Here is a 113774-nt window from a genome sequence, read left to right as displayed (position 1 = left end):
GCGTGCCGCGCAGCCGATGCTGCCGATGCGGCTGTTCCGCAACCCCGTCTTCTCGGTCTGCTCCGTCCTCAGCTTCGTCGTCGGCTTCGCCATGCTCGGCGCGATGACCTTCCTGCCGACGTACCTGCAGTACGTGGACGGGGACTCGGCCACCGTCTCCGGCGTACGGACGCTGCCGCTGGTCATCGGTCTGCTGATCGCGTCGGTCTTCAGCGGCAACGTCACGAGCAAGACCGGGCACTACCGGATCTTCCCGATCGTCGGCTGCGCCGTGATGGGCCTCGGGCTCTACCTGCTGTCGCTGATGGGACCGCAGTCCGGCGCCTGGCTGGAATCCCTGTACATGTTCGTCCTCGGCACCGGCATCGGCCTGTGCATGCAGGTGCTGACCATCGCCGTGCAGAACACCGTGGACTACGCCGACCTCGGCACCGCGACCTCGGGCGTCACCTTCTTCCGTACCCTCGGCAGTGCCTTCGGGACCGCCGTCTTCGGCACGATCTACGCCAACACCCTGAAGCCCGCGCTGGCGAAGGGGGTGGCGGAGGCCGCGCGCGCCACCGGACAGGACCCGCAGCTGCTGGGCGTCGCGGCGCAGAGCCCGCAAGGCGTGCACGGGCTCGATCCGGCGGCGGCCGCGCCGATCGTCAACGCGTACGCGGACACCCTGCACACGGTGTTCCTGTGGACCGTGCCGGTGGCGGTGGTCGGGTTCGTCGTCGCGCTGTTCCTCAAGCAGGTCAAGCTGCGCGACAGCGCGCGGGCCGGTTCCACGGACATGGGCGACGGCTTCGGCTCGCCCGCCACGGCCTCCGGGGACTCGGCGAAACTGCTGGAACTGGCGGTCGGCAAGCTGGTGCGGAGCATGGGGCCGGAGACGGCCCGCGGGATCGTGAACTCCTCGGACACCCGGCTGGACATGGCGGGTGCGTGGGCGGTGATGCAGGTGGACCTGATGACCCGCACCGTCGGCTACGCGAGCCTGGGACTCATCGCCTCGCGTCGGCACCTGCCCCCGGAGGTGCTGCTGCCGGTCTTCGAACGGATGGTGGACGAGGGCTACATGACGCGGCAGAACGGCTTCTACACGCAGACCCCGGCGGGGGAGCGGGAAGCGGGCGTCATCTCGGACGCGTGGGCCACGTGGCTCGGCGACCAGCTGGAGAAGGACCGGGGCCGTCCGCGCAGCGCGGAACTGCGGGCCGCGGCGGACGCGATCGCGAAGCGGCTGCTGGCGGAGGACCTGGGCGACGGGAACTTCGCTCCGCGTGCGATGGCGGGGCGGCCTTAGGCGCCGCCGGTGCGGTGCAGTGCGGTGCGGTGCGAGGCGGTGCGGTGCGGGTGCCGGCGTGGTGCGGCGCGGTGCGGTGCGGTGCGATTTTGAGCCGATCGGGGAACCGATGGAACTCCGGTGCGTGCGGGGACGTCTGATCATGAGAAGACAGACGGTCTACGGGGGAGCTGAGCATGACGATCACGCTGGCGGAGGAGATCACGCTGCTGTCGCTGGACGACGAGTCCGGATCGGTGAAGCAGCGGCAGTCGGTCGGCTGGGCCGTGGCGGGCGGAATCCTGCTCGAACTGGTGCTCGCGGAGCGGGTGGTGGTGACCGGCAAGTACCTGGAACTGGTGGACACGTCGCCCACCGGTGAGGAACTGCTCGACGGCCGGATCAGGTTGATGCAGACCTGGATGCACGGCCGGAGCAAGCGCCGGGTGACCGACTGGCTGACGAAGGACCAGGCCAAGGCCATAGCCGCGGCGGTGGAGCGGCTGAGCGGGCGCGGCGTGGTCGTGGAGGAGCGGCGCAAGGCCCTCGGTGTGTTCCCGGTGCGGCGGTATCCCGAGGCCGACGGCACGATCGAGCGCGCGCTGCGCGAGCGCCTCGCCTCCGCCGTCCTCAAGGGCGCCGAGCCGGACGAACGCACCGCGAGCCTCGTCGCCCTGATCCACGCGGCCAAACTGCACGGGCTGGCCTTCCCGGACGGCCCGCGCAAGGAGATCTCCGCGCGCACGGCGGAGATAGCCGGCGGACACTGGGCGGCCGAGAGCGTCCGCTCCGCCATCCGCGACATGCAGGTGGCGGTGGCCGCGGCCACCGTGGTGACGGTCGCGGCCACCGTCTAATGCTGTGACCGAGCGTCTGCGGCCCCGCTTTCGGATCACGGGTTCGTGGCCGTCGGGTAGTCGTACGAGGGCACGTGGGGAAGGACCGGGGTGAGTTCGGGCCGCCAGGCGCGCAGGGCCGCCGCGGACGGGGCGTAGAGCGCCGCCGGGATCTCGGCCGGGGCGAACCAGGACCAGCGGGCGATCTTGTGCGGCTCGGTGACCGTGGCGGTGCCCTCGGCTGCCGAGGTGACGGCCGCGGCCGTCAGCTGGGTCAGGCCCGAGTCGGCGTCGAGCAGGATGGAAACGATCCGGATGTCCTCGGGGGCGGCCCGCAGCGCGGTCTCCTCGGCCAGTTCGCGGGCGGCGGCCTGCTCGAAGCCCTCCCCGGGGTCGACCTTGCCGCCGGGCAGCTCCCAGCGCCCGTCGTGAGCCTGGCCGAGCAGCACCCGGCCGTCGTGGCCGATCACGACCACGCCGACTCCGACGACGGCGTGGGGGCGGGGGACGGCGCGCCCGGTGGCTCCGCCGGTTTCCGTACTCATGGACTTCCCTGGGTCGATCGGGGCGCCAGCACCTCGGCGAGGTCGTAGCCTACGACCTCCTCCAACTGGGCGTACGTACAGCTCTGAGGCTCCCGGTCCGGCCGCATGCGGCGGAACTGCGCGGTGTGCCGGAACCGGTCGCCCTCCATGTGGTCGTAGGCCACCTCGCAGACCCATTCGGGGCGCAGCGGCACCCAGGACAGGTCCTTCTTCCCCGTCCAGCGGCTCTGCGCCCCGGGCAGCCGGGCACTCTCGTGGGCGGACTCCTCGGCCCAGGCGGCCCACGGGTGCCCCCCGGGGTCGGGCATGCGGAGCGGTTCGAGCTCGTCGATCAGCTCGGCGCGGCGCTTCATCGGGAAGGCGGCGCAGACGCCCACGTGCTGGAGGGTGCCGTGTGCGTCGTAGAGCCCCAGGAGCAGTGATCCGACAATCGGACCGCTCTTGTGGAAACGGAAACCCGCGATGACGACGTCGGCCGTACGCTCGTGCTTGATCTTGAACATGAGGCGGGCATCGGGCCGGTAGGGGAGATCGAGGGGTTTGGCGACGACCCCGTCGAGCCCGGCGCCTTCGAATCGTTCGAACCACTCCTGTGCGAGCGCGGGGTCGGTGGTCGCGGGCGCGAGGTGTACGGGGGGCCGAGCGGTGGAGAGCATGCTGGTCAGGGCGGCACGGCGGACGGTGAGCGGCGCGTCGAGGAGGGCCTCGTCGCCGAGCGCGAGCAGGTCGAAGGCCACGAACGAGGCCGGGGTCGTCTCGGCGAGCAGTTTCACCCGGGAGGCCGCGGGATGGATCCGCTCGCTGAGCCGGTCGAAATCGAGCCGCCCGCCCTGGATGACGACGATCTCCCCGTCAACCACGCAGCGGTCGGGAAGATTGGCCTTCAGCTCCTCCACCAGCTCGGGGAAGTACCTGGTCAGGCTCTTGCCGGTGCGGCTGCCGAGCTCGATCTCGGCACCGTCCCGGTGGACGATCGCGCGGAAGCCGTCCCACTTGCCCTCGTACTGCATGCCCGGTGGGATCGTGGACACGGATTTGGCGAGCATCGGCTTCACGGGTGGCATGACCGGCAGATCCATGTTTCCGATTCTGGGGTGGTGCGCCCGGGCCCGCTCGGTGTGCGGGGCCGCGCGGGTCCGCCTACCGTGGCGCACATGGGTGCAGCGGGCAAAGCGATCGAGCTGGAGGTGGGCGGCCGGACCGTCCGGCTGTCCAGTCCGGACAAGGTGTACTTCCCCGAGCGCGGCCTCACCAAGGGGGACGTGGCCGCCTACTACCTCGCGGTCGCGGACGGGATCACCCGCGCCCTGCGGGACCGGCCCACGACCCTGGAGCGGTTCCCGGACGGGGTGGAGGGCGAGTCCTTCTTCCAGAAGCGGGCCCCGAAGAACCTGCCCGACTGGATCCCCACCGCCCACATCGCCTTCCCGAGCGGCCGCACCGCCGACGAGATCTGCCCGACCGAGCCGGCCGCCGTCCTGTGGGCCGCCAACCTGGGGTGCCTCACCTTCCACCCCTGGCCGGTCCGGCGGGAGGACACCGACCGCCCCGACGAGCTGCGCATCGACCTGGACCCGCAGCCGGGCACCGACTACCACCACGCGGTCGCGGTCGCCCACGAACTACGCGGACTGCTGGAGGAGTTGGGCCTGCGCGGCTGGCCCAAGACCTCGGGGGGCCGGGGGCTGCACGTGTTCGTGCCGATCGCGCCGCGCTGGACCTTCACGGAGGTCCGCAGGTGTGCCATCGCCATCGGCCGGGACCTGGAGCGCCGGATGCCGGGGAAGGTCACCACCGCGTGGTGGAAGGAGGAGCGCGGCGAGCGGATCTTCGTCGACTACAACCAGACGGCGCGCGACCGCACCATCGCCTCGGCCTACTCCATCCGCCCTCGCCCGCACGCCCCGGTCTCCGCGCCGCTGCGCTGGGACGAGCTGAACGAGGCGGAGCCGCGCGACTTCGACATCGTGACGATGCCGGCCCGCTTCGCCGAACTGGGCGATCTGCACGCGGACATGGACGAGCACGCCTTCGCCCTGGACGCCGCTCTGGAACTGGCCGACCGCCACGAACACGACCACGGCCTCGGCGACATGCCGTACCCGCCGGACTATCCGAAGATGCCGGGCGAGCCCAAGCGGGTCCAGCCCAGCCGTGCGAAGCACGAGGACTGACGGGCCGGGCACGGTCCGGAAGAGGCTGCACAGCACTAGGCCCGGGGGAGGCGGCGCAGGGCGGCGGTGAAGGCGGAGTCGCGGTGCGCGTCGAACTCCTCCTGCGTGAAGACGGGGGTGGTGACGTCGACCGGGATGCCCGGACCGTCGAAGGTCTTCCCGGTACGGGTCAGGAACTGCTCGTTGGGCAGGCCGAGTTCCCAGCCGTTGGGGAGGGCGCGGCCGAGCACGTCGGAGAAGACCCCCTGGGTCGGCTCGCCGATGCGTACCGTCCGGCCGGGTCGCTCCAGGAGGGCCTGGGTGAAGGTCTCGCCCGCGCTCACGGTGGAGCCGCCGGTGAGCACGGCGATCGGCCCCGTGTAGCGGGGACCGCTCGCGGGGTGGACGTACAGGGGCTGCGGGCGGGTGAACCGGGTCGCGTCGGCGGGGTCGTTGCGCACGCGCTTGGCGTAGGCGAAGTACGGGCGGTCCGTGAGCCGGGCGGCCAGGCGCAGGCCGAGCTCGTCGGAGCCGCCGCCGTTGATCCGCAGGTCGATGACCAGGCCGCGCAGGCGGGCGGTGCGTTCGGCGGTGAAGACGCTCTCCAGGGCGCGGTCGAGCTCGGCGCTCTCGGAGGCGAAGTCGCCGCTCTCGGTGTAGCCGCCGAAGCCGGAGAGGCGCAGGTAGCCGCGGCCGTCGGGGAGGTCGGCGTAGGAGATGCGGCCCTGGGCGAACTCCTGCGGTGCGTGGCCGCCGAGGGCCACTTCCTGGATGTACGCCTTGACGCGGGTCTCGAGTTCGAGGGTCGGCATCTCGGTGCCCGGGCGGACCTCGCCGAAGAACCGGTCACCGTCGTCGGAGAGGTGGACGTGTGCGTCGTGCAGCGGGGCGAGCATCTCCTCGAAGACGGCGAAGAGTTCGTCCTCGGTGGTGCCGGAGTGCACGCGGGGGCGGTGGGCCTCGCGTACCGCGTTCCAGTCGACGCCCTTGGCGGCGAAGAAGGGGTAGTTCTCCGCGAAGGTCTGCCAGAACACGTCGAAGGTGGCGACCGGGTCCGCGGCAGGTCCGGGCTCCTGGGCCTCGCGGCACCGCTCGGGCAGGGCGGCGAGCCGGCGGGTCGCGCGGTCGCCGACGGAGCCCTCGACGTGCACCGATCCGGGGCGCACGATGAGGACCTCGTCGTCCTCGGTGGCGTAGCGGAAGGCGCCGGCGCTCCCGCTGTCCGGTACCCGGCGCGCACTCGCGCCGGGCAGGCAGCTGATCCCGGTGACCTGGTACTCCTGGAGCCGTCCGGACTCCACGCGGAGCACGGTGCCGTAGCCGTCGAGCTGCCAGATCCCGGCCGGCCCGGCGGGCGGGCGGCCCGCGGTGGCGCTGGCGGCCGCGGCGGGCCCGGCGGTGGTGACCACGAGGGCGAGGAGCAGCGCCGCCGCGGCCGCCCGTCGGCGCGTGCCCTTACGTGTGCCCTTATGTGTGCCTGTGCCTGCGCCTGTACCGGTCATCGTGCTGTCCCCGTTCGCTGAAGTCCCTTGACTCGGACCAGGATCCGGGGCGACCGGGGGCCGGGTACATCCGGCGGCCCACCCGGCCCGGGTGGGGCTACCCCCCGAATCCGGCAGGCGGGACCGTCTCGCGCCATGACCCATAACAACACGAACGATCGTGCTAATATCAGCCCATCATCCTGACCCGCCAGCGCCGTCTGGCCACTCTGAGGAGATCCGGAGAACCGGGCATGCACCCCATGGCTTCACTCCTGAGCACGACCCTCAACACCACCGCCCGGGTCGCCCCGGGCCCGGTCGGGCGGGTGGCGTTCGCGCTGTTCGTGCGGCCGCTCGGCCGGCCGAAGGTGAAGCCGGGCGAAGCGGAGGTCATGGCCCGGGCCGTGACCGGCCGGCTCGTCGTGGACGGGATACCCGTGACCACGTACCGCTGGGGCGACGGCGACCGGCCGGTGCTCGTCGTGCACGGCTGGACCTCCCGCGCCTCGCGCTTCGCCGGGTTCGTCGAGGCGCTGCTGGCCGAGGGGCGGACCGTGGTCTCCTTCGACGCGCCCGGTCACGGCGCGTCCGGCGGCCGGGCCACGACCATCCTCCGGCAGCGCGAGATCATCCGCCAACTGCACGCGCGCTACGGGGAGTTCTCGGCCGTCCTGGCGCACTCCTTCGGGGTGGTGTCCACCTTCTTCGCACTGCGGGACGGGATCCGCGCCGATCGGATCGTCGGTATCGGAGCGATCGCCGACTTCGACTTCCTCGCCGAGCGGTTCCGCGCGATGCTGGGCGTGAACCAGGCCGTCGAGGACGCCATGCGGCGCCACGTCCAGCTCCGGCTCTTCCCCTCCGAGCCCGGCATCTGGCCCCGCTTCGACGCGGGGCGCCACCCCGAGGAGATCCCCTCGGAGATCCTGCTCGTGCACGACGCGGACGACGACACCGCGGCCCCCGGCCAGTCCCGCGCCCTCGCGGCCGCCTACGGGGAGCGCGCCCGCCTGATCGAGACGAGCGGACTCGGCCACCGCCGCATCCTCCTCGACCCCCATGTCATCGCGGCCACCGTCGAGTTCCTGAGCGCGGCCCCGTCGCAGACCCGCGCGGCGAGCCCGGCCGATACCGCCGGAGCCACCCGATGACCTCCACCCACCCCGAACCCACCGCGCCCGACGCGGTCATCGCCGCCGAGCCGGTCGCTCCGCCCGATCCGGCCGCCCTCCCCGAGTCGGTCTCCGCGCCCGATTCCGGAAGGCAAGGGGCCGAGGGCGGCCCCGGGGCCGGGCGGGTGCTCGCGCTGGCCAGCGCCGTCACCTTCCTCGCCTTCCTCGACGCCACCGTCGTCAACGTCGCCTTCCCCGACCTGCGCCGGGCCTTCCCCGAGGTGTCACTGGCCCGCCTGACCTGGGTCGTCAGCGCCTACGCCGTACTGTTCGCAGCCCTGCTCGCCGCGGCCGGCCGGCTCGCGGACACCCTCGGCCGGCGGACCCTGTTCCTCGGCTCGACCCTCGCCTTCACCCTGACCTCGCTCGCCGCCAGCGCGGCCCCCACCGCCGAGCTGCTCATCCTGGCCCGCGCACTCCAGGGAGCGGCCGCCGCAGGGATGATCCCCGCCGCGCTGGGCCTCGTACTGGCCCACACCCCACCCGCCCGCCGGGCAGCCGCCCTCGGTGCCTGGTCGGCGGCGGGCGGACTGGCCGCAGCCGTCGGCCCGAGCATCGGCGGACTGCTCGTCGAATGGTGGGACTGGCGTGCGATCTTCCTCGTCAACGTCCCGCTCGGCCTGGCCGTCGCCCGGGCCGCCGCCCGCGTCGTCCCCCGGGAGCCCCGCACCGGACGCCGGCTCCCCGACCCCGTCGGTACGACCGCGCTCGCCCTCGGCATCGGGGGAGTGGTGGCCGGGCTCTCCCAGGGCGCGGAGTGGGGCTGGACCGATCCGAAGGTGCTCGCCCTGGTCATCGGCGGCGCCCTGGCGGGCACCCTCGCGCTGCGCCGCTCGCGCAGCCATCCCGCCCCGGCCGTCGACCGGGACCTGTGGCGCGACCCGCTGTTCGCCCGCTCCAACATCGGCGCCCTGTTCTTCGGAGCCGCCATGTACGCGTGGCTGCTGATGGCCCCGTCCTACCTCATCGAGCGCTGGGACTACTCGGTCCTGCAAGCCGGCTTCGGCGTCACACCGGGTGCCGTCCTCGCCATGGTCGGCGCGCTCTTCGTCGGCCGCAGGGTCCCCGCCCGCCTCCAATGGGCCGCCGTCACCGCCGGATCGCTGCTCTTCGCCGCCAACGCCCTGCTGCTGTGGGGCTGGGTCGGGGAGTCGACCTCGTACGCGCAGATCTTCCTGCCCGCCGGACTCCTCGGCGGTCTCGGCATCGGAGTCGTGCTGACCGCGCTCTCGACCACGGCCTCGGCCGGCCTCCCGCCGCAGCGCTTCGCGGCCGGTACCGGCCTGCTGATGACGGCCCGCCAGCTCGGCGGGGCACTCGGAGTCGCCGGTACGGCGGCCCTGCTCACCGATGGCGTCTCCGGCGGCCACTGGCGCGGTGTCTTCCTGCTGATCGCGCTCTCCGCGCTCGCCGCGTCGGTCGCGGGCGCCGCGATGCGGCTCAGCGGCCGGGCAGGGCCGGCGCGGCCGGGAGGCTGACGGCCGGGGCGTCGTCGGCGGAGAAGCCGAGGGCCGGGAACGCGAGTACGGGCGGCCGCTCCGGGAGTTCCTCCGGGGCGGCCGTCGCCGCGCGAAGCCGGGCGAGGATGCCCCGCGCGGCCCGGCCGTAGGCAGCGGTGTCCTGGTGCAGCACGGAGTGCGCGTTGGCCAGCTCCATCATCGCCATGATCTCGAAGGCGAGCTGCTCCACGTCCGCGACGTCGGCCGGTTCGCGGAACCCGCCCGCCAGCCTGGCCTCGTCGAGCAGTCGCTCGATGTACCGGGTCCATTCGCCGTTGATCCTGGCGATCTCGTCGCGGACGGGTCCGGGGCGCGAGTCGAACTCGGCGGAGGCGGAGTAGAAGAAGCAGCCGCCGGGGAAGACCCGGCTGCCGGAGTAGTCCAGCCAGCTCTCGCACAGCCGCCACACCTTGGCGAGCCCGGCGGGCTCGTCCCGTACGGGCCGCACGACCTGCTCGACGAAGACGGCCCGGGCAGCGTGCACGGTGGCGAGCTGCAGCTCCTCCTTGGAACCGAAGAGGGCGAACACGCCGCTCTTGCTCAGCCCCAGATCCGTGGCGATCTTCCCCAGGGACAGGCCTTCCAGGCCGTCCACCGAGGCGATGCTCATCGTCCGTTCCAGGACCGTCCGCCGCGTCTGGTTACCGCGCTCCACGCGTCCGTCTGCCATGCCGCCATCGTACCGAAGCCATCGCACGCACGGTCGTTCACTCAATGGCTGTTGATCAGGCGTTGATCGGACGTCCATCGCCGCCGGACAGGCTCTGCGGCATGTCGATGAACACCACCGATACCGATACCGTCACCGCCGTCCCGGCCTGGTACGAGCTCGCCCTCTGCGCCCAGACGGGCCCGGGCTTCTTCTTCCCGGAGCCCGGCTCCTCGCTGCGCGACGCGAAGCGACTGTGCGGGGCCTGCGAGGGCCGCAAGGCCTGCCTGGACTACGCCATGGCCAACGATGAACGCTTCGGCGTCTGGGGCGGCCTGTCCGAAGCCGAACGCCAGGCCCTGCGCCGGCGGTCCTGACCGCCGCGCCGCCCCGGCGCGGCGGCGGCGTCACCCCAGCAGCTCCAGGATCCGCGAGGTCCCGGCGCCGCCCGGCTGTCCGGGAGGCCGGGGCTCGGGATCGGCGAAGGTGATCGTGTGCGCGACCGCCTCCAGGATGGCGGTGTACGCATCGGCGTGCCCGGTGGCCGCGCTCGTGAGGTCGAGCAGCAGCAGGTGGCGTCCGCCGGGATGCGCCGTGACGGCCCTGGCCTGGAAGAGCCCCCGGTCGGTGCCGGGGAGGGGGAGGACCCCGCAGACCAGGGCGCACGGGAGGCCCGAGGGCAGGTCGAGGAACCTGCGCGTCGAGCCGCTCCCCTGGGCGGCACCGGCCAGGGCGAGGGCCGCCCGCGCCACACCGGCCCCGGCGCCCGCGTCGTCGGCGGGCCGGACGGCGAGGGAGAACAGCGAGGTGGACACGGACTCCGGGCCCTCGGGGTGGAGGCCGACCGCGGTGTGGACGAGGTGCAGGCCGGGCTGACCGGCGAGTTCGTCGAGGCAGTCCATCAGCCGCCCGAGCTGCGACCCCACACCGGCTGCGGAACCCGAGCCCGCACCGGGTCCGGGACGCGAACCCGCACCGGGTCCGGGACGCGAACCCGCGCCCGCACGGACGTCCGCGCCCGCAACGGAACCTGCGCCCTCCCCGGCGCCGCCCAGGGCACCCAGGGCTTCGGCGACCGCCTCCAGGGCGTCCCGGTCCTCGGGGCCGATGTCGTGGAACCCGGGCGGCAGCCGGAACCAGACCGGCGGTACGGAGTGGTTCGTCACGGCTGCACCAGCGTCCAGAGCCGGGCCGACCTCGCGGCCGTGGACGGACCGTCCTCCACGGCGATGCGGGTGCCGTCCACCGCCGTGGAACCGCGGTCGACGGCTTCGTCGTCGCCGGTGTAGTCGGCGGCGGCCGTGGCGGCTCCGGTGCCGGCCACGGCCACCCCCACCCGCTCCCTGACCTCGGGCGTCGACGACCGCAGCGCCCACGCGGCGAGCGGGCTCTCCACCTTCCGCAGTTCGTCCGCCGTGTTCCACGTGGTGCGGGCGAAGGCTCCCGCGCCCGGGGAGACACCCGCCAGGGCGCCGGCCTCCGGGACCGCCATGGCCGCGCGGGCCGCGACCGTACCGGCCCTCGCGCCCGTGGCGACGGCGGCCACGCCCGGGACGGCGCCGAGGCCGTCGCCGAGCAGCGTCACGCTGTTCTTCCAGAACGCGGCGTCGAACTTGCCCCGGGTGAAACCCTCGGTCAGCGGCTTGCGGAAGCCGGGATCCGCGAGGTGCGCGGTCAGGGCGGCCAGCGAGAGCCCGCCCGCGACCAGCATGACCGCCATCCCGGCCGGCGGGAAGAAGAGCGCGACGGCCGCACCGGCCGCCCCCAGGATCGCCGCCGCGTTCGAGAGGGCGTCCGCCGGATTGTCGACGATCTTGTTCCAGACCGACTCCAGCACCCCGGGTTCCTTCGGCGCCAGCCGCTGCGCCGTCGCGGTCAGCGTGTCCGCGACCCGGCGGGCCGCCGCGGTGTGTTCCGAGGCCAGCTCACCGGCCAGCCGGCGGGCGTCGGCCAGAGCCTCTTCGGTGGTGGCCGCGGCGGCCTGGGACGCGTAGCGGGCGGCCAGGGTGCGGTGGGAGGTCAGGGTGTCGTGCCAGCCGGCCAGTCGGCGCGCGGCCTCCGCCAGGGAGGTGTGGGCCGCGTGGAGGTGGCGCGGGAGCTCACGCGACAGCGAGGCGCGGAAGGCGGTGGCGGCCTCGCCCTGCCAGGCCGAGCTGTGGGAGACCAGGGCGTCGACGACGCGGGAGGTCTCCGCGATGCTGTCCGCGGAGGAGCGGAGCTTCTTCGCCAGGGCCAGGACCGCGACCGGGCTGCCCGGGGCCGGGTCGAAGCCGAGCGCGGAGTGGCCGGCGGCCGGGGAGTCAGCCACGGGTCTGCGCCGCCTGCCGGAATGCCGCGCGGATGGCCTCGTCGAGCTCCGCGTACTCGGCGGCGCTGCGGCGCACTCCCTCGCGTACGACCTTGATCCGCCCGGCGAGTTCCTTGGTGCCGTGGCCCCATCTGTCCTGGAAGCCGTCGCACGCCGCGTCGAGGTCCGCCGTGCCCAGCTGGTCGGCCCGTACGTGGTCCAGCTCCCGCCTGGCCTCGCGCAGGGCGGTCAGCGAGGTGTCCAGGGCGTTGCTGAGGCGGGCCAGCTGGTCGATCTCGACCTGGAGCGGCGTCATGGCGGTCATGACGCGAAACCCTGGCAGAGCGGGGCTCTGCCAGGGCAATCGTCGTCACCCGCCCGAGCGAGCGGAAACCGGTCAGTCGTGGCGCAGGGGCCGGATCAGGCGGCCTTGCGGGCCGCGATGCGGGCCGCGCGGGCGGCCAGCCGCTCGTCGAACTTGCGGGCCTCGGAGTCCAGGCCGTTCATGAAGAGGCCGAGCTCCTCCTGGGCCTTCTGCCCGTCCGGGCCGAGGCCGTCGATGTCCATGATCTTCAGGAAGCGGATCACGGGGCTCAGCACGTCGTCGTGGTGGATCCGCAGGTTGTAGACCCCGCCGATCGCCATCTGCGCTGCCATCCGCTCGAAGCCGGGCATCCCGTGTCCGGGCATCCGGAAGTCGACCACGACGTCGCGCACGGCCTGCATCGTCAGGTCCGGGGCGATCTGGAAGGCCGCACCCAGGAGGTTGCGGTAGAAGATCATGTGCAGGTTCTCGTCCTGCGCGATGCGGGCCAGCATGCGGTCGCAGACCGGGTCACCGGACTGGTGGCCGGTGTTGCGGTGCGAGATGCGGGTCGCGAGCTCCTGGAAGGCCACGTACGCCACGGAGTGCAGCATCGAGTGGCGGTTGTCGGACTCGAAGCCCTCCGACATGTGCTGCATCCGGAATGCCTCGAGCTTGTCCGGGTCCACGGCGCGCGAGGCCAGCAGGTAGTCGCGCATCACGATGCCGTGGCGGCCCTCCTCGGCGGTCCAGCGGTGCACCCAGGTGCCCCAGGCGCCGTTGCGGCCGAAAAGCGAGGCGATCTCGTGGTGGTAGCTGGGGAGGTTGTCCTCGGTCAGCAGGTTCACGACGAGCGCGATCTTGCCGATCTCGGTGACCTTCGACTGCGCCGGGTCCCAGGCTTCGCCGTCCTCGAAGAAACCGGGGAAGTTGCGGCCGTCGCTCCACGGGACGTACTCGTGGGGCATCCAGTCCTTGGTGACCGTCAGATGGCGGTTGAGTTCCTTCTCGACCACCTCTTCCAGCGCGAACAGCAGCTTGGCGTCCGTCCACGCCTCCGAGCTGCCGAGGTGGGGAGAGGTGATCGTCACGGGTACTCCTGAGTGCAAAGCGAATTACCTACGGTTCCGTAGCCTACGGAGTCGTAGGTTAAGCGCGACATCAAGACCAGCCAAGCCCCATGGGTCGCTCTGTCCGGTTACGTCCCGTTATTTGTGCAGTTTGAGGGGGGCGTGGCGTGGCTTGAAGGGACCAAAGTCATGCGAGCAGGTGGTCCGCGGCTCCCGCCTTGACGGCCGAGATCAGCGCACGGAGCGCATCGATCGAGTCGGTGACGTAGGCGGCGGACTCGGTGGTCCCGATGTACGCCTTCCCCTCGGCGTCCCGCCCGAAGCGGAAACAGTTCGCCCCCTCGCTGCAGAATGCCTCGTCCCAGGCGATGCCGGACGTCGCCGACGGGGTCGCCGGGGTGGTCGCGGTCGTGGTGGTCGTGCCCATGTCGTTCTCTCGTCTCCTCGTCGGATCCGGCTCGGTGGTCAGCCGGCCGGTCGGCCGGTCGGCCCGGTCAGAGGGTCTGTGCGATGGCGCGGATGAAATCGCGGGAGTCGCGGGCCGGCAGTGCCAGGGACCGCAGCCGCTCCAGCAGGCCGCGGTAGCGGAGCAGCTTCATCTGCGAATCCAGCAACATCGATCCGTGGGAACTGTCCAGCTGTACGGTGTCCAGCTCGCTGATCGTGGCGGCCGCGTACGTGAAGGACTGGCCGGCGCCGGGGAACCCGCCGGCGGTGAACGGAATCACGCGCACGGTCGTACGCGCCCGCTCCGACTGCTCCAGTATGTGTTCGAGCTGAGCCCGGGCCACCCTCGGGCCGCCGAACTGCATGCGCAGCGCCGCCTCGTGCACGACCGCCTCGTACAGCGGCGGTGCCTCGCGCGCGAAGACCTGCTGGCGGTGCATCCGCAGGGCGAGCCGCGCCTGCAGGTCGGGTTCGGGCAGCGGCGGGTCGGCGGTGTCGAAGACGGCCCGCGCGTGCGCCTCGGTCTGCAGCAGCCCCGGTATGTGCGTGGTCACGGCGGTGTGCAACTCGACGGAGTGGTGCTCCAGTTCGCAGATGTCCAGGAGCGCGGGCGGCAGCATCCCCCGGTGCTGCTCCCACCAGCCCTTGTCGCGCTCCTGGGCCATCGAGGCGAGCAGGTCGACCAGCCCCGTGTCGGGGCAGTCGTAGTTGAAGGCGAGGGTGCGGACACGCTCGGCGCTGATCGCGATCCGGCCGGATTCGATGTTGGGGATCCGGGTGCGGTCCACTCCCATGAGCGCCGCCGCCTGTTGCACCGACATGCCCGACTGCTCGCGGAGTTTGCGCAGCTCGGAGCCCAGGCGCTGCTGGCGCGCGGTCGGCGTACTCCTCGGTGGCACAGGTCCCCTCTCCTCCGGCCGGGGCATGCGGGAGCGCCCTCGGGAGTCCGGAAATGGCATGAGAAATCGGCAAGTCGTCGTACAAGTAGTAGCACTGTGCACCACGTTGCGCTACGGTCGGTAGCGCAAGTCTCACACGGGGCGACCTCCAGCTCTTGTATGACCACACGGCCGTCCACGCATTCAGTACCTCAGAACCTTGGAGCAGCACGATGACGGGCACTCTCCGTGGCCTGCGGTCGGTCCACGAGTTCCGGCAGGCCCCGCCAGGGGCGGAGAAACTGAGCTACTCCATAGGCCTCCCGGGCGGCGCCCACTGTGCGGGCAGCGCCCGTGGCGCCCTGCGGTCCCTGCTCGACCGGCACGGACTGCCCGATCTGTGCGACAACGCGGCCCTCGCCGCCTCCGAACTGGTGGCCTGCGCCTATCGGTTCACGCCCGACAAAGAGATGGTGCTCAAGGTCCGCTGGCAGTTCGACGCGCTGCGGATCGTCGTCTTCGACCAGCACCCGGCACACTCCTCGCCCGAGGCGAGCGAGGAGTGCCGGCGCCGGCGCAGCCGCGGGATGTGGCTGCTCGCGGCGGTGGTCGAGTCCTGCGGCGGGGACTGGGGGCTCACTCCGGTGCTCACCCCGATGGGAGGCACCAAGTCATGGGCGTTACTGCCCATGCCGCGTTAGCCCCCGCCCCGCTCGGCCGCGCCGCTCGGCCGCTTCCGCTCACGCGCCCCTCGCCGCTCGGCCGCTTCCGCTCACGGGCCCCGCCCCGCTCGGCCGCTTCCGCTCACGCGCCCCTCGCCGCTCGGCCGCTTCCGCTCAGGCGCCCCGCCCGCCCGCCTCCGCTCACTCGTGCCACAGCGACCGGTGGACCTCCTCGGCCGTGGTCGGCCGCAGCCCGTCGTCGAGCAGCAGCCACCGCGTGATGCCGATCGATTCCAGGAACGGCACGTCATGGCTGGCCACCACGAGCGCTCCCTCGTAGGAATCCAGGGCGCCGGTCAACTGCCGTACGGATCCCAGGTCCAGGTTGTTCGTCGGCTCGTCCAGCATGAGCAGCTGCGGGGCCGGCTCCGCGAGCAGCAGCGCCGCCAGCGTCGCCCGGAACCGCTCGCCGCCCGACAGCGTGCCGGCCGGCCGGTCCGCCCGCGCACCCCGGAACAGGAAGTGTGCGAGCCGCGCCCTGATCAGGTTGTTCGTCGCGTGCGGAGCGAACCGCGCCACGTTCTCCACGACCGAGCGCTCGTCGTCCAGCACGTCGAGCCGCTGCGGCAGGAACCGGGCCGGGACATGGGTCACCGACTCGCCCGACAGCGGGGCCAGTTCCCCCGCGATCGTGCGCAGCAGGGTGGTCTTGCCCGAGCCGTTGGCCCCCACCAGCGCGATCCGCTCCGGACCGCGCAGCTCCCACTCGCCCGGGATCGCTGCGCCGTGGACCGGGTGCAACCCGCTCAGGGTGAACACGCGGCGGCCCGGCGGGACCTGGGTGGCGGGCAGTTTGATCCGGATCTCGGCGTCCTCGCGTACCGCCAACTCCGCCTGATCGAGGCGCTCCTCGGCCTCCGCCAGCTTCTCGGTGTGCATGATGCGGTGCTTGCCCGCCGACTCCTGTGCCGCGCGCTTGCGGGCACCCATGACGATCTTCGGCTCGCGTTTGGTGTCGAACATCTTCTGGCCGTACCGCTTGCGCCGGGCCAGTTTGGCGTGCGCCTGCGCCAGTTCGCGCTTCTGCCGCTGTACGTCGCCCTCCGCGACCCGGACCATCCGCTCGGCCGCCTCCTGTTCGGCCGCCAGCATCTCCTCGTACTGCGTGAAGTTGCCGCCGTACCAGCGGATTTCGCCCTCGTGCAGGTCGGCGATCTGGTCGACCCGGTCCAGCAGCTCCCGGTCGTGGCTGACCAGGAGCATCACCCCGGACCAGGATTCGACGGCCGCGTACAGCCGTCGCCGGGCCCGCAGGTCGAGATTGTTGGTGGGCTCGTCCAGCAGCAGGACGTCCGGACGGCTCAGCAGCAGAGCGGCCAGGCGGAGCAACACGCATTCCCCGCCCGACAGTTCGCCGGTGGTGCGGTCCAGGCCGATCCGGCCGAGCCCGAGCTGGTCGAGCGTGGCGAGGGCCCGCTCCTCCACGTCCCAGTCGTCGCCGACCGCCGCGAAGTTCGCCTCGGTCGCCTCGCCCGCCTCGATGGCGTGCAGGGCGGCCCGGGCGGTGCGGACGCCGAGCGCCTCGTCCACCCGTAGGGCGGTGTCGAACGTGACGGTCTGCGGAAGCTGGCCGACGGTGCCGGACACGGCCAACTGGCCTTCGTTCGCGGCCAGTTCCCCCGCGATGAGTTTCAACAGGGTGGACTTGCCGCAGCCGTTGCGCCCGATCAGGCCGGTACGGCCGGGGCCGACGGTCAACTGGAACCCCTCGAAGACGGGCGTTCCGTCGGGCCAGTCGAAGGACAGGTCGGAGCAGGTGATGAACGTGGGAGCAGGACTCATGGAGGCCTCCAGGTTGCGTGAGTGGTGAGTGCAACGCGGGGGAGACACAGTGGACCGCTGGTGAAGGCGGTGGGTCGGTGTCTCGGACCTCAGAGAAGCAACGTCCTGCTCCGTTTCGACGGCGATGGGGCGTCTACGAAGCTACGGTGCGGCCGGAGCCGCCGGCAAACGAATTAAGCGGGGCGTCAGCAGGAGCCGCGCATCAGCTCATCGAGGCTCTGGTCCATGTCGAGGTACAGGTGCTCCAGGCCGGGCGGCACGATCGTCGAGGCCCGCTCCAGGAAGCGGTGCAGCTCGGCCGTCACCATCAGTACGATCGCGACCCCCTCGGGGGCGTGGAACTCCACGCTGGTCCGGTCGGTGTCGTACGGGCGCACGCGCACGTCCCCGTAGCCGGAGGGGCGGCGCAGGCCGGACTCCAGCAGCTCCCGGGAGAACGTCCACGAGACCTCAATGCCCTCCAGGGTCGCGGGCGCGGGGAAGGCCATCCGGACGGCGAAGGGATCCGACCGGTCGTAGCAGAGAGTGACCGGTACGGTGTCGACCTTCGGTGCAGTGGCGACCAGTCGGGCCTGCACGGCCTGCTCGATGACAGTGATCAAGGCTCGCTCCCTTGCGGTGGATCTCGTGCCGGACCGCGGGGTGGGCGCCCGGCAACGGGATAGACGCGCGATGGGGCGGATCCGTGCACGCGACCTGGAGTGAGCTGTGTCACCGAATGGCCTGAACACGCCTGTGTGATCGCACAGGGTGACGGGTGGCACGGGCATCCGAGGCCTGTCCGCAGGCCCCGGAGCCCTCACAGTACGGCTGGTTCCCGCTCACTCCACAGGCCCAAAGCACGCTCCGGACCGCCCGCCGCGGCCCCGCCCGCACCCCGCTACACCACCGGGTTCTCCCGTACCGTCGCCAGGTCCGCGGAGGTCTTCGTCGCGAGGAACTCGGTGATGCGGTAGGAGCAGACGCCCGCCACCGTGAAGGGATCCTCGGCCGCGATCTTCTCGATCTCCTTGCGGGAGATCCCGCCGGCCAGGATCACGCCCCCGTCGCGCGGGACCTTGCGGCCCGAGGCGAGGAAGATGCCGGCGGCGTAGTAGCCGTCCAGCCAGGCGATGTGCGCGTCCATCTCCTCTTCGACGGCTTCGACGGGCGCGGTGTAGGTGAGCTCCATGACGAACATGATCGCCAGGCTACTCTCGCACCACTATGACGAGTGCGAAGATGCCCGCCGACGAGGCCGAGGCCAAGGCGATACAGGACGAACTGCGCGACCGGGTCGTCCTGGCCGAAACCGGACCCCCGCCCGGCGAGGGGCTGATCGCCGGTGTGGACGTGGCCTACGACGACGAGCGCGACCTGGTGGCCGCCGCGGCCGTCGTGCTGGACGCCGCCACCCTGAAGGTCGTCGAGGAGGCCACCTCCGTCGGCCGCGTCAGCTTCCCCTATGTCCCCGGCCTGCTCGCCTTCCGCGAGCTGCCGACCGTGCTCGCCGCACTGGAATCACTGACGGTCACGCCCGGCCTGGTCGTCTGCGACGGCTACGGGCTGGCCCACCCGCGCCGCTTCGGGCTCGCCTGCCACCTCGGGGTGGTCACCGGACTGCCCGCCATCGGCGTCGCGAAGAACCCGTTCGCCTTCACCTACGAGGAACCGGGCGCCCGGCGCGGGGACCTCTCCCCGCTCCGCGCACCCGGCGGCGAGGTCGTCGGGCGGGCGCTGCGCACGCAGGACGGGATCAAGCCCGTGTACGTATCGGTGGGCCACCGGGTCTCCCTGGACAACGCCTGCGCGCACGCCCTGGCGCTGAGCCCCCGCTTCCGGATCCCCGAGACCACGCGGCACGCCGACTCCCTGTGCCGGCGGGCCCTGCGCGAAGCCACCGCGTAGGGCCGTCCGCACGGGCGCCCAGGGCCTCAGCTGGAGGCCGCCACCCGGAAGCGGATGCCCGCGTGTCGGAGCCGGTCCAGCAGGGCGTCGCCCATCGCCACGGCGGTGGTCAGCTGGCCGGAGAGCTCGGGCAGGGCGTCGTAGGCGAGGCAGAGCGCGGACTCCGCGAACATCTTCGCGGTCTCCCCGTACCCCGGGTCGCCGCCCGAGACCTCGGTGAAGACCCGGCGGCCCCCGCCCTCGCCCACGAACCGCACGCTGAACCAGCTGCGCGCCCGCCGCTCCGCGTCCGGGCCCTGGCCCGGCTCCCAGCGGTCCGCGAGCCACTGGCGCACCGGCGGGATCTGCGCCAGGGCGGCCACCCCGCCGACCGCCGCCGTACCGCCCACCGCGACGGGCAGGTGCCGTACGGAGGCGTAGTGCCGGTAGCGGAAGTCCGGGCCGTACCGCTCCAGCGCCGCCGCCGAACGGGCCACGACCTGGACGTCCAGGACGGGCATCGGCAGGGCCCAGGTCCCGGTCTCCCGGCTGAACCGCGGTGCGCCCACGGGCACCCGTACCCGCCGGCCCAGCAGCCGGGGCTCGTGCATCCGGCGCGCGCGGGCGGCGGCAAGGTTCTGCGGCCCGCGTCCCAGTGCGGTGAGCACCGTGGTGAAGGTGCCGCCCGAGAACAGGGCGTTGGAGCGCACGAACGCGTCCACGGTCAGCGGGACCCCGGCCGGCAGCTGTGCGACCGTGAAGTACGCCCCGAGGTCGGCCGGGATCGAGTCGAAGCCGCAGGCGTGCACGATCCGGGCGCCGCTCTCGCGGGCCCGCGCGTCGTGCTCGACGTACATCCGGTCCACGAACTCCGGCTCGCCGGTCAGGTCCAGGTAGTCGGTGCCCGCCGCGGCGCAGGCGGCCACCAGCGGGGCCCCGTACCAGACGTACGGCCCCACGGTCGTGGCCAGCACCCGGGTGGAGGCGGCCAGTTCGCGCGTCGCGGCGGCGTCCTGGGCGTCGGCGCGCAGCAGCGGCAGGTCCGCGCAGCGCGGGTCGAGGGCGGTCAGCCGTTCGCGCAGCCGCTCCAGCTTCGCGAGGTCCCGCCCGGCGAGGGCCCAGCGGCAGTCCGCGGGGGCGTTCGCCGCGAGGTACTCGGCGGTCAGCGCACCCACGAATCCGGTCGCTCCGAAGAGCACGAGGTCGTACTCCCGTTCCGCGGTGCGCGGTTCGTGCCGGACAGCTGCGTTCATCGGGAGCCTCCCAGACGGTGTCGGTGGTGGCTGAGGCTAGCGGGTGGACGTCCCGCGCCGGACAGCGCCTCCGGCCCGTCACGGCCTAGCTTGGGTAGGGACGGTCCGCGCGAGCGGGTGCGGCCCGCTACGAGTGGAGGTTCCCGTGAAGGCTGGGGTACGCAGGTGGGAGGCGGTCCGGGAGTTCGCCCTGGGGCTGCCGCAGGCGCGCGAGGAGTTCCCCTGGGGTCCCGAGGACTGCGTCGTGAAGGTCAACAAGAAGATCTTCGTCTTCCTCGGGAACAGCGACGGCCCGTCGCCCGGGATCTCCGTGAAGCTCAAGGACGAGGCGCTGCACGGTCACGCCATGACCGCGCCCGGCGCGGAGCCGACCGGATACGGGCTGGGGAAGGCCGGCTGGGTCTCCGTGCCGCTGGGGGAGAAGGGGGCGCCCTCCGCCGAGGTGCTGTGCGAATGGGTGGAGGAGAGCTACCGGACCGTCGCGCTGAAGCGGGACCTCAAGGAGCTCGACGCGCGGGGAAACGGACCAACCGGCCAAGCGGCTAAGCGCTTGCTCTTGTGCTGAGTGGGACAGGTTCCTAGCATCACTGGTGTTACATCAGTTGTGTCACACAGTGGCGGCAGTGGTGCCACCGGATGCTGGGGGCTCGATGGCAGTGACAGGGAACGTGACGGGAAGCGTGCCCGCGAGCGGCGGGGGCCCGCTGGCGGGCGTGCGCGTCGTCGAGCTGGCAGGCATCGGGCCGGGCCCGTTCGCCGCGATGCTCCTCGCCGATCTCGGGGCCGACGTGGTGCGGGTGGACCGCCCCGGCGGCGGCGGACTGGCCGTGAACCCGGCCTACGACATCACCAACCGCAACAAGCGCTCCGTCCTCGTCGACCTGAAGTCCGCCGACGGCCCGGCCCGCGTGCTGGACCTGGTCGAGCGCGCCGACGTGCTCATCGAGGGCTTCCGCCCCGGGGTCGCCGAACGCCTCGGCGTGGGCCCGGCCGACTGCCACGCCCGCAACCCCCGGCTCGTCTACGGCCGGATGACCGGCTGGGGCCAGGACGGCCCGCTCGCCCACACCGCCGGGCACGACATCGCGTACATCGCCGTCACCGGCGCCCTCGGCATGATCGGCAACCCGGGCGAACCCCCGGCCGTCCCCGCCAACCTGGTCGGCGACTACGCGGGCGGTTCGCTCTACCTCGTCATCGGCGTCCTCGCCGCCCTCCAGCACGCCCGGACCCCCGGCGGCACCGGCCAGGTCGTCGACGCGGCCATCGTCGACGGCACCGCCCACCTCACCGCCATGATCCACGGGATGATGGCGGCCGGCGGCTGGCAGGACCGGCGCGGGGCCAACCTCCTCGACGGCGGCTGCCCCTTCTACGGCAGCTACGAGACCTCCGACGGCGGCCACATGGCCGTCGGCGCGCTGGAGCAGCAGTTCTACGACACCTTCGTGGAGCTCCTCGGCATCAAGGACCAGGCCCCCGCCCGCAAGGACCTGGCCCGCTGGGGCGAGCTCCGCGAGGCCGTTGCCGCGCGCTTCAAGTCCCGTACCCGCGAGGAGTGGACGGCCGTCTTCGCGGGCACCGACGCCTGCGTGGCGCCCGTACTCTCCCTGCGCGAGGCCCCGCACCACCCGCACCTGGCCGCCCGCGGCACCTTCGTCGAGGCCGCCGGGATCACCCAGCCCGCCCCCGCCCCCCGCTTCTCCGCGACCCCGGCCACCGTGGTGGGCGGGCCCGCGCTGCCGGGCGCGCACACGGAGTCGGTGGCGGCCGACTGGGGCGTCCCGGGGCTGCTCGGCAAGGAGTCCGACGCCTGATGGAACTCTCGATGATGCTCGACTACTCCGCGGACCCGCGCCGCGCCGCCGACGCGGCGGCGGAGCTGGAGGCGGCCGGGCTCGACGCCGTCTGGGTGGCCGAGGCCTGGGGCTTCGACGCCCCGACGATCATGGGGTACCTGGCTGCCCGGACCGAGCGGATGAAGATCGGCTCGGCCATCCTCAACGTCTACTCGCGCACCCCCGCCCTCATCGCCCAGACGGCGGCGGGCCTGGACGCGATGTCCGGCGGCCGGGCCATGCTCGGCCTGGGGGCCTCGGGCCCACAGGTGGTCGAGGGCTGGCACGGCAAGCCGTACGACAAGCCCATCGGCCGGACCCGCGAGACCGTCGAGCTGTGCCGCCGCATCTGGCGCCGCGAGACCATCGACCACCACGGCATCACCGACATGCCCCTCCCGCCCGAGAAGGGCGGCCGGCACGGCAAGCCGCTGAAGATGCTGACCCGGCCGGTCCGCGCGGACATCCCCGTCTACGTGGCCTCGCTGGGCCCGGCCAACGTGCGGATGACGGCGGAGATCGCCGACGGCTGGCTGCCCACGCTCTTCGTGCCGGAGAAGGCCGATGCGGTGTGGGGGAGCGCGCTCGCCGCGGGCGCGGCCCTGCGCGCGCCCGAACTCGGCCCGCTCCAGGTCGCGGCCGGCGGACTGCTCGCCATCGGCGAGGACGCCGCAGCCGTACGGGACCTCGCGCGGCCGCAGATCGCCCTGTACGTCGGCGGCATGGGCGCGGTCGGCAAGAACTTCTACAACGACCTGGCCGTCGCCTACGGATACGAGGAGGAGGCCCGGAAGATCCAGGAGCTCTACCTCTCGGGCCACAAGCGCGATGCCGCGGCCGCCGTACCGGACGAGCTGTGCGAGCTCACCACGCTGTGCGGGCCCGAGGGCTACGTACGCGAGCGCGTCGAGGCCTTCCGGGCCGCCGGGGTGACCATGCTCAACGTCACGCCCGTGGGCCCCGAGCCGGCCCGGCTCATCGAAACCGTCAAGAACTGGATCTAAGGGGTCCCGCCGCATGAAACGCCAGCTCTTCGACGCCGACCACGAGGCGTTCCGCGAGACCGTCCGCACCTTCCTCACCAAGGAGGTGCTGCCGCACTACGAGCAGTGGGAGAAGGACGGGATCGTCAGCCGCGAGGCCTGGCGGGCCGCCGGCCGGCAGGGCCTGCTGGGGTTGGCCGTCCCGGAGGAGTACGGGGGCGGCGGGAACACCGACTTCCGGTACGCGGCGGTGATCGCCGAGGAGTTCACCCGGGCGGGCGCCGCCGGACTCGCCATCGGCCTGCACAACGACATCATCGGGCCCTACCTGACCTCGCTGGCCACCGAGGAGCAGAAGCGCCGCTGGCTGCCCGGCTTCTGCTCCGGCGAGATCATCACCGCCATCGCGATGACCGAACCGGGCGCGGGCTCCGACCTCCAGGGCATCCGAACCACCGCCGAGGAGGCGGGCGACCACTGGGTGCTCAACGGCTCCAAGACCTTCATCTCCAACGGCATCCTCGCCGACCTGGTGATCGTCGTCGCGAAGACCACCCCCGAGGGCGGGGCGCACGGCATGTCCCTGCTGGTCGTGGAGCGCGGCACCGAGGGCTTCGAGCGCGGCCGCAACCTCGACAAGATCGGCCAGAAGGCGCAGGACACCGCCGAGCTGTTCTTCAACGACGTCCGCGTCCCCAAGGAGAACCTGCTCGGCGAGCTGAACGGTGCCTTCGTCCACCTGATGACCAACCTCGCGCAGGAGCGGATGGGCATCGCGATGGCCGGCATCGCCGCCGCCGAGTACCTGCTGGAGATCACCACGCAGTACGTGAAGGAGCGCGAGGCCTTCGGGCGGCCGCTCTCCAAGCTCCAGCACATCCGCTTCGAGATCGCCGAGATGGCCACCGAGTGCGCGGTCACCCGTACCTTCCTCGACCGCTGCATCACCGACCACTCCAACGGGGAACTGGACCACGTCCACGCCTCGATGGCCAAGTGGTGGGCCACCGAACTCCAGAAGCGGGTCGCCGACCGCTGCCTGCAACTGCACGGCGGATACGGATACATGACCGAGTACCGGGTCGCGCGGGCCTTCACCGACGGCCGCATCCAGACCATCTACGGCGGCACGACCGAGATCATGAAGGAGATCATCGGCCGTTCCCTGCTGGCCTGACCCCGCACCGACTTCCCTCCCTGACCCCGCACCGACTTCCCTCCCTGCCTCCGCACCCCCGAAAGGCTTGACCAGTGAGCACCGAAGCGTACGTATACGACGCGATCCGCACGCCGCGCGGACGGGGCAAGGCCAATGGCTCCCTGCACGGCACCAAGCCGATCGACCTGGTCGTCGGCCTCATCCACGCCCTGCGCGAGCGCAACCCCGGCCTGGACCCCGCCACCATCGACGACATCGTGCTCGGCGTCGTCAGCCCGGTCGGCGACCAGGGCTCCGACATCGCCCGGATCGCGGCGATCGCCGCCGGGCTGCCGGACACCGTCGCGGGCGTCCAGGAGAACCGCTTCTGTGCCTCCGGCCTCGAAGCCGTCAACATGGCCGCCGCGAAGGTCCGTTCCGGCTGGGAGGACCTGGTCCTCGCGGGCGGCGTGGAGTCCATGTCCCGCGTCCCGATGGCCTCGGACGGCGGAGCCTGGTTCAACGACCCGATGACCGGCTGGGACACCGACTTCGTCCCGCAGGGCATCGGCGCCGACCTGATCGCCACGATCGAGGGATTCTCCCGGCGCGACGTGGACGAGTACGCCGCCCTGTCCCAGGAGCGGGCCGCCGCCGCCATCAAGGACGGCCGCTTCGCCAAGTCGGTCGTCCCGGTCACCGACCGCAACGGCCTGGTGGTCCTGGACCACGACGAGTTCGTCCGCCCCGGCACCACCGCCGACACCCTCGCCCGGCTGAAGCCCTCCTTCGCCGACATCGGCGAGCTCGGCGGCTTCGACGCCGTCGCCCTGCAGAAGTACCACTGGGTCGAGAAGATCGACCACGTCCACCACGCGGGCAACTCCTCCGGCATCGTCGACGGCGCCTCCCTCGTCGCCATCGGCTCCCGCGAGGCGGGCGAGCGCAACGGTCTGACGCCCCGTGCACGGATCGTCTCGGCCGCCGTCTCCGGCTCCGAGCCCACCATCATGCTCACCGGCCCCGCCCCGGCCACCCGCAAGGCCCTCGCCAAGGCCGGCCTGACCATCGACGACATCGACCTGATCGAGATCAACGAGGCCTTCGCCGGCGTCGTGCTCCGCTTCGTCAAGGACATGGGCGTCTCCCTGGACAAGGTCAACGTCAACGGCGGCGCCATCGCGCTCGGCCACCCGCTCGGCGCCACCGGCGCGATGATCCTCGGCACCGTCGTCGACGAACTGGAGCGCCAGGACAAGCGCTACGGCCTCGTCACCCTCTGCGTCGGCGGCGGCATGGGCGTCGCCACCATCGTCGAACGCCTCTGAATCCCGTCCTGCATCCCCGCCCCCCGGACCTTCCGAAACGAAAGCAGTGACCATGAGCGAGTCCACCACGATCCGCTGGGAACAGGACGAGACCGGCGTCGTCACCCTGGTCCTCGACGACCCCAACCAGTCCGCCAACACGATGAACCAGGCCTTCAAGGACTCGATCGCGGCGATCGCGGACCGCGCCGAGGCCGAGAAGGACTCCATCCGCGGCATCATCTTCGCCTCCGCCAAGAAGACCTTCTTCGCGGGCGGCGACCTGAAGGACATGATCCAGCTGCGCCCCGAGCACGCGCAGCTGGCCTTCGACACCGGCACCGCCATCAAGGCCTCGCTGCGCCGCATCGAGACCCTCGGCAAGCCCGTCGTCGCCGCCATCAACGGCACCGCCCTCGGCGGCGGTTACGAGATCTGCCTGGCCTCCCACCACCGCGTGGCCCTCGACGCGCCCGGCTCCAAGATCGGTCTGCCCGAGGTCACCCTCGGCCTGCTCCCGGCCGGTGGCGGCGTCACCCGCACCGTCCGCCTGATGGGCATCGCCGACGCGCTGCTGAAGGTGCTGCTCCAGGGGACCCAGTACAGCCCCCAGCGCGCCCTCGACAACGGACTGGTGCACGAACTCGCCGCCACGCCCGAGGAGATGCTCGCCAAGGCGCACGCCTTCATCGACGCGAACCCGGAGTCGAAGCAGCCGTGGGACGTGCCCGGCTACAAGATCCCGGGCGGTACGCCGTCCAACCCGCGGTTCGCCGCCAACCTCCCGGCCTTCCCGGCCAACTTGAAGAAGCAGCTGAACGGGGCCCCGTACCCGGCGCCGCGCAACATCCTGGCCTGCGCCGTGGAAGGCGCCCAGGTGGACTTCGAGACGGCACTGACCATCGAGGCCCGCTACTTCACCGAGCTGGTCACCGGACAGACCGCCAAGAACATGATCCAGGCGTTCTTCTTCGACCTCCAGGCCGTCAACGCCGGCCGCAGCCGCCCGCAGGGTGTGGCCCCCCGCAAGGTCACCAAGGTGGCCGTCCTCGGCGCCGGCATGATGGGCGCGGGCATCGCCTACTCCTGCGCCCGCGCGGGCATCGAGGTGGTGCTGAAGGACGTCACCCCCGAGGCCGCCGCCAAGGGCAAGGCGTACTCCGAGAAGCTGCTCGACAAGGCCCTGTCCCGGGGCCGCACGACCGAGGCCAAGCGCGCCGAGCTGCTCGCCCGGATCACCCCGACCGCCGAGCCCGCCGACCTCGCCGGCTGCGACGCCGTCATCGAGGCCGTCTTCGAGGACACCGCCCTGAAGCACAAGGTGTTCCAGGAGATCCAGGAGTTCCTCACCCCCGACGCCCTGCTCTGCTCCAACACCTCCACGCTGCCCATCACGGGCCTCGCGGAAGGGGTTTCGCGGCCCGCCGACTTCATCGGACTGCACTTCTTCTCGCCCGTGGACAAGATGCCGCTGGTCGAGATCATCAAGGGCGAGCGCACCGGCGACGAGGCCATCGCCCGCGCCTTCGACCTCGTACGGCAGATCAACAAGACCCCGATCGTGGTCAACGACTCGCGCGGCTTCTTCACCTCGCGGGTCATCGGCCAGTTCATCAACGAGGGCGTCGCCATGGTCGGCGAGGGCATCGAGCCCGCCTCCATCGAGCAGGCCGCGGCCCAGGCCGGATACCCGGCCAAGGTGCTCTCCCTGATGGACGAGCTGACCCTCACGCTGCCCCGCAAGATCCGCAACGAGACCCGCAAGGCCTTCGAGGCCGAGGGCCGGGACTGGCCGGAGCACCCGGCCGACACCGTCATCGACCGGATGGTCGACGAGTTCGGGCGCCCCGGGCGCAGCGGGGGCGGCGGGTTCTACGCGTACGACGAGAACGGCAAGCGCGCCGGGATCTGGCCGGGGCTGCGCGAGCACTTCACCAAGGAGGGGTACCAGATCCCCTTCGAGGACATGAAGGAGCGGATGCTCTTCTCCGAGGCGCTGGACACCGTCCGCTGCTTCGACGAGGGGGTCCTGACCTCGTACGCCGACGCCAACATCGGTTCCATCATGGGCATCGGCTTCCCGGCCTGGACCGGTGGCGTGATCCAGTACGTCAACGGCTACGAGGGCGGCCTCGCGGGCTTCGTGGCCCGCTCCCGCGAGCTGGCCGAGAAGTACGGCGAACGCTTCACCCCGCCCGCCTCCCTGGTGGCGAAGGCCGAGCGGGGAGAGACCTACGCCGACTGAGCGGTGACCGGCGCGAGGTCCCGGGGCGCCGCGTGCCCCGGGACCTCATGTGCGGGTACGGGACGGGTCAGGCGGCGCCGCGCGCGGGGCCGCGCAGCGTCGCGAACGTGCCCCGGTGCGCGGAGCCGTCCGGGGTGCTCCACCCGGCGGTGATCCGGCCGGTGACGCCGGCCGCGATGCAGGCGTCCTCCCGCGCGTCCTCGGGCCGCAGGACGCGCGTCACGCTCAGCACCGGCGGGGTCCCGGGGGTCCCGGGGGTCCCGGCCGCCCGGGCTCCCACTACGACGACATCCGTGCCCCGCGCGGTGTCGGAGGTGTCCAGCCCCTCGCGGGAGAGCACGGTCGCGATCTCCGGTCCGGCTCCGGCGAACAGCGCCGTGACGGAGGGGTCGGGCACATCGCTGTCGCACTGGTCCTGCGCCACCGCGCGGCCCTGGATCAGGGCGAGCAACTGGCCCACGAGCACCGGGTCGTGGGCGCCGTCGTAGACCCACCGGGTGCCGAGCACCCCGTGTTCCGAGGTGCCCACCAGAGCGGCTTCTGCGCCGTCGAGCGGGGCATCGCGGTAGGTGAGGGGCACGAGGTAGGAGGTCTCCCGGCCACCCGAGGTGTCGGTGAGCACCATGAACTCGATGCCGACCGCACCCTCGGGGTCGTCGAGCCGGAACCCGCCCGAGCGGTCGAGCTCGGGGGCGTGTCCGGTGGACGCGTACCACGGCCGCGTCGGAAGCCAGGCAGTCAGAAGCTCCGTCTTACCGGGCTTCAAGGTGGTCTTGTAGATCATCGCCATGGCCAGAACCTACCCGTCCCTGCCCGGAGTGGGCCGCTCCGGCTCAGGGCAGCGTCCAGAACACCTCCGTCACGAGGTAGAAGACGACGACCCAGAACACGGTCAGCGCTGCGACGATGCCGCCGCCGGTGAGGTTGCTCCTGGTGGTCGATTCGTTCGGCGGGGGCCGCAGCCACCGCCTGAGCAGCCGGTTCACATAGTGGGGCATCGTGAAGAAGCTCATGATGAAGCTCGACAGCAGGTTGCCCACGAGCAGCCCGAACCAGAACGGCATGCCCAGCGGATGGAGGGCGAGGGACAGCAGCACGACGGTCGGGTACAGGCCGACCCAGACCGCGATGGCGGTCTTGGTCTCCGAGGGCGGCGGCGCCTCCTTGCCGTTCTCCTCGAAGGCGAACCAACTGCCGAACGAGTTGTCGATCGTGCGCATTCTGAAGTCGTCGAACTTCTCCCCTTCGGCGAGCATCTCCCGCCGCTTCGCCGACGTCAGCCAGGCATCCAGGTGCTCGGCGTTGTCATAGCGGTACAGGGTGGTCCACTCGTCCTGGACGCCTTCGACGGGGCGGAATATCTCCGTGCCGCGAAACCCCTCGAACTTGCCTTCCTCCTGGCTCATGTGGTCTTGCCATACCAGGAAGTCGTCGACGTTGTCCGGGTGGACGCGGTGGCTCACCACCACGGTCACGAGCGGGTCCGTCGGCTGCGTGCCGCCGCTGATCACCTGCTGGGTGGCGGGACCGTCGAAGTAGTGCGCGCCGACGTCCAGGAGCCGCTGCCTGGTCGCGCCGTTCATCCACGCCTGCAGATGGGCGACCGAGTCGAACCGGTAGACGATCACCCAGTCGGGCTGCAGGGCCGTCGGCTTGGTCACCTCGGCGCCGAGGTGACCGGCGTAACGGGCGGCGGCGGTGTTGACCTCCTCCTGCCATTTCTCGTACGCCCGCTCCATGCCGGGGCGGACCTTCCGGCCGATGATGACCGTCGCCCCGGCGTCCGTCTGCCCTTTGGCCGTCATCGCCGCATCCCCGTCCGCGCCGACCGGCTCTCCACGAGCCGGTCGTAGATCCGTTCCGGGGTGAGGGGCAGCTCGCGGTAGCGGATGCCCGTGGCATCGCGGAGCGCGTTCGCCAGGGCCGGGGCCACCGGGTTGATGCAGCACTCCGCCATCCCCTTCGACCGCATGGCACCGACGGAGTCCGACGAGCCCACCAGGAGCACGTCGGTGCGGGGCACGTCGGCGTAGGTGGGGATGCGGTAGTTGCGGAGGTTCGGGTTGGCCATGACGCCCTCCGCGTCGACCTGGAAGTTCTCGGTCAGCGCGAATCCGATGCCCTGGGCGACGCCGCCTTCCACCTGTCCCCGTACCTGTTCCGGGTTGATGAGCACGCCGGCGTCGGTCGCCTGGACGCTGTACAGGACACGGATCTCACCCGTCAGCGGGTGGACGGCGACGCGGAAGCCCTGGGTGTTGGAGGTGATGCTGCGGGGCGAGCCGTACGCCCTGCGGGCGGCCGTGAAGCGGATGCCGCGGGCCCGGGCCTTGGCGACGAGCGTGGCCAGCGAGACGCTCTCGTCCCCGCACACGACGTTGTCGTCGTCCATCGAGCACATCACCACGTGGACTCCCGTGTAGGTGGCGGCGAAGTCCAGGATGCGGTCGCGCACCGCGTTGGCCGCCCGGAGGACCGCGTTGCCGGCCACGAAGAGTCCGGCGCTCGCGAAGGCGCCGGTGTCGAATCCCGTGCGGTCGGTGTCGGACTGCACCAGGCGGATCCGCGACGGGGTCGTACCCAGCTGGTTGGCCGCGATCTGGACGTGCGCGGTCGACGTGCCCTCCCCGAACTCGACGGTGCCGACGGCCAGCTCGTACACGAGGTCGTCGCCGAGCGTGAGCCAGGCCTCGGAGACGTGTTCGGTCGGGGGCGCGGTCTCGTGCATGGAGCTGGCGACACCGACCCCGACGAGCCATCCGGGGCCGGGGGAGGGCTGGTCGGACGTACGGGCCAGCTCGCCGGCCACGAGGTCGATGCACTTGCCGAGCCCGTCCTCGTGGAACTCCACGTCGTCGGGCCCGTCGTGCAGGGCGACGAGCGGCTCGCCCGGGCGCACGATGTTGCGGCGTCGCAATTCGAGCGGATCCATGTGCAGGGCGAGGGCCAGTTCGTCCATCGCCGATTCCACGGCGAAGGCCGGCTGGGTCATTCCGTAGCCGCGCAGGGCGCCGCTCGGAACGGTGTTCGTGTAGACGGAGAAGGCGTCGTACTTCTTGTTGGGGCAGCGGTAGATCATGACGGCGGCACCGCCCGCGTACAGGGTCTCGCCGCCGTGGTTGCCGTAGGCGCCCGTGTTGGACAGGTTGCGGACCTGGAAGGCGGTCAGAGTGCCGTCGGCCTTCGCGCCGAGCTTGACCGTCAGCTTCATCGGATGCCGGGGCGAAGCCGTGGTGAACTCCTCCTCGCGCGTGTACTCGAAACAGACGGGCCGCCCGGTGTCGAGGGTCGCGAGCGCCGCCAGGTCCTCCGAGATGACCTCCTGCTTGCCGCCGAAACCGCCGCCGACGCGCTTGCAGAACACGCGGAGCTGGTCCGGGCGCAGCGCGAACAGGTAGGCCAGTTTGACCTTCGCGATCGACGGAGACTGGGAACTGGTGCGGACGTTCAGCCGCCCGTCCTCCATCCATGCGATCGAGCCGTGCGTCTCCAGGTGCGCGTGCTGCACGCGCGGTGAGGAGTACGTGCCCTCGTGGATCACGTCGGCCGCGGCGAAGCCCGCGTCGACATCACCGATGTGCGAGTGGATCTCCAGCAGCAGGTTGTGGACGTAGTCGCGGGCGAACGGGTCCTCCGAGCCGTGCAGTTGCGGCGCTCCGTCTGCCATGGCCTCCTCGGGGTCGAAGACCGCCGGCAGCACCTCGTACTCCACGGCCACCTTCCGGCAGCCCTCTTCGGCCGCCCCGACCGTGTCGGCGAGCACTGCGACGACACGCTGGCCGACGAAGCGGACCGTGTGGTCGAGGATGTACGTGTCGTCCGGATCGACGAGGTGGTCGGTGTGGATCGCCGTGGTGAAGCGCCTGCGCGGCACGTCCTCCCAGGTGTAGACGCGCTGGACGCCGGGGACCGCGAGCGCGGCGGTCTTGTCGATCGAGAGGATGCGGGCGTGCGCGTGGGGCGAGCGCAGCACCTTGAGGTGCAGCATGCCCTCCATGCGGGTATCCATGGTGAATTCGGCGCGACCGGTCACCACGTCGTCGGCCGCCGGCGCGCCGACGCTCGTTCCCACGGCCCGTCCCGGCCTGGCCGTCTGCACGCTCGCGACGCCCTTCACCGCGTCCTCGATCGCCCGGTAGCCGGTGCAACGGCAGAGATTGCCCTTCAACGCCCTGGGCAGGTCCGCCTTCTGGGCCTCGGTGAACGTCGCCGAGGTCATGATCATCCCGGCGGTGCAGAAACCGCACTGGAACCCCGGGGCGTCCCGGAACCGGCGCTGCGCGGGATGCAGGTCCCCGGGTGATCCGAGGCCCTCGATCGTCGTCACCTCATGGCCTTCCGCGCGGAAGGCGGGTGTGATGCAGCTGTGGACCGGGGCGCCGTCCAGCCACACGGTGCACGCGCCGCAGTCGCCGGAGTCGCAACCCTTCTTGACGCCGAAGTGACCGAGCGCGCGCAGGAACGTACGCAGACACTGGCCGGGGCCCGGTTCCTCGGAGAAGCTCCTGCCGTTCACGGTGTAGGTCATGCCGGGCCCCCAGCATTGAGTTCGTGGCGGATCTCTTCGGCGAAGTGCAGGGTCAGGTGGTGGCGGTGGTCCGGGGTTCCGTTGGGGTCGGCGAACCAGACGTCGGCGGGGATGGCGTTGACGGCCTGCTGCACCGTGCGGGCATCGGCCGCGGCGTCGAAAGCCAGGCGCACCGGGCGTGTGGTGCCGGCGGTGACGGTGAGCAGCAGGTCGTTCGCTCCCGGCGGTCGCGTACCGACGAGGAAGACCGTCGATCGGCCGAGGCGGGTCAGCGTGAAGAGGCGGTGCGCGGTGCGCTTGCGCAGGGCGCGTGCCGGAATGCGGATGCGCCGCAGGATTTCCCCGGGAGCGAGGACGTTCCGGTTGTTCCCGGTCACGAAGTCGAGGGCGTCCACGGTGCGCACCGAACCGTCGGGGGCCCACAGCTCGTACTGGGCCTCGAGCGCGACCGTCAGCGTGATCATGGGCGCTGCCGGCAGAGACAGGCAGATGTTTCCGCCGACGGTCGCGGCGTTCCAGACCTTGAACGAGGACAAGAACGCTTCGCAGCTCTGCGCGATGAGGGGGCCCGCGATCCAGTCGGCCGGCGGCCTGAATGCGTACAGGTCCCGGATGGTGCACGTGGCCCCGATCTCGAGGCCGGTTTCGCTCGGCACGAGGGGATCCCAGCCCAGGGCCGTCAGGTCGACCAGGCGGCGCAGGTCCGGCTGCTCGGCGGAGAACAGCCACGTCCCTCCCGCGAGCCACGCATCGCCCTCGCGCCAGTCGGCGCCCGGCCGGTCGGACGGTTGCCGGACGACTTCGCTGATGGTGTTGAGGTCCATGGAGCACCTGCCCGTTACGTGCAGGGGTGGCCGCCTTCGAGCGGCAGAATCCGCTGGGGCCGCAGGGGCCGACCCGCTCGGAGCAGGAGCCGGCGGGCGCAAAGATTCCCTTCCAGCGTACTGAGAACGGGCCCGCCCCGCCAAAGCAGGGCTTCGGACCGCGGCTATGGCCCGCCGGGTGTCTCGTCGGACACGAAGGCCGCCCGCAATTCCTCCTTCAGTGAGCGCTGGAAAGCGGTCACCAGGGCCTGCACCACCATCGGCTGCATGTGCGCGGACAGCGCCTTCATCGACTCCACCCGCTCCGGGTCGCTCTCGCCCTCCGTGAACGGCCCCCACACCTCGTCCCGGAACAGCGCGGTCAGCTGGTGCGCCGCCGTCCGGGCGTGTCCGAGCAGCACCTCGCGCGCGACCAGGATCGTCTCGTGGGCGATCGGCACGTCGAGCAGCGCGACCCCGAGCCGCAGCAGCCCCATGTCCACCCGGAAGCCCTCCGGGGTCGGCGCCAGCACGTTCATGGCCGTCAGCCGCCGGATGTCGGTCTCCGTCAGGGAGCGCCCGGCCCGCTTCTCCAGCTCCGCGCGCGAGGAGTCCAGCGCCGCGTCCGGGGCCCAGGTCGCCACCAGCGCGCGGTGGATGGCCAGATCGTGCGCGCTCAGATCGTCGGGCAGAGCCTCGAGGTAGCGCTCGATGGCGGAGAGGGTCATGCCCTGGTGCTGCAACTCCTCGATGAGGGCGAGGCGGGACAGGTGTTCCGGGCCGTACCGGCCAACCCGACGGGGTCCGATCACGGGAGGGGGCAAAAGTCCGCGGGTGCTGTAGAACCGTACGGTGCGGACGGTCACACCCGCCCTGGCCGCCAGTTCGTCGACGGTCAGCGACGCCGGCTCCGGTGCCTGGGTGGTCATGGGCTCTCCGCCTTGCTCTCTGATCAGCGCGTCTCTAGACCGCACAGCTGAAGTTCGCCACCGTTCGTGTTCAACAGTATTGCTGTCGCACCAACGATGTGAAACGGCCAGGAGCTGCCCATGCCCACGAAACTGCGACTGCCCGCACCTCCCGAAGAGCTCACCCTGCCCGCCCTGCTGGCGCGCAACGCCGCCGAGCACGGCGCCCTTCCCGCCCTCTCGTGGCGCGAGGGCGACGGCTGGACCACCCTCAGCTGGTCGGACGTCCGCCGCAAGGTGGCCGTCCTCGCCGCCGGTTACGCCTCCCTGGGCGTCGAACGCGGCGAGCACGTCCTGCTGATGATGGGCAACCGCCCTGAGCACTGGCTCAGCGACCTCGCCCTCGTCCACCTCGGCGCCGTCCCCGTCACCGTGTACGGGACCTCCGCGCCCGAGCAGATAGCCCACATAGCCCGCCACAGCCGGGCCCGGCTCGCCGTGGTGGAGGGAGCCCGGGAGCTGGCCCGGTGGGAGCCGCTGCTGGCCGACCCCGGGACCCCGCTGGAACGGCTCGTCGTGGCCGAGGCCGCCGAAGCCGGCCCGCACTCGACCTACGGGTCGGTGTACGCCGGCGGCGCCCGGCTGCACCGCTCCGAGGCCTTCGAGAAGGCCTGGCGGGAGTCCCGCTCCGAGGACCCGCTGACCGTCGTCTACACCTCGGGCACCACCGGCGACCCCAAGGGGGTGCGCCTGACCCACCGCAACATCGTGCTCCAGTCCGTCCGCCTCGACCGGCACATCGAGCTGCCCGAGCACGCCGAGCACCTCTGCTACCTGCCCTTCGCGCACATCGCCGAGCGGATCCTCGGCATCTACCTCCCGCTCCTGAGGGCCGCACACGTCCGGCTGTGCGCCGACCCGGCCGCCGTGGCGGTCGCGGTGCGCGAGCTGCACCCCGTGCAGTTCTTCGGCGTGCCCCGGGTGTGGGAGAAGCTGGCCGCCTCCGTACGGGCGGTGCTCGGACGGCTTCCCGAGGAGCAGCGCCGCGCCATCGAAGCCGCCAACGACCTGGCACGCGAGCGGGCGGGGCACCGGGAGCGCGGCGAGGAGGTCCCGGCCGCGCTCGAAGCCTCGTACGCCGGGGCCAAGGAGCGGGTGCTGGACCCGCTGCTGACGCTGGCCGGGATGGACCGCCTGATCTGGACGGCCAGTGCCACCGCGCCGATGCCGATCGACGTGGTGCGCTTCTGGGCGGGCTGGGGGATCACGATCATGGACGCCTGGGGGCTGACCGAGACCTCCGGCGTGTGCACGGTCAACACCCCGGACGGCTTCCGGCTGGGCTCCGTAGGACGCCCGATCCAGGGGCTGGAGCTGCGGATCGCCGAGGACGGGGAGATCCTCACACGGGGAGAGACGGTCTTCGGCGGCTACCTCCTCCCGGACGGCTCCGTGGAGAGCGCCTGCGACGGGGCGGGCTGGTTCCCCACGGGGGACATCGGGCGGCTCGACGAGGCGGGGTTCCTCTGGCTGACCGACCGCAAGAAGGAACTGATCATCACCTCGAACGGGAAGAACGTCTCGCCCGCCCTGGTGGAGAACACCGTCAAGGAACACCCGCTGATCGGGCAGGCACTGGTGCACGGGGACGGCCACTCCTACCTCGTCGCCCTCCTCGTCCTGGACCCCGAACTGGCCCCGGCGTGGGCCGAGGCCCACGGCATCGAGGCCGCCACGCCCGCGGAGCTCGCCGCGCACCCGGCCGTACGGGAGGAGATCGCCCGGGCCGTCGAAGCCGCCAACGCACGGCTCAACCGCACCGAGCAGATCAAGCGCTACCGGCTGCTGACCGAGGAGTGGGGCCCGGAGTCGGGGGAGCTGACCCCGTCCCTGAAGCTGCGCCGCAGGGTGATCCGGGAGAAGTACGCGGAGCTGATCGACGGGCTGTACGCGGAGCCGCGGTCCGAGTCGCAGCCCGACTCACAGCCCGACTCGCAGCCCGACTCGCACTCCGGACCGCACGAAGCTTCGTAGAAAGATCCGTCACACGAACGGCCCTGCCCGGTGAGCGGAAGATCACTCACCGGGCAAGGGTGAAGGAATGTGCATATGCCCTGAATTCGCCACGCCGCCCGGCAAGGGCGGCTGATCGCCCGTGGGTGTGCTGCAAGACCACCCCGAACTCGCCCTGTTCCTCTGCCTGGCGGCCGGATATCTCGTCGGCAAGATACGCGTCGGCCCGATCACCCTCGGCGGCATCTGCGGCACGCTGATCGTGTCGCTGCTGCTCGGCGCCTGGGCCAAGATCGAGATCGACGCCGATGTGAAGACGATCTTCTTCGCGCTCTTCATCTTCGCCCTCGGCTACATGGCCGGTCCGCAGTTCTTCGCCAACCTCAACCGCAAGAGCATGCGCTTCTTCGCGCTCTGCTTCATCGAGCTCGTCAGCGTGCTCGGCCTCGCCTACCTGCTGGCCAAGGCCTTCGACCTCGACGTCGGCACCGCCTCCGGCATCCTCGCCGGCGCGGCCACCGAATCCGCCGTGGTCGGCACCGCCACCGAGGCGATCGGCAAGCTCCCTGACCTGACCGCGGAGCAGATCTCCACCTACCAGGGCCACGTGGCCACCGCGTACACGGTCTGCTACCTCTTCGGCCTGGTCACCATCGTCATCTACACCAGCCAGATCATGCCGATGCTGCTCCGCATCAACCTGGCGGACGCCTCGCGCGAGCTGTGGGAGAAGATGCGCGGCGGCGGCTCCGGCGGCCTGGAGAGCGACGAGCGCCAGGCCATGCCCGGCCTGGTCGGACGCACCCACCTGGTCACCCTCGCCGACGGCCGCACCGTCGGGAACCTGGAGGCGGCCTTCGACGGCGGCGTCACCGTGGAGGCCGTCCGGCGCGGCTCCAAGGACCTCACCCCCGCCCCGGACCTCGAGCTCGTCCTCTCCGACCTCGTCCTCGTCGTCGGCCGGCGCTCCGAGGCCATCGCGGCCGGCCGGGCCATCGGCCCGGAGACCCCCGGCATCCCGGGGGTGGACACCCCGCTGGCCACCCGGCAGGTCGCCATGACCGACAAGTCGGTCGCCGGCAAGTCGCTGGAAGAGATCCGCACCACCCACAAGGAGTTCGGGCGCAGCGGCGTGTACGTGACCGACGTGCTCCGCGGCGAGCAGCACCTGCCCGCCAACCCGGACACCGTCGTCGAGCGCGGTGACGTCGTCACCCTCGTGGGTGCCCGCTCGGGCCTGAACCGGATCGTGGAGAAGATCGGCACGGTGGCCAAGAACGACGCCACCGACTTCATCTACCTCGGCCTGGGCATCGCGGTCGGCTCGCTCATCGGGCAGATCGTGGTCCGCGCCGGCGGGGTCCCGCTCTCGCTCGGCACCGGCGGCGGCTGCCTGATCTCGGGTCTGCTCTTCGGCTGGTTCCGCTCCCGCAGGCAGACCTTCGGCGCCTTCCCGCCGCAAGCCGCCACCACCATCAAGGACATGGGGCTCGCGGTCTTCATCGCCTGCACCGGGCTGACCTCGGGCCCGCAGGCCTGGCCGCTGCTCAAGGAGTACGGGGCCCTGCTGCCGTTCGCCGGGATCGCCATGGTCCTCGTACCGGCCACGATCTCGCTGGTCGTCGGGCGCAAGCTCCTGAAGATCGAGAAGCCGTTGCTGATCGGTGCCATCGCCGGACAGCAGTGCTCCACGCCGGCCATCACCTCGGTCACGCAAGTGGCACAGAGCTCGGTGCCGATGCTCGGCTACACGATCACCTACGCGCTGTCCAACTTCCTGCTCCCACTCACAGGGCCGATCCTCGTCGGGATCCTGGGCGCCTGACGCCCCCGTCCCGCCCCGTCAAGCTCTGCCCGCCCGCCCCCAACCCCACCCGGACGGCGCCCACATGATCGATTTCCTGAACAGGAACATCTTCCAGCCCCACCCCGAACTCCTGGTCTTCATCACCGTGGCGCTCGGCTTCCTCGTCGGGAAGCTGCGCTGGAAGGCCATCGGGCTGGGCGCCGTCACCGGCTGCCTCATCGTCGGACTCGTCTTCGGCGCCCAGTTCAAGATCACCATCGACGGGACCGTGAAGAACCTCTTCTTCACGATGTTCCTCTTCGCCCTCGGCTACAAGGTCGGCCCGCAGTTCTTCCGCGGTCTGAAGAAGGACGGCCTCCCGCAGGTGCTCAACGCCGTGATCGTCTGCGTCACGGGCCTGCTGGTCTCCTGGGGGTTCGCCGTCATGCTCGGCTACGGGCCGGGCCTCAGCGCCGGCCTGCTGGGCGGCGCGCTCACCCAGTCCGCCGTCATCGGCGTGGCCCAGGACGCCATCGGGAACCTTCCGGGCCTCTCGGCCGACCAGATCAAGGAGCAGCAGGACTTCGTCGCCGTCGGCTACGCGGTCACCTACCCCCTCGGCACCATCCTCTGCGCGATGCTCCTGGCCAACGTGCTGCCCCGGCTCTACCGGCGCAACCTCGCGGCCGAGAGCGCCCGGATCGCCAAGGAGATGGACGCCCCCAGCGACAACCCCGACCTGCACGAGGGCTACTACGAGATCGTCCTGCGGGCCTACACCATCCAGCGCCCCGATCTCGTCGGGCGGACCATCGACGACTTCGAGAACCAGCAGAAGGCGCTGGGCCACCGCATCTACCTCACCCGGGTCCGACGGGACGGGGCGATCCTCGACCACACCCAGCAGACCACCCTGCTCGAAGGCGACGTCGTCGCCGTCAGCGCCCTGCGCGGCTCCCTGGTCGCCTTCGACGCCCGCACCCACATCGGCCCCGAGACCGACGACGTCGAACTGCTCGGCTACCAGACCGAGACGCTGCACGTGGTCGCCTCGGAGAAGGCGCAGCTCGGCAAGACCATCGCGGAACTGCGCGCCGAGCCCTTCATGGTCGGGGTCTACATCGACAAGCTGTTCCGCTCCGGAACGGAGTTCCCCTACCGGCTCGCCACCCAGCTGGAGCGCGGCGACACCCTGATCCTGTCCGGCCCCAAGCGCCTGGTCGACCCGGCCGGCAAGGCCATCGGCAAGCCGGTGCCCACCAGCTTCGCCACCGACATGATCTGGGTGGGCCTGGGCATCTTCCTCGGCGGCTGCCTGGGCATCCCGGCGCTCACCGCCGGCGGGGTCCCGATCTCGCTGTCCACCTCGGGCGGCGCGCTCATCATGGGCCTGGTCTTCGGCTGGATCCGCGGCAAGTACCCGACGTACGGCAACGTCCCGCCCGGCGCACAGTGGTTCATGGACACCCTCGGGCTCTGCCTCTTCGTGGCGGTCGTCGGCATCAACGCCGGACCCAGCTTCACCAGCGGGCTGGCCACCGCCGGCTGGGGACTGCTGCTCTTCGGGGCCATCGCCACGCTGATCCCGCTCCTGGTCGGCTTCCTCGTCGGCCACCACGTCCAGAAGATCCGCTTCCCGATCCTGATGGGCGTCCTCGCGGGCGGCCAGACCACCACGGCAGCGATCGGCGCGGTCAACGAACAGTCCAAATCGCAGGTGCCGACGCTGGGTTACACGATCCCCTACGCGATCAGCAACGTGCTGCTGACCATCTGGGGCGCCGTCATCGTCATCCTCAACCACTGACGCGAAGCCCCCTCGAACCAAAGCCCCTCGAACCAAAGCCCTCGAACCAAAGCCCCTCGAACTAAAGGAAGTCACCGTGCCGAAGACCACCTTCAGCCGCGAGGAGATCCAGTCCTTCGCGCAGCTCAGCCCGTTCGAGCTGAAGGACAAGTTCATCCAGCTCGCCACGGCCGCCCAGGCCGACATGCCCGGCCAGAAGGACACCACCGCCCGCGCCATGCTCAACGCGGGCCGCGGCAACCCGAACTGGATCGCCACCGGGCCGCGCGAGGCCTTCTACGCGCTGGGCTATTTCGCGCTGGAGGAGTCCCGGCGGGTGTGGACCGCCGACAACCTCGGCGGGATGCCGGAGAAGAAGGGCATCGGGGAGCGGTTCGAGTCCTGGGCCCGGCGCCACCCCGACCTGCCGGGCGTGGAGATGCTGTCCGCCTGCGTCCGGTACGCCCTGAAGCGCTGGCCGTTCGACAAGGACTCCTTCGTCCACGAGCTGACGGACTCCATCACCGGCGACAACTACCCGGTTCCGGACCGGATGCTGACGCACGCGGAGCACATCGTGCGCGGCTACGTCGCCGACGAGATGTTCGGCAAGAAGCCGCCGGAGGGCAACAACCTGTCGCTGTTCGCGACCGAGGGCGGCACCGCCGCCATGTGCTACATCTTCGACTCCCTGATGAAGAACGGGATCCTGAAGAAGGGCGACAAGATCGCCCTGATGACCCCGGTGTTCACCCCGTACATCGAGATCCCCGAGCTCGACACCTTCGAGTTCGAGGTGGTCAACGTCTCCGCGAGCCTGTTCGCCGAGACCGGGGTGCGCCAGTGGCGCTACCCGGAGGAGGAGGTCGCCAAGCTGGCCGACCCCTCGGTGAAGCTCGTCTGCCTGGTGAACCCGTCCAACCCGCCCTCGCTCGCGCTGAGCGACCGCGTGGCGAACCAGATCAAGGACATCGTCGCCACCACCAACCCGAACCTGCTGATCGTCACGGACGACGTGTACGGCACCTTCGTGCCCGGCTTCCGCTCGATCGCGGCCGACCTGCCCCGCAACACCCTGCTCGTGTACTCGTACTCCAAGCACTACGGCTGCACCGGCTGGCGGCTCGGAGTCATCGGACTGCACGACGACAACGTCATCGACGACATGGTCGCGGCCTTCCCCCAGGACCAGAAGGACCGCCTGGCGAAGCGGTACGGCACTCTCAGCCTGGAGCCGGAGAAGATCCGCTTCATCGACCGGCTCGTCGCGGACTCCCGTTCGGTGGCCCTCAACCACACGGCCGGCCTCTCGCTGCCGCAGCAGACGATGATGGTGCTCTTCTCGCTCTTCGACATGCTGGACGAGGGCCAGGCGTACAAGGAGCGCATCCGGCAGATCGTCCACCGCAGGCTCGACCTGCTGCTGGAGGGCGCCCAGATGAAGATCTCCGAGGACGACAAGCGGGCCGGGTACTACATCGAACTCGACCTGCTGGCCGAGGCGGAACGGGTCCACGGCAAGGACTTCGCGGACTTCCTGGAGAAGAACTACGAACCGGTCGACCCGCTGTTCCGGCTCGCCGAGCAGACCTCGGTGGTCCTCCTCAACGGCGGCGGCTTCGACGGCCCCCAGTGGTCGGTGCGCGTCTCGCTGGCCAACCTCGACGACCTGGACTACCTGAAGATCGGCCACCACCTGCGGGCGATCTTCAACGACTACGCGAGCGAATGGGAGCGGGCGAAGGCGAACGGCTGAGCGGCTCCTGCCGGAGGAAAGGGGTGTGGGCGCCGGGGCGCGGAGGGGAAACCCCCCTCTCCCCCGCGGGTCAGCGGCAGAGCCACGGGGGAGACAAAGGGGGGGGGGGGGGGGGGGGGTGGTGGGTTTTTTCCTGCGGGGGGGGGGGGTTTTGCCCCCGGACCCGCGTCGCCCACACCCCTTTCGCCTCGGCGGGTCAGCGCCGGATCAGCGGCCGATCAGCGGGTAGTGGTCGGAGAGGTTGTTGTAGGTGTAGGAGGTGCCCCAGCTGGAGACCGTCCAGGGCGCCGACTGCTCCAGGACCACGTTGTTCTCCCAGTTCGCCGGGCGGGCGTTGCCCTTGCGGTAGAGCACGTAGTCCAGGTCCTCGCGCGGGTCGGTCGGGTAGCGGTACTTCGCTATCGAGTTCAGCGCGGTGTCGAAGGAGTACGTGTGGCCCGTGCGGGTGTCGGAGCCGGCCAGATCGGCGTTGGCCAGCATGGTGGCCAGCTCCGGGGTGCGCGAGTCGACGTTCAGGTCGCCCGCCACGATGACCTGTTCGGCCGCCGGGATGTTCTTGCCGTCCAGGAACGCGTCGATGTTGCGGAACTGGCGGGCGCGCATCTCCGCCGCCTCGCCGGCGCCGCAGCCGGGGTCGGTGGACTGTGCGTGCGTGCCGACCACGTGGACCTTGGTGCCGTTCACGTCCAGCACGACGTAGGCGAAGCCCTTGTTGGACCACCAGTCCGCGCCGCAGGCGTCCTTGAAGACCACCTGCTCCTTGCGCACGATCGGCCACTTGCTGACGATCGCCACGCCGCCGTCCTCCGGGGTGGTGGAGGAGTAGGCGCCGCCCGTGGCGTCCCAGCCGGACTTGCTGCGGCCCACGACGGGGGTCTGGTACGGGTACTGCGCGGCCGAGTTGGCCTTCAGCGCGTCCGAGGCGCCGTTGTCGAAGGCCTCCTGGAGCACGACCACGTCGTGGCCCTTGTACCAGGAGGCCTTGGGGATCTCCGCGGCCCGGTGGTCCTGGCCCCAGTTGGGGTACAGGCTCTTGCTCATCAGGAACGCGTTGTACGACAGGACGCTGAGCCGCGGCGCGGCGGCGCTCTCGGCGGCGGTGGCGGCCGGAGCCGTCGTCGCGACCAGCGATCCGACGGCGATCGCGGCGACGGCCGCGGCGGCGGCGCGGGCCCTGCGGGGCTGGATCTGGGGCATGGAGGTTCCCTCGTTCCTGTGGGGGAAGATCGGCTCCGCCATCCAAGCAGCCAGGGTTACTTCGCGGTAACACCCGTGACACGGTTTTCTGGACGCAGGGGGTACATCTTCGGCCTGCCGGGCCGGTCCCTCAGCCGGCCCGCCGGTCCTCGTCCTGTGCGGAGGTCCAGGTGAAGCCGCCGAGACCGCCTGCTTCCGAGGCGCCGGAGGTGTCGTGGGCGCCCCGGGCGTCCTCCCGGTGCCGCCGGAACCGCAGGAAGAAGTACGCCGCCGCGAACAGTGCGAAGAGCACCGCGAAGACCAGGGCCAGCGTCACGGCGGTGCCGGCCAGCATCCAGGGGGCCAGGTCCCGCAGCCAGGCCGAGGGGGACAGGTTCATGGCCGCAGGATGCACCGTCCACAGGCTCCGGCGGAAGCCACCGGACCCCCTGCATACTGGGAGAACGGCAATTTCGGCACCCTGGGGGCGCACGCATGAGTACGACGGAGCCGCCCTTCGAGGGAACGGAACGGGCGGAGGGGACGGACGGGGCGCGGAGCGCGGCGCACCGCACCTCCGGCGGCCGGACCGACCCCGAGCCCCCGCCGCCCGGGGGCGTGCTCTGGACCATTGCCGGAGACGTCCGTGCGCTGCTCATGCTGCCCGCCGCCTTCACCCTGCAGGTCGCCCACCCCGCCATCGGCGCCGGGGTCGACGAGCACTCCGTCTTCCGCACCGACCCCTGGGGCCGCGGCGAGCGCTCCCTGCGCTCCGTCCAGCTGTGGGTGTACGGCGGGGCAGACGCCGCGGCCGAGGGGCGCCGGGTGCGCCGCCTGCACAAGGAGATCCAGGGCACCGACACCCGCGGGCGCCGCTACCACTCCCTCGACCCGGCCTGCTACGCCTGGGTGCACGCCACCGGCTTCCCGGTCTACCTCTACGCCGGGCGCTACCTGCTGCGCCCCTTCACCCCGGCCCAGGAGCGCCAGCTCTACCGCGAGTGGCTCCAGGTGGGCCGGATCCTCGGCCTGCGCGACCGGGACATGCCGCAGAGCATCGAGGAGTACTGGCCGTACTACCACCGGATGCTGGCCGAGGAGATCGAGCCCACCAAGGTGGCCCGCGAACTCCTCGCCACCGACGCGCCCCTGCCCCGCCCGGCCGGAGGCCCGCTGCCGGTCCGGCTGCTGCTGCGCCTGACCTGGCCCGTCCTGCGGGCCGCCTTCCTGCACTTCCGGGCCTTCGTCACCGCCGGCTACATGCCGCCCGAGGCGCGCGCCGCCATCGGTCTGGAGTGGACTCCGGCCCAGGAGCGCCGCCTGCGCCGATTCAGCACGGCCGTGCGTCTCCTCGTACCGATCCTGCCGGAGCGCCTGCGCTACCTCCCGATCGCCCGCGCGGCCCGGGCGCGCGTACGCGCCGCCGCCCGCTGAGGGGCGACGGCGCGCAGCGTCACAGGGCGCCGGGTCAGTGGTCGTGCACGGTGTTCGTCACGGCGATCTTCTTCCAGGACTTCGGCTCGGCCGCCGGCTTCGCGGCCGGCTTCGCGGCCGGCTTCGAGGCCGGCTTCGCGGCCGGCTTCGCGGCCGGCTTCGCGGCCGGCGCGCGCAGGGTGCGGGCGCCCGGAAGGATGGTCGCCGACGCCGGGTTGAGCGCCGAGGCGGCCGGCTTGCCCGGGGTGTACAGCCAGGTCTCGAAGAGCTGCGCGAGCGGCTGGTTCGAGACCTTCTCGGCGTAGCGGACGAAGTCGCCGACCTTGGCGTTGCCGTAGGCCCGCTCGGTCGGCCAGCCCTTCAGGATCCGGAAGAACTTCTCGTCGCCGATCGTGTTGCGCAGCGCCTGGAGGGCGATCGCGCCACGGTCGTAGACGGCTCCGTGGAACTGGTTCTCCGGACCCGGGTCACCCGGCTTGACCTGCCAGAACGGGTCCTCGGCCGCCCGCAGCCCGTACGCCCAGTCGGCGAGCTCCTGCGCGGTGCCCTCGCCCTCCTTCTCCGACCACAGCCACTGGCTGTAGCGGGCGAAGCCCTCGTTGATCCAGATGTCCTTCCAGCCGTCGACGGACACGCTGTCCCCGTACCACTGGTGGGCCACCTCGTGCACGACCACGGACACGTTCGCGCCGTTCGCGAACTGCCGGGGGCTGTAGAACGACCGGGTCTGCGTCTCCAGCGCGAACCCGCTGGGCACGTTCGGCACGTACCCGCCGAGCGCGTTGAAGGGGTACGGACCGAAGACCCCCTCCAGCCACTCCGCGACCTCACCGGTCCGCTCCACGCTGGCGCGCGCCGCGCCCGCGTTGTCGCCGAGGTCCTGGCTGTAGGCGTTAAGGATCGGCAGCCCGCTCGCCGTCTTGTCGGTGGTGATGTCGAACTTGCCGATGGCGAGCGTGGCGAGGTACGTGGCCTGCGGCTTGTTCGAGCGCCAGTTGTACCGGGTCCAGCCGAGGCGCGAACTCTGCGACTGCAGGACACCGTTGCTGATGGCCTGGGTGCCGTCGGGCACGTTCACCGACACGTCGAAGGTGGCCTTGTCGAGCGGGTGGTCGTTGCTGGGGAACCACCAGGCGGCCACGTCCGGCTCCTGCGCGGCGACGCCGCCGTCCGGGGTGCGCTGCCAGGCCGACCAGCCGTCGACCTTGAACTCCGAGGGCTTGCCCGCGTACTTGACGACCACGCTCGACTGCTTGCCCCGCGGGAGCGGGGAGGCCGGGGTGACCTCGAGCTCCGAGGTTCCGGACTTGGCGAACTTCGCCTTGACCCCGTTGACCCGGATCTCGCTGACGGCCAGACCGAAGTCGAGGTTGAAGCGGGACAGGTCCTGCTTGGCGGTGGTGAGCAGGGTGGCCGTGCCCTCCAGCAGGTCGGTCTTCGGCTGGTATTGGAGGCGCAGGTCGTAATGGGACACCTCGTACCCGCCGTTGCCGCTGGCCGGGTAGTAGGGATCGCCGATACCCGGTGCGCCCGGAACGGAACTCGCCGCCGACGCCGGGATCACCAGCAGAAGGGAAGCGGCGAGCACGCTCGGGGCGATGACTTTGCGGTGCACCTTGAACTCCAAGTGGTAGGGGAGTGGCTTCCGTTCGACCGTATTCACGCCCGGGACCCCACGTCATGTCTACGGCCCCTCCTGTCACACGATCGCCACGCGTCTGAAAGACGCCCGTGCGGAACATGTCGTTCCGGGCAGTCGCGACACCCCGCGCACGGCTCCTGGCCTGCGCCGATCGATGTCCGGATCTGCGGGTCGGCCGTCATTGCCCGCGCGTTCGAGGCGTCCTAGCGTTGTCGTTGTGGCCCCCGAGTCGGCCGCACACCCCACCCTCTCGTGAGAACGGCACCCCCATGGCTACCACCACGCTGCGTCAGCTCAACGGCTTCGACGAGACCCCCGCGACCTTCGAGGACGCGGTCCTGGTCCTGATCGACTACCAGAACACCTACACCGGCGGCGTCATGGAACTCGACGGCTGGGAACCCGCGCTGGCCTCCGCCTCCCGGCTCCTCGCCCGGGCCCGCGAGGCCGGCACCCCCGTCGTCCACGTCCGGGACGGCGGGTACGGAGTCGACACCGAGCCGGGCACCCTGCACGCCTCCGTCGCCCCCCGGGCCGGCGAGGCCGTCGTCACCAAGTCCGTCCCGAACGGCTTCCACCGGACCGACCTCCACGAGATCATCGAGGCCACCGGCCGCAAGAACCTGATCATCGCCGGGTTCATGACCAACATGTGCACCCTGTTCACCACCGAGGGCGCCTTCCTGCACGGCTACGCCCCCACGGTCGTCGCCGACGCCTCGGCGACGCGGGCGCTGGAAAGCCCGGCCGGCGCCCTGACCGCGCGGCAGATCCACCAGGCTGCCCTCGCCACGGTCACCGAGCTCTACGGGGTCGTCGTCGCCACGGGAGCCGAGCTGAATTGACTTCCGCTCTCCGCCCTAAGGGGAGGAGATTCCTACCACGGTCGGCTGAGGCCCTCCTCGCCGGCCTGGGCGCGGTGACGGGCGGGATCATCTGGGCGTCGAGGTCGGCCTACGCCCTCGACGGCGGGTTCGAGAGCGAGGACCAGGACCTCTCCGTTCTGTTCGTCGACCTGCCGCTGATCCTCATCGGCGGCGTGCTGATCCCGGCGGCCGCGTACGCGGTGGCCCGGCGGCGCCGCGGCGCGGGCATCGCCCTCGCCCTGGTGGCGACCGGTCTGGCGGCGTGGGGGCTGATGAACTGGTGGACGCCCCAGCAGGGGCCCGACGGCTACTACGAGCCGGGCATGTAGGGGAAGGCCGCCCTCCGCCACCGGTTCACCGGAGGTGCGGCGCACCGCTCTTCTCTCCATACCAAGCAGTCGTTAGCCTGCACGCCATGACCCTTCCGGAGCACGCCGCCCGCAGCTGTTGGCACGGGGCGATCAACCCGTTGCACTCCACCGTCTACTTCTCGCCCGACCTCGGCAAGGAGTTCGCCGCCCTCGGGATCACCGACCCCAACGCCGTCAACCTCGCCTCCCGCTCCGCCGCCATGGGCGCGGTCGGCGCGGGCACCGTGACGGCCACCTTCTACAACTACCGCCACGACCTCGTCGCCCGGCACCTGCCCGCCGTCTGGGCGACCGCCACCCCCGAGCAGGTCCTCGCCGCCCGGCTGCGGGCCGCGGACAGCACCCTGCGCCGGCTCCTCGGCGAGGAGACCATCGCCTCCCCCGGGATCGCCGAGGCCGCCGGGCTGGCGATGCGCGCGACCGAGGCCTGCACCCGGCACGCCCGTACGCTCTACTCGGCCCACGCGGACCTGCCCGTACCCGAGGAGCCGCACCTCAAGCTGTGGCACGCCACCACCCTGCTGCGCGAGCACCGCGGCGACGGGCACCTCGTCGCCCTGCTCACCCTGGGCCTTGACCCGGTCGAGGCCCTGGTCAGCCACACGGCCAGCGGCCACGGCATGACCCCGAAGTACGTCAAGTTCATCCGCGGCTGGGACCAGTCCGACCTCGACGCGGCCGCGGACCGGCTGCGCGAGCGCGGCCTGCTCGACGCGGCCGGCGAGCTCACGCCCGAGGGCGCGGCGCTGCGCGAAGCACTGGAGACGGAGACCGACCGCCTGGACGAGGCTCCGTACGAGCACCTCGGCGCGGCCGGAGTCGCCCGGCTGGCGGAGCTCGGCGGCGGCTTCACCGTCCAGGCCTTCGTCGCCGGAGCCTTCCCCGGGGACCTCATGGGCAAGGCCTGAGACCCGGACCGGGCCCGGCTCCCGACGTCCGCGGCCGCCACCTGCCACAATTGGCAGCCTTCCGACGCAGCACGCAGCACGCACCACGCACCACGCACCACGCACCACGCACCAGCATCACGCATACGTACGAAGGCAGGCGGGACCGCACAGTGACGATGTCCATCGAAGGCAGGATCGCCGAGGAGCTCGGCGTACGGGAACGGCAGGTCAAGTCCGCCGTCGAGCTGCTCGACGGCGGCTCGACCGTGCCGTTCATCGCGCGCTACCGCAAGGAAGCGACCGAGATGCTCGACGACGCCCAGCTGCGCACCCTGGAGGAGCGCCTGCGCTACCTGCGCGAGCTGGAGGACCGGCGCGCGGCGATCCTCGACTCCGTACGGGAGCAGGGCAAGCTCGACGCCGAGCTGGAGGCGCGCATCAACGCGGCCGACACCAAGGCGCGGCTGGAGGACATCTACCTCCCCTTCAAGACCAAGCGCCGCACCAAGGCACAGATCGCCCGCGAGGCCGGCCTCGCGCCGCTCGCCGAGGGGCTGCTGGCCGATCCCTCGCAGGAACCGGCCGTGGCGGCCGCCGCGTTCGTCGACGCGGACAAGGGCGTGGCCGACGCGGCCGCCGCCCTGGAGGGCGCCCGCTCCATCCTCACCGAGAAGTTCGGCGAGGACGCCGACCTCATCGGCGAACTCCGCGAGCGCATGTGGGGCCGCGGCCGGCTCGCCGCGAAGGTCCGCGAGGGCAAGGAGGAGGCGGGCGCCAAGTTCGCCGACTACTTCGACTTCACCGAGCCGTTCACCGCCCTCCCCTCGCACCGCGTGCTCGCCATGCTCCGCGGGGAGAAGGAGGACGTCCTCGACCTCACCCTGGAGCCCGAAGAGCCGAGCGAGACCCCCGGGCCTTCGACGTACGAGGGCATGGTCGCCCGCCGCTTCGGGATCAACGACCGCGGCCGCCCCGGCGACAAGTGGCTCGCCGACACCGTCCGCTGGGCCTGGCGCACGAAGATCCAGGTGCACCTCGGCATCGACCTGCGCTCCCGGCTGCGCGCCGCCGCCGAGGACGAGGCGGTACGGGTCTTCGCGTCCAACCTGCGCGACCTGCTGCTCGCCGCACCCGCCGGCACCCGCGCGACGCTCGGGCTCGACCCGGGCTTCCGCACCGGCGTGAAGGTCGCCGTGGTGGACGCCACCGGCAAGGTGGTCGCCACCGAGGTGATCTACCCGCACGTGCCCGCCAACAAGTGGGACGACGCGCTGGCCAAGCTGGCCCGCCTCGCCAAGGAGCACGCGGTCGAACTCGTCGCCATCGGCAACGGCACCGCATCCCGCGAGACCGACAAGCTCGCCGCGGACCTCATCACCCGCCATCCCGAGCTGAAGCTCACCAAGGTGATGGTCTCGGAGGCCGGCGCCTCCGTGTACTCGGCGTCCGCCTTCGCCTCGCAGGAACTCCCGGACATGGACGTGTCGCTGCGCGGCGCGGTCTCCATCGCCCGGCGCCTGCAGGACCCGCTCGCCGAACTGGTCAAGATCGACCCGAAGTCGATCGGCGTCGGCCAGTACCAGCACGACCTGTCCGAGGTGAAGCTCTCGCGTTCGCTCGACGCCGTGGTCGAGGACTGTGTGAACGGCGTCGGCGTCGACGTCAACACCGCCTCCGCACCGCTGCTTTCGCGCGTGTCGGGCATCAGCGGCGGACTCGCCGAGAACATCGTGGCGCACCGCGACGCCAACGGCCCCTTCCGCAACCGCAAGGGGCTCAAGGACGTGGCCCGGCTGGGCCCGAAGGCGTACGAGCAGTGCGCGGGCTTCCTGCGGATCCGCGACGGGGACGACCCGCTGGACTCCTCCAGCGTGCACCCCGAGTCCTATCCGGTGGTCCGCACCATGGGCAAGACGGCGGGCAGCGAGGTGGCGGCCCTGATCGGCAACACCGGTGTGCTGCGCTCGCTGCGGCCGGAGCAGTTCGTCACCGAGGCCTTCGGCCTGCCGACGGTCACGGACATCCTGCGCGAGCTGGAGAAGCCGGGCCGGGACCCGCGGCCCGCGTTCAAGACGGCGACCTTCAAGGAGGGCGTCGAGAAGATCGGCGACCTGGCCCCGGGGATGATCCTGGAGGGCGTGGTCACCAATGTGGCAGCCTTCGGCGCCTTCATCGACATCGGCGTCCACCAGGACGGGCTGGCGCACGTCTCCGCGCTGTCGAAGAACTTCGTCAAGGATCCGCGGGACGTGGTGAAGCCGGGCGACATCGTCCGCGTCAAGGTCATGGACGTGGACATCCCGCGCAAGCGGATCTCGCTGACGCTGCGGCTCGAGGACGAGGCGGAGCGGGGCGGCGCCGAAGGCGGCGGCGCCCCGAGGCAGCGCGAGGAGCGGGGCGAGCGGCGGGGCGGCGGCCGGCCCCCGCAGCAGCGCGGCCCGGCCGGCGGCCAGGGCGGCCAGGGTGCTCAGGGCGGCGGCGAGCGCGGCCAGGGCGGCCAGGGCGGCTCCCGCGACGGCGGCAAGGGCCGCCGCCAGGGCGGTCAGGGCGGCCAAGGCGGCGGTCAGCGGCAGGGCGGTCAGGGCGGCGGCGCTCCGGCCCCCGCCAACAGCGCGATGGCCGACGCGCTGCGCCGCGCGGGGCTCAGCGGCCCCGACGAGCGGGGCGGCCGCAAGCGCTAGCCATTCGTGACAGCTCGTGCCGGATTGGCTGAATAGGCACCCGACATGGGGACATACCTTGCCAACTCATCTGGGTGATCTGTAGGGATGACGGAACGCCCGTTCGTCTTGCGGCGAGCGGGCTTCCGCGTTTCCCCCTCAGGACCGCACTCCCGAGGTCGCCTTGAAGGCTAAGGACGTCATGGCCCACCCCACGCACGCCTACCACCGTTGCCCGAGAAAGGGTCCGAAGAGGGAACACATGCGCCACCCTCAGCCCAGTCTGCGCAGAAGGTGCGAGGCGATTCTCGGCCGTCTTGAACTGACACACCCCTTCTCGCTCGAGGGTCTGTGCGAGCGGATAGCCGAGCAGCGGGGCCGCCCCATCCGCCTCCACCCGCTGCCCAAGGAGGCCGCGGAGTCCGGAGTGTGCGGACTGTGGGTCGGTACCGCCGACGTGGACTACGTCTTCTACGAGGCCCAGACCACCCCGCTGCACCGCGAGCACATCGTGCTCCACGAGATCGGCCACATCCTCTTCGGGCACCACTCCCTGGAAGCCCCCGCCGAGGACTCCCCGGGCGCCCCGGGCACCGGAGGGGCGGACGGATCCGTTCCCACCGTGCTCGGGCGCACCAACTACACCACCCGCCAGGAGCGGGAGGCGGAGATGCTCGCCAGCATGATCCGCATCCGCACGGGGACCCGCGGCCCGCACCCCGGCCACGGGGCCGCAGGCCGGGACACGCTCGAACGGCTGGAGTCCGCGATGGGCTACGAGCGGCGCGGGCGGGGGCCGGTCCACCGTGGCCTCTGACCTGATCGCCTTCGGTGACGCGCTCGCCGTCCCCAGCGTCCTCTGCCTCTGGATCGCCGTCCTGCTCCGCGCGCCCGGCGCCCTGCGCGCCCCGCACCAGCGGGGCCTGTGGCTCGCCGTCGCCACCGCCGCGGCCGCGATGACCCTGAACCTCCCCGACGTCGTCGCCTACGCCATGGGCCGCGACCCGGGCTACGCGCACACCATCGGGCTGGTGCGCAACCTCATCGGCGTCCTCTCGGCCGGCGCCGTGCTCTACTTCGTGGCCGCCGCCACCCGGGGCCGCCGTCTCCAGATCGCCTCCGGCGCCGGCACGGTCCTGTGGCTGACCGTCCTCGTCGTCCTGGACACCGCGGCGCCCGACCACGGCACGCACACCATCCCGCCCGTCGGCGACCCGGTGCCCTCGCTCGCCTACTGGCTGGTGCTGATCTCCGCGCACCTGCTCGCCAACACCATCTGCGTATTCGTCTGCTGGCGCTACAGCCGTCGCGCCGAGAGCCGGGGCCTCGCCGCCGGACTGCTGCTCTTCGGCCTGGGCACCGCGCTCGCCGGGGTGTTCTGGTTCGTGTACCTGCTCAAGGCGCTGTTCGGCTTCACCTGGGCGATGCCGGCGAACCCGCTGCTGATGAACGTGCACGGGCTGCTCCGCGCCGCCGCGATCCTCGTCCCGACGCTGTTCACCTTCCGCCGCACGGCCGCCGACATCGCGACCGCCTGGCGGCTGTGGCCGCTCTGGCGCGACCTGGTCCACGCCGTCCCGCACGTGGCGCTCAACAAGCCGCGCGCCGGCCGGGTGCTGGAACTGCTGTGGCCGCCGGTCCCGCGCAACCTGCTCGTCTACCGCAAGGTCATCGAGACCCGCGACGCCATCCTGATCCTGGGGGAGTACGTCGCCCCGGGCGTGCCGGAGCTCGCGCGCAGCCACGTGGCCGGCAGCGGAGTACCCGAACAGCGGGCCGGCGCGGCCGCGCTGGCCTGCGTACTGAAGGAGGCGCGGCAGGCGAAGCTGGCCGGGATCCCGCAACAGCGGTCCGAGGAGAACGCCTTGGAGCTGCCCGCGGCCCTCCAGACCTCGGCCGAGGGAGGAGACCTGGAAGGCGAGGCACGTTTCCTCGTGAAGGTCGCCCAGGCCTACGCCTCACCGGCCACCGCGGGCTTCACCCCGTGACCCCCGCACCACGCCCGACCGCCAGGAAGTGAACGTCTCTTGACCACCACCGTACTGATCACAGGGGCCAGCGCCGGACTCGGCGCGGCCTTCGCCCGCGGCTTCGCCGCCAAGGGCTGCGACCTCGTCCTCGTCGCCCGGGACAAGGGCCGCCTCGAAGCCGTCGCCGCAGACCTCGCCCGGGAATTCGGCTCCGTCTGCGAGGTGTTGCCCGCCGACCTGCTCGACGCGACCGGGCTCGGAACCGTCGCCGAACGGCTCGCCGACCGGGCCCGGCCCGTCGACATCCTGGTCAACAACGCCGGCTTCGGACTCCCCGCGCCGTTCCCGTACAGCCCGGTCGAGGAGGAGGAGCGGATGCTCGACCTGCTGGTCAAGGTGCCGCTCCGGCTCACCCACGCGGTGCTCCCGGGCCTGCGCGAGCGCCGCCGCGGCGCGGTGCTCAACGTCTCCTCGGTGGCCGGACTGCTCCCGACCGGGACCTACGGCGCCGCCAAGGCCTGGATCACGGCCTTCAGCGAGTCGCTGCGCGTGGACATGGAGCCGTACGGGGTCCGCGTGCTGGCGGTGGTGCCGGGATTCACCCGCACCGAGTTCCAGGAGCGCGCCGGGATGGACGTCAGCGCCCTGCGCGACGCGGTGTGGCTGGAGCCGCACGACGTGGTGGCCAAGGCCCTGAAGGACCTGGCCCGGCGCCGCCCGGTGAGCATCACGGGCCGGCGCTACCAGGCGTACGCGCTGGCCGCCCGCCACCTCCCGCGCGGCTTCGTGGCCCGGAAGATGGCCCGCACGCGCCGGCCTCCGGCGGACGCGGGATAAGCCCGGTCCGCCCGGCCCAGCCGTCAGGGACCGCCGATCCGCTCCAGCGCCTCCCGGGCGTCCCGGAGGAGCTCCTCGTCCATGACGAAGCTCGCCCCGTACCGGCGCGGCGGCCCGGCCGCCACGGCCCGCAGCACGGGCAGGGCGGCCGCCGCGGCGGGGCCGATCGCCCCCAGCGCCCGCACGGTCCGCAACGTCAGCTCGGTGACGCGGTGTTCGGCCAGCGGTGCCAGCTCCGGCAGCAGCGCTGCGACGGCGGGGCCCGGATCACCGGTGATCCGCCACCAGGCTTCGGCCGCGCCGACCCTGCTCCACTCGCCCGGGCAGCCGAGCAGCGCCCGCACGGAACCGGCGTACCGGGCTGCGAGCGGCCCCAGGTCGGCGAGGTAACGCAGCACCGGACGGCCGAGCCCCGCCCGGGCCGCCGATCCGCAGACCCGCAGCGCCAGTTCGGGATCGCCCGTCACCCGCCAGTGCGCCCAGGCCGCGGTCTGCGCGCCCTGCCACGGCATCGGTGAGCGTTCGGTGCCGGGGCCGAAGCGCCACGGGACCTCGTCACCCCGGGCGAGCCCGGCGAGCGCCCCGGCCGAGGCGGAGGCGGCCGGTCCGATCCGCCCCAGTACCTCGGCCGCCGGCCGGGCCTGCCGGCCGTCCAGCAGCTCGGCCAGTTCGGGCACGGCGGGCGTCGCGGCCGGGCCCCACGGGGCGAGGATCCGCAGGGCCTCGCCGGTGCCGCGGGCACCGGGCCCCACGGCGAGCCGCTCCCGGAAGACCGGCAACAGCTCCGGGGCCCAGCGCACGGGCAGTGGCCCGACGTCCCAGGGATCCCCGAACCGCCGGAGGTACAGGGGCAGCGCGCGCGGGTCCTCGAGGCGGACCAGCGCCCTCAGCGCGGCGTGCGAACCCTGCCAGCCGGGGCCGACGGGCCGCTCGAGCGCGCGGACGATCCGGTCCGCGTACGGGGCGGCCGCGCTCCCGCACCCGGCGAGTGCCACCAGGGCTTCGTCCGTGACCTCGGCCTCGTCCTCCAGCCCGGCGGCCACCGCCTCCCACAGGTGCGGCGCCGGGTGGCGCCGGCGGCGGAGCTGGCCGCCGGCGGCCCGTACGGCCTGCGCCCGCAGGCTCGGGCTCCGGTGCCGGGCCAGGGCGTCGACCAGGGCCCGCGCCTCCCGCGGACGGTCCGCGAGCCGGTCCGCGTACCGCGTGACCGGCGGGTACCCCTCGGGCCACCAGGGCACTTCGGGCAGCACGCCGGTCCCGATCTCGGAGAACACCTCGGCGACGCGAAGACCCGTGCCCTCCGCACCCCCGGGGCCGGCCGTCAGCAGCACCGTCCGCGCGGCGGCCAGCCGTACGAGGGGCTGCCGGTGGTCCAGCCAGGGCCGGGCCCACTGCGCGACCGCCGGTTCGCCGGGGCCCGACAGCACTCCCACCGCGAGCAGTTGGGAGACCAGCGCCGTCGGGTCGCTCTCCTCGGAGGCCTGGCGCCGCAGCGCCTCCAGCGCCGCCGGATCCGCTTCCCGGAGCCCGCGCAGCAACCAGGCCGCTCCGGTGCGGACTTCGGCCGACGGGTCCGTGAGGAACGGGACCACGTGCTGCCGTGCGGCCATGAAGGCGAGGAAGACCGGACGGTGCACGCCGACGCTGCGTTCGCCGATGCCTTCGGCGCGCCGGGCCAACAGCCGGAGGGCCAGGGCCCGCCGGTGCGGGTCGAGTCGCGGAAGCAGCTCGAAGAGCCGTCCGGTGACTTCCAGGAACAGCGGCTCGTCGCTGCGCCAGCCGATCAGCTCCTCCAACTGTGCCCAGGAAGAGCGCCGCAGCCCCGGTGTCAGCAGTCCGCGCAGCAGGCCGGGAACCTGCTCCTGCCCGGCCGCCACCCCTTCGAGCTCGTGCCAGGGCGTCCCGGCCCCCCGTTCGTCCATACCGGGGAGCCTAGACGATCATGGGCCGGAGCCTCAGAGCTCGGTGACCTTGCCGTCCGCGACGTGCAGGCGGCGGGTCACCTGGACCGCGTCGAGCATCCGGCGGTCGTGGGTGACCAGCAGCAGGGTGCCCTCGTACGCCTCCAGGGCGGACTCCAGCTGCTCGATCGCCGGCAGGTCGAGGTGGTTCGTGGGCTCGTCCAGCACCAGCAGGTTCACCCCGCGGCCCTGGAGCAGCGCCAGGGCCGCCCGGGTGCGCTCGCCGGGGGAGAGGGTGGCCGCCGGGCGGCTCACGTGCGCGGCCTTCAGGCCGAACTTGGCCAGCAGGGTGCGGACTTCGGCCGGTTCGGTGTCCGGGACGGCCGCGCAGAAGGCGTCGATGAGGGGTTCGTCACCGAGGAACAGGCCGCGGGCCTGGTCGACTTCGCCGACCCGGACGCCCGAGCCGAGGACGGCGGAGCCGGAGTCCGGGGCGAGCCGTTCCAGCAGGACGGCCAACAGGGTGGACTTGCCGGCCCCGTTGGCCCCGGTGATGGCGACCCGGTCCGCCCAGTCGATCTGCAGGCTCGCCGGTCCGAAGGCGAAGTCTCCGCGCTGGACGACCGCTTCGCGCAGGGTGGCCACCACGGAGCCGGAGCGCGGGGCCGCCGCGATCTCCATGCGCAGCTCCCACTCCTTGCGCGGCTCGTCGACCACGTCGAGACGCTCGATCGCGCGCTGCGTCTGGCGGGCCTTGGAGGCCTGCTTCTCGCTCGCGTCGGCGGCGGACTTCCTGGCGGACTTGTCGTTGTCGGTGGCCTTGCGCTTGGAGTTCTTGACGCCCTTGTCGCTCCAGCCGCGCTGCATCGCGGCCCGGTCCTCCAGCGCGGAGCGCTTGTCGGAGTACTCGTCGTACTCCTCGCGGGCGTGGTTGCGGGCCCGCTCGCGCTCCGCCAGGTAGGCGTCGTAGCCGCCGCCGTAGAGGTTGATCTGCTGCTGGGCGAGGTCCAGTTCGAGGATCTTGGTGACGGTGCGCGTGAGGAACTCGCGGTCGTGGCTGATGACCACGGTGCCGGCGCGCAGCCCCTTCACGAACTGCTCCAGGCGCTCCAGACCGTCGAGGTCCAGGTCGTTGGTGGGCTCGTCGAGCAGGAAGACGTCGTAGCGGGACAGCAGGAGCGAGGCGAGCCCGGCGCGGGCGGCCTGGCCGCCGGACAGCGCGGTCATCGGCAGGTCGAGGCCGACGGACAGCCCGAGGTCGTCGGCCACCTGCAGGGCCCGCTCGTCGAGGTCGGCGCCGCCGAGGTTCAGCCACCGGTCGAGGGCGTCCGCGTACGCGTCGTCCGCGCCCGGGGTTCCGTCCACCAGGCCCTGCGTCGCCGCGTCCAGCTCCGCCTGCGCGGCGGCCACGCCGGTACGCCGGGCCAGGAACTCGCGGATGGACTCGCCCGGGCGCCGTTCCGGCTCCTGGGGGAGGTGCCCGACGGCGGCGCTGGGCGGGGCGAGGCGCAGCTCACCGGTCTCGGGGGCGTCCAGCCCGGCGAGCATCCGCAGCAGGGTGGACTTCCCGGCGCCGTTGACGCCGACGAGGCCGATGACGTCGCCGGGCGCGACGACGAGGTCGAGATCGGCGAAGAGCGTGCGCTCACCGTGCGCGGCGGTGAGCTTCTTGGCGACGAGGGTTGCAGTCATGATGCCCCGATCCTATCCGCGCCGCGCCCCTGCGGATCCCGGGGCCGGAGGCGGCGCCGGCCGGCCCCGAGGCTCAGGCGCCGACGAGCCGCAGGGCCGCCCACAGGGCCGTCACGGCCGCGGCGAGGGCCGGCACGGTGGTCAGCAGACCGAGCCGGGTGAAGTCCCCGAGCGTGACGCCGTCGTACTTGTCCGCGTGCAGGATCCGCCGCCACAGCAGCGTGGCCAGGGACCCCGCGTAGGTCAGGTTCGGCCCGATGTTCACGCCGATCAGTACGGCGAGCACCGGCCCCGCGCCGCCCACCGCCGCCACCGGGAGCAGGGCCAGTACCGCGGGCAGGTTGTTGATCAGGTTGGCCAGTACGGCGGCCACCGCCGCCACCGCGAGCAGCGCGGGCAGCGAGTCCCCGGCCGGAGTCACCCACTCCAGCCCGGCCCCGAGCCCGTGGTCCACGACCGCGCGCACCACCACCCCCAGCGCCAGTACGAACAGGCAGAAGGCCGGCGCCGTCGAGCCCAGGATCGCCGCCGGGGTGGTCTCCCGGCGCCGCAGCGCCCGTACGGCCAGGACCAGCGTGCCCGCGAGGGCCGCCCAGGCCGGGCTCGCCCCCGCGAAGGAGGCGAGGGCGAAGCCGGCCAGGGTCAGCGCGAGCACCCCGGCCGCGAACCGGGGCAGCGGCGCGGGCTCCCCGGCCTGCGGCTTGCGCTCCGGGGCCGCCGCCAGGTCGCTCCGGAAGAAGCGCCGGAACACGGCGTACTCCACGCCGATCGCCGCCAGCCACGGCAGGGTCATGAGCGCCGCGAACCGGGTGAAGGACAGCCCGCTCGCGGCGAAGGCGAGCAGATTGGTGAGGTTGGAGACCGGCAGGAGGAGCGAGGCGGAGTTGGCCAGGTGAGCGGTGGCGTAGACGTGCGGGCGCGGCCGGGCCCCCAGCCGGGAGGCGGTCGCCAGTACCACCGGGGTCAGCAGCACCACGGTCGCGTCCAGGCTCAGCGCGGCGGTGACGACCGAGGCGACGGCGAACACCCCGCCGAGCAGTGCCGCGGGTCCGCGCCCCGCAGCCCGCCGGGCCACCATCGCCCCGGCGGCCTCGAACAGCCCCTCGTCGGCGCAGAGCCGGGCCAGCGCCAGGATGACCGCGAGGAACCCGACCACCGGCAGCAGCTCGCGCGTCTGCGCCCACGCGTCGGCGGGCGGTACGACGCCCAGGACGACGAGCAGCCCGGCCGCGGGCACGGCTGCCGCGGCCTCCGGCAGCCCGCGCGGGCGCAGGACGGCGAAGGCCAGCACCCCGAGGAGGAGGGCGACGGCCAGACAGGCGGCGGCGACGGGGTACAGGACGGGCTCCGGAGCGGCGGGGAGGGCGGGGGCGTGCGTGCGGTGGCACGGCGCCACGGCGCGCGCGGGCACTACGGCGCCGCGGCGCCCGGCACGGGGGACCACGACAGGATCGCATCGGGCCCGCCATGGCCGGATAGGTGGGGTATCCGTCATTGCGGCCATCGCGCAGGGGCCACACGATGAAGTCATGTCGCTGCGAAACGTGCTCGTCGTCCTCTACGACGGCGTGCAGAGCCTGGACGTCACGGGGCCGATGGAAGTGTTCAACGGCGCCGAGCAGCACCCCGGACCGGCGCGGTACGCCCTGCGCACCGTCTCACCGGGCGGCGCCCCGGTCCGCGCGAGCAGCGGACTGCGGCTCGTCCCTGACGGGGACCTGGAGAGCGAGCGTCCCGGCGCCGGGACCACCCTCCTGGTGCCGGGTGGCCGGTACACCGCGGACTTCGCGCCGCAGATCACGGACTGGCTCCGCGCGCACGGCGGCTCCGCGGAGCGGCTGGTGTCGGTGTGCACCGGCGGCCTGCTGCTGGCCGAGGCCGGGCTGCTGGACGGACGGCGCGCGACGACGCACTGGTACGCGTGCGAGGGGATGGCCCGGGACTACCCGGCCGTCACCGTGGAACCCGACCCGATCTACGTCCGGGACGGGCCGGTGTCCACCTCGGCCGGGGTCACGGCGGGCATCGACCTCGCGCTGGCCCTGGTGGAGGAGGACCACGGGCGGGAGCTGGCCCTGTTCGTCGCCCGGTACCTGGTGGTCTACCTGCGGCGGCCCGGGAACCAGGCGCAGTTCAGCGCGCAGCTCGCGGCGCAGACGGCGCTGCGGGAGCCGCTGCGGGAGGTGCAGCACTGGATCACGGAGCACCCGGGGGAGGACCTGAGCGTCGAAGCCCTCGCCGCGCGGGCCGCGCTGTCGCCCCGGCACTTCGCGCGGTCCTTCCGGGCGGAGACGGGGGTGACGCCGGGGCGGTACGTGGAACGGGTCCGGGTCGAGCACGCGCGCCGGCTCCTGGAGGAGGGCGGCGAGGACATCGCCCGGATTTCCCGGGCCTGCGGCTACGGCAACCCGGAGGCCTTGCGCCGGGCTTTCGTGAAGGCCCTGGGCCAGCCCCCGGCCGAATACCGCCGCCGGTTCGGCACGCCCCGCCAACGGGTCCCGGGGGCGCGGACCCGGTCGACCCCGGCAGTAGTTCCACCAGCGGTTCCGACCGCATTTCCGCCAGAAGCCCCGGCAGAAGTCCCGGCAGAAGCCCAGCCAGAGGCCCCGGCGGCAGTTCCGACCACTGTTCCGACAACCGCTCCGGAGGAGCCATGCAGATCGCCGTACTGCTCTACGACCGGTTCACCGCCCTCGACGCCATCGGCCCCTTCGACACCCTCGGCCGGCTCCAGGGTGCCGAGACCGTCTTCGTCTCCGAGCGGCCCGGGCCCGTACGGACCGACAACGGGGCGCTCGCACTCGTCGCCGACAGGGGGCTCGGCGAGGTGACGCGGCCGGACATCGTCATCGTGCCCGGCGGGCCGGCCCCCGACGTGGAGATGAAGAATCCCGTCGTCCTCGACTGGCTGCGGGCCGTCGACGCCACCACGACCTGGACCACCTCCGTCTGCACCGGCTCGCTCCTGCTCGCCGCCGCCGGCCTGCTCGACGGCAGGCGGGCCACCAGCCACTGGCTCTACCTCGACGAGCTGACCCGGTTCGGGGCGGAGCAAACCGGGGAGCGCGTGGTCTTCGACGGGAAGTACGTGACGGCCGCCGGGGTGTCCTCGGGGATCGACATGGGGCTCACCCTGCTGGGCCGCATCGCGGGGGACGAGTTCGCGCAGATGGTGCAGCTGATGACCGAGTACGACCCGCAGCCGCCCTACGACGCCGGTTCCCCCGAGAAGGCACCTGCCGAGCTCGTCGCCCGGCTGCGCGCCTTCAACCCCGCGGAGGAGTCCAGGTAAAGGCGGCAGCGCGCCGCTCCAGGAAGGCGGCGACACCCTCGGCGGTGTCGCCGCTTCCGGCGGCCTGCGCCGCCCAGTACGCGTCCCGGTCCGTGCGGCCGTCCGCGAACTCCTTCGCCGAACTCTGCGTGAGCTGGGACCGCGTGGCCAGGATCCGCGTGAACTCCGTCACCCGCTTGGCCAGTTGCCCCGCGGGCAGCAGCTCGTCCAGCAGTCCGGTGCGCAGCGCCCGCTCCGCGTCGATCAACTCGGCGGAGAAGAGGAGGTACTTGGCGGCCGCCGGCCCCACCAGGGAGGCGAGGCGCCGGGTGGAGGAGGCCGGGTACACGATGCCCAGCTTCGCCGGCGTCACCCCGAAGGAGGCGCCCTCCTCCGCGAAGCGCAGATCGCAGGCGGCGGCCAGCTGACTGCCCCCGCCCACGCAGAACCCGCGGATCGCGGCGAGCGTGGGCTTGGGGAAGGCGGCGAGCGACTCCTCCGCCGCCACGGCCAGGGCCTGTGGGTCCTCGTCCCCGGTCAGCGAGGAGATGTCGGCCCCCGCGCAGAAGGTCTCGCCGGCCCCCGTGAGGACCAGCACCCGTACGGCGGGGTCCGCCGCGTGTCCGGCCAGCAGCTCCGGCAGCCCGCGCCACATGGCGGCCGTCATGGCGTTGCGCTTGGCGGGGTGCGAGATCACGACGGTGGCGACCCCGTCGGCGACGGAGGAGAGGAGGGCTGCGTCCATGCGCCGGATGCTATCCCGGACGGTCGTACCTATGATCAAGAGACCGGTACCCGGCAGCTTCGGTGGACCGGTAGGCAGTCGCGGGGTCCGAGGGTCCGTCGGGGGCAGCTGAAAGGTGGCGTCCATGGGCGCAGACCGTGCCGAGCGTGCGGACCGTACGGGTCCACAGGACATGAAGGCCGACAAGGAGAAGGTCAGCCGCAGTTTCGCGTGGATGGCCCTGCTCGGGGCGCTCCTGGTGGTGGCCGGGATGGTGGGCCTCGTCTACACCGGTGTCGCGACCCTGACCACGATGTTCCTCTTCGGCTGGCTGCTGCTGTTCGGCGGGGTGGTGGGCCTGTTCCAGGCGATCCAGTCCCGCAAGAGCAACTACTTCTGGCTCGCCGTCATCGTCGCCGCGATCAACATCGCGGCCGGCTTCGTGATCCTGCGCCGACCGGAGGCGAGCGCGGAGGCGCTCACCATGTTCGCCGCGCTGCTGTTCCTCACCGGCGGGGTGTTCCGGCTGGCCGGCGCCGTCGTGGTGCGCGGCGCGCACCTCGGGCTGACCCTGGTCCAGGGAGCCTTCGGCATCCTGCTGGGCCTCCTGATCCTCGCCAACTGGCCCGGCAGCAGCCTGTACGTGATCGGAGCGTTCTTCTCCCTCGCGCTGCTGTTCGACGGCCTGAGCCTGATCGCCGTGGGGATGGGAGCCCGCCGCATCCTGGGCTTGGTCAGGGACGACGAGGTTCCGGTGACACCGGCAGGGGCGGGGGTGGCCGCACCCGAGACCCATGAGGCGGCCGAGAAGCGGCTCCCAGAAGATCAGGAACGGTCGAACAACTGACTCTGTCATACGCCAGCGGTCAGAAAGTGTCCGATTGATGCTGACTTCTGGTCAGTGGTCGGGCCCGGAGCGGTCCGGTCCCCACTCTTGACGTGTGCAGACGATCGAGCGTGAAGACGGGGGCCGGGAGATGGATGTGAGCGGGAGCGTCCCGCCAGTCAAGGGGGAGGAGCCGGAGGTCACGGCCGCCCCCCTCGCGTACGAAGGAGTGTGGCGATTCACGGCTCCCGCAGTAGAAGAATCCGTTCCGCAGGCCCGTCGTGCGGTCCGTGACCTGCTCGGCCGGCAGGAGGTGCCGGCGGACGGGGATCTGGTCTACTCCCTGCTGCTGATCGTCTCCGAACTGGTGACGAACTCGGTCCGGCACGCGGCCCTGCTCTCGCCGGAGGTCGCGGTGGAGGTCGCCATCGGCCGGGAGTGGGTACGGGTGGCCGTCGAGGACAACCACCCGTACCGCCCCAAGGCGCTGGAGGCCGATTTCGGCCAGACCGGCGGCCGGGGCCTGCTCCTCGTCCGGGAGATCACGCTGGAGGCCGGCGGGGTCTGCGACGTGGAGCACACCTCCACGGGCGGCAAGGTGATCTGGGCGGCCCTGCCGCTCACCACGGCCCTCGCGTCACCCGCCGCCATTCCGACCTCGGCGGTCTGAGCCCGCTCGGGCCGCGACCGGCCGGGCTCGGCCCCGACCGCCGACCGTCCAGCGCCGCCCGCCCCGCCCGCCGACCGTCCAGCGCCGACCGCCATCGGGCGCTGCCGGCTGCTACCAGCCCGCCGCGTCGCCCGTCAGCTCGCGGATCGCGGGCCGGGCCGCGTCCAGCACGGTCGTGAACCAGGCCGAGAACGGGACCTCGGCGTGCCGCTTCGCGAGTTCCTCCGCGGTCACGAAGGCGGTGTCCGCGATCTCCTGCGGATCGGGCCGCACCGACCGCTGCGCGAGTCCCACGAACAGGTGGTTGTACTCCTGCTCCACCAGCCCCGAGGCCGGGTCCGGATGGTTGTAGCGCACCGTCCCCGCCTCCGCGAGCAGCGAGGGCGACAGGCCCAGCTCCTCGTGGGTGCGCCGGGCCGCCGCCGCGAACGGCGACTCCCCCGGGTAGGGGTGGCCGCAGCACGTGTTCGACCAGACACCGGGGGAGTGGTACTTCCCGAGGGCGCGCTGCTGGAGCAGCATCCGGCCCTGCTCGTCGAAGAGGAACACCGAGAACGCCCGGTGCAGCTGACCCGGCGCCTGATGGGCGGCGAGCTTCTCCGCCGTACCGATGGTGTTGCCGGACTCGTCGACCAGTTCGAGCATGATCGGTTCTTGAGCGCCGGCGCCGGTGGTCGCGGTGTTCGCGGCGGTGGCTGGTGTGGTCGGCATACCCATCCTTCGCTTCGGACTTCGGCTTTCAGTCTGCCGTACAAATGGGGATTGCCCCCACTTCGGTGATCCGCGCATGTCCGCCCCCCGCCGCGTGATATGCGACGGGGGGCGGAACGTGCCGATCGGTCAGTTCATCCGGCCGCGGGCCGGATCCCGCATCAAACCCCGAAGGGGGACGGGTACTTGATCGTGCCCGCGGGAACCGGCACCGAATCGTCGAGCACCAGCGCCATCATGGCTTCGTCGGGCACCTCGAAGGGCGCCTCGATCCCGAAGCGCGAAGCCGGCACGAAGCCGAAGCGCGGGTAGTACTCGGGATGCCCGAGGACCAGGACGAGGTTCTCCCCGCGCTCCGCGGCCGCCGCGAGCAGCGCCCGTACGACCGCGCTGCCGGCGCCCGAGCGCTGGAGCCCCGGAGCGGCGGCCACCGGGGCGAGCGCGAGCGCCGCCGCTCCGCCCACCTCGCACCGGGTCAGCAGGGCGTGCGCCGCGACGGACCCGTCCGGGCCCTCGGCCACGTAGGAGAGGCCGGGCAGCCAGGAGCCGTCCGTGCGCAGGGCGTCCACGAGGTCGGCCTCGGCCGGGGTCCCGAAGGCGGCCGAGTTCAGCGCGTGCACGGCGGCCGCGTCCGCGTCGGTCTCGGGGCGGACACGCCAGTCGCCGCCGTCCCCGGCCGACACCGGCCGCAGGACGTAGGCGGTGTACCCGTACTCGTGCCCGTACCGCTCGCGGACGTCGATCTCCTCGCGTACGAAGCCCAGCGCGGCCGCGGCCTCGGGCCCGGCGGGCTCCGGAGCCCCGGCCACCCGCTCACCGAGCGGACCGTAATAGGCGGCCCAGTCGGAGTCGGGCTGCCGGTGTACGCCGAGCACCTGGTAGCCGGCGGCCTGGATGGCGGCCAGGTTGCGGGCGGTGGAGCGCAGCGCGTAGTGCGGGTCCCAGAAGGCGCGCACTCCGGCGGAGGGTTCGTCGACGGTCCACTCGCACTCGCTCAGCACCAGGGTGCCGCCGGGGGCGAGCAGTCGCTTCCACCGCGCGAGCGCGGTGGCGAAGCCGATGTTGTAGGCGGAGCCCTCGGCCCAGACGAGGTCGAAGGAACCGTCCGGACAGGGGAGGTCGCCGATGTCCGCCTTGACGGCGCGGACCCGGTCGGTGAGCCCGCGGGCCGCGGCGGCCGCCCGGAGCTCGTCGAGGAAGCCGTCGTGGAGGTCGACGGCGATGACGTCGGCCCCGTGGCCGCCCGCCTCCGCGGCGAGCAGCAGGGCGCTGGGGCCGGGACCGCAGCCCAGGTCCAGGGCGCGCGGCCGCTCGGGCAGCGGTCCGCACAGGGACAGCAGGTGGCGGGTGGTCGCCTCGGAACCGGGGGACTGCCGGGGCAGGCCTCGGTGCAGCGCGAAGAACGCCTCGAAGAAGAGGTCGCTCTGCGTGCCGAAATCGGTGGTGTGGGAGTTGTTGGTGTTACCGGTGTTGTCGGTCAACGTGAACCCTTGAAAGGGGGCTCCGGCCGACGGGGGTGATCGGTGTGATCAGACCCGGCCGGACGCCCGGAAGGAGAGGGGGATGAACCGGAGTGCGCTGCGCTGGGCGGCGACGCCTGCGACGGTCATCAACCCCACCTCTTTCTTTCTTTCGTCACATCACATGTGACATTCGGGCGATTAGGACGTATTCGCGAAACTCGTACACGTCTGCGGCCAGCTTAACAGCAGCGGTGCCGACAGCGGTTTGTGATCGCTCCTCCCGATCGTCAATGATGATCGGCACAGGGCCGTCAGGCCAGTGATTTTCGGCTTATCGATGCGTAAACAGGCGGTGAACCCCTGCTTCCGTTCATCCGATAGCCTCTGCCGACGGGCCGCCGTCCCACCCGGCGCCCGTTACCCGTGTGCGTGCAAGGAGTGAGTTCGTCTGCCGACCGTCATCCTTACCGGCCCGCCGGTGCCCGGATCAGCGCTCGCCGACGAGCTGCGCTCCCTCGGCTTCGAGGTCCACCCCGCGGCCACCCCGTCGGACATCGCCGCCGCGCTGGAGCTCGTACCCGCCGACCAGCGGGTGGCCGTCGTGGACGGGGACTTCGTCGGACACGTGCACGCGCTGCGGCTCGCGCTGACCGACCCCCGGTTCGACGCCTGCGCCGTCACCGGGGCCCTCGCCGTGCAGCCCGGCGCCCGCGCGGCCCTGGACCGGGCCGCCGTGCTCGACGCGACCGCCCTCGCGGGCGACGGCCCGTACCCCGACCGGCTCGCCGCCGCCGTCGAGGCCGCCGGCACCGCCGTGCACCGCCCCGAGCTGGGCACCCTCGTCGCCGCCGTGCCCGCCACGACCGCCGAGCGCGCGAGCGCCGCCGCCGCCGTCGCGGCCGTCGACGAAGAGGCCGTCCGGCTGCGCACCGCCGTGAAGTCCCGCGACGGGTTCTTCACCACCTTCTTCATCAGCCCGTACTCGCGCTACATCGCCCGCTGGTGCGCGCGCCGCGGACTGACCCCCAACCAGGTCACCACCGCCTCGCTGATCACCGCGCTGATCGCGGCCGGCTGCGCCGCCACGGGCGACCGCTGGGGCTACGTGGCCTCCGGCGTGCTCCTCCTCGTCTCCTTCGTCCTGGACTGCACGGACGGGCAGCTCGCCCGCTACTCGCTCCAGTACTCGACGATGGGTGCCTGGCTCGACGCCACCTTCGACCGCGCGAAGGAGTACTCCTTCTACGCGGGCCTCGCGCTCGGCGCGGCCAGGAACGGCGACGACGTCTGGGCCCTGGCCCTCGGCGCCATGATCCTGATGACCTGCCGGCACGTCGTGGACTTCTCCTTCAACGAGGCCAACCACGACGCCACGGCCGCTGCGACATCTCCTTCCGGCAGCCCCACCGCGGCCCTCTCCGCCAAGCTCGACAGCGTGGGCTGGACGGTCTGGGTCCGGCGCATGATCATCCTGCCGATCGGCGAGCGCTGGGCCATGATCGCGGTCCTCATCGCCTTCACCACCCCGCGGATCGTCTTCTACGCCCTGCTGGTCGGCTGCGCCTTCGGCGCCCTCTACACCACCGCCGGCCGGGTCCTGCGCTCGCTGACCCGCAAGGCGAAGCGGACCGACCGGGCCGCCCAGGCGCTGGCGGACCTCGCGGATTCGGGCCCGGTCGCCGAGCTCACGGGCCGCGCGGTGGGCCGGATGGCCCCCGGTGCCGGGATCGCCGCCGCCGTGATCGGCTCGGTCGCGCTGCTGTGGGCGGCCTGGGCGTACGAGTTCGGGGCCCGCCAGGTGATCGTTGCCGCCGTCTTCTACGCCGTGCTCGCCGGCGCGGCCGTCGCCCGCCCCCTCAAGGGCGCGCTCGACTGGCTCGTGCCGCCCGTCTTCCGCGCGGCCGAATACACCACCGTCCTGATCCTCGCCGCCAAGGCGGACGTCCCCGGAGCCCTTCCGGCGGCATTCGGACTGGTCGCGGCGGTCGCCTACCATCACTACGACACGGTCTACCGCATCCGCGGTGGCACCGGCGCGCCCCCGCACTGGCTGGTGCGGACGATCGGCGGGCACGAAGGCCGGATCCTGTTGATCACGGTCCTGGCCTCCGTCCTGGCGTCGCGCGCCGTGGACTTCCCCGTCGCGCTCACGGCCCTCGCCGTGTTCGTGGCACTCGTGGTGCTCGTGGAGAGCATCCGCTTCTGGGTGTCCTCCGGGGCACCCGCCGTACATGACGAAGGAGAACCAGCATGATCGGCCTCGTCCTCGCTGCCGGAGCCGGACGCCGCCTGCGTCCCTACACCGACACCCTGCCCAAGGCCCTCGTGCCCGTCGGACCCGAAGGGGCCGAGGAGAGCATCACGGTGCTCGACCTGACGCTCGGCAACTTCGCCGAGGTCGGCCTGACCGAGGTCGCCATCGTCGTCGGCTACCGCAAGGAAGCCGTGTACGAGCGCCGGGAGGCCCTGGAGGCCAAGTACGGCGTCAAGATCACGCTGATCGACAACGACAAGGCCGAGGAGTGGAACAACGCCTACTCCCTGTGGTGCGCCCGTGACGTCCTCAAGCAGGGCGTGATCCTCGCCAACGGCGACACCGTCCACCCCGTCTCCGTCGAGAAGACCCTGCTCGCCGCCCGCGGCAAGGGCCAGAAGATCATCCTCGCCCTCGACACGGTCAAGAGCCTGGCCGACGAGGAGATGAAGGTCATCACCGACGGTGAGAAGGGCGTCCAGCGGATCACCAAGCTGATGGACCCGGCCACCGCGACCGGTGAGTACATCGGTGTCACCCTCATCGAGCCGGAGGCCGCCGAGGCGCTGGCCGAGGCCCTGAAGACCACGTTCGAGCGCGACCCCGACCTCTACTACGAGGACGGCTACCAGCAGCTCGTCAACGACGGCTTCACCATCGACGTGGCCCCCATCGGTGACGTCAAGTGGGTCGAGATCGACAACCACGACGACCTCGCCAAGGGCCGGACGATCGCATGCCAGTACTGACGAGGCTCATCCCCTCTCCCCTCGTCGTAGACATCAGCCGCGGCGCCCTGGACGACCTCGCCGGCCTCCTGGCCGACCAGCGGATCTCCTCCTCGGGCAAGCTGGCCATCGCGATCAGCGGCGGTTCCGGCGCGGTGCTGCGCGCCAAGCTGGAGCCCGTGCTGCCGCACGCCGACTGGTACTCCGTCGTCGACGGGACCATCGACTCCGCGGTCAAGCTCGCCGACGACATAAAGGGACGCCGCTACGACGCCGTCGTGGGCCTGGGCGGGGGCAAGATCATCGACGTGGCGAAGTACGCCGCGGCGCGGGTCGGCCTGCCCATGGTGGCCGTCGCCACCAACCTCTCGCACGACGGCATCTGCTCCCCGGTGTCCATCCTGGACAACGACAACGGCCGGGGCTCCTACGGCGTGCCCATGCCGATCGCGATGGTCGTCGACCTCGACGTCATCCGCGAGGCCCCGGCGCGGTTCGTCCGCGCGGGCATCGGCGACGCGATCTCCAACATCTCGGCCATCGCCGACTGGGAGCTCTCGCACAGCCTCAGCGGCGAGCCCGTCGACGGCCTGGCCGCCGCCATGGCCCGTACCGCGGGCGAGTCCGTGCTGCGCCACCCCGGCGGCGTCGGCGACGACGAGTTCCTCACCGTGCTCTCCGAGGCGCTGGTCCTCACCGGCATCGCCATGTCCATCAGCGGGGACACCCGCCCGGCATCCGGCGCCTGCCACGAGATCAGCCACGCCTTCGACCTGCTCTACCCGGGACGCTCCGCGCTCCACGGGGAGCAGGTCGGCCTCGGCGCGGCCTTCGCCATGCACCTGCGGGGGGACACGGACAAGTCCGGGCTCTTCGTCCAGGTGCTGCGCGGTCACGGGCTGCCGGTGCTGCCCGAGGAGATCGGGTTCAGCGTGGACGAGTTCGTCGCGGCCGTGGAGTACGCCCCCCAGACCCGTCCGGGACGCTTCACGATCCTGGAGCACCTCAACCTGTCCGCCGCCGAGATCAGGGACGCTTACGCCGACTATGCCAAGACCATCCGTAGCTGAACTCCGGCCCGTCGTTCACCCGGCGGGCGTCAAGGACCGGGTCAGCGGCGAGCACTGGGGCGGGCGCCTCTACATGCGTGAGATCTCCCTGCGCATCACCCGCCTCCTGGTCACCACGAAGGTCACGCCGAACCAGCTGACCTACGTGATGACCCTCGCCGGAGTCCTCGCCGCCCCGGCCCTGCTGGTGCCGGGCGTCTGGGGCGCCGTCCTCGGCGTGGTCGCGGTCCAGATGTACCTGCTGCTCGACTGCGTCGACGGCGAGGTCGCCCGCTGGAAGAAGCAGTTCTCGCTGTCCGGGGTCTACCTGGACCGGGTCGGCGCCTACCTCTGCGACGCGGCGGTGCTCGTCGGCTTCGGCCTGCGCGCCTCCGACATCTGGGGCACCGGGCGCATCGACTGGCTGTGGGCCTTCCTGGGCACCCTCGCGGCGCTCGGCGCGATCCTGATCAAGGCCGAGACCGACCTGGTCGGTGTGGCCCGTCACCAGGCCGGCAAGCCCGTGGTCCAGGACGCGGCGGCGACCCCGCGCTCGTCCGGCATGGCGCTCGCCCGCCGGGCCGCCGCCGCGCTCAAGTTCCACCGCCTGGTCCTCGGCATCGAGGCCTCGCTGCTCATCCTGGTGCTGGCCGTCCTGGACCAGGTCCGCGGCGACCTGTACTTCTCCCGCCTCGGCGTCGCGGTGCTCGCCGGCATCGCCCTGCTGCAGACGGTGCTGCACCTGGTGTCGGTCCTGGCCTCCAGCAGGCTCAAGTGACGGCGCCGCTGCGGCTGGGCGCCGTGATCATCACGATGGGCAACCGCCCGGACGAGCTCAAGGCGCTCCTCGACTCGGTGGCCCGGCAGGACGGGCCCCCGGTCGAGGTGGTCGTCGTGGGCCAGGGCGTACCGCTCACCGGCCTGGCGGACCCGGCCTCGGGCGTGCGGACCGTCGAGCTGCCCGATAACCTGGGCATCCCGGGCGGCCGCAACGTCGGCATCGAGGCCTTCCGCACCACAGGGGCCGACGGCTTCGACGTGGACGTCCTGCTCTTCCTGGACGACGACGGACTGCTGGAGCGCACCGACACCGCCGAGCTGTGCCGGCAGGCCTTCACCGAGGACCCCGAGCTGGGCATCGTCAGCTTCCGGATCGCCGATCCGCAGACCGGCGAGACCCAGCGCAGGCACGTCCCCCGGCTGCGGGCCGCCGACCCGATGCGCTCCTCGCGCGTCACCACCTTCCTGGGCGGCGCCAACGCCGTCCGTACGAAGGTGTTCGAACAGGTCGGAGACCTTCCGGGGCAGTTCTTCTACGCGCACGAGGAGACCGATCTCGCCTGGCGGGCGCTCGACGCCGGGTGGCTGATCGACTACCGGGCGGACATGGTGCTCCTGCACCCGGCCACGGCCCCCTCCCGGCACGCGGTCTACCACCGTATGGTGGCTCGAAACCGCGTGTGGCTCGCCCGCCGCAACCTGCCCGCCCCGCTGGTCCCGGTCTACGTGGGCGTCTGGCTGCTGCTGACGCTCCTGCGCAAGCCCTCGGGGCCCGCGCTCAAGGCCTGGTTCGGCGGCTTCAAGGAGGGCTGGACCACCTCCTGCGGTCCCCGGCGCCCCATGAAATGGCGTACGGTCTGGCGGCTGACCCGGCTGGGCAGACCGCCTGTCATCTGACACGTCCGGGTCTGAGACCATGGCGCGATCACGAACCGATCGACTCAGGCCCGATGCCACCCTCTCCCGCATCATGAAGACGGAAAGTTTCATCTTGTGAGTGACACAACCCAGGACGGAGCCCTTGCCACGAGCAAGCGGCCGTCCGAAGACGCCGGGCTGAGCCCCGCGGAGCTCGCCAGGAAGTACGGCCTGTCCGTCAGCGGAGCCCGGCCGGGCCTGGTCCCGTACGTGCGCGAGCTCTGGGAGCGGCGCCACTTCATCCTCGCGTTCTCCCGGGCCAAGCTGATGGCCCAGTACAGCCAGGCGAAGCTCGGCCAGATCTGGCAGGTGGCGACCCCACTGCTGAACGCGCTGGTCTACTACCTGATCTTCGGGCTGATCCTGGACGCCGGCAAGGGCATCGCCAAGCAGGACTACATTCCCTTCCTGGTGATCGGCGTCTTCGTCTTCACCTTCACGCAGTCCTCGCTGATGGCGGGCGTCAGAGCGATCCCGGCCAACATCGGCCTGGTCCGCGCCCTGCACTTCCCGCGCGCCTCGCTGCCGATCTCCTTCTCGCTGCAGCAGCTCCAGCAGCTGATGTTCTCGATGATCGTCGTGTTCGTGGTCGCGATCGGATTCGGCAACTACCCGAGCCTGTCGTGGCTGCTCGTGATCCCGGCGCTGTTCCTCCAGTTCGCCTTCAACACCGGCCTCGCCCTGATCTTCGCCCGGATGGGTTCCAAGACCCCCGACCTCGCGCAGCTCATGCCGTTCGTCACGCGGACGTGGATGTACGCCTCCGGCGTCATGTTCTCGATCAAGACGATGCTCGAGGACAAGCCCGCGTGGATCGCGGACGTGCTGCAGTGGAACCCGGCCGCGATCTACATGGACCTGATCCGCTTCGCGCTCATCGACGGGTACGGCCGGGAGAACCTGCCGCCCCACGTCTGGGCCTTCGCCGTCGGCTGGGCGGTCCTGATCGGACTCGGCGGATTCGTGTACTTCTGGAAGGCTGAGGAGCGTTACGGCCGTGGCTGAGAACAACCAGGGGCACATCCCCACCGTCATCGCCGACGACGTGCACATCGTCTACCGGGTCAACACCGGCAGCTCCGGCAAAGGCAGCGCCACGGCGGCGCTCAGCAAGATACTCCGCCGGGGCGGCGACGGACCGGGCGTCCGCCGGGTCCATGCCGTACGCGGGGTCACCTTCACCGCGTACCGCGGCGAGGCCATCGGTGTCATCGGCTCCAACGGCTCCGGCAAGTCCACGCTGCTGCGCGCCATCGCGGGTCTGCTGCCCTGCGAGTCCGGCAAGGTCTACACCGACGGCCAGCCCTCGCTGCTGGGCGTCAACGCCGCGCTGATGAACGACCTCACCGGCGAGCGCAACGTGGTGCTCGGCGGTCTCGCGATGGGCATGACCCGCACGCAGATCCAGGAGCGGTACCAGGGCATCGTCGACTTCTCGGGAATCAACGAGAAGGGGGACTTCATCTCCCTGCCGATGCGCACCTACTCCTCCGGCATGGCCGCGCGCCTGCGCTTCTCCATCGCCGCGGCCAAGGACCACGACGTCCTGATGATCGACGAGGCGCTGGCCACCGGTGACCGGAAGTTCCAGGTGCGTTCCGAGGCGCGCATCCGCGAACTGCGCAAGACGGCCGGAACCGTTTTCCTCGTGAGCCACAACAACAAGTCCATCCGCGACACCTGTGACCGGGTGCTGTGGCTGGAGCGGGGCGAACTCCTGATGGACGGTCCCACCGAGGAAGTCGTCTCGGCGTACGAGAAGGCGACCAGCTGACGGCCCCCACCGACGGCCGGCACCGACGGCCCCCACCGCGTCCGGCGGCGGGGGCCGTCGCATGCCGTACGGGGCCCGGCGCGCGCGGCGGCCCCCTTTTCCCGCGGTGGCGTGCGGGCGACTTGTGTGGTGGACCGAATACCCGTCGAGCCCCTGCGGCGTTGTACAGCGTAAGCTGGGCCAGGCCCCAATCGCGGGCAAGAGGGGGCGATTCCCCCGCAGATGAATAGCCCAGGGCGCCCCGGTGAAAACCCGGCGGCGTGTCCGAAATAGGATGTATTGGGTTGGCAGTGTAGAACGGGAGATGTGACGGCAATGGCTACGGGAATTCTCCGGCCCCCAGGCACGACGGCCGTTCCCGCCGCGGGCGGCGGGCGGTGACCCCGGGGCACGGCACCAGCCCCCGGCCGCACGAGCTGCCCGACGCCTCCGGCTCCTTCCCCGCCCACCCGGGCGCCGCCACCCTCGGCAAGGCGCGCTCCGAGAACTTTCCCGTAGCCCCCGCCTTCCTGCCCCGCGCCTGGCGCGAGGGCCTGATGGCGGTCTACGGGTACGCCCGCCTGGTCGATGACATCGGCGACGGCGACCTCGCCCCGGGGGGGCACGACGCCGTGCTCCTCGGTCTCGACCCCGCCGCCACGGACGACCGGCTCGCCATGCTCGACGCCCTCGAAGCCGACCTCGGGCGCGTCTTCGGCGGCGCCGACGGGCCTCCGCGCCATCCGCTGGTGCTGGCCCTGCAGCCGGTCGTGCGCGCCCACGGGCTCACTCCCGAATCGTTTCTCGGGCTCATCGAGGCCAACCGCCAGGACCAGCGGGTCGCGCGCTACGCGACGTACGGCGACCTCCTCGGCTACTGCGAGCTCTCCGCCAACCCGGTGGGCCGGCTCGTGCTCGACCTCACCGGCACCAGCACCCCCGAGCGGATCCGCCGCTCCGACGCCGTCTGCACCGCCCTGCAGATCGCCGAACACCTCCAGGACGTCGCCGAGGACCTGGCCCGGGACCGGATCTACCTCCCGGGCGAGGACATGCGCCGCTTCCACGTCACCGAGACCGACCTGAAGGCCCCGTCCGCGGGGGCGTCCGTACGCGCCCTCGTCGCCTTCGAAACCGAACGGGCGCGGGAACTCCTCGACGAAGGCATGCCGCTCGTGGGCAGCGTCCACGGAAGGCTCCGGCTGCTGCTCGCGGGCTTCGTGGGAGGAGGACGCGCCGCCCTGCGAGCCGTCACCGCCGCCGGCTTCGACGTCCTTCCCGGCCCGCCCAAGGCCACCAGGAGCGGCCTGCTCCGCGAGGTGGCCGCCGTCCTGCGCACAGCGCCGAGAAAGGGGTGAGCCCGACCGTGGAGGGCCCCACACACGCGTCCGCACCGGGCGCGCCGCCAGCGATGTCCGCACCGCCCGCCGTGTCTTCACTGATCGCGGCGGCCTACAGCTACTGCGAGGCCGTGACCGGCTCGCAGGCGCGCAACTTCGCCTACGGCATCCGACTGCTGCCCGCCGACAAGCGGCAGGCGATGTCCGCGCTGTACGCCTTCTCCCGGCGGGTCGACGACATCGGCGACGGCACGCTGCCGCACGAGGTCAAACTGGCCCGGCTGGAGGAGACCCGCGCCCTGCTCGGCCGGATCCGCGCCGAGGAGATCGAGGAGGACGACACCGACCCGGTCGCGGTCGCCCTCACGCACGCCTCGCGCCGCTTCCCGATCCCGCTCGAAGGGCTCGACGAACTCATCGACGGCGTCCTCATGGACGTCCGCGGCCAGACGTACGAGACCTGGGACGACCTCAAGGTCTACTGCCGTTGCGTGGCCGGGGCCATCGGCCGGCTCTCGCTCGGCGTGTTCGGCACGACCGGAACCGGCGGGCTCGGCGCACACGACGCCGCACGGGCCGGCGAGTACGCCGACACCCTCGGTCTCGCCCTGCAGCTCACCAACATCCTGCGGGATGTTCGCGAGGACGCGGGCACCGGCCGCACCTACCTGCCCGCCGAGGACCTCGCCAAGTTCGGCTGCTCCGACGGCTTCCGCAGCGCGCAGATGCCACCCGGCTCCGACTTCGCCGGACTCGTCCACCACGAAGTGCGGCGCGCCCGCGCCCTGTTCGTGGAGGGCTACCGGCTGCTTCCCCTGCTCGACCGGCGCAGCGGCGCCTGCGTCGCGGCCATGGCCGGCATCTACCGGCGCCTCCTCGACCGCATCGAGCGCGAGCCGGAGGCGGTGCTCCGCGGCCGGGTCTCGCTGCCGCCGCACGAGAAGGCGTACGTGGCCGTCCGCGGCCTCTCCGGCCTGGACGCGCGGACCATCGCGCGCCAGAGCACCAGGAGGCGGCTCTGATGACGGCGGGCCGGCGAGCCGCGGCGGAGGGCCGGACGGGAGCAACCCCGCGGCGCCCGGCGGCGTCTGTGGGAGCGACAGAGGAGGACGCATGACCGCGCACCACGCCGTGGTCGTCGGCGGCGGGCTCGCCGGCGTGACCACCGCGCTGGAACTCGCCGACGCGGGCCTGCGGGTGACCCTGCTGGAGGGCCGGCCCCGCCTCGGCGGCCTGGCGTTCTCCTTCAAGCGCGGCGAACTGACCGTGGACAACGGCCAACACGTCTACCTGCGCTGCTGCACCGCCTACCGGTGGTTCCTCGACCGCGTCGACGGCGCGGACCTGGCGCCCCTGCAGGACCGGCTCGACGTACCCGTGCTCGACGTCGCCCACCCCGGCGGCCCCCGGCTCGGCCGGCTGCGCCGCAGCGCCCTGCCCGTACCGCTGCACCTGGCCGGCTCGCTGGCCCGCTACCCGCACCTCTCGCTCGCCGAGCGGGCCTCCGTCGGGCGCGCCGCCCTCGCGCTGCGCCGCCTCGACCCCGCCGACCCGGCGCTCGACGGCGTGGACTTCGCGACCTGGCTCGGCCGCTACGGCCAGTCCCCGCGGACCATCGAGGCGCTGTGGGACCTCGTCGGCATCGCCACCCTCAACGCCACCGCCGGGCAGTCCTCGCTGGGCCTGGCCGCCATGGTCTTCAAGACCGGCCTGCTCTCCGAGAACGGCGCGGCCGACATCGGCTGGGCCCGCGTACCGCTCGGCGACCTGCACGACACCCTCGCCCGCAAGGCCCTGGACGCCGCCGGCGTGCGCACCGAACTGCGCACCCGGGTCACGGACATCTCCCGTACCCCCGAGGGCGGTTGGCGGGTGGCCACCGAGGGCGGTTCCTTCGACGCCGGCACCGTCGTCCTCGCCGTCCCGCAGCGCGAGGCGCACGGGCTGCTGCCCTCCGGAGCGCTCGCCGACCCCGACAAACTGCTCGACATCGGCACCGCGCCGATCCTCAACGTGCACGTCGTCTACGACCGCAAGGTGCTCAAGCAGCCCTTCTTCGCGGCGCTCGGCTCGCCGGTCCAGTGGGTCTTCGACCGCACCGACTCCTCCGGGCTTCCCGACGGCGGCCAGTACCTGGCGCTGTCCCAGTCGGTCGCCCACGAGGACATCGACGAACCCGTCTCGGTCCTGCGCGCCAAGTACCTGCCCGAGCTGGAACGGCTGCTGCCCGCCGCCCGCGGGGCCAAGGTGCGCGACTTCTTCGTCACCCGGGAGCGCACCGCGACCTTCGCCCCCACCCCGGGCGTCGGCCGGCTGCGGCCCGGAGCCCGGACCGACACGCCGGGGCTCTACCTCGCCGGTGCGTGGACCGCGACGGGTTGGCCCGCGACCATGGAGAGCGCCGTCCGCAGCGGACTGAGCGCGGCCCGTGCCGCACTCGTCCCGCTGGGCCGCCACCGCGAACACCCCTTGCAGGAGGCGGTATGACCACCACCGGCACCGCAGCACCGCACAGCTCAGCACCGCACAGCTCAGCACCACGTACCGCGGCACCAACCGCCGCCGTACGTACAGGAACCAGAGGAGAGCCAGTGAACCCGGGGAATCCGGCCGTCGAGAACACGGACGCCAGTGCGGGCCCGGCCGGCGGGGAGAAGGCGGACACGCTCGCCCTCCTCGAACGAGGCCGTACGCTCTCGACGCCCGTGCTCCGCGCCGCCGTGGACCGGCTCGCCGCGCCCATGGACACCGTCGCCGCCTACCACTTCGGCTGGATCGACGCCCACGGCAACCCGGCGGACGGCGATGGCGGCAAGGCCGTGCGCCCCGCCCTCGCCCTGCTCTCGGCGGAAGCCGCCGGCGCCGCCGCCGAGGTCGGCATCCCCGGCGCCGTCGCGGTCGAGCTCGTCCACAACTTCTCGCTGCTGCACGACGACCTGATGGACGGCGACGAGCAGCGCCGCCACCGCGACACGGTGTGGAAGGTCCACGGACCCGCCCTCGCGATCCTGGTCGGCGACGCGCTGTTCGCCCTGGCCAACGAGGTGCTGCTGGAACTGGGCACTGTCGAGGCCGGCCGCGCCGCCATGCGCCTGACCACCGCGAGCCGCAAGCTCATCGACGGCCAGGCCCAGGACATCTCCTACGAGCACCGCGAGAGCGTCACCGTCGAAGAGTGCCTGGAGATGGAGGGCAACAAGACCGGGGCCCTGCTCGCCTGCGCGGTCTCCATCGGCGCCGTGCTCGGCGGCGCGGACGACCGTACGGCCGACAAGCTGGAGGAGTACGGCTACCACCTCGGCCTCGCCTTCCAGGCAGTCGACGACCTCCTCGGCATCTGGGGCGACCCGGAGTCCACCGGCAAGCAGACCTGGAGCGACCTGCGCCAGCGCAAGAAGTCGCTGCCGGTCGTCGCCGCCCTCGCCGCCGGCGGACCGGCCAGTGAGGAGCTCACCGAGCTGCTCGCCGCCGACGCCAAGAGCAACGACTTCGAGAACTTCTCCGAGGAGGAGTTCGCGGCCCGCGCCGCGCTCATCGAGGCGGCCGGCGGCCGCCGGTGGACCGCCGACGAGGCGCGCCGCCAGTACGAGATCGCCATCAAGGCCCTCGACGACGTGGACATGGACCAGCGCGTGCGCGACCAGCTCGTGGCGCTCGCCGACTTCGTCGTCGTGCGCAAGAGGTGATCGCCACCCGCACGCGCATATGAATCGCGAGTCGCCGGCCGGTACTGCCTGCCAGTAGTACCGGCCGACGGCGGCCCCCAGTACAGCGGATGACAGCAGAGGACACTGCGCGCAAAGGGGAAGCCATGACTGCGACGACCAACGGCGGCGCCCATGCCTGCGGCGCCGACCCGAACGAGCCCGGTTCCGGGACCGGCGCCGGGCCGCCGGGCCCGGAACCGGGCACTGGCCCGGACCCCGGCCCCGCCGGCCTGCGCGGGGTCCGCGAGGCCACCGAGCGGGCGGTCCGGGACCTGCTCGAGCGGCAGGACGAGGCCGGCTGGTGGAAGGGCGACCTGGAGACCAACGTCACCATGGACGCCGAGGACCTGCTGCTGCGCCAGTTCCTCGGGATCAGGGACGAGGCCACCACCAGGGCCGCCGCCCTGTTCATCCGCGGAGAGCAACAGGACGACGGCACCTGGGCCACCTTCCACGGCGGCCCCTGCGACCTCTCCGCGACCATCGAGGCCTACGTGGCCCTGCGCCTCGCCGGAGACGCGCCCGACGCCCCGCACATGGCCCGCGCCTCGGCGTGGATCCGGGCCCACGGGGGACTCGCGGGCGCCCGCGTCTTCACCCGCATCTGGCTGGCGCTGTTCGGCTGGTGGAGCTGGGACCACCTGCCCGAACTCCCGCCCGAACTACTGTTCCTGCCGCCCTGGGTGCCGCTGAACATCTACGACTTCGGCTGCTGGGCCCGGCAGACGATCGTGCCGCTCACCGTGGTCTCGGCGCTGCGCCCGGTCCGCCCGGCCCCCTTCGCCCTGGACGAGCTGCACGCCGACGCGCGCACTCCGTACCCCGCCAAGAAGCTCGCTCCGCTGGCCAGTTGGAACGGCGCCTTCCAGCGGATGGACAAGGCCCTGCACGTCTACCGCCGCTTCGCCCCGCGCCGGCTGCGCGCGGCGGCCATGGCGAGCGCCGGACGCTGGATCGTGGAACGGCAGGAGAACGACGGCTGCTGGGGCGGCATCCAGCCGCCCGCCGTGTACTCCGTGATCGCCCTGCACCTGCTCGGCTACGACCTGCGGCACCCGGTGATGCGCGCCGGACTGGAGTCACTGGACCGCTTCGCCGTCTGGCGCGCGGACGGCGCCCGCATGATCGAGGCCTGCCAGTCCCCGGTGTGGGACACCTGCCTGGCCGCCATCGCGCTGGCCGACGCGGGACTGCGCCCCGACCACCCCGCGCTGGTCAAGGCCGCCGACTGGATGCTCGGCGAGGAGATCGTGCGCAGCGGGGACTGGGCCGTGCGCCGGCCCGGACTGGCCCCGGGCGGCTGGGCGTTCGAGTTCCACAACGACAACTACCCCGACATCGACGACACCGCCGAGGTCGTCCTCGCCCTGCGCCGCGTCAAGCATCCCGACCCGGCGCGGTTGGAGGGCGCCATCGCCCGCGGAGTGTCCTGGAACCTGGGCATGCAGTCGAAGAACGGGGCGTGGGGTGCCTTCGACGCCGACAACACCAGCCCCTTCCCCAACAAGCTGCCCTTCTGCGACTTCGGCGAGGTCATCGACCCGCCCTCGGCCGACGTCACCGCCCACGTGGTGGAGATGCTCGCCGTCGAGGGCCGGGCGGGCGACGCGCGCACCCGGCGCGGCATCGCCTGGCTCCTCGAGGAACAGGACCCGAACGGCGGCTGGTTCGGCCGCTGGGGCACCAACTACGTCTACGGGACAGGCTCCGTGGTCCCGGCCCTGACCGCCGCCGGCTTCTCCCCCTCGCACCCCGCGATCCGGCGGGCCGTGCACTGGCTGGAGTCCGTACAGAACGAGGACGGGGGATGGGGCGAGGACCAGCGTTCCTACCAGGACCCGTCCTGGGCGGGAAAGGGCGCCTCGACCGCCTCGCAGACCGCGTGGGCGCTGATGGCCCTGCTGTCGGCCGGGGAACGCGACGCGTCGTCCGTGGAGCGGGGGATCGGCTACCTCGTCTCCACCCAGCGCTCCGACGGCACCTGGGACGAGCCGTACTTCACCGGAACCGGCTTCCCCTGGGACTTCTCCATCAACTACCACCTGTACCGCCAGGTCTTCCCGCTCACCGCGCTCGGCCGCTACCTGTACGGAGAACCGTTCGGCCCCGGCGGGCGGTACGCGGATCCCGCCGCCCTCCCGCACGCGGCCCCGTCGACCGGGGAAGCCTGATGCAAGGCCTCGGGCCCGACGCCCCCTCTGCGGCCCCGCCGCCGCTGCTGATCGCCTGCGCGCTGCGCATCGAGCGGACGGCCCTGCGCAGCACCTCGCACCGCGCCGACCGGGAACAGGGCGCGCCCGGGCGGTACGAGGTCCTGCGCACCGGCATGGGACCGCGCGCGGCCGAGCGCGCCGTCGGCCGGAAGCTGGCCGAGCCGGAGCTGCGCGGCGCCGCCGTGCTCGCCACCGGATTCTGCGCCGGGCTGCTGCCCGGCATGAGCCCCGGCGACCTGATCGTCGCCGAGGAGACCCGGGACCCGCGCGGCAGGGTCGCCTGCGCCGGTACCGCCCTGCTCGTCGAGGCGCTGGCCCGGGCCGTACCCGGCCGGACCGTACACCTCGGTGCACTGACCGGATCCGACCACGTCGTCCGGGGCCAGGAGCGTGCCGAGCTGCGCGCCGGCGGCGCCATCGGGGTCGACATGGAATCGGCCGCCACCCTGTGGACCGCGACCCGGGGCGGGAGCGCCCCGGGGGCCCGGGACCGTCCGGTTGCGGCCGTCCGGGTGATCGTGGACGCTCCGGAGCATGAGCTCGTCCGTATCGGCACCGTTCGGGGGGGAATATCGGCCTTTCGCGTACTGCGTGCCGTACTGCCCGCGTTTTATGACTGGCACCGTTCTTTGCTGCTCCCCAGGAGGTGAGCCAGATGGCAATGCCACTGCGACAGACCATCAGGGTCGGGACCTATCTTCTCGAACAGAAGCTCCGCAAGCGTGAGAAGTTCCCGCTGATCGTCGAGCTGGAACCCCTCTACGCCTGCAACCTCGCCTGCGAAGGCTGCGGGAAGATCCAGCACCCCGCCGGGGTGCTCAAGCAGCGCATGCCCGTGGCCCAGGCGGTGGGCGCCGTGCTGGAATCGGGCGCGCCGATGGTGTCCATCGCGGGCGGCGAGCCCTTGATGCACCCGCAGATCGACGAGATCGTGCGCCAGTTGGTGGCCAAGCGGAAGTACGTCTTCCTCTGCACCAACGCGATGCTGCTCCGCAAGAAGATCGAGAAGTTCACGCCTTCCCCGTACTTCGCCTTCGCCGTGCACATCGACGGCCTGCGCGAGCGCCACGACGAATCGGTGGCGAAGGAAGGCGTATTCGACGAGGCGGTCGCGGCCATCAAGGAGGCGAAGAAGCGCGGATTCCGGGTGACGACCAACTCCACCTTCTTCAACACCGACACCCCGCAGACCATCATCGAGGTCCTGAACTACCTCAATGACGATCTCCAGGTGGACGAGATGATGATCTCGCCGGCCTACGCCTACGAAAAGGCCCCCGACCAGGAGCACTTCCTCGGCGTCGAGCAGACCCGCGAACTCTTCAAGAAGGCTTTCGCGGGCGGCAACCGGGGGCGCTGGCGGCTCAACCACTCCCCGCTCTTCCTGGACTTCCTGGAAGGCAAAGTCGATTTCCCCTGCACCGCCTGGGCCATTCCGAACTATTCGCTCTTCGGCTGGCAGCGCCCCTGCTATCTGATGAGCGACGGGTACGTGCCCTCGTACCGGGAATTGGTCGAGGACACCGACTGGAGCAAGTACGGCCGAGGGAAGGACCCGCGCTGCGCGAACTGCATGGCGCACTGCGGGTACGAGCCCACGGCCGTCCTGGCCACCATGGGTTCGCTGAAGGAGTCGCTGCGGGCGGCCCGCGAGACTGTGGGGGGCAAGAACCGGGACAAGTCGGCATGACCGGCTTCGACCTCGCCGCCCTGCTCGCCGAGCGGGGCGGCGAGCGGTACGAACTGCACGCCCGCCACCTCAACCACCAGCTGCCCCGGATGCTGCACACCATCGGCTTCGACAAGGTCTACGTGAGGGCCGAGGGAGCCCACTTCTGGGACGCCGAGGGCAACGACTACCTCGACATGCTGGCCGGCTTCGGGGTGATGGGCCTGGGCCGCCACCACCCGGTGGTCCGGCGCGCCCTGCACGACGTGCTGGACGCCCAGCTCGCCGACCTCACCCGCTTCGACTGCCAGCCGCTTCCCGGGCTGCTGGCCGAGAAGCTGCTCTCCCACAGTCCGCACCTGGACCGGGTCTTCTTCGGCAACAGCGGCACCGAGGCGGTGGAGACCGCCCTGAAGTTCGCCCGGTACGCCACCGGGCGGCCCAGGGTCCTCTACTGCGACCACGCCTTCCACGGGCTCACCACGGGCTCGCTCTCGGTCAACGGCGAGGCCGGCTTCCGCGACGGCTTCGCGCCGCTGCTGCCGGACACCAAGGTCACCCTCGGGGACCTGGCCGCGCTGGAGCGGGAGCTGAAGAAGGGGGACGTGGCGGCCTTCGTCGTCGAGCCGATCCAGGGCAAGGGGGTGCTCGCCGCCCCGCCCGGGTACCTGCCGGCCGCACAGGAGCTGCTGCACCGGCACGGGGCGCTGCTGATCGCGGACGAGGTGCAGACCGGCCTCGGACGGACCGGCGACTTCTACGCCTACCAGCACGAGGCCGGGGTCGAACCGGACCTGGTGTGCGTGGCCAAGGCCCTGTCCGGCGGCTACGTGCCCGTCGGCGCGACCCTGGGCAAGGACTGGATCTTCAAGAAGGTCTACTCCTCCATGGACCGGGTGCTCGTCCACTCCGCCAGCTTCGGCTCCAACGCCCAGGCGATGGCGGCCGGGCTCGCCGTCCTGTCCGTCATGGAGGACGAGCAGGTGGTGGCCCATGCCCGCGCCATGGGCGACCTGCTGCGCGGGCGGCTCGCCGCGCTCGTGGACGAGTACGAACTGCTCCACGAGGTACGGGGACGCGGGCTGATGATCGGCATCGAGTTCGGCCGGCCGTCCTCGCTTGGGCTGCGGAGCCGCTGGAGCATGCTGCAGGCGGCGCGCAAGGGGCTGTTCGCGCAGATGGTCGTGGTGCCGCTGCTGCAGAAGCACCGGATCCTCACGCAGGTCTCCGGCGACCACCTGGAAGTGATCAAGCTGATCCCGCCGCTGATCGTGAACGAGGCGGACGTCGACCGGTTCGTCGGCGCCTTCCGTGCGGTCATGGACGAGGCCCACGGCGGTGGCGCGCTGATGTGGGACTTCGGCCGGACACTGGTGAGGCAGGCCGTCGCGAACCGCTGACGGCCCACCTCGTGGGGCGTCAGTCCAGCAGCCGGTCGCGGAGCCGGTCGAGGGTCTCGGGCGTGAGCCCGAGGCCCTCGGCGAGGTAGCGCTCCGCTCCGCCCCACTCCTCGTCGATGGTGTCGAAGGCCGTGGTCAGATACGGGGCGCGGGCGTCGAAGAGCGGGGCGAGCAGCTCCATCACCTCGGGGGCGCGGGCCTCGGGTGAGTCACTGCCCCGGCGGACCCGGTAGCGGTTGTGCGGGGCGTTCGACTCCAGGTAGTCCGCGAGGATCGCCTCCCGCTCGACGCCCAGCGCGAGCAGGGTGACGGCGATCGACAGGCCCGCCCGGTCCTTTCCGGCGGCGCAGTGCATGAGCGCAGGGACGCTGTCCTCGGCGAGCGCGTGCACCACCCGGCTGTGCTCGGCGGTACGGGTCCGGATCATCGTCCGGTACGAACGGGACATCCGCGCGGCGGCTTTGCCCTCGCCCAGGATCTCGCGCAGCTGCGCCAGGTCCCCTTCGCGGACCATCTTCCAGAACTCGCTGCCGTCGGCCGGATCCGACAGCGGAATGTTGACGTTGAGCACCCCGGGCAGCTCCACGTCCGCACCCTCCAGCGCGTGGTCGGCGCCGTTGCGGAAGTCGAAGACGGTGTGCAGTCCGAGCGATCCGAGGAACTCCGCGTCGCTTTCGGTGGCATGCGCCAGATGTCCGCTTCGGAACAGTCGTCCCGACTTGACCCTTCGCCCGTCCGCGGTCGGCAGGCCGCCCACGTCGCGGAAGTTGCGCACTCCGGTCAGTGGCGGTTCCGGCGCCACCGGATCGGTGTGGGGGCTCTGGGGTATCTGCTGGGTCACAGGGGCTCCTCCGTGTCTCCGTGTGGTCGTCGTAGCGGTCGCCGCGGTCGTCGTTGCGTGTGTCCGAATTACGCTACTTGCTGGCAACTTGCCATAGCGAGGGGCGAGATCGGACACGTCCCCGTGAGCCAGATCATACGGTGACCGTGAGTGCCTGATCGCGAATGGCGAATTCCCCTGTCCGGGCGGCTGTTGGGGGAGGGGAATGGACACAGGGTGACCGTGATTCCGCCGGTCCATCATCACTGGGAATCCATCCGGGAATTCGGGACTTGTTCCGTGCGGTCGGGCTCGATTACCTTCGCGATCGATCCGGATGGACCGCCTAATCCTGCCGCCGTCCGGAAACCGCACCCGACTATTCACGCGCGCGGCAGGAGCGGGGGAACCAGGTAAGCCGCTGTTCCGGAGCTCCTCAGGGATCTTTACAACGGGACAGCTCGGGGTGAAGCCATGCATGTGCTGTTCATCGGCACATACGCGGCCGGACATCTCCAGTCCGAACCCGACAGCTCACCTCGCAGGCGTCGGAGAGGAATTCGCCATGTCCGGAACGGGTAAGCACCGCCGTCCCAAGTCCCGCTCGATATCCCGCGGGTTCGCCGCCGCGGGCACCGGTGGCGCGGCCCTCGCGCTTCCGCTGCTCGGCGCCACCGGCGCCCATGCCGCGGGCGTCCCGGCAGCCGCGCCCGCCGCCGCTCCGGTCCAGGCCCCGCAGGCCGTGGCCGCGCAGGCGGTGTCGACCTTCCAGGCCGCACCCGTCGCCGTGCAGGCCGCCCCCACCGTCTACACCGTGGTGGCGGGCGACTACCTCTCCAAGATCGCCGAGCGCCAGCACCTCACCGGCGGCTGGGAGCAGCTCTACGCGGACAACCTCGAGGCCGTCGGCACCGACCCGTCGCTGATCCACCCGGGCCTCGAGCTCACGCTCGGCGCGAAGGGCTCGGCTCCGGCCGCGGCGGCCGAGTCCGCGCCGGCCGAAACGCCGAAGCCGGCCAAGAAGTCCGCTTCCTCCGGTTCCTCCACTTCTGGCCATTCGTCGGATTCTTCGGACTCCTCCGACTCGTCCGACTCCTCGGATTCCTCTGATCAGGCAGCCGCGCCCGTCGCCAAGGCGCCCGCCAAGCAGCAGGGCGGCTCCGCGTCGACCGGCTTCGTGGCCCCGGTCACCGGCGGCCCGTCCACCGCCTACAAGACCGCCGGGGCCATGTGGTCCAGCGGCTACCACACCGGTGTCGACTTCTCCGCGAGCACCGGCACCACCGTCAGGGCGGTCGGAGCCGGCACCGTGGTCTCCGCCGGCTGGAGCGGCGCGTACGGCAACGAGGTCGTCATCCGCCACACCGACGGCAAGTACAGCCAGTACGCGCACCTCTCCCAGCTGTCCGTCTCCTCCGGCCAGAGCGTCACCGGCGGCCAGACCATCGGCCTCTCCGGTTCGACGGGCAACTCGACCGGCCCGCACCTGCACTTCGAGATCCGCACCGGTCCCTCGTACGGATCGGACATCGACCCGCTGGCCTACCTCCGGTCCAAGGGCGTCAGCATCTGAATCCGAGGCGCTGTCGGAGGTGCCGGTTAGGCTGCCCGTTTCGACAGGGGACGGGACGGTCTTGGCATGAAGGTCAGTGCAGGGGAGCTCAACCGCTCCACGCTCGCACGGCAGTTGCTGCTGCGGCGCGAGGTGATGGACGTCGGTGACGCGGTCCGCCGGGTCGTCGCCCTGCAGGCGCAGCACGCGGCCTCGCCGTACCTCGCGCTGTGGAACCGGCTCTCCGGCTTCGACCCGGCCGACCTCGACGCCGCCTTCACGGGGCGCGAGGTCGTCAAGTCGACGCTGATGCGGCTGACCCTGCACGCCGTGCACGCGGAGGACTACCCGGCCTTCCGGGAGGCCGTGCAGCCCTCCGTACGGGCCGCCCGGCTCGGGACCCGCTTCACGGACTCCGGGCTGACGGCCGCTGACGCCGACGTGCTGGCGCCGGAGCTGCTGGACTTCGCCGACCGGCCCCGTACGACGGCGGAGTGCGAGGCCTGGCTCGCAGACCGGCTGGGCGCGGCGCCGCAGCCCGGAGCATGGTGGGGGCTGCGGCAGTACGCGCCGCTGCTGCACGCGCCCACCGCCGCGCCGTGGTCGTTCGGGGAGCGTCCGTCGTATATCGCGCCCGCGCACCGGCCGCGTACGGTACCGGCGGACCCGGAGGCCTCGGAGGAATCCCTGCGGACGCTGGTCCTGCGCTACCTGGAGGGGTTCGGGCCGGCGTCGGCGGCGGACGTGGCGCAGTTCTCCCTGGTCCAGCGGACCAGAGTCCGCCAGGCGCTGCGGGCGCTGGAGCTCTCCGGGAGGCTGGAGCGGCTGGCGGGGCCGGACGGCGAGGAGCTGTTCGACGTCCGGGGCGCACCGCGTCCGGAGGAGGACACGCCGGCGCCGCCCCGGCTGATGGCCATGTGGGACAGCGTGCTGCTCGCGTACTGCGACCGGAGCCGCATCGTCCCGCCGCAGTACCGGGGGCTCGTGGCGCGGATGAACGGCGACACCCTGGCGACCCTGCTGGTCGACGGCCACGTCGCCGGCGTGTGGCGTCCGGCCGGCGCCGACGGCGGGATCGAGGCGACCGCCTTCCACCCCCTGCCGGAGGAGGTCTGGGAGGCGCTCGCGGGCGAGGCCCGGGCGCTGACGGCCTTCCTGGCCGACCGCGAACCGGAGGTCTACCGGCGGTACGGCCACTGGTGGAGCAAACTGCCGAGCGCCGAGACCCGGCTGCTCGTCTGAGACGTGGGGCCGGGACCGGAGGGGGGTCCCGGTCCTGCCATCCCCACCAGAGCGTCACCGATCTGACCTGGGCGACGACGAGCAGCGAGGGCGCGGGTATGTGCCAGGGGCGGGCGCCGGTCGCCACGAGGGTGGCGAGGGCGACAAGAAGCAAGACCGTACCGACGCCGCGCATGCCGCCCCTTGGGCCCCTGGAGTCGAGATCGGGGCCACGTGACCCGTCACGCCGACCAGACTTCCCGGCACACCGCCGTCACCCTGTTCGCATGGGTGCGTCAGGGCAGCGTCAATGTCTTCCTCAGCTGCCGTGATCCGGCCGAATCTCACCCGATGATGATCGTCAGCAGCACTTGTGTGCCTCTGCCGGCCAGGGAAGCCCTCTGCGCGGATCGGGGCGGGTTTCGGGGTGAGGAGGCACGTGTCGTGGCGGAGGCGGTTGCCAGACCCGGAAGGCTGAAGGTCTTTCTCGGGGCGGCCCCCGGTGTGGGCAAAACGTACCGGATGCTGGACGAGGGCCGACGCCGGGCGGACCGCGGGACGGATGTGGTCGTCGCCTTCGTCGAATGCCACGGGCGCCGGATGACCGAGGCGAAGCTGGCCGGTCTGGAGATGCTGCCGCGCGCGGAACGCGACTACCGGGGGAGCCGGTTCGCGGAGATGGACCTGCAAGCGGTTCTGGAGCGGCGGCCTGAGGTAGCGCTCGTCGACGAGCTCGCCCACTCCGTCGTCCCCGGCGGGAGCCCGGCCAAGCGCTGGCAGGAGGTGGAGGCGCTGCTCGCGGCCGGGATCGACGTGATCACCGCCGTCAACATCCAGCACCTGGAATCCCTCAACGACGTGGTCGAGAAGATCACCAAGGTGCCGCAGCACGAGACCGTGCCGGACGAAGTGGTGCGCCGGGCCGACGAGATCGAGCTGGTGGACCTGCCGCCCGAAGCGCTGCGGCGACGCATGGCGCACGGGAACATCTACGCCCCGGAGAAGGTCGACGCTGCGCTGTCCAACTACTTCCGGATCGGTAACCTCACCGCGTTGCGGGAGCTGGCCCTGTTGTGGCTGGCCGGGCGGGTGGACGAGGCGCTGCAGAAGTACAGAGCCGAGCACGGGATAGGGGGAGTGTGGGAGACCCGGGAACGGGTGGTCGTGGCGATCACCGGTGGCCCCGAGGGCGACACGCTCATCCGGCGGGCGGCCAGGATCGCCGCCCGCTCGGCGGGCGGCGATCTCCTCGCCGTGCACATCACGCGCAGCGACGGCCTGGCCGCGGGGGCCTCGGCATCCGCTCTGATCCGGCAGCGCGCGCTCGTCGAAAGCCTCGGAGGCAGCTACCACTCCCTGGTCGGCGACGACGTACCCACGGCGCTCACCGAGTTCGCCCATGCGGAGAACGCCACGCAGCTGGTCCTCGGCACGAGCCGGCGCGGCCGTACCGAGCGGTTCCTGACCGGGCGGGGCACGGGCGAGACGATCGTCGGGCTCTCCGAGGACATCGACGTCCACATGGTCACCCACGAACGGGCGGGCGGCGGAAGGCTGTTGCCGTCTAGACGGCAGACACTGCCGACCTCCCGACTGATCGCCGGACCGGTTCTCGGGCTCGTGCTCCCGCTCGTGCTCACGTTCCTGCTCGACCACACCCGCGGCAGTCTCAACCTCACCAGCGAGGCACTCTTGTACTTGCTGGTGGTGGTCGGGGTCGCCTGCGTGGGGGGAGTGGTGTCGGCCCTGGTCGCGTCCGTGACCGCTTCGCTCCTGCTGAACTACTGGTTCATCCCGCCGGTCGGCGAGTTCACCATCGCCGAGCCCAACAACATCCTCGCGCTCGTGGTGTTCGCCGTCGTCGCGGGGACCGTTGCGGCGGCCGTCGACCGGTCGCTGAGGCTGTCACGCCGGGCCGCCCGGGCGACGGCGGAAGCGGAGACGCTCTCCTCGCTGGCCGGTTCCATCGTGCGGGGAGACCAGGCCGTTCCCGCACTCCTGGAGCGGACGCGGGAGACCTTCGGCATGGACTCCGTGGAACTCGTCGACGATCCGGTCGTGGGGGACGCCTCCGTCGTTCAGGTCCCGGTGGGAGGGGGCGCGCGTCTCGTCCTACGGGGACGTCCGCTGCCCTCCTCCGACCGGCGCGTCCTGGCGGCCTTCGCCGCGCACGTCACCGTCGCGGTCGAACGGGCCCGGCTCGCCGAGGCGGCCGCCGAGATCGAACCCGTCAAGGCCGCCGACCGGATGCGTACCGCCCTCCTCGCCGCGGTCAGCCACGACCTGCGGACCCCGCTCGCCGCGGGCTGGGCGGCCATCGAGTCACTGCGGGCCAGCGACGTGGAGTTCAGCGAAGAGGACCGGAACGAACTCCTGGCCACTGCCGACGAGTCGATGGCCCGGCTCAACCGGCTCGTCGAAAACCTCCTGGACATGAGCCGACTGCAGGCCGGGGCCTTGAAGTTGGACCTACGGGCCACCCACCTGATGGAGGTATTGCCGGCCGCGCTGGACGGCCTGCCCGCCGACACGCCCGACGTCGATGTCCTGAGCCTGGAGCAGGCTCCGGCCGTGCTGGCCGATCCGCCGCTGCTGGAGCGCGTGGTCGCCAACCTGCTGAGCAACGCCGCCCGGCACACTCCGCCCGGACGGCACGTACTGCTGACGGCCAGCGCGTTCGACGACCGGGTCGAGATCCGGGTCGTCGACCGCGGGCCCGGAATCCCCGCGGCGGACCGCGAGAACGCCTTCGTGCCGTTCCAGCGCCTCGGCGACACCGACAACACCACGGGCGTCGGGCTCGGCCTCGCGCTCTCCCGAGGTCTCGCCGAGGCGATGGGCGGCACGCTCACCCCCGAGGACACTCCGGGAGGCGGCTTGACGATGACCCTCTCGCTGCCGGCTGCTCTTCCAGTTCCCGTCTAGGGGCGCGGACACCTCATCTACGCCAGGAAGGCGCGCCAGTGGTCGGCCGACTCCATCATGTCCTCGACGACCCGCTCCAGGAACGTTCCCACCTTGGCCGGCCGCTGTCCGACGGCAGTGTCCGGACAGCAGCAGTCGACGTGCACGCGCGCCGTCATCCGGGGCAGCCCTGCCCTGCCCGCCAGCTCGATGATCGCCCCTCCACACTGTCACGACGCTGCCGACGGAGCGTCAGCCCGGTTGTCCCTTCGACCCGCCGGCAGAACTGATCGAAGCCCGCAGGCACGGTTCGATCAGCCGCTACACCCACCCCGGCGGGAAACCCGGCTGGATGATCACCGGATACGACCTGGTCCGGTCGGTCCTGGCCGACCCGCGGTTCAGCTCGCGCAAGGAGCTGCTGAACGTGGTCGACTTCGAGATCCCTCCGGCGCCGCCCGGGGAGTTCCTCCTCATGGACGAACCGCAGCACGGGCGCTACCGGAAGCCCCTGGTGGGCAAGTTCACCGCGCGGCGGATGCGACTGCTGACCGAGCGCATAGAGCAGATCACCAAGGACTGCCTGGACGCCATGGAGGAGACCGGGCCGGCGGTGGACCTGGTGACCGCGTTCGCCAAGCCCATCCCCACCATCATCATCTGTGAGCTGCTGGGAGTGCCGTACGAGGACCGGGCCTCGTTCCAGGAGCAGATCGACAAGTTCATGAATGGGGAGACCGGCGACGAGGAGCTGCAGGGGATCAGCCTGATCCTGCTGGCGGCCGGATTCGACACCACCGCGAACATGCTGGCCCTCGGGGCCTTCGCGCTGCTGCAGAATCCGGAGCAACTGGCGGCCCTGCGCGCCGATCCCGCGCTCGTGGACCAGGCCGTGGAGGAGCTGCTGCGGTATCTGAGCGTCGCCAAGTCGTTCATGAGGACGGCATTGGAGGACGTCGAGGTGGGCGGCCAGACCATCGAGGCCGGCACGACGGTGGTCCTGTCGTACAACACCGCCAACCGTGACCCCGAGCGCTACGCGGATCCCCACGCGCTCGACCTTGGCAGGGACTCCGGCGGGCACCTGGCCTTCGGGCACGGCATCCACCTGTGCCTCGGTGCGCAGCTGGCCCGCGTCGAGATGCGCGTCGCGTTCTCCGCGCTGCTGGGCCGATTCCCCACGCTGCGCCTGGCCGTACCGGCCGAGAAGGTTGCGCTGCGCCCGGAGACCGCGGACATCTACGGGGTGAAGAGCCTCCCGGTCACCTGGGACGTGTGACCGCCGACCCGCTGAGGAGGATCTTCAGCGCGTCGGCGCCGACGGCCGGGACGGGGCAGCTCAGGTGGTGGCCTCGTCCGGGAGGTCGGGGAGCGGCTGCGGTGCCCCGTCCTTGAGGGGCAGGGTGATCACCATGGTGAGTCCGCCGCCGGGGGTGTCCTCGGCGGTCAGGGTGCCGTCCATGGCTTCGAGGAAGCCCCGGGCGACCGCCAGGCCGAGCCCGACTCCGGCGCCCGCGGGGGCGTCCCCGTACCGCTGGAAGGGTTCGAATATCCGGTCTTTGGCCTCGTCGGGGACGCCGGGGCCGCGGTCTACGACGCGGACCTCGATGCGCGCGCCGAGAGTGCTGGCGGACACCAGGACGGTCTCACCGGCGGGGTTGTACTTGACCGCGTTCTCGACGAGGTTGGCGACGGCCCGTTCCAGGAGTCCGCGGTCGACGGCGACCATGGGGAGCGTCTCGGGGATGTCGAGGGCCACGCTGTCGTCGGGTACTCCGGCCAGGGCCATCGGGACGACCTCGTCGAGGTCGGTCTCGCGGATGATCGGGACGACGGTGCCCGTCTGGAGGCGGGACATGTCCAGGAGGTTGCCGATCAGGTGGTCGAGGCGATCGGCGCCGTCTTCGATGCCTTCCAGCAGGTCGGCCCGGTCCTCCTCGGACCAGTCGACGTCGGTGGAGCGAAGAGAGGTGACGGAGACCTTGATGCCGGCGAGCGGGGTGCGTAGATCGTGGCTGACTGCGGCGAGGAGCGCGGTGCGGATCTGATTGCCCTCGATGAGACGGCGCGCCTCCTCGGCATCGTCGACCAGGCGCTGGCGGTCGAGTACGACGGCTGCCTGGGCGGCGAAGGCACCGAGGACCCGGCGATCCTCGGCGGGCAGGACACGGCCGGTCAGGGCGAGGGCCATGTTCTCGCCGATGGGCATGTCCACGTCGGCGTCCTCGGGGCGGGTGACCGGGTTGCGGCCGGTGCTGCCCGCGCAGGTCCACGGGTCGACCTCCGTACCGCGCTCCAGCAGTGCCACGGATTCCATGGCGAAGGTTTCGCGCACGCGATCCAGCAGGGCGTCGAGGGCGGTTTCTCCACGCAGGATGCTGCCGGCGAGGAAGGAGAGGATCTCGGACTCGGCGCGCAGCCGGGCGGCTTGGTGGGTGCGGCGGGCGGCCAGATCGACCACGGAGGCCACGGACACGGCCACGCCGACGAAGATCGCGATGGCGACGATGTTCTTGGGGTCGGAGATCGTGAACTCGTGCAGCGGCGGGGTGAAGTAGTAGTTCAGCAGCAGGGACCCGAAGGCCGCCGAGGCCAGCGCGGGCAGCAGCCCGCCGAGCATGGCGGCCGCCACCGTGAAGGTGAGGAAGAGCAGCATGTCGTTGGCGAGCCCGAGCTCGGGGACGACCTGGCTGAGCAGCACCGTGAGCAGCGCGGGGCCGACGACACCGACCAGCCAGCCCCAGACGACCCGGAGTCTGCCGAGCCGCGCGCCACGTGCGACGGGCAGTCCTCTGCCCTTGGCCATCTCGTCGTGGGTGACGATGTGGACGTCGAGGTCGGGGCCGGATTCCCGGGCGACGGTGGCGCTGACGCCGGGGCTGAACACGGACTGCCAGGAGCGGCGTCGGCTGACGCCGAGGACGATCTGAGTGGCGTTGCACCCGCGGGCGAACTCCAGGAGTGCGTCGGGGACGTTGTCGCCGATGACGTGGTGAAAGGTACCGCCGAGGTCCTCGACCAGGGTGCGCTGGACGGCGAGTTCCTTGGGGGAGGCTGCGGTCAGCCCGTCGCTGCGGGCGATGTAGACGGCCAGCACCTCGCCGCCCGAGCCCTTTTCGGCGAGGCGCGCGGCGCGGCGGATGAGCGTACGGCCTTCCGGGCCGCCGGTGAGGCCGACGAGGATGCGCTCGCGAGCCTGCCAGGTGGAGCGGATGTTGTGCTCGCCCCGATACTCCTGGAGGTACTCGTCGACCCGGTCGGCGACCCAGAGCAGCGCGAGCTCGCGCAGCGCGGTCAGGTTGCCGGGGCGGAAGTAGTTGGAGAGGGCGGCGTCGACCTTGTCGGACTTGTAGATGTTGCCGTGGGCCATGCGGCGGCGCAGGGCCTGCGGGGACATGTCGACGAGCTCGATCTGGTCGGCCCGGCGCACCACTTCGTCGGGTACGGTCTCGCGCTGACGGACACCGGTGATCGTCTCGACGACATCGCCGAGGGATTCCAGGTGCTGGATGTTGACGGTGGAGACCACGTCGATGCCGGCCTGGAGGAGTTCCTCGACGTCCTGCCAGCGCTTGGTGTTGCGCGAGCCGGGGACGTTGGTGTGGGCGAGTTCGTCCACGAGAGCGACGGCGGGGCGGCGCGCGAGGATCGCGTCCACGTCCATCTCGGTGAAGGTGGCGTCCCGGTACTTCAGCTCGCGCCGGGGGATCTGTTCCAGCCCGTGCAGCATCACCTCGGTGCGCGGACGGTTATGGTGCTCGACGAAGGCGACGACGACGTCGGTGCCGCGCTCCACCCGGCGGTGGCCCTCCGAGAGCATCGCGTACGTCTTGCCGACGCCGGGGGCCGAGCCCAGGTAGATACGAAACTTGCCGCGTCCCATTTTTTGCGTCATCCCTCGAAGCGGTAGCCCATGCCGGGCTCGGTGATCAGGTACCTCGGGTGCGAGGGGTCCGCTTCCAGTTTGCGGCGGAGCTGGGCCATGTACACGCGCAGGTAGTTGGTGTGCTCGGAGTACGTCGGGCCCCAGACGTCCAGCAACAGCTTGCTCTGGGTGATCAGTCGGCCGGGGTTGGTGATGAGGATCTCCAGGATGTGCCATTCGGTGGGGGTGAGCCGCACCGTGCGATCCCCCCGTCGGACCTTCTTGGCGATCAGGTCGACGGCGAAGTCGTCGGTCTCGATCACCGCGACCTCGTCGGACGGTGCCGGGACTTCCTGGCGGCGTACGGCGGCCCGCAGCCGGGCGAGGAGTTCGTCCAGGCTGAACGGCTTCGTGACGTAGTCGTCGGCGCCCGCGTCCAGGGCGCGGATCTTCTCCTCGGAGGTGTGGCGGGCGGAGAGGACGAGGATCGGCACCCCGCTGCTCTTCCGTACCTCCTTGATGACGTCGATGCCGTCCATGTCCGGCAGACCGAGGTCCAGCAGGATGACGTCCGGCTTGCGCGTGGCTGCCAGCCTCAGGGCGGTGTTTCCCTCGGAAGTCGTCTCGACCCCGAACTTCCGTGCCTCCAGGTTGATCCTGAGCGCGCGGATGAGCTGGGCGTCGTCTTCCACCACCAGCACCTTGATCATCGGTGTGGGGCCTTCCTCCTTTTCAGTGGATACGGGTCGGAGCCGGCGGGGCGCGGAAGCGCCGCGTCCCGCCGGCTCCAGAGCCTTGCTTCTGGAGAACGTCAGCCCTTGGCCAGTGCCTTGAGGGTGGTGTTGAGCTCGAGGACGTTGACGCGGGGTTCGCCCATGAAGCCGAGGGTGCGGCCCGTGGTGTGGTCGGCGACGAGCTTCTCGACCTGCTTGACGTCGAGCTTGTTCTGCTCGGCGACGCGGCGGATCTGGAGCTTCGCGTACTCGGGGGAGATGTCGGGGTCGAGGCCGGAGCCGGAGGAGGTGACGGCGTCGGCCGGCACGTCCTCGGGCTTGACCTGGTAGTCGGCCGTGGAGTTGTCAGCGATGACGGCGTCCTTGGCGGCGAGGACCTGGGCGCAGAGGGTGCCCTCCTCCGCCTGGTCGGTGCACTTGCCGTTGACGGCGCCGTTGTCGGCGGAGCGGTTGGTGGCGCCCGAAAGGATCAGCGAGTACTGCGTGTTGACGCTGTTGGCGCCGAGGCCGTTGGAGGGGCGCGGCTGGAACCACTTGAGGTCCGGCTTGGAGGCCTCTTCGGCGTCGTTGGGGTCCTTCTTCGGCAGGTTGTAGCTCTGGCCGATGAGGGAGGAGCCGACGACCTGGCCGCTCTTGTCCTTGATCTCGGAGCCGTTGGCCTTGTCGTTGAACAGGACCTGTGAGATCCCGGTGACGGCGAGCGGGTAGATGACCCCGCAGATCACGGTCAGAACGAGAAGGGCTCGGAGGCCCGCACCGATCAGGCGCGCTGTGGTGCCTACAGAGTTGCTCATGACGGATCAGCACGTTCCTAATCAGGAGAGGCCGGGGATGAGGGAGATGAGCATGTCGATGACCTTGATGCCGATGAACGGGGCGATCAGACCGCCCACGCCGTACAGCCCCAGGTTCCGGCGGAGCATCTTGTCCGCGCTGGTGGGCCGGTACTGGACGCCCTTCAGGGCGAGCGGGACCAGGGCGATGATGATCAGCGCGTTGAAGATGACCGCGGAGAGGATCGCCGATTCCGGAGAGGTCAGGCCCATGATGTTGAGCTTGTCCAGGCCCGGGTAGACCACCGCGAACATGGCCGGGATGATCGCGAAGTACTTCGCGACGTCGTTGGCGATGGAGAAGGTGGTCAGCGCGCCGCGGGTGATCAGCAACTGCTTGCCGATCTCCACGATTTCGATGAGCTTGGTGGGGTTGGAGTCCAGGTCCACCATGTTCCCGGCCTCCTTGGCGGCCGAGGTGCCGGTGTTCATCGCGACGCCGACGTCCGCCTGGGCGAGGGCCGGGGCGTCGTTCGTACCGTCGCCCGTCATGGCGACGAGCTTGCCGCCCGCCTGCTCCCGCTTGATCAGGGCCATCTTGTCCTCGGGGGTGGCTTCCGCCAGGAAGTCGTCCACGCCCGCTTCTTCGGCGATGGCCTTGGCAGTCAGCGGGTTGTCGCCGGTGATCATGATGGTCTTGATGCCCATGCGCCGCAGCTCGTCGAAGCGTTCGCGCATGCCCTCCTTGACCACGTCCTTGAGGTGGATGACACCCAGGACCCGGGCACCCTTGTCGTCCTTGACCGCCACCAGCAGCGGAGTACCACCGGCCTGGGAGATGCGGTCCGTGAGCGCCTGCGCGTCCTCGGCGACCTGACCGCCCTGCTCCTTGACCCATGCGACGACCGAGCCGGTCGCCCCCTTGCGGGTCTGCTTCCCGTCGACGTCCACGCCCGACATGCGGGTCTGGGCGGTGAACTCGATCCAAGTGGCGTGCGTCAGCTCGCCCTGGTTGCGTTCGCGCAGGCCGTACTTGCCCTTGGCGAGGACGACGATGGAGCGGCCCTCGGGGGTCTCGTCCGCGAGGGAGGACAGCTGGGCGGCGTCCGCCAGCTCGGCCTCGGTGGTGCCCTTGACGGGTACGAACTCGGCGGCCTGGCGGTTGCCGAGGGTGATGGTGCCGGTCTTGTCGAGGAGGAGCGTCGAGACGTCGCCCGCTGCCTCCACCGCACGGCCGGACATGGCCAGGACGTTGCGCTGCACGAGCCGGTCCATGCCGGCGATGCCGATGGCGGAGAGCAGGGCGCCGATGGTGGTCGGGATCAGACAGACGAGGAGTGCGGTGAGGACGATCATCGACTGCTCGGCGCCCGCGTAGATCGCGAACGGCTGCAGGGTGACGACGGCCAGCAGGAAGACGATGGTCAGCGAGGCCAGCAGGATGTTCAGTGCGATCTCGTTGGGCGTCTTCTGCCGGGCCGCGCCCTCGACGAGGGCGATCATGCGGTCGATGAAGGTCTCGCCGGGCTTCGTCGTGATCTTGATGGCGATCCGGTCGGAGAGCACCTTCGTGCCGCCCGTGACGGCCGAGCGGTCGCCGCCCGACTCGCGGATCACCGGAGCGGACTCGCCGGTGATGGCGGATTCGTCGACGGAGGCGACGCCTTCGACGACGTCGCCGTCGCCGGGGATGATGTCGCCGGCCTCGCAGACCACGAGGTCGCCGATACGAAGCTCCGTCCCCGGCACCTGCTCTTCCACCGAGCCGTTGAGCCGGCGGGCGACGGTGTCGGTCTTGGCCTTGCGCAGCGTGTCGGCCTGAGCCTTGCCGCGGCCCTCCGCGACGGCCTCGGCGAGGTTGGCGAAGATCGTGGTCAGCCACAGCCAGGCCGTGATGGCCCAGCCGAACCAGTCCGTCGGGTCCTTGATCGCCAGCACCGTGGTGACGACCGAGCCGATGAGGACGACGAACATGACCGGCGACTTGATCATGACGCGCGGGTCGAGCTTGCGCACCGCGTCGGGGAAGGACTTCAGCAGCTGCTTCGGGTCGAAGAGGCCGCCGCCCACGCGCCCGGAGTCCGGCTTGTGGCCGGTGGGCACGTCCTGGTGCGGAGCCCTGGTGGGTGTGGCGGTGCTCATGATGCGAGCCCTTCGGCGAGCGGTCCCAGCGCCAGGGCCGGGAAGTAGGTCAGACCGGTGATGATGATGATCGTGCCGACGAGCAGGCCCGCGTAGAGCGGCTTGTCCGTGCGGAGCGTGCCCGCCGTCTCGGGGACGGGCTTCTGCTCGGCGAGCGAGCCGGCCAGCGCGAGGACGAACGCCATCGGCAGGAAGCGGCCCAGCAGCATCGCGATGCCGATGGTGCTGTTGAACCACTGCGTGTCGGCGTTCAGGCCCGCGAAGGCGGAGCCGTTGTTGTTGGCGCCCGAGGTGTAGGCGTAGAGGATCTCGGAGAATCCGTGCGCCCCGGAGTTCGTCATCGAGTTGCCCGGGGTGGGCAGCGCCATGGCCGCCGCGGTGAAGCACAGGACCAGGGCCGGGGTGATGAGGATGTAGCAGGCCGCGAACTTGATCTGGCGGGTGCCGATCTTCTTGCCGAGGTACTCGGGGGTGCGGCCGACCATCAGGCCGGCGATGAACACCGCGATGATCGCCATGATCAGCATGCCGTAGAGGCCGGAGCCGACGCCGCCGGGCGCGATCTCGCCGAGCTGCATGCCCAGGAGCTGGATGCCGCCGCCGAGGCCGGTGTAGGAGGAGTGGAAGGAGTTGACCGCACCCGTGGAAGTGAGGGTGGTCGCGACGGAGAAGATCGAGGAGGCGGCGATGCCGTACCGGGTCTCCTTGCCCTCCATCGCCCCGCCGGCCGCGTCGAGCGCCGGGCCGTGGTGGTTGAACTCGGTCCACATCATCAGACCGGTGAAGACGATCCAGATGATGCCCATCGTCGCGAGGATCGCGTAGCCCTGGCGCAGGTTTCCGACCATGCGGCCGAAGGTGCGGGTCATCGCGAAGGGGATGACCAGGATCAGGAAGATCTCGAAGAGGTTCGAGAACGGCGTCGGGTTCTCGAAGGGGTGGGCCGAGTTGGCGTTGAAGTAGCCGCCGCCGTTCGTGCCCAGCTCCTTGATGACCTCCTGCGAGGCGACCGCACCGCCGTTCCACTGCTGGGTGCCGCCCATGAACTGGCCGACCTCGTGGATGCCGGCGAAGTTCTGCATGACACCGCAGGCGACCAGGATGATCGCGCCGATCACGGAGATCGGCAGCAGGATGCGGACGGTGCCGCGCACCAGGTCCGACCAGAAGTTGCCGAGTTCGCCGGTGCGGGAGCGCGCGAAGCCCCGTACGAGAGCGACGGCGACGGCCATGCCCACGGCGGCGGAGACGAAGTTCTGCACCGCCAGGCCGCCGGTCTGGACGACGTGGCCCATGGCCTGCTCGCCGTAGTACGACTGCCAGTTGGTGTTCGCGACGAAGGACGCGGCCGTGTTGAAGGCCTGGTCCGGGTCGATCGCGGAGAAGCCGAGCGAGCCGGGCAGGATGCCCTGGGCCCGCTGCAGGCCGTAGAGGAAGAGGACGCTCACGGCGGAGAAGGCGAGAACGCCGCGCAGGTAGGCGGGCCAGCGCATTTCGGCCGACGGGTTGGCGCCGATGGCCTTGTAGATCCACTTCTCCGGCTTGTAGTGCTTCTCGGAGGAGTAGACCTTGGCCATGTAGTCGCCCAGGGGGCGGTAGGCCAGTGCGAGCGCGGCGATCAGTGCGAGGAGCTGGAGCACACCAGCGAGTACGGGGCTCATCGGTGGCTAGAACCTCTCCGGGTACACAAGGGCGAGGATGAGGTAACCCAGCAGGGAGACGGCCACGACGAGGCCGACGATGTTCTCGACGGTCACAGCTTGGCCACCCCTCGGGCGATGAGAGCCACCAGCGCGAACACCGCGACCGTGGTGACGACGAAGGCCAGGTCGGCCATCGTGAGCTCCTGAGTGAAGAGGAAGTTGGTGAATCGGCCAGATGGCCGATGACGAGATAACCGTGTCTTCACCCCGGCGTTAAGACGCCTTGACGGGCTCCTTACGGGCGCACCGGAACTCTTAACGCCGCCCTTACGGGAAAGGCCGTCGACGAGCGGATCAGCCCTGGTGGGAGAGGCCGGCAGAGTCCAGAGCGGAACCGGCCTGCGCGGCCAGCGCGACGGCCACCAGGCGGGCTTCCTCGGGCGGAAGGGGCCGGCCGGGGTACGGGTCGAGGAGGAAGCGGCCGTAGTAGTGCCCGCCTCCGACGGCCCGCAGCTCGGTCGCACCGTCGGGCCAGTCCGCGTACTCCGTGATCCGCCCCGGACTGCGCAGCCACACGCCGCCGCCGTGTTCCAGGCGCGGCAGGTTCCCCATCAAGGTCCCGTACTCGAAACGGCAGCCGCGGAGCCCCAGCAGGCCCACCAGCTCCCGGCGCACGTACTCGACCACCGCATCCGGTGAGCCGCCGTCCTCGGCGAGGCGGGCGGTGCCCTGGAGGCTCGACAGGTGGGCGGTGTCGGTGACCACGACCGCTTGGAGGCGGCGGGCGCGTACGGCGAGCTGCGAGACGATCAGGCCGACGACGAGCAGGAGGACGGCCGTCTCGATGTCCGCGCGGTCGGAGATGGTGAACCGCTGGTAGGGCCTGGTCAGGAAGAAGTCGAACCAGGCCGCCGCCGAGAGAGCGGCCACCGCTCCCGCCACCCGGCTGCCCAGGGCAGCCACGGCGACCACCGCGACGACCAGGATCAGCGCCTCGTTCGTTGCGGAAAGACCCGTACGGAAGGGCACGAGGACGAGCGCCACCAAGAAGGGAGCGACGAGGGCCGCGACCAGGGCGATGCGGTCGCGGAGCCGGAACCACCAGTACCCGGACATGTGATGCCTCCCGTCCGGACGAGCCGATCGTGACGCGGAGTGCCGTTCAGAAAGCGCCTTTTCAGAACCTGTCGGGCTTGATCAGAGCGAAGACGAGATAGCCGAGCAGTGCGAGGGCGATCACCAGTCCGACCACGTTCTCCGCGTTCATCAGATCCTTCTCCTGTTTGCCCTGGTCGTGAATGTTCCACCTCCATCAAGGCTGCCCCTCCGTGGCGCCCACGCAACGTGCGACACCGCCTCTTGACGGAGCTCTGACGCCGTCCGCACCCCGACTCGTATGGATCGCGTGAAGAGTGGCGGGGTGGCCGTATGGATCACGCCAAGAGTGCTGGCGGCCACGCCGTACGCCTTCGACGCTGTCCTCACTTTGCTCATTCGGAGGGAACGGCGACATGGCCATACAGGTAGGAAAAGCGACCACGGCAGATCAGGGGCCGGGCCAGGAGGAGCCCCCTGATACCGGCGCGATCGTGACGGGGGACCGGCACAAGCTGACGGCCGTGCAGGGCCTGGCCGCGCTGTCGCTCGACGCGATGGCCTCCGTCGCGTACGGCCCGGAGTCGATCGTCCTCGTCCTGGCCGCCGCCGGTGCGTACGGGATGGGGTTCACCCTCCCGGTCACCCTCGCGATCGCCGCACTCCTCGCCGTACTGGTGGCCTCGTACCGCCAGGTGATCGCCGCCTTCCCCGACGGCGGTGGTTCCTACGCCGTCGCCAAGCGGCACCTGGGCCGGCGTACGAGCCTGGTCGCCGCCGCCTCGCTGATCCTCGACTACGTGCTCAACGTCGCGGTGTCCGTCACCGCCGGCGTGGCCGCGCTGACCTCGGCCTTCCCGGACCTGCACGGCGAGCGCGTCTGGATCTGCCTCGCGGTTCTGGTCCTGGTCACCGCCGTGAACCTGCGCGGGGTCGTCGACTCCGCCAAGGCCTTCCTCCTACCGACCGCGCTCTTCGTCGGCTCGATCCTCGCGATGATCACCGTGGGCCTCTTCCGCGACGGCCCCGTCAGCACCGCCTCCGCCGCCGGTCACGCCTCCGCGCTCGGCGAGGGCGCCACCACCGTCGGCGCGCTCCTGCTCCTGAAGGCCTTCGCGGCCGGCTGCTCGGCCCTGACGGGCGTCGAGGCCGTGGCCAACGCGGTGCCGTCCTTCCGCGCCCCGGCCGCCCGCCGCGCGCAGCGCACCGAGGTCGCCCTTGGCGCTCTCCTCGGCGTGATGCTGATCGGCCTGTCGATCCTCATCGGCCGCTTCCACCTCCAGCCGGTGGAGGGCGTGACCGTCCTCGCCCAGCTGGCGGATGCCTCGTTCGGGCACAACGCGGCCTTCTACGTGGTCCAGTTCGCCACGATGGTGCTCCTCGCGCTCGCCGCGAACACTTCCTTCGGCGGGCTGCCCGTCCTGATGAGCCTGCTGGCCCGCGATAACCACATGCCGCACTTCTTCGCGCTCAAGGCCGACCGACAGGTGCACCGCCACGGTGTCGTCTGGCTTGCGCTCGTCTCGGCCGCACTCCTCGTCTTCTCCGGCGGTGACACCAACACCCTCGTCCCGCTCTTCGCGATCGGCGTCTTCGTCGGCTTCACCATCTGCCAGGTCGGCATGGTCCTGCACTGGTACGGAGAGCGCCCGAAGGGCTGGCAGGCGAAGGCCGCACTCAACGGCTTCGGCGCCCTGCTGACCGGCGTCTCCGCGGTGGTCGTCACGGCCACCAAGTTCACCGAGGGCGCCTGGCTGATCGTCCTCGCCCTGCCCCTGATCGTCCTCGGCTTCGAGAAGGTCCACCGCGCGTATGCCGAGATCGGGGAACGCCTCGAACTGGGCCGCGTCCCGCAGCCGCCGCACCGGGCACACTCGCTGGTCGTGGTTCCCGTATCGGGGCTGTCCCGTCTGACCTGCCAGGCCCTCACCGCCGCCCGTTCGCTCGGCGACGAAGTCCTGGCGGTCACGGTCACCCACCGCACGGATGAGGACCGGCAGTCGGCCGACGCCCTCCGTCGGGACTGGGAGCTGTGGAACCCCGGCGTGGAACTCATCGAACTCCCTTCGGAGAAGCGTGCGTTGGGCCGCCCGATATCGGCGTACGTCCGCAAGCTGGCGCAGACCCACGCGGGCACCCAGGTCACCGTGCTCATCCCGGAGACCGAACCCGCCCACCTGTGGCAGCGGATGCTCCAGAACCAGCGCGGCTCCGTCGTGGCCCACGCCGTCCGCCGCGACACCGACGCCGCGATCTGCCGACTGCGCTTCCGCCTCGGCGCGCCGCAGACCGAACAGGTACTCCTTGATGCCCCGTTCACGGAGTCCTGACGCGATTCACCGTACCGCCGTCAAGACGGCACCAATTTCAGGCTGGGCAGGGCCGCCAGTGTCATGACGACCGGTAGGTTCCTGCTCGTTCCACCGCCGGGGATCCCAACGTCACGCGACGAGCCGGAGGGGGTCCCACACGGGACGGATCCCCGGCGGTGCACACCTCCTTCCGGCTGTGCCGAATCGACCAGAAGGTCTCTCACTCTCATGTCTCCCGCCGCCACCCGGCAGGTACCTCCCGTCCCGTCCCCGTCCCCGGCTCCGGTCAACAGGCCGCCCCAAAGGCGCCCCCGCAGAGGGCCCCTGCTGGAGTCGATACGGCCGGGAGCCTCCCTCCGGGAGGCCCTGCGCAAGCTCCAACCCCGTGAACTGATCCGAAAGCCCGTGCTGTTCGTCGTCGCGGTCGGCTCCGTACTGACCACGCTCTCGGCGCTCTTCCACCCGTCGGTCTTCACCTGGGTGATCAGCGTCTGGCTCTGGCTGACGGTGATCTTCGCCAACTTCGCCGAGGCAGTCGCCGAAGGCCGCGGCCGGGCCCAGGCCGAGTCGCTGCGCAAGGCCCGTACCGACACCGTCGCGCTGCGGCTGCGGCACTGGACGTACGGCACGAACCCGCGGAACGCCGAGACGGAGGCCGTCGCCCCGAGCGAGCTGCAACCCCTGGACGTCGTCCTGGTGGAGGCGGGGGAGCTGATCCCGGCGGACGGCGACGTCATCGACGGTGCCGCGGCCGTCGACGAATCCGCCGTGACCGGCGAATCGGCGGCGGTGATCCGGGAAGCCGGCGGCGATCGCAGCGGTGTCACGGGTGGAACCACCGTGCTCTCCGACTCGATCGTCGTACGCGTCACCTCGCGCCCAGGGCAGAGCTTCATGGACCGGATGATCGCGCTGGTCGAGGGCGCGTCCCGGCAGAAGACCCCGAACGAGATCGCGCTCAACATCCTGCTGGCCGCCCTCACGGTCATCTTCATCCTGATCGTGGTCTCCATCCAGCCGATGGCCGCGTACGCGGGCGCCGCCCAGACCACCACCGTCCTGGTGGCCCTCCTTGTCACGCTCATCCCCACCACCATCGGCGCCCTGCTCTCGGCGATCGGCATCGCTGGCATGGACCGCCTCGTCCAGCGCAACGTCGTCGCGATGAGCGGGCGCGCAGTCGAGGCGGCCGGTGACGTGAACACCCTGCTTCTCGACAAGACCGGCACCATCACCCTCGGAAACCGCGAGGCCACCTCCTTCATCCCGCTCCCCGGCATCGACCACATCAAGCTCGCGGACGCCGCCCAGCTGGCCTCCCTCGCCGACGAGACCCCCGAGGGCCGGTCGGTCGTCGCGCTCGCCCGACAGTACGGACTTCAGCCGACCGCCCAACAGGACCTCAGCAACCCGCGGTTCACTGAGTTCAGCGCCCGCACCCGGATGAGCGGCATCAACCTGAGCTGGGCCAACGGAGCCGGCTGCGCCATCCGCAAGGGCGCGGTGAAGCAGGTCTGCGACTGGGTGGTGGCGCGCGGCGGGACGGTGTCCTCCGAAGCCGCCGAGTGGTCGGCCGCGGTGTCCGAGTCAGGGGGAACCCCGTTGCTGGTGGCGGTCCACGACTGGGACGGACCCCGGGTCCTCGGGATCATCCACCTCAAGGACGTGGTCAAGGAGGGCATCCGGGAGCGCTTCGCGGAGCTCCGCAGCATGGGGATCCGTACGGTCATGGTGACCGGTGACAACGAGCTGACGGCCCGCGCCATCGCGGCCGAGGCCGGCGTCGACGAGTACCTCGCCGAGGCCACCCCGGAGGACAAGCTCGCGCTCATCAAGCGGGAGCAGGAGGGCGGAAAGCTCGTCGCCATGACCGGTGACGGCACGAACGACGCCCCGGCGCTGGCACAGGCGGACGTGGGCGTGGCGATGAACACCGGCACCTCGGCCGCCAAGGAGGCCGGGAACATGGTGGACCTCGACTCCAACCCCACCAAGCTCATCGACATCGTCGAGATCGGCAAGCAACTCCTCATCACACGCGGCGCACTCACGACCTTCTCGATCACGAACGACGTGGCGAAGTACTTCGCGATCATCCCCGCGATGTTCACGGCCGCCTACCCGGGCCTCGAAGCCCTCAACATCATGGGCCTGAGCAGCCCTACCTCGGCGATCACTTCGGCGATCATCTTCAACGCGCTGATCATCGTCGCCCTCATCCCCCTCGCCCTGCGCGGAGTCCGCTACAAGCCGGCCTCCGCCCACGACCTGCTGCGCCGGAACCTGGCTGTCTACGGCTTCGGCGGCCTGGTCCTGCCGTTCGTCGGCATCAAGCTCATCGACCTGGTGGTGTCCATGATCCCCGGGCTCGGGTGAAATCCATCAAGGGCTCATCAGAGTGCCGTCATGGCGCTTGAGGTCTCACCCGCGGGCCAGTTGGATGGATGACGTGAACATCGGTCTGCTCCATGACGACCGGCCGCCGCATCCGGCGCAGCCCGGTCCGCAACCTGTTCGCCTTCCCGTGCGCTAGAGCCCGTTGACGGCCGCGCACGTCCACGCCCGTACCAAGACGGGACCCACCGCACGGCCACGGCCACCGCCCGGACCACCGGGCCGTTCGCCGCCGTGCCTTTCCCCTGGAACCATTCATGTCTTCCTTCCTGTCCGGCCGGACCATCATGGTCACCGGCGCCACCTCCGGCATCGGCTACGAGACGGCGCGCCTGCTCGCCGAGTGCGGCGCAACCGTCCTCCTCCACGGCCGCACCCCGGAAGAGGCCCGGGCCGCGGTGAAGCGACTCATCGCCACCGCCGACGTCGACGCGGAACTCCTGCGGCCGTGCGCGGCGGATTTCGCGCACCTCGAAGAGGTCGAACGGCTCGCCAACCGGGTCATCACCGGACACCCGCACCTTGACGCCCTGGTCAACAACGCGGCCGTCGCAGCCCCCGAGCGCCACACGATCACCCCGGACGGCAACGAGCTCACCTTCCAGGTCAACTTCCTCGCCCACTACCTGCTGACGAACCTGCTCGAACCGGCACTCACCAACGGCACGGGCGGCCGGGTCGTCAACGTCTCCTCCTCGATGCACCTCACCGCGTCGATCACCTGGAACGACCCCAACCGGACCCGCCGTTACGCGCCCCTCGCCGCCTACGCGCAGTCGCAGCTCGCGCTCACCGTCTTCGCCGCCGACCCCCGCGTCACCGCCGTCTCCGTCAACCCGGGCGTCTGCGAGACCACACTGAGGCCGCTGTACGGATTCGAGGGCGCGACGCCGTCCGAGGGCGCCGCCCACGTCGCGCGGCTGTGCGACCCGGCCGTCGAGATTGTCAACGGTGCCTATTACGACCGCGGCGAGCAGATGGATCCCGCCGTCGGCGCGACCGAGGAACGCACGGTCAGGCGACTGAACAAGCTCGCCGACCTGCTCGTCGGGCACTCCGCCTGACGTCGTCCGCGTACCCGGCCCATCCCGGCCGCGAGGCCGGCCGGCGCTGACGCTCACCAGCGCCGGTTCCCCGCGGGGGCGGCCTATCGCCCCGGGCCGCCCCCGCCTCTCTCTTCCTCTCCGACCTAGGCGGCATCCGTCGTGATCGAGCTCCTTCCCTCCCGTCTGCCCGCCCTGGCCCGCTGGTTCCCTGGCGGGGCCCCCGGTGTCGCAGCTCTCCCCGAGCACGTCATCACCACCGGCAACGGCCGTTGGTGGGCGGACCGTCCCGTGAATCCGCGGGCCGTCGCGGTCTCCAGCGGGGAGCACGTCCTGCTGCGCGGAGACCCGGGCGGGCTGACTCCGGAGGCTCTCGCTCCGTTCGCGGGCGGCTACATCGAAGCCCCGGCCCGGTTCCTGCCCGTCCTCGGTGGCGCCTTCCGTCGCATCGACCCGTGGGAGCGCATGGTCTACGTACACCAGGCGCCCGCCATGCCGGCCCGCCCGGCCCCCAGCATCACAGCCAGTACGAGGACGTAGCCGCCCTGGCTGACCCCGGCCACCGTCGGCAACACCTCACACTCGCCTGCGTCACCGCCCTCTGCCAGGACATCGCCGCCCGCGGCCGCACACCCAGCTGGACCTGCTCCCGCGACAACCGCCCCAGCCGGCTCCTGGCCTGGCTTGCCGGGTTCCGCCTGACCCGCGAGTACGTCCACTACGGGACGGGTTCCGCTCGCCGTCTGGGGCTCAGCGGGCAGGCCGAGGCAGCGTGAGTTCGTACGCGACCTCCTGACCGGCGAACCTAGCGGCCAGGGTGTGTACCGGTCCGGGCCAGCATCGTCGATGACCACGGCCATGGTGCGGGTCTTGCGCAGCCGTCCGAGCAGCCGGTCCACAGTCAGGGAGTGCGGCACCAGCAGGGGCTCCGTGATCAGGTCCGTGACCGGGGTGCCGTCGCGCTTGTCCTCCTCCAGGGCGAGGACGTCGCGGATGTGGAGGGTGCCGATCACGTGGTCCAGGCTGTCTCGGTAGACCGGGAAGCGGGAGATGCCGGTGGCCAGCGTCAGGTTCGCCGCGTCGGCGGCGGTGGCGTGGGCTTCCAAGGCCTGTACGTCCACGCGCGGAGTCATGACGTTCTCCGCGGTCAGCTCGGCCAGGTGCAGGGTCTTGACGAACAGCGCGGCCGAGTCGGCCTCGATCGCGCCCTCGCGGGCGGAGTGCTGGACGAGCGCGACCAGCTCCTCCGGGGTGCGCGCGGAGGCCAGCTCCTCGGCGGGCTCCAGGCCGAAGCGCCGCACCAGGCGGTTCGCGGTGTTGTTCAGGTGCCGGATCAGCGGCGCGAACGCGGCCGTGAAGGCGCGCTGCGGGCCGGCGACGACCTTCGCGACGCCCAGCGGGTGCGAGATCGCCCAGTTCTTCGGAACCAGCTCGCCCACCACCATCAGCACGACCGTCGACAGGGCCACGCCCAGCAGGGTCGCCGTGGTGGATACGGCCCCGGCGGGCAGGCCGACGGCCTGCAGGGGGCCTCGTAGCAGGGCGGAGACGGACGGCTCGGCGAGCATGCCGATGACCAGCGAGGTCACCGTGATGCCCAGCTGGGCACCGGACAACTGGAAGGTCAGGCGCTTGGCGGCCTTCAGGGCACCTTCGGCGCCCCGCTCACCGGCCTTCGCGGCCCGTTCGAGCTCACTGCGCTCGACGGTGGTGAGAGAGAACTCGGCGGCTACGAACACCGCGCACGCCAGCGTCAGAGCCAGCGCGAGAAGAAGCAGCAGGACTTCGGTCACCGTGCCACCCCCGCTCCCCGGCTCAGAATCTGCGGGCAAGGCGTGGCACGGCTCGTACTGGGAGGTTCACCCATTGCGGGTCTGCTGCTCCTTCTTCAATCCGCGGACCTCGGGGGTCCGGCTGTGGGATGCCTGGTGGGGACGTGTTCCCCGAGGCCATCGTAAAGGGCAGGCAAATGTTTTTCCTAGGGCGATTCAGAGGCCCCGATCGTCCCCTGCCTGGTCTCCGGGACCGACATGCCGTATGGGTGTCGTCAAGGCCGCACCCCTCGCCGTATGGACGTTGTCAAGGAGTGCCGATACGGCCGGGATACCGCTGTTTCATCGAGCTGACCGACGACAGGAAGGCGGTACGCCGATGGCCCGGGTGCTGGTGGTGGATGACGAGCCGCAGCTCGCGCGGTTGATGGTCATCAATCTGAAGGCGCGGAACCATGACGTGGACTGCGCGCAGGACGGGGGCACGGCGTTGGACGCCGTGGCGACCCGCCGCCCGGACGTGGTGCTGCTCGACCTCGGGCTGCCCGACATGGACGGGATCGAGGTGCTCAAGCGGCTGCGCGTGTGGTCGCCGGTGCCGGTCCTGGTGGTCTCCGCCCGTCACGGCTCCGAGGAGAAGATCCGGGCACTGGACGCGGGCGCCGACGACTACATCACCAAGCCCTTCAGCATGGACGAGCTGCTGGCCCGCCTGGGAGCCGTCACCCGGCGCACGCGGGCCAACGACTCGGCCGACTCGGACGGAGCCTTCGTCGAGACCGCGGAGTTCACCGTCGACCTGGTCGCGAAGAAGGCCAGACGCGGAGGGAAGAACATCCGGCTCACGCCGACGGAATGGCACCTCCTGGAGGTCCTGATCCGCAACCGGGGCCGGCTCGTCAGCCAGCGGCGGCTACTTCAGGAGGTCTGGGGTTCCTCCTACGGAACGCAGACCAACTACCTCCGGGTGTACATGGCCCACCTCAGGCGGAAGCTGGAAGCGGACCCGTCCCACCCGCGCCATCTGATTACCGCCCCCGGCATGGGGTACCGCTTCGATGCGTGAGTGCGCCGAAGCAGATGGGAGCTGGTCACACCTGCAGCTGTGCGCGAATGAGGGTGTCGAGTCGCTGCCAGGCCGGGGACGAGGCGTTGACCGTGCCCTGGATGAGGGCGGGGATCTCGGAGGCCGTATCCAGCCCGGGCAGCTCGTCGGGTCCGTAGCGTTCCCGGGTGGCCGCGACGATCCGGCGGGCGAGGTCATCGATGCGGGGGTCGTCGGCATCGAGGTCGTGCGCGTGGTCGTAGTCGAGGTAGAGCTGTCGTAGCACCGGGTTCGCCAGGCTGTCCGCCTGGTCGCGGAACAGCGTGATCGCGAGGTCGGCATGGGTGGCGAACACGAGGATCCACAGGTCGCGTTGGAGTTCCACCCATCGAGGTGTGAAGCCCCAGCCGGCCAGGTGCTCCAGATGGTCGCCAACCTCGGTGGGTACGGGTGCCAGGTGCCCGGCGGTGAGCCGGCGCAGGCGCCCTTGCGCGGCCCGCAAGCCTTCGATGCGGGCGGTGAGGGCGACGTCGATCTCGTGCAGTGCCTGCTGGAACTCCTCGTCGGTCGCCGATGTCAGATCCCGGATCCGGGCCAGAGGGACGCCGGCTTCGGCGAGCGTCCGGATCTTGATCAGGCTGATGGCGTCGTTCGCGCCGTACCGCCGGTAGCCGGACGCGTCGCGGTCCGGCTCGGGGAGAAGCCCCTTGTCGTGATAGACGCGGACGGTCTTGACCGACACTCCGACGTACTTCGCCAGCTGTCCAATGGTGATCACCCGGCCATCGTCCCACTTGACCTTTCCCCTGGGGCAGGGTCGCAGCATGGGGTCATGGCGAACACGAACACGAACACGAACTTCGATCGGGACACCTTGCGCGAGCTGGCCGACGAGGGCAACGAGGCCGCCGCGGAGCGGCTGGCCGACCTCGCCGACGCGGCCGGTGACCTCGGGGAGCTGAGTGAGCTGCTGGACGAGGGATGCATGCACGCCGGGTTCCTGCTCACTCGACGCGCGACCGGGAACGGCGACCTGCGGGAGCTGCAACGGATCTCCGACGCCGGGTACGACGAGGCCGGGATCGAACTGGCTCGGCTGCTGAAGGCACCGGTCGACGGGCTCGGGGATGACGGATTCGACCGGCTGCTGTAGCGGCGCTCCAGGCCGCAGCCATCGGGTTCGGCTCGCGACCGCGAAGTACGAGCCGTCATCGACAGGGCAGGCGTTGCCTGCCACGGCCCATACTCATGCGATCCGGTCAGGATGAGGACGGCGGGGACACCGTCGTGCTCGAGGCTCAGGCTCGTACGAGGGCTGCCAGCCGGCTGGGGTGTTCCTCGACCACGAGGTGGCCGGCGTCTGGAAGGACGTGCAGATCGGTGTCGAGCATGGCGCGGACCGCCGTGGCGAGTCGTCGCGGTGGCAGGAAGGTGTCGTGCGCTCCCGTGGTGACCAGTCGGGGAACGGCACGTGCGGGGAGGTCTGCCGCGCCGGGAGCTCCACTTGAGCGATGGTGGCGACCAGCGTCATCCACTCCACCAGTTCCTCGCGGGGCTCGTGGCCGGGAGCGAGCATGGCCCGCAGGAGCCGAGTGCTGCGCGCCGGAGTCGGTCGGACGAACCAGGCGGCGGAGACGGCGAGCAGCCCGGGTGTGAGGCGGAGCCTTCCCAGTCCGCCGGGGGAGACGAGCACGAGCCGGTCGATGCGGGGTGCCGGACTGGACAGGGCGATGGCGGCGCCGAAGGAGTGTCCGATCACCACCACGGGCCCGGTCGCGGCAGCGGTGTCGAGGACCTCGCTCAGCCATGTGCCGTACCAGGACAGGTGGCCGCCGGAGGTAGTGGGCGAGGAAGTTGATCTGGAAGGCGATCTCGTTGCCGTCGCCGGTGAGGGTGTGCCGCTCGGGCGCGGCGATGGCCGCGTTGTTGACGAGCACGCCCAGGCGCGGGTGTTCGCGTACGACGGCGTGGGCGAGGTTCTCGACTTCCTCCAAGCGGGCGAAGTCGGCAGCGAGGGGCGTGAGGCGGGTTCCGTCGATGCCGGCGGTGGCGATCAGCCGGTCGGTGGCGGCCTGGGCCTCCTCGGGGGTGCGGCCGTGGAGGAGGACGGTGGCGCCGCGCTCTGCGAGTTGGCGGGCGGTCTCGTAGCCGATGCCGGAAGTGGCGCCGGTGACGAGGACGGTACGTCCGGACAGGGTTGAAGGCATGTCGGATTCCTGGGTCATGGAAACGGGCATGACTGACGCGCCCGGCGCCCCGTCGGAAGGCGGAGCGTGGGCTCAGATCACGCGGTGAAGGTAAAGACGCGTACGAAGCTTCGACCAGCGCCCTTCAAGGGGGCTGGCAGCAGGTACGTGGAGGACGCGCGGCCGACGTGTCAGAAGGCCGGGCGGACAGCGGGCGCCGTCGGCTGCACCTGATGAGGTGGCCGATCGTCGTAGCGCGGACCGCTGTTCATGCCCCCATCCCAGCGCATCGGGGATGCGGCGGCAAGATCCCCGGCCGGTTTTGACGGCCCTCTGACGTGCGTCGGGTGACGGCTCGGCAGGCGTATTCGTGCACGTCATCAGGGCCGCGTCAAAGATCGATCAACGTGCGCAAGGAACACGTCAGGAAGTGCCCGCGCGGCCGCCGGATGTGCACAGACTGGTGTCGCGACGGAACCGGACGACGGGTCCGGTGGCACGCGGCTGGAGGGCGGTGACCTGAACACCGCCGGCGAAACGCAGGGTCCCACCGTGGGGGTACGGACCGCTGCGACCGCGTGCCGGTCAGCCGTCGCACAACACATGAGCCGCCCGGCCTCCGGTGGGGGATACGGAGGCCGGGCGGCTCGCGTGTTCTGGCCGGCGGGCGGCCCGCCGGTCATCGGTATCAAGCCGGTGCCGGCCATCCCGGCCTGGGGACGGGCTCGGACGGCCTCGGACGAGTTTCGTCAGGGCGGTGTCAATTGCGCATATGAGCCCTTGAGCGCAGCCCAACCGGGCAGTTGGATGGATGACATGGACCTGGGCCATCGCCACGACGACCGGCCGCCGCATCCGGCGCCGCCGACCGCGTGCCGAGCTGTTCTCCGGGCGCTCCGGCGCCGATAGAGACCCTGCGGCCGGCCGTGCCGAAGACCGGCCGTCCGCAGGTTCCTCCCCACCCTCTGACCACGGCCGTTCCAGGCCGGCCGGCGCTGATCCACACTCCGCCGGCTCCCTTGCGGGGCGGCCCCCGTCCGGGCCGCCCCCGCCCTCCGTTTCTGCCTGTCCTGTGAGGTGGCATACCCGTGATCGAGCTCGACCCTTCCGGCCTTCCCTCCCTCATCCGTTGGTTTCCCGCCGGGGCATCCGGGGTCGCGGCCCTCGCCGAGCACGTCCTGGCTACGGGGAACGGCCACTGGTGGGCCGACCGGCACGTGGCGCCCCGGATCATGGCCGTCTCGTGCGCAGACCACGTCGTCTTGCGGGGCGACCCGAGGGGAGTCCCCTTGAGCACCCTCGGCTCCGTGGCGGCGAGCTGTGTCGAGGCTCCGGAACACTTCCGCCGGGCGATGTGCGCCGTCTTCTCCCGGGTCGTCCCGGGGGAACGGATGGTTTACGTCAAGGAGGCACCCTCGCTGCCGGTGCATCCGCCGCGCAGTGTGGCCGTACGGCGGCTGACGGCCGAGGACGCCCCGGCGCTGGCCGGGCTCGCGCCCGAGGCGTCCTGGATCCACGCGACGTGGGGCGGGCCCCACGGACTCGCCGGATCGGCAGCCGCTTGGGGCGCCTTCCGCCGCGGGCAGCTCCTCGCGGTGGCGTGTACGTACGTCCTGGGCAGCCGGTACGAGGACATCGCCGTCCACGCTGCCCCGGGCCACGGCGGTCAGCACCTGGCGCTGGCCTGCGTGAGTGCTCTGTGCGAGGACGTCGCCGCCCGCGGCCGGACGGCGAGCTGGTCCTGCTCCCGGGAGAACCGGACCAGCCGACTGCTCGCCTGGCAGGCGGGGTTCCGGTTGCAGCGGGAGTACGTCCACTAAGCCATCGGGAGGGTGCGCGTTAAGGACGCGTCAGGATTGGCTCAACTGCGGGCATAAGTGATCAGGCTGCGTACGCTTGCTCAGCCGTCGACGTCGATGGCTGATTCTTTGCCGTACGACAGGAGCCCACCACGATGGCCACCCCTGCCCGCACGTCGCGCCTGCGGGCGTGGATGCTGGAAGGCTTGACCGCCGAGAACAGTTCGCCCGCCGCGAAGGAGGCGGCGGCCCAGCCGCACGGCCGGCCGTGGTGGCGGGTCATGTGCCTGACGGGTCTCGACTACTTCTCCACCCTCGGCTACCAGCCCGGCATCGCGGCGCTGGCAGCCGGCCTGCTGTCGCCGCTGGCGACCATCGTGCTCGTGCTGCTCACCCTGTTCGGTGCGCTGCCCGTCTACCGGCGGGTCGCGGAGGAAAGCCCGAACGGCGAGGGCTCCATCGCCATGCTGGAGCGGCTGCTGACGTTCTGGAAGGGCAAGCTGTTCGTCCTGACCCTGCTCGGGTTCGCGGCGACCGACTTCCTGATCACCATCACCCTCTCCGCCGCGGACGCCACCGCGCACCTGGTGGAGAACCCGCACCTCACCAGTACCCTCCACGGTCACGAAGTACTGATCACTTTGATCATGATCGCGCTGCTGGGAGCCGTCTTCCTCAAGGGGTTCAGCGAGGCCATCGGCGTGGCGGTGGTCCTGGTGGTCACCTACCTGGGCCTGAACGTCGTCGTGGTGGCCGTCGGCCTGTGGAACGTCGTCACCGAGCCGCACGTCGTCACCGACTGGACGACCGCGCTGACCACCGAGCACGGCAACCCGTTCATGATGATCGCCATCGCCCTCATCGTCTTCCCGAAGCTCGCGCTCGGCCTGTCCGGATTCGAGACCGGTGTCGCGGTCATGCCGCACGTCAAGGGCGACCCCGAGGACACCGAGGCCAAGCCGGCCGGCCGGATCCGCGGGGCCAAGAAGCTGCTGACGACCGCGGCCATCATCATGAGCGTCTTCCTGATCTGCTCCAGCTTCATCACCACGCTGCTCATCCCGGCCGACGAGTTCAAGCCGGGCGGCGAGGCCAACGGACGGGCGCTGGCCTACCTCGCGCACGAGCACCTGGGATCGGCCTTCGGCACGGTCTACGACATCTCCACGATCCTGATCCTGTGGTTCGCGGGCTCCTCCGCGATGGCCGGCCTGCTCAACCTGATGCCGCGCTACCTGCCCCGCTACGGCATGGCACCGCAGTGGGCCCGGGCCCTGCGCCCGATGGTCATCGTCTTCACCCTCGTCGCGTTCCTGGTGACCTGGATCTTCGATGCCGACGTGGACGCCCAGGGCGGCGCGTACGCCACCGGTGTGCTCGTCCTGATCACTTCGGCCGCCGTCGCCGTGACCATCGCCGCCCGCCGGGCGGGAGAGCGGGGCTGGACCATCGGCTTCGGCGTCATCTCGGCGGTCTTCATCTACACCACGGCCGTCAACGTCGTCGAACGCCCCGACGGCGTGAAGATCGGCGCGTGCTTCATCGCCGGCATCATGGCCCTCTCGCTGCTGTCCCGCCTGGCCCGCGTCTTCGAGCTGCGCGTCACGGACGTCGAACTGGACGACATGGCGGCTCGCTTCATCCGCGACACCTCCAACCGCACGATCCGCTTCATCGCCAACGAGCCCGACAACCGGGACCTCGACGAGTACCGGCAGAAGAAGGAGCAGATCCGCGCGGACAACGACATCCCCGCCGGGGACGACGTCATGTTCGTCGAGGTCACGGTCCTGGACGCGTCCGAGTTCGAATCCGGCATGCGGGTCCGCGGCGAGGTACTCCACGGCCGCTACCGGGTCCTGACCCTGGAGAGCTCCAGCATCCCCAACGCCCTGGCCGCGTTCCTCCTCCACGTACGCGACGAGACCGGACAGCGCCCCCACATCTACTTCGAGTGGACCGAGGGCAACCCGATGGCCAACTTCCTCCGCTTCTTCCTCTTCGGCCAAGGCGAAGTCGCCCCCGTCACCCGCGAGGTCATCCGCGAGGCCGAACCCGACCGGACCCGCCGCCCCCACGTCCACGCCGGCTGACCCCTTCGCGTCAAGACGCCGACAGGAATCCCGGAGGGACCTCCCCCCGGGGGGGGGTTGGCGGGGGTCTTTATTCTTTTGCCCCTTCTTTGTCTCCCCCCCACCTCCTTCCCCCGACCCGACTCTTTCTTTGGGGGGGTGGGCTTCTCATCCCTTCT

The 113774-nt window shown here is 71.3% G+C and carries 97 protein-coding genes, 4 pseudogenes and 1 riboswitch (1 of these 102 cut by a window edge); of the genes and pseudogenes, 58 read left to right on the top strand and 43 right to left on the bottom strand.

Translation table 11 applies throughout. The features are described 5' to 3' along the window. Together ACFWBW_RS13835 and ACFWBW_RS13830 are read left to right on the top strand one after the other, a co-directional pair. Nucleotides 1-1291, top strand: the 3' portion of a protein-coding gene (locus ACFWBW_RS13835; protein ID WP_385371650.1) for an MDR family MFS transporter. The gene continues 788 nt to the left of window position 1, outside the view; the window shows 1291 of its 2079 coding nt (coding positions 789-2079); the start codon falls outside the window, past its left edge; it ends in the stop codon at nucleotides 1289-1291. Between the two features lie 176 nt (nucleotides 1292-1467). Then, entirely contained in the window at nucleotides 1468-2127 is a 660-nt protein-coding gene (locus ACFWBW_RS13830) for a GPP34 family phosphoprotein (protein WP_385371647.1), read from the top strand. Between the two features lie 35 nt (nucleotides 2128-2162). On the opposite strand, the gene ACFWBW_RS13825 is transcribed toward ACFWBW_RS13830, so the two are convergent. Together ACFWBW_RS13825 and ACFWBW_RS13820 are read right to left on the bottom strand one after the other, a co-directional pair. Then, entirely contained in the window at nucleotides 2163-2651 is a 489-nt protein-coding gene (locus ACFWBW_RS13825; protein ID WP_385371644.1) for an NUDIX hydrolase, read from the bottom strand. Then, nucleotides 2648-3730 carry an ATP-dependent DNA ligase gene (locus ACFWBW_RS13820; RefSeq protein WP_385371641.1) on the bottom strand — a complete coding sequence of 361 codons (1083 nt, stop codon included), beginning with the start codon at nucleotides 3728-3730 and terminating at the stop codon, nucleotides 2648-2650. Before ACFWBW_RS13820 ends, ACFWBW_RS13825 begins: the two co-directional genes overlap by 4 nt. 75 nt (nucleotides 3731-3805) lie before the next feature. Between ACFWBW_RS13820 and ligD the strand changes: the two genes are divergently transcribed. Continuing rightward, nucleotides 3806-4825: a non-homologous end-joining DNA ligase gene (gene ligD, locus ACFWBW_RS13815; protein WP_385371638.1), complete on the top strand. Its 1020-nt coding sequence runs from the start codon at nucleotides 3806-3808 to the stop codon at nucleotides 4823-4825. A 35-nt stretch (nucleotides 4826-4860) separates the two neighbouring features. On the opposite strand, the gene ACFWBW_RS13810 is transcribed toward ligD, so the two are convergent. Continuing rightward, nucleotides 4861-6306 carry a S41 family peptidase gene (locus tag ACFWBW_RS13810; RefSeq protein WP_385371636.1) on the bottom strand — a complete coding sequence of 482 codons (1446 nt, stop codon included), beginning with the start codon at nucleotides 6304-6306 and terminating at the stop codon, nucleotides 4861-4863. Nucleotides 6307-6548: 242 nt separating this feature from the next. On the opposite strand from ACFWBW_RS13810, the gene ACFWBW_RS13805 reads away from it, so the two are divergent. After that, nucleotides 6549-7439, top strand: coding sequence for an alpha/beta hydrolase (locus ACFWBW_RS13805; RefSeq protein WP_385371633.1), 891 nt, complete (start codon nucleotides 6549-6551; stop codon nucleotides 7437-7439). Beyond that, complete coding sequence (locus ACFWBW_RS13800; RefSeq protein ID WP_385371631.1) at nucleotides 7436-8938, top strand: DHA2 family efflux MFS transporter permease subunit; 1503 nt, start codon at nucleotides 7436-7438, stop codon at nucleotides 8936-8938. The genes ACFWBW_RS13805 and ACFWBW_RS13800 overlap by 4 nt, the downstream gene beginning before the upstream one ends. On the opposite strand, the gene ACFWBW_RS13795 is transcribed toward ACFWBW_RS13800, so the two are convergent. Beyond that, the gene (locus tag ACFWBW_RS13795) at nucleotides 8901-9629 is read right to left on the bottom strand and encodes a TetR/AcrR family transcriptional regulator (protein ID WP_385371628.1); all 729 of its coding nucleotides are present in this window, start codon (nucleotides 9627-9629) and stop codon (nucleotides 8901-8903) included. The two genes, ACFWBW_RS13800 and ACFWBW_RS13795, sit on opposite strands and share 38 nt — an antisense overlap. A gap of 101 nt (nucleotides 9630-9730) precedes the next feature. Here ACFWBW_RS13795 and ACFWBW_RS13790 point away from each other — a divergent pair, with 101 nt between their 5' ends. Then, complete coding sequence (locus ACFWBW_RS13790; protein WP_385371625.1) at nucleotides 9731-9985, top strand: WhiB family transcriptional regulator; 255 nt, start codon at nucleotides 9731-9733, stop codon at nucleotides 9983-9985. A gap of 30 nt (nucleotides 9986-10015) precedes the next feature. Here ACFWBW_RS13790 and ACFWBW_RS13785 read toward each other — a convergent pair whose 3' ends face one another. The 6 genes from ACFWBW_RS13785 to ACFWBW_RS13760 form a co-directional block, all read right to left on the bottom strand. Beyond that, nucleotides 10016-10774: a hypothetical protein gene (locus ACFWBW_RS13785; protein WP_385371622.1), complete on the bottom strand. Its 759-nt coding sequence runs from the start codon at nucleotides 10772-10774 to the stop codon at nucleotides 10016-10018. Further along, nucleotides 10771-11916, bottom strand: coding sequence for a hypothetical protein (locus ACFWBW_RS13780; RefSeq protein ID WP_385371619.1), 1146 nt, complete (start codon nucleotides 11914-11916; stop codon nucleotides 10771-10773). Before ACFWBW_RS13780 ends, ACFWBW_RS13785 begins: the two co-directional genes overlap by 4 nt. Then, nucleotides 11909-12220, bottom strand: a complete 312-nt coding sequence (locus ACFWBW_RS13775) for a hypothetical protein (protein ID WP_385371616.1) — start codon at nucleotides 12218-12220, stop codon at nucleotides 11909-11911. The genes ACFWBW_RS13780 and ACFWBW_RS13775 overlap by 8 nt, the downstream gene beginning before the upstream one ends. 95 nt (nucleotides 12221-12315) lie before the next feature. Beyond that, on the bottom strand, nucleotides 12316-13290 hold the full coding sequence (locus ACFWBW_RS13770) for an acyl-ACP desaturase (RefSeq protein ID WP_385371614.1): 975 nt from the start codon (nucleotides 13288-13290) through the stop codon (nucleotides 12316-12318). A gap of 166 nt (nucleotides 13291-13456) precedes the next feature. Beyond that, a complete protein-coding gene (locus ACFWBW_RS13765; RefSeq protein WP_385371611.1) occupies nucleotides 13457-13696 on the bottom strand; it encodes a hypothetical protein in 240 nt (79 codons plus the stop codon). Between the two features lie 67 nt (nucleotides 13697-13763). After that, a complete protein-coding gene (locus ACFWBW_RS13760) occupies nucleotides 13764-14615 on the bottom strand; it encodes a helix-turn-helix domain-containing protein (RefSeq protein ID WP_385371608.1) in 852 nt (283 codons plus the stop codon). A 212-nt stretch (nucleotides 14616-14827) separates the two neighbouring features. Between ACFWBW_RS13760 and ACFWBW_RS13755 the strand changes: the two genes are divergently transcribed. Then, complete coding sequence (locus ACFWBW_RS13755; RefSeq protein ID WP_385371605.1) at nucleotides 14828-15295, top strand: ATP-binding protein; 468 nt, start codon at nucleotides 14828-14830, stop codon at nucleotides 15293-15295. A 162-nt stretch (nucleotides 15296-15457) separates the two neighbouring features. Here the strand turns inward: ACFWBW_RS13755 and ACFWBW_RS13750 are convergent, their stop codons facing one another. From ACFWBW_RS13750 to ACFWBW_RS13740, 3 genes are all read right to left on the bottom strand, one after another. Continuing rightward, nucleotides 15458-17098: an ABC-F family ATP-binding cassette domain-containing protein gene (locus ACFWBW_RS13750; protein WP_385371602.1), complete on the bottom strand. Its 1641-nt coding sequence runs from the start codon at nucleotides 17096-17098 to the stop codon at nucleotides 15458-15460. 185 nt (nucleotides 17099-17283) lie between these two features. Continuing rightward, on the bottom strand, nucleotides 17284-17700 hold the full coding sequence (locus ACFWBW_RS13745) for an SsgA family sporulation/cell division regulator (protein WP_385371599.1): 417 nt from the start codon (nucleotides 17698-17700) through the stop codon (nucleotides 17284-17286). Nucleotides 17701-17978: 278 nt separating this feature from the next. Then, nucleotides 17979-18278 (bottom strand): YciI family protein, encoded by a 300-nt coding sequence (locus tag ACFWBW_RS13740; protein ID WP_385371597.1) that lies wholly within the window; start codon nucleotides 18276-18278, stop codon nucleotides 17979-17981. Between the two features lie 26 nt (nucleotides 18279-18304). Between ACFWBW_RS13740 and ACFWBW_RS13735 the strand changes: the two genes are divergently transcribed. Further along, complete coding sequence (locus tag ACFWBW_RS13735; protein WP_385371595.1) at nucleotides 18305-18985, top strand: endonuclease V; 681 nt, start codon at nucleotides 18305-18307, stop codon at nucleotides 18983-18985. Between the two features lie 26 nt (nucleotides 18986-19011). Here ACFWBW_RS13735 and ACFWBW_RS13730 read toward each other — a convergent pair whose 3' ends face one another. Then, a complete protein-coding gene (locus ACFWBW_RS13730; protein ID WP_385371592.1) occupies nucleotides 19012-20217 on the bottom strand; it encodes a saccharopine dehydrogenase family protein in 1206 nt (401 codons plus the stop codon). A gap of 133 nt (nucleotides 20218-20350) precedes the next feature. Between ACFWBW_RS13730 and ACFWBW_RS13725 the strand changes: the two genes are divergently transcribed. From ACFWBW_RS13725 to ACFWBW_RS13700, 6 genes are all read left to right on the top strand, one after another. Then, nucleotides 20351-20782 (top strand): MmcQ/YjbR family DNA-binding protein, encoded by a 432-nt coding sequence (locus ACFWBW_RS13725; protein ID WP_385371589.1) that lies wholly within the window; start codon nucleotides 20351-20353, stop codon nucleotides 20780-20782. Between the two features lie 85 nt (nucleotides 20783-20867). Next, nucleotides 20868-22034: a CaiB/BaiF CoA transferase family protein gene (locus ACFWBW_RS13720; RefSeq protein ID WP_385371586.1), complete on the top strand. Its 1167-nt coding sequence runs from the start codon at nucleotides 20868-20870 to the stop codon at nucleotides 22032-22034. Further along, nucleotides 22034-23059 carry an LLM class F420-dependent oxidoreductase gene (locus ACFWBW_RS13715; RefSeq protein ID WP_385371583.1) on the top strand — a complete coding sequence of 342 codons (1026 nt, stop codon included), beginning with the start codon at nucleotides 22034-22036 and terminating at the stop codon, nucleotides 23057-23059. The genes ACFWBW_RS13720 and ACFWBW_RS13715 overlap by 1 nt, the downstream gene beginning before the upstream one ends. A 13-nt stretch (nucleotides 23060-23072) precedes the next feature. Then, entirely contained in the window at nucleotides 23073-24215 is a 1143-nt protein-coding gene (locus ACFWBW_RS13710) for an acyl-CoA dehydrogenase family protein (protein WP_385371580.1), read from the top strand. 74 nt (nucleotides 24216-24289) lie between these two features. Then, nucleotides 24290-25504, top strand: a complete 1215-nt coding sequence (locus ACFWBW_RS13705) for an acetyl-CoA C-acetyltransferase (RefSeq protein ID WP_385371577.1) — start codon at nucleotides 24290-24292, stop codon at nucleotides 25502-25504. 52 nt (nucleotides 25505-25556) lie between these two features. Further along, nucleotides 25557-27728 carry a 3-hydroxyacyl-CoA dehydrogenase NAD-binding domain-containing protein gene (locus ACFWBW_RS13700; protein WP_385371574.1) on the top strand — a complete coding sequence of 724 codons (2172 nt, stop codon included), beginning with the start codon at nucleotides 25557-25559 and terminating at the stop codon, nucleotides 27726-27728. Between the two features lie 67 nt (nucleotides 27729-27795). Here the strand turns inward: ACFWBW_RS13700 and ACFWBW_RS13695 are convergent, their stop codons facing one another. From ACFWBW_RS13695 to ACFWBW_RS13675, 5 genes are all read right to left on the bottom strand, one after another. Continuing rightward, nucleotides 27796-28518: a 1,4-alpha-glucan branching protein gene (locus tag ACFWBW_RS13695; protein ID WP_385371571.1), complete on the bottom strand. Its 723-nt coding sequence runs from the start codon at nucleotides 28516-28518 to the stop codon at nucleotides 27796-27798. Between the two features lie 43 nt (nucleotides 28519-28561). Beyond that, complete coding sequence (locus ACFWBW_RS13690) at nucleotides 28562-29533, bottom strand: antibiotic biosynthesis monooxygenase (RefSeq protein ID WP_385371568.1); 972 nt, start codon at nucleotides 29531-29533, stop codon at nucleotides 28562-28564. Continuing rightward, complete coding sequence (locus tag ACFWBW_RS13685; protein ID WP_385371565.1) at nucleotides 29530-32256, bottom strand: molybdopterin-dependent oxidoreductase; 2727 nt, start codon at nucleotides 32254-32256, stop codon at nucleotides 29530-29532. Before ACFWBW_RS13685 ends, ACFWBW_RS13690 begins: the two co-directional genes overlap by 4 nt. Next, nucleotides 32253-33080, bottom strand: a complete 828-nt coding sequence (locus ACFWBW_RS13680; protein ID WP_385371562.1) for an FAD binding domain-containing protein — start codon at nucleotides 33078-33080, stop codon at nucleotides 32253-32255. The genes ACFWBW_RS13685 and ACFWBW_RS13680 overlap by 4 nt, the downstream gene beginning before the upstream one ends. Nucleotides 33081-33244: 164 nt before the next feature. Continuing rightward, nucleotides 33245-33988, bottom strand: coding sequence for a MerR family transcriptional regulator (locus ACFWBW_RS13675; protein ID WP_385371559.1), 744 nt, complete (start codon nucleotides 33986-33988; stop codon nucleotides 33245-33247). Between the two features lie 120 nt (nucleotides 33989-34108). Between ACFWBW_RS13675 and ACFWBW_RS13670 the strand changes: the two genes are divergently transcribed. The 4 genes from ACFWBW_RS13670 (at nucleotide 34109) to ACFWBW_RS13655 (ending at nucleotide 41308) form a co-directional block, all read left to right on the top strand. Then, nucleotides 34109-36001, top strand: a complete 1893-nt coding sequence (locus tag ACFWBW_RS13670; protein ID WP_385371556.1) for an AMP-dependent synthetase/ligase — start codon at nucleotides 34109-34111, stop codon at nucleotides 35999-36001. 121 nt (nucleotides 36002-36122) lie between these two features. Further along, nucleotides 36123-37805, top strand: a complete 1683-nt coding sequence (gene aspT, locus ACFWBW_RS13665) for an aspartate-alanine antiporter (protein WP_385371553.1) — start codon at nucleotides 36123-36125, stop codon at nucleotides 37803-37805. 64 nt (nucleotides 37806-37869) lie between these two features. After that, nucleotides 37870-39573 carry an aspartate-alanine antiporter gene (aspT, locus tag ACFWBW_RS13660; RefSeq protein ID WP_385371550.1) on the top strand — a complete coding sequence of 568 codons (1704 nt, stop codon included), beginning with the start codon at nucleotides 37870-37872 and terminating at the stop codon, nucleotides 39571-39573. 76 nt (nucleotides 39574-39649) lie between these two features. Then, nucleotides 39650-41308 (top strand): bifunctional aspartate transaminase/aspartate 4-decarboxylase, encoded by a 1659-nt coding sequence (locus ACFWBW_RS13655; protein ID WP_385371548.1) that lies wholly within the window; start codon nucleotides 39650-39652, stop codon nucleotides 41306-41308. Nucleotides 41309-41515: 207 nt separating this feature from the next. Here ACFWBW_RS13655 and sph read toward each other — a convergent pair whose 3' ends face one another. Then, on the bottom strand, nucleotides 41516-42505 hold the full coding sequence (sph, locus tag ACFWBW_RS13650) for a sphingomyelin phosphodiesterase (protein ID WP_385371545.1): 990 nt from the start codon (nucleotides 42503-42505) through the stop codon (nucleotides 41516-41518). A 130-nt stretch (nucleotides 42506-42635) separates the two neighbouring features. Further along, complete coding sequence (locus ACFWBW_RS13645) at nucleotides 42636-42884, bottom strand: hypothetical protein (protein ID WP_385371542.1); 249 nt, start codon at nucleotides 42882-42884, stop codon at nucleotides 42636-42638. A 95-nt stretch (nucleotides 42885-42979) separates the two neighbouring features. Here ACFWBW_RS13645 and ACFWBW_RS13640 point away from each other — a divergent pair, with 95 nt between their 5' ends. Beyond that, nucleotides 42980-43918, top strand: a complete 939-nt coding sequence (locus tag ACFWBW_RS13640; RefSeq protein ID WP_385371539.1) for an oxygenase MpaB family protein — start codon at nucleotides 42980-42982, stop codon at nucleotides 43916-43918. 34 nt (nucleotides 43919-43952) lie between these two features. Here ACFWBW_RS13640 and ACFWBW_RS13635 read toward each other — a convergent pair whose 3' ends face one another. Further along, complete coding sequence (locus ACFWBW_RS13635; RefSeq protein ID WP_385371697.1) at nucleotides 43953-45533, bottom strand: M1 family metallopeptidase; 1581 nt, start codon at nucleotides 45531-45533, stop codon at nucleotides 43953-43955. A gap of 296 nt (nucleotides 45534-45829) precedes the next feature. Between ACFWBW_RS13635 and ACFWBW_RS13630 the strand changes: the two genes are divergently transcribed. From ACFWBW_RS13630 to ACFWBW_RS13600, 7 genes are all read left to right on the top strand, one after another. Then, nucleotides 45830-46405: a cysteine hydrolase family protein gene (locus tag ACFWBW_RS13630; RefSeq protein WP_385371536.1), complete on the top strand. Its 576-nt coding sequence runs from the start codon at nucleotides 45830-45832 to the stop codon at nucleotides 46403-46405. Between the two features lie 74 nt (nucleotides 46406-46479). Continuing rightward, nucleotides 46480-46755: a hypothetical protein gene (locus ACFWBW_RS13625; protein WP_385371533.1), complete on the top strand. Its 276-nt coding sequence runs from the start codon at nucleotides 46480-46482 to the stop codon at nucleotides 46753-46755. Between the two features lie 86 nt (nucleotides 46756-46841). After that, nucleotides 46842-47705, top strand: coding sequence for a hypothetical protein (locus tag ACFWBW_RS13620; RefSeq protein ID WP_385371531.1), 864 nt, complete (start codon nucleotides 46842-46844; stop codon nucleotides 47703-47705). A 152-nt stretch (nucleotides 47706-47857) separates the two neighbouring features. Beyond that, nucleotides 47858-50368, top strand: a complete 2511-nt coding sequence (locus tag ACFWBW_RS13615) for a Tex family protein (protein ID WP_385371528.1) — start codon at nucleotides 47858-47860, stop codon at nucleotides 50366-50368. 241 nt (nucleotides 50369-50609) lie between these two features. Next, nucleotides 50610-51164 carry a hypothetical protein gene (locus ACFWBW_RS13610; RefSeq protein WP_385371525.1) on the top strand — a complete coding sequence of 185 codons (555 nt, stop codon included), beginning with the start codon at nucleotides 50610-50612 and terminating at the stop codon, nucleotides 51162-51164. Continuing rightward, the gene (locus tag ACFWBW_RS13605; RefSeq protein WP_385371522.1) at nucleotides 51154-52335 is read left to right on the top strand and encodes an MAB_1171c family putative transporter; all 1182 of its coding nucleotides are present in this window, start codon (nucleotides 51154-51156) and stop codon (nucleotides 52333-52335) included. Before ACFWBW_RS13610 ends, ACFWBW_RS13605 begins: the two co-directional genes overlap by 11 nt. A 39-nt stretch (nucleotides 52336-52374) precedes the next feature. Then, nucleotides 52375-53154: an SDR family NAD(P)-dependent oxidoreductase gene (locus ACFWBW_RS13600; protein WP_385371519.1), complete on the top strand. Its 780-nt coding sequence runs from the start codon at nucleotides 52375-52377 to the stop codon at nucleotides 53152-53154. Nucleotides 53155-53177: 23 nt separating this feature from the next. Here ACFWBW_RS13600 and ACFWBW_RS13595 read toward each other — a convergent pair whose 3' ends face one another. The 3 genes from ACFWBW_RS13595 to ACFWBW_RS13585 form a co-directional block, all read right to left on the bottom strand. Beyond that, nucleotides 53178-55076, bottom strand: a complete 1899-nt coding sequence (locus tag ACFWBW_RS13595; protein ID WP_385371516.1) for a hypothetical protein — start codon at nucleotides 55074-55076, stop codon at nucleotides 53178-53180. Nucleotides 55077-55109: 33 nt separating this feature from the next. Further along, nucleotides 55110-56747: an ABC-F family ATP-binding cassette domain-containing protein gene (locus ACFWBW_RS13590; RefSeq protein ID WP_385371513.1), complete on the bottom strand. Its 1638-nt coding sequence runs from the start codon at nucleotides 56745-56747 to the stop codon at nucleotides 55110-55112. A gap of 73 nt (nucleotides 56748-56820) precedes the next feature. Next, complete coding sequence (locus ACFWBW_RS13585; RefSeq protein WP_385371692.1) at nucleotides 56821-58062, bottom strand: SLC13 family permease; 1242 nt, start codon at nucleotides 58060-58062, stop codon at nucleotides 56821-56823. Nucleotides 58063-58276: 214 nt separating this feature from the next. Between ACFWBW_RS13585 and ACFWBW_RS13580 the strand changes: the two are divergent. Together ACFWBW_RS13580 and ACFWBW_RS13575 are read left to right on the top strand one after the other, a co-directional pair. Beyond that, a pseudogene (locus ACFWBW_RS13580) lies at nucleotides 58277-59227 on the top strand (GlxA family transcriptional regulator); the annotation flags it as partial. 173 nt (nucleotides 59228-59400) lie between these two features. Continuing rightward, complete coding sequence (locus ACFWBW_RS13575; RefSeq protein ID WP_385371510.1) at nucleotides 59401-60039, top strand: DJ-1/PfpI family protein; 639 nt, start codon at nucleotides 59401-59403, stop codon at nucleotides 60037-60039. Here ACFWBW_RS13575 and ACFWBW_RS13570 read toward each other — a convergent pair. Further along, nucleotides 60014-60763, bottom strand: a complete 750-nt coding sequence (locus tag ACFWBW_RS13570) for an enoyl-CoA hydratase/isomerase family protein (protein WP_385371507.1) — start codon at nucleotides 60761-60763, stop codon at nucleotides 60014-60016. The genes ACFWBW_RS13575 and ACFWBW_RS13570 overlap by 26 nt on opposite strands. 172 nt (nucleotides 60764-60935) lie before the next feature. Between ACFWBW_RS13570 and ACFWBW_RS13565 the strand changes: the two genes are divergently transcribed. Together ACFWBW_RS13565 and ACFWBW_RS13560 are read left to right on the top strand one after the other, a co-directional pair. Continuing rightward, a complete protein-coding gene (locus tag ACFWBW_RS13565) occupies nucleotides 60936-61589 on the top strand; it encodes an HdeD family acid-resistance protein (protein WP_385371689.1) in 654 nt (217 codons plus the stop codon). A gap of 130 nt (nucleotides 61590-61719) precedes the next feature. Beyond that, on the top strand, nucleotides 61720-62238 hold the full coding sequence (locus ACFWBW_RS13560) for an ATP-binding protein (RefSeq protein ID WP_385371686.1): 519 nt from the start codon (nucleotides 61720-61722) through the stop codon (nucleotides 62236-62238). A 111-nt stretch (nucleotides 62239-62349) separates the two neighbouring features. Here the strand turns inward: ACFWBW_RS13560 and idi are convergent, their stop codons facing one another. Beyond that, the gene (gene idi, locus ACFWBW_RS13555; protein WP_385371504.1) at nucleotides 62350-62949 is read right to left on the bottom strand and encodes an isopentenyl-diphosphate Delta-isomerase; all 600 of its coding nucleotides are present in this window, start codon (nucleotides 62947-62949) and stop codon (nucleotides 62350-62352) included. A gap of 161 nt (nucleotides 62950-63110) precedes the next feature. Continuing rightward, entirely contained in the window at nucleotides 63111-64343 is a 1233-nt protein-coding gene (locus ACFWBW_RS13550; RefSeq protein WP_385371683.1) for a methyltransferase domain-containing protein, read from the bottom strand. Between the two features lie 517 nt (nucleotides 64344-64860). On the opposite strand from ACFWBW_RS13550, the gene ACFWBW_RS13545 reads away from it, so the two are divergent. The 15 genes from ACFWBW_RS13545 to ACFWBW_RS13475 all read left to right on the top strand — a co-directional run bounded on the left by ACFWBW_RS13545 (nucleotide 64861) and on the right by ACFWBW_RS13475 (nucleotide 82223). Then, entirely contained in the window at nucleotides 64861-66666 is a 1806-nt protein-coding gene (locus ACFWBW_RS13545; RefSeq protein ID WP_385371680.1) for a DUF5941 domain-containing protein, read from the top strand. Continuing rightward, a complete protein-coding gene (locus tag ACFWBW_RS13540; RefSeq protein WP_266903134.1) occupies nucleotides 66663-67415 on the top strand; it encodes a phosphocholine cytidylyltransferase family protein in 753 nt (250 codons plus the stop codon). The genes ACFWBW_RS13545 and ACFWBW_RS13540 overlap by 4 nt, the downstream gene beginning before the upstream one ends. After that, complete coding sequence (locus ACFWBW_RS13535; RefSeq protein WP_385371501.1) at nucleotides 67403-68464, top strand: iron-containing alcohol dehydrogenase family protein; 1062 nt, start codon at nucleotides 67403-67405, stop codon at nucleotides 68462-68464. The genes ACFWBW_RS13540 and ACFWBW_RS13535 overlap by 13 nt, the downstream gene beginning before the upstream one ends. Further along, the gene (locus ACFWBW_RS13530) at nucleotides 68442-69221 is read left to right on the top strand and encodes a CDP-alcohol phosphatidyltransferase family protein (RefSeq protein WP_385371499.1); all 780 of its coding nucleotides are present in this window, start codon (nucleotides 68442-68444) and stop codon (nucleotides 69219-69221) included. Before ACFWBW_RS13535 ends, ACFWBW_RS13530 begins: the two co-directional genes overlap by 23 nt. A 35-nt stretch (nucleotides 69222-69256) precedes the next feature. Then, on the top strand, nucleotides 69257-70120 hold the full coding sequence (locus ACFWBW_RS13525) for a glycosyltransferase family 2 protein (RefSeq protein WP_385371677.1): 864 nt from the start codon (nucleotides 69257-69259) through the stop codon (nucleotides 70118-70120). A gap of 96 nt (nucleotides 70121-70216) precedes the next feature. Continuing rightward, nucleotides 70217-71146, top strand: a complete 930-nt coding sequence (locus tag ACFWBW_RS13520; protein WP_385371496.1) for an ABC transporter permease — start codon at nucleotides 70217-70219, stop codon at nucleotides 71144-71146. Next, nucleotides 71139-71915: an ABC transporter ATP-binding protein gene (locus tag ACFWBW_RS13515; RefSeq protein WP_385371494.1), complete on the top strand. Its 777-nt coding sequence runs from the start codon at nucleotides 71139-71141 to the stop codon at nucleotides 71913-71915. Before ACFWBW_RS13520 ends, ACFWBW_RS13515 begins: the two co-directional genes overlap by 8 nt. A gap of 416 nt (nucleotides 71916-72331) precedes the next feature. After that, nucleotides 72332-73252, top strand: a complete 921-nt coding sequence (gene hpnC, locus ACFWBW_RS13510) for a squalene synthase HpnC (RefSeq protein ID WP_385371674.1) — start codon at nucleotides 72332-72334, stop codon at nucleotides 73250-73252. Further along, nucleotides 73249-74256 carry a presqualene diphosphate synthase HpnD gene (gene hpnD / locus ACFWBW_RS13505; protein ID WP_385371491.1) on the top strand — a complete coding sequence of 336 codons (1008 nt, stop codon included), beginning with the start codon at nucleotides 73249-73251 and terminating at the stop codon, nucleotides 74254-74256. The genes hpnC and hpnD overlap by 4 nt, the downstream gene beginning before the upstream one ends. Nucleotides 74257-74347: 91 nt before the next feature. Beyond that, nucleotides 74348-75721, top strand: a complete 1374-nt coding sequence (hpnE, locus tag ACFWBW_RS13500; protein WP_385371488.1) for a hydroxysqualene dehydroxylase HpnE — start codon at nucleotides 74348-74350, stop codon at nucleotides 75719-75721. Nucleotides 75722-75825: 104 nt separating this feature from the next. Further along, nucleotides 75826-76920, top strand: a complete 1095-nt coding sequence (locus ACFWBW_RS13495; protein ID WP_385371485.1) for a polyprenyl synthetase family protein — start codon at nucleotides 75826-75828, stop codon at nucleotides 76918-76920. Between the two features lie 125 nt (nucleotides 76921-77045). Continuing rightward, nucleotides 77046-79112: a squalene--hopene cyclase gene (shc, locus tag ACFWBW_RS13490; protein ID WP_385371483.1), complete on the top strand. Its 2067-nt coding sequence runs from the start codon at nucleotides 77046-77048 to the stop codon at nucleotides 79110-79112. After that, entirely contained in the window at nucleotides 79112-79804 is a 693-nt protein-coding gene (locus tag ACFWBW_RS13485; RefSeq protein WP_385371480.1) for a 1-hydroxy-2-methyl-2-butenyl 4-diphosphate reductase, read from the top strand. The genes shc and ACFWBW_RS13485 overlap by 1 nt, the downstream gene beginning before the upstream one ends. Before the next feature lie 5 nt (nucleotides 79805-79809). Continuing rightward, entirely contained in the window at nucleotides 79810-80844 is a 1035-nt protein-coding gene (hpnH, locus tag ACFWBW_RS13480) for an adenosyl-hopene transferase HpnH (protein WP_385371477.1), read from the top strand. After that, on the top strand, nucleotides 80841-82223 hold the full coding sequence (locus ACFWBW_RS13475; RefSeq protein WP_385371474.1) for an aspartate aminotransferase family protein: 1383 nt from the start codon (nucleotides 80841-80843) through the stop codon (nucleotides 82221-82223). The genes hpnH and ACFWBW_RS13475 overlap by 4 nt, the downstream gene beginning before the upstream one ends. Before the next feature lie 19 nt (nucleotides 82224-82242). Here the strand turns inward: ACFWBW_RS13475 and ACFWBW_RS13470 are convergent, their stop codons facing one another. Then, a complete protein-coding gene (locus ACFWBW_RS13470; RefSeq protein ID WP_385371471.1) occupies nucleotides 82243-83064 on the bottom strand; it encodes a tyrosine-protein phosphatase in 822 nt (273 codons plus the stop codon). Nucleotides 83065-83409: 345 nt separating this feature from the next. Further along, a riboswitch (cyclic di-AMP (ydaO/yuaA leader) is annotated at nucleotides 83410-83604 on the top strand. A 4-nt stretch (nucleotides 83605-83608) separates the two neighbouring features. Here ACFWBW_RS13470 and ACFWBW_RS13465 point away from each other — a divergent pair. The 3 genes from ACFWBW_RS13465 to ACFWBW_RS13455 all read left to right on the top strand — a co-directional run bounded on the left by ACFWBW_RS13465 (nucleotide 83609) and on the right by ACFWBW_RS13455 (nucleotide 88741). Next, nucleotides 83609-84616, top strand: a complete 1008-nt coding sequence (locus ACFWBW_RS13465) for a peptidoglycan DD-metalloendopeptidase family protein (protein WP_385371468.1) — start codon at nucleotides 83609-83611, stop codon at nucleotides 84614-84616. A 66-nt stretch (nucleotides 84617-84682) separates the two neighbouring features. Beyond that, the gene (locus tag ACFWBW_RS13460) at nucleotides 84683-85837 is read left to right on the top strand and encodes a winged helix DNA-binding domain-containing protein (protein WP_385371465.1); all 1155 of its coding nucleotides are present in this window, start codon (nucleotides 84683-84685) and stop codon (nucleotides 85835-85837) included. 333 nt (nucleotides 85838-86170) lie between these two features. Beyond that, nucleotides 86171-88741, top strand: coding sequence for an ATP-binding protein (locus ACFWBW_RS13455; RefSeq protein WP_385371671.1), 2571 nt, complete (start codon nucleotides 86171-86173; stop codon nucleotides 88739-88741). Nucleotides 88742-88758: 17 nt separating this feature from the next. Here ACFWBW_RS13455 and ACFWBW_RS13450 read toward each other — a convergent pair whose 3' ends face one another. Beyond that, nucleotides 88759-88899 (bottom strand): hypothetical protein, encoded by a 141-nt coding sequence (locus tag ACFWBW_RS13450; protein WP_385371462.1) that lies wholly within the window; start codon nucleotides 88897-88899, stop codon nucleotides 88759-88761. A gap of 173 nt (nucleotides 88900-89072) precedes the next feature. On the opposite strand from ACFWBW_RS13450, the gene ACFWBW_RS13445 reads away from it, so the two are divergent. Continuing rightward, nucleotides 89073-89999: a cytochrome P450 gene (locus tag ACFWBW_RS13445; protein ID WP_385371460.1), complete on the top strand. Its 927-nt coding sequence runs from the start codon at nucleotides 89073-89075 to the stop codon at nucleotides 89997-89999. A gap of 60 nt (nucleotides 90000-90059) precedes the next feature. Here the strand turns inward: ACFWBW_RS13445 and ACFWBW_RS13440 are convergent, their stop codons facing one another. From ACFWBW_RS13440 to kdpF (ACFWBW_RS13400), 9 genes are all read right to left on the bottom strand, one after another. Continuing rightward, nucleotides 90060-92603 carry an ATP-binding protein gene (locus ACFWBW_RS13440; protein WP_385371457.1) on the bottom strand — a complete coding sequence of 848 codons (2544 nt, stop codon included), beginning with the start codon at nucleotides 92601-92603 and terminating at the stop codon, nucleotides 90060-90062. Nucleotides 92604-92611: 8 nt separating this feature from the next. Next, nucleotides 92612-93295, bottom strand: coding sequence for a response regulator (locus ACFWBW_RS13435; RefSeq protein ID WP_385371454.1), 684 nt, complete (start codon nucleotides 93293-93295; stop codon nucleotides 92612-92614). Between the two features lie 101 nt (nucleotides 93296-93396). Beyond that, nucleotides 93397-94113 carry a potassium-transporting ATPase subunit C gene (locus ACFWBW_RS13430; RefSeq protein WP_385371451.1) on the bottom strand — a complete coding sequence of 239 codons (717 nt, stop codon included), beginning with the start codon at nucleotides 94111-94113 and terminating at the stop codon, nucleotides 93397-93399. Nucleotides 94114-94134: 21 nt separating this feature from the next. Beyond that, nucleotides 94135-96234 (bottom strand): potassium-transporting ATPase subunit KdpB, encoded by a 2100-nt coding sequence (gene kdpB, locus ACFWBW_RS13425; RefSeq protein WP_385371448.1) that lies wholly within the window; start codon nucleotides 96232-96234, stop codon nucleotides 94135-94137. Continuing rightward, nucleotides 96231-97895 (bottom strand): potassium-transporting ATPase subunit KdpA, encoded by a 1665-nt coding sequence (kdpA, locus tag ACFWBW_RS13420; RefSeq protein ID WP_385371445.1) that lies wholly within the window; start codon nucleotides 97893-97895, stop codon nucleotides 96231-96233. Before kdpA ends, kdpB (ACFWBW_RS13425) begins: the two co-directional genes overlap by 4 nt. 6 nt (nucleotides 97896-97901) lie before the next feature. Beyond that, nucleotides 97902-97991: a K(+)-transporting ATPase subunit F gene (kdpF, locus tag ACFWBW_RS13415; RefSeq protein ID WP_351374607.1), complete on the bottom strand. Its 90-nt coding sequence runs from the start codon at nucleotides 97989-97991 to the stop codon at nucleotides 97902-97904. Beyond that, complete coding sequence (locus ACFWBW_RS13410; protein WP_351374610.1) at nucleotides 97988-98143, bottom strand: hypothetical protein; 156 nt, start codon at nucleotides 98141-98143, stop codon at nucleotides 97988-97990. The genes kdpF (ACFWBW_RS13415) and ACFWBW_RS13410 overlap by 4 nt, the downstream gene beginning before the upstream one ends. Nucleotides 98144-98231: 88 nt before the next feature. Then, the gene (locus tag ACFWBW_RS13405; RefSeq protein WP_385371441.1) at nucleotides 98232-98993 is read right to left on the bottom strand and encodes a DUF4118 domain-containing protein; all 762 of its coding nucleotides are present in this window, start codon (nucleotides 98991-98993) and stop codon (nucleotides 98232-98234) included. A gap of 61 nt (nucleotides 98994-99054) precedes the next feature. Further along, nucleotides 99055-99144 carry a K(+)-transporting ATPase subunit F gene (gene kdpF, locus ACFWBW_RS13400; RefSeq protein WP_385371438.1) on the bottom strand — a complete coding sequence of 30 codons (90 nt, stop codon included), beginning with the start codon at nucleotides 99142-99144 and terminating at the stop codon, nucleotides 99055-99057. Nucleotides 99145-99388: 244 nt separating this feature from the next. Here kdpF (ACFWBW_RS13400) and ACFWBW_RS13395 point away from each other — a divergent pair, with 244 nt between their 5' ends. From ACFWBW_RS13395 to ACFWBW_RS13375, 5 genes are all read left to right on the top strand, one after another. Next, nucleotides 99389-101302 carry an APC family permease gene (locus tag ACFWBW_RS13395; protein ID WP_385371435.1) on the top strand — a complete coding sequence of 638 codons (1914 nt, stop codon included), beginning with the start codon at nucleotides 99389-99391 and terminating at the stop codon, nucleotides 101300-101302. 210 nt (nucleotides 101303-101512) lie between these two features. Beyond that, the gene (gene kdpB / locus ACFWBW_RS13390; RefSeq protein ID WP_385371431.1) at nucleotides 101513-103660 is read left to right on the top strand and encodes a potassium-transporting ATPase subunit KdpB; all 2148 of its coding nucleotides are present in this window, start codon (nucleotides 101513-101515) and stop codon (nucleotides 103658-103660) included. A gap of 275 nt (nucleotides 103661-103935) precedes the next feature. Beyond that, nucleotides 103936-104742 carry an SDR family NAD(P)-dependent oxidoreductase gene (locus ACFWBW_RS13385; protein ID WP_385371428.1) on the top strand — a complete coding sequence of 269 codons (807 nt, stop codon included), beginning with the start codon at nucleotides 103936-103938 and terminating at the stop codon, nucleotides 104740-104742. Between the two features lie 141 nt (nucleotides 104743-104883). Beyond that, nucleotides 104884-105261 carry a hypothetical protein gene (locus tag ACFWBW_RS13380; protein ID WP_385371425.1) on the top strand — a complete coding sequence of 126 codons (378 nt, stop codon included), beginning with the start codon at nucleotides 104884-104886 and terminating at the stop codon, nucleotides 105259-105261. Next, on the top strand, nucleotides 105177-105497 hold the full coding sequence (locus tag ACFWBW_RS13375; protein ID WP_385371668.1) for a GNAT family N-acetyltransferase: 321 nt from the start codon (nucleotides 105177-105179) through the stop codon (nucleotides 105495-105497). The genes ACFWBW_RS13380 and ACFWBW_RS13375 overlap by 85 nt, the downstream gene beginning before the upstream one ends. Nucleotides 105498-105554: 57 nt before the next feature. Here the strand turns inward: ACFWBW_RS13375 and ACFWBW_RS13370 are convergent. Continuing rightward, nucleotides 105555-106514 (bottom strand): annotated as a pseudogene (locus tag ACFWBW_RS13370) (hemolysin family protein); the annotation flags it as partial. 358 nt (nucleotides 106515-106872) lie between these two features. On the opposite strand from ACFWBW_RS13370, the gene ACFWBW_RS13365 reads away from it, so the two are divergent. Beyond that, complete coding sequence (locus tag ACFWBW_RS13365) at nucleotides 106873-107559, top strand: response regulator (RefSeq protein WP_385371422.1); 687 nt, start codon at nucleotides 106873-106875, stop codon at nucleotides 107557-107559. 25 nt (nucleotides 107560-107584) lie between these two features. On the opposite strand, the gene ACFWBW_RS13360 is transcribed toward ACFWBW_RS13365, so the two are convergent. Further along, the gene (locus tag ACFWBW_RS13360) at nucleotides 107585-108316 is read right to left on the bottom strand and encodes a MerR family transcriptional regulator (RefSeq protein WP_385371419.1); all 732 of its coding nucleotides are present in this window, start codon (nucleotides 108314-108316) and stop codon (nucleotides 107585-107587) included. A gap of 54 nt (nucleotides 108317-108370) precedes the next feature. On the opposite strand from ACFWBW_RS13360, the gene ACFWBW_RS13355 reads away from it, so the two are divergent. After that, on the top strand, nucleotides 108371-108691 hold the full coding sequence (locus tag ACFWBW_RS13355; RefSeq protein ID WP_385371416.1) for a hypothetical protein: 321 nt from the start codon (nucleotides 108371-108373) through the stop codon (nucleotides 108689-108691). 363 nt (nucleotides 108692-109054) lie between these two features. On the opposite strand, the pseudogene ACFWBW_RS13350 reads toward ACFWBW_RS13355, so the two are convergent. Beyond that, a pseudogene (locus ACFWBW_RS13350) lies at nucleotides 109055-109342 on the bottom strand (alpha/beta fold hydrolase); the annotation flags it as partial. 31 nt (nucleotides 109343-109373) lie between these two features. After that, nucleotides 109374-109745, bottom strand: a pseudogene (locus ACFWBW_RS13345) (SDR family NAD(P)-dependent oxidoreductase); the annotation flags it as partial. 1067 nt (nucleotides 109746-110812) lie between these two features. Between ACFWBW_RS13345 and ACFWBW_RS13340 the strand changes: the two are divergent. Continuing rightward, nucleotides 110813-111544 (top strand): GNAT family N-acetyltransferase, encoded by a 732-nt coding sequence (locus tag ACFWBW_RS13340; protein WP_385371414.1) that lies wholly within the window; start codon nucleotides 110813-110815, stop codon nucleotides 111542-111544. 134 nt (nucleotides 111545-111678) lie between these two features. After that, on the top strand, nucleotides 111679-113616 hold the full coding sequence (locus ACFWBW_RS13335) for an APC family permease (protein WP_385371411.1): 1938 nt from the start codon (nucleotides 111679-111681) through the stop codon (nucleotides 113614-113616). Nucleotides 113617-113774: the final 158 nt, after the last annotated feature.

This window comes from Streptomyces sp. NPDC059957 (assembly GCF_042730015.1).
Lineage (GTDB): Bacteria > Actinomycetota > Actinomycetes > Streptomycetales > Streptomycetaceae > Streptomyces.
Note: the sequence above shows the minus strand (reverse complement) of the source record. Positions and strands in the feature narration are given on the sequence as shown.

Coding starts and splice junctions, on each gene's coding strand:
- ACFWBW_RS13830 (WP_385371647.1), top strand. CDS start 1,468: ATGACGATCACGCTGGCGGAGGAGATCACGCTGCTGTCGCTGGACGAC.
- ACFWBW_RS13825 (WP_385371644.1), bottom strand. CDS start 2,651: ATGAGTACGGAAACCGGCGGAGCCACCGGGCGCGCCGTCCCCCGCCCC.
- ACFWBW_RS13820 (WP_385371641.1), bottom strand. CDS start 3,730: ATGGATCTGCCGGTCATGCCACCCGTGAAGCCGATGCTCGCCAAATCC.
- ligD (WP_385371638.1), top strand. CDS start 3,806: ATGGGTGCAGCGGGCAAAGCGATCGAGCTGGAGGTGGGCGGCCGGACC.
- ACFWBW_RS13810 (WP_385371636.1), bottom strand. CDS start 6,306: ATGACCGGTACAGGCGCAGGCACAGGCACACATAAGGGCACACGTAAG.
- ACFWBW_RS13805 (WP_385371633.1), top strand. CDS start 6,549: ATGGCTTCACTCCTGAGCACGACCCTCAACACCACCGCCCGGGTCGCC.
- ACFWBW_RS13800 (WP_385371631.1), top strand. CDS start 7,436: ATGACCTCCACCCACCCCGAACCCACCGCGCCCGACGCGGTCATCGCC.
- ACFWBW_RS13795 (WP_385371628.1), bottom strand. CDS start 9,629: ATGGCAGACGGACGCGTGGAGCGCGGTAACCAGACGCGGCGGACGGTC.
- ACFWBW_RS13790 (WP_385371625.1), top strand. CDS start 9,731: ATGTCGATGAACACCACCGATACCGATACCGTCACCGCCGTCCCGGCC.
- ACFWBW_RS13775 (WP_385371616.1), bottom strand. CDS start 12,220: ATGACCGCCATGACGCCGCTCCAGGTCGAGATCGACCAGCTGGCCCGC.
- ACFWBW_RS13765 (WP_385371611.1), bottom strand. CDS start 13,696: ATGGGCACGACCACCACGACCGCGACCACCCCGGCGACCCCGTCGGCG.
- ACFWBW_RS13755 (WP_385371605.1), top strand. CDS start 14,828: ATGACGGGCACTCTCCGTGGCCTGCGGTCGGTCCACGAGTTCCGGCAG.
- ACFWBW_RS13750 (WP_385371602.1), bottom strand. CDS start 17,098: ATGAGTCCTGCTCCCACGTTCATCACCTGCTCCGACCTGTCCTTCGAC.
- ACFWBW_RS13740 (WP_385371597.1), bottom strand. CDS start 18,278: ATGTTCGTCATGGAGCTCACCTACACCGCGCCCGTCGAAGCCGTCGAA.
- ACFWBW_RS13735 (WP_385371595.1), top strand. CDS start 18,305: ATGACGAGTGCGAAGATGCCCGCCGACGAGGCCGAGGCCAAGGCGATA.
- ACFWBW_RS13730 (WP_385371592.1), bottom strand. CDS start 20,217: ATGAACGCAGCTGTCCGGCACGAACCGCGCACCGCGGAACGGGAGTAC.
- ACFWBW_RS13720 (WP_385371586.1), top strand. CDS start 20,868: ATGGCAGTGACAGGGAACGTGACGGGAAGCGTGCCCGCGAGCGGCGGG.
- ACFWBW_RS13715 (WP_385371583.1), top strand. CDS start 22,034: ATGGAACTCTCGATGATGCTCGACTACTCCGCGGACCCGCGCCGCGCC.
- ACFWBW_RS13710 (WP_385371580.1), top strand. CDS start 23,073: ATGAAACGCCAGCTCTTCGACGCCGACCACGAGGCGTTCCGCGAGACC.
- ACFWBW_RS13700 (WP_385371574.1), top strand. CDS start 25,557: ATGAGCGAGTCCACCACGATCCGCTGGGAACAGGACGAGACCGGCGTC.
- ACFWBW_RS13695 (WP_385371571.1), bottom strand. CDS start 28,518: ATGGCGATGATCTACAAGACCACCTTGAAGCCCGGTAAGACGGAGCTT.
- ACFWBW_RS13690 (WP_385371568.1), bottom strand. CDS start 29,533: ATGACGGCCAAAGGGCAGACGGACGCCGGGGCGACGGTCATCATCGGC.
- ACFWBW_RS13685 (WP_385371565.1), bottom strand. CDS start 32,256: ATGACCTACACCGTGAACGGCAGGAGCTTCTCCGAGGAACCGGGCCCC.
- ACFWBW_RS13680 (WP_385371562.1), bottom strand. CDS start 33,080: ATGGACCTCAACACCATCAGCGAAGTCGTCCGGCAACCGTCCGACCGG.
- ACFWBW_RS13675 (WP_385371559.1), bottom strand. CDS start 33,988: ATGACCACCCAGGCACCGGAGCCGGCGTCGCTGACCGTCGACGAACTG.
- ACFWBW_RS13670 (WP_385371556.1), top strand. CDS start 34,109: ATGCCCACGAAACTGCGACTGCCCGCACCTCCCGAAGAGCTCACCCTG.
- aspT (WP_385371550.1), top strand. CDS start 37,870: ATGATCGATTTCCTGAACAGGAACATCTTCCAGCCCCACCCCGAACTC.
- sph (WP_385371545.1), bottom strand. CDS start 42,505: ATGCCCCAGATCCAGCCCCGCAGGGCCCGCGCCGCCGCCGCGGCCGTC.
- ACFWBW_RS13645 (WP_385371542.1), bottom strand. CDS start 42,884: ATGAACCTGTCCCCCTCGGCCTGGCTGCGGGACCTGGCCCCCTGGATG.
- ACFWBW_RS13640 (WP_385371539.1), top strand. CDS start 42,980: ATGAGTACGACGGAGCCGCCCTTCGAGGGAACGGAACGGGCGGAGGGG.
- ACFWBW_RS13630 (WP_385371536.1), top strand. CDS start 45,830: ATGGCTACCACCACGCTGCGTCAGCTCAACGGCTTCGACGAGACCCCC.
- ACFWBW_RS13620 (WP_385371531.1), top strand. CDS start 46,842: ATGACCCTTCCGGAGCACGCCGCCCGCAGCTGTTGGCACGGGGCGATC.
- ACFWBW_RS13610 (WP_385371525.1), top strand. CDS start 50,610: ATGCGCCACCCTCAGCCCAGTCTGCGCAGAAGGTGCGAGGCGATTCTC.
- ACFWBW_RS13595 (WP_385371516.1), bottom strand. CDS start 55,076: ATGGACGAACGGGGGGCCGGGACGCCCTGGCACGAGCTCGAAGGGGTG.
- ACFWBW_RS13590 (WP_385371513.1), bottom strand. CDS start 56,747: ATGACTGCAACCCTCGTCGCCAAGAAGCTCACCGCCGCGCACGGTGAG.
- ACFWBW_RS13575 (WP_385371510.1), top strand. CDS start 59,401: ATGCAGATCGCCGTACTGCTCTACGACCGGTTCACCGCCCTCGACGCC.
- ACFWBW_RS13570 (WP_385371507.1), bottom strand. CDS start 60,763: ATGGACGCAGCCCTCCTCTCCTCCGTCGCCGACGGGGTCGCCACCGTC.
- ACFWBW_RS13565 (WP_385371689.1), top strand. CDS start 60,936: ATGAAGGCCGACAAGGAGAAGGTCAGCCGCAGTTTCGCGTGGATGGCC.
- ACFWBW_RS13560 (WP_385371686.1), top strand. CDS start 61,720: ATGGATGTGAGCGGGAGCGTCCCGCCAGTCAAGGGGGAGGAGCCGGAG.
- idi (WP_385371504.1), bottom strand. CDS start 62,949: ATGCCGACCACACCAGCCACCGCCGCGAACACCGCGACCACCGGCGCC.
- ACFWBW_RS13540 (WP_266903134.1), top strand. CDS start 66,663: ATGATCGGCCTCGTCCTCGCTGCCGGAGCCGGACGCCGCCTGCGTCCC.
- ACFWBW_RS13535 (WP_385371501.1), top strand. CDS start 67,403: ATGCCAGTACTGACGAGGCTCATCCCCTCTCCCCTCGTCGTAGACATC.
- ACFWBW_RS13530 (WP_385371499.1), top strand. CDS start 68,442: ATGCCAAGACCATCCGTAGCTGAACTCCGGCCCGTCGTTCACCCGGCG.
- ACFWBW_RS13525 (WP_385371677.1), top strand. CDS start 69,257: ATGGGCAACCGCCCGGACGAGCTCAAGGCGCTCCTCGACTCGGTGGCC.
- hpnE (WP_385371488.1), top strand. CDS start 74,348: ATGACCGCGCACCACGCCGTGGTCGTCGGCGGCGGGCTCGCCGGCGTG.
- shc (WP_385371483.1), top strand. CDS start 77,046: ATGACTGCGACGACCAACGGCGGCGCCCATGCCTGCGGCGCCGACCCG.
- ACFWBW_RS13485 (WP_385371480.1), top strand. CDS start 79,112: ATGCAAGGCCTCGGGCCCGACGCCCCCTCTGCGGCCCCGCCGCCGCTG.
- hpnH (WP_385371477.1), top strand. CDS start 79,810: ATGGCAATGCCACTGCGACAGACCATCAGGGTCGGGACCTATCTTCTC.
- ACFWBW_RS13475 (WP_385371474.1), top strand. CDS start 80,841: ATGACCGGCTTCGACCTCGCCGCCCTGCTCGCCGAGCGGGGCGGCGAG.
- ACFWBW_RS13465 (WP_385371468.1), top strand. CDS start 83,609: ATGTCCGGAACGGGTAAGCACCGCCGTCCCAAGTCCCGCTCGATATCC.
- ACFWBW_RS13460 (WP_385371465.1), top strand. CDS start 84,683: ATGAAGGTCAGTGCAGGGGAGCTCAACCGCTCCACGCTCGCACGGCAG.
- ACFWBW_RS13455 (WP_385371671.1), top strand. CDS start 86,171: ATGATCGTCAGCAGCACTTGTGTGCCTCTGCCGGCCAGGGAAGCCCTC.
- ACFWBW_RS13450 (WP_385371462.1), bottom strand. CDS start 88,899: ATGACGGCGCGCGTGCACGTCGACTGCTGCTGTCCGGACACTGCCGTC.
- ACFWBW_RS13445 (WP_385371460.1), top strand. CDS start 89,073: ATGATCACCGGATACGACCTGGTCCGGTCGGTCCTGGCCGACCCGCGG.
- ACFWBW_RS13440 (WP_385371457.1), bottom strand. CDS start 92,603: ATGGGACGCGGCAAGTTTCGTATCTACCTGGGCTCGGCCCCCGGCGTC.
- ACFWBW_RS13435 (WP_385371454.1), bottom strand. CDS start 93,295: ATGATCAAGGTGCTGGTGGTGGAAGACGACGCCCAGCTCATCCGCGCG.
- ACFWBW_RS13430 (WP_385371451.1), bottom strand. CDS start 94,113: ATGAGCAACTCTGTAGGCACCACAGCGCGCCTGATCGGTGCGGGCCTC.
- kdpB (WP_385371448.1), bottom strand. CDS start 96,234: ATGAGCACCGCCACACCCACCAGGGCTCCGCACCAGGACGTGCCCACC.
- kdpA (WP_385371445.1), bottom strand. CDS start 97,895: ATGAGCCCCGTACTCGCTGGTGTGCTCCAGCTCCTCGCACTGATCGCC.
- ACFWBW_RS13405 (WP_385371441.1), bottom strand. CDS start 98,993: ATGTCCGGGTACTGGTGGTTCCGGCTCCGCGACCGCATCGCCCTGGTC.
- kdpF (WP_385371438.1), bottom strand. CDS start 99,144: ATGAACGCGGAGAACGTGGTCGGACTGGTGATCGCCCTCGCACTGCTC.
- ACFWBW_RS13395 (WP_385371435.1), top strand. CDS start 99,389: ATGGCCATACAGGTAGGAAAAGCGACCACGGCAGATCAGGGGCCGGGC.
- kdpB (WP_385371431.1), top strand. CDS start 101,513: ATGTCTCCCGCCGCCACCCGGCAGGTACCTCCCGTCCCGTCCCCGTCC.
- ACFWBW_RS13385 (WP_385371428.1), top strand. CDS start 103,936: ATGTCTTCCTTCCTGTCCGGCCGGACCATCATGGTCACCGGCGCCACC.
- ACFWBW_RS13365 (WP_385371422.1), top strand. CDS start 106,873: ATGGCCCGGGTGCTGGTGGTGGATGACGAGCCGCAGCTCGCGCGGTTG.
- ACFWBW_RS13355 (WP_385371416.1), top strand. CDS start 108,371: ATGGCGAACACGAACACGAACACGAACTTCGATCGGGACACCTTGCGC.
- ACFWBW_RS13335 (WP_385371411.1), top strand. CDS start 111,679: ATGGCCACCCCTGCCCGCACGTCGCGCCTGCGGGCGTGGATGCTGGAA.